98 protein-coding genes, 1 pseudogene and 3 riboswitches (2 of these 102 running past the window's edge) are annotated in these 115,343 nt (G+C 35.2%); of the genes and pseudogenes, 15 read left to right on the top strand and 84 right to left on the bottom strand.

The features are described from left to right. The 4 genes from Bccel_RS05920 to Bccel_RS05935 all read right to left on the bottom strand — a co-directional run. On the bottom strand, positions 1–1,351 hold the 5' portion of the coding sequence (locus tag Bccel_RS05920) for a S8 family serine peptidase (protein WP_036945116.1). The gene continues 530 nt to the left of window position 1, outside the view; only the first 1,351 of its 1,881 coding nucleotides appear in the window; its start codon is at positions 1,349–1,351; its stop codon lies beyond the left edge, outside the window. 376 nt (positions 1,352–1,727) lie between these two features. Further along, positions 1,728–2,870, bottom strand: a complete 1,143-nt coding sequence (locus Bccel_RS05925) for a glycerate kinase family protein (protein WP_036945114.1) — start codon at positions 2,868–2,870, stop codon at positions 1,728–1,730. A 279-nt stretch (positions 2,871–3,149) separates the two neighbouring features. Beyond that, entirely contained in the window at positions 3,150–4,151 is a 1,002-nt protein-coding gene (locus tag Bccel_RS05930; RefSeq protein ID WP_081927219.1) for a glycoside hydrolase family 11 protein, read from the bottom strand. 352 nt (positions 4,152–4,503) lie between these two features. Continuing rightward, positions 4,504–4,722, bottom strand: coding sequence for a hypothetical protein (locus tag Bccel_RS05935; protein ID WP_036945113.1), 219 nt, complete (start codon positions 4,720–4,722; stop codon positions 4,504–4,506). A gap of 269 nt (positions 4,723–4,991) precedes the next feature. Between Bccel_RS05935 and Bccel_RS05940 the strand changes: the two genes are divergently transcribed. After that, positions 4,992–5,915, top strand: coding sequence for a GDSL-type esterase/lipase family protein (locus Bccel_RS05940; protein ID WP_050753175.1), 924 nt, complete (start codon positions 4,992–4,994; stop codon positions 5,913–5,915). Positions 5,916–6,010: 95 nt separating this feature from the next. Here the strand turns inward: Bccel_RS05940 and Bccel_RS05945 are convergent, their stop codons facing one another. Together Bccel_RS05945 and Bccel_RS05950 are read right to left on the bottom strand one after the other, a co-directional pair. Then, entirely contained in the window at positions 6,011–7,231 is a 1,221-nt protein-coding gene (locus tag Bccel_RS05945) for a DUF4179 domain-containing protein (RefSeq protein WP_152965943.1), read from the bottom strand. Between the two features lie 46 nt (positions 7,232–7,277). Then, on the bottom strand, positions 7,278–7,790 hold the full coding sequence (locus Bccel_RS05950) for an RNA polymerase sigma factor (protein ID WP_036945110.1): 513 nt from the start codon (positions 7,788–7,790) through the stop codon (positions 7,278–7,280). 422 nt (positions 7,791–8,212) lie between these two features. On the opposite strand from Bccel_RS05950, the gene Bccel_RS05955 reads away from it, so the two are divergent. The 3 genes from Bccel_RS05955 to Bccel_RS05965 all read left to right on the top strand — a co-directional run bounded on the left by Bccel_RS05955 (position 8,213) and on the right by Bccel_RS05965 (position 9,850). After that, positions 8,213–8,761, top strand: coding sequence for a histidine phosphatase family protein (locus Bccel_RS05955; RefSeq protein ID WP_036945109.1), 549 nt, complete (start codon positions 8,213–8,215; stop codon positions 8,759–8,761). 98 nt (positions 8,762–8,859) lie between these two features. Continuing rightward, positions 8,860–9,390: a protein kinase family protein gene (locus Bccel_RS05960; RefSeq protein WP_036945107.1), complete on the top strand. Its 531-nt coding sequence runs from the start codon at positions 8,860–8,862 to the stop codon at positions 9,388–9,390. A gap of 148 nt (positions 9,391–9,538) precedes the next feature. Then, a complete protein-coding gene (locus Bccel_RS05965) occupies positions 9,539–9,850 on the top strand; it encodes a hypothetical protein (RefSeq protein WP_036945105.1) in 312 nt (103 codons plus the stop codon). Positions 9,851–9,953: 103 nt separating this feature from the next. Here Bccel_RS05965 and Bccel_RS05970 read toward each other — a convergent pair whose 3' ends face one another. From Bccel_RS05970 to Bccel_RS06000, 6 genes are all read right to left on the bottom strand, one after another. Beyond that, on the bottom strand, positions 9,954–10,748 hold the full coding sequence (locus Bccel_RS05970) for an ABC transporter permease subunit (RefSeq protein ID WP_036945104.1): 795 nt from the start codon (positions 10,746–10,748) through the stop codon (positions 9,954–9,956). A gap of 13 nt (positions 10,749–10,761) precedes the next feature. Further along, a complete protein-coding gene (locus Bccel_RS05975) occupies positions 10,762–11,556 on the bottom strand; it encodes an ABC transporter permease subunit (protein WP_036945121.1) in 795 nt (264 codons plus the stop codon). 5 nt (positions 11,557–11,561) lie between these two features. Continuing rightward, the gene (locus tag Bccel_RS05980; RefSeq protein ID WP_036945102.1) at positions 11,562–12,446 is read right to left on the bottom strand and encodes an ABC transporter ATP-binding protein; all 885 of its coding nucleotides are present in this window, start codon (positions 12,444–12,446) and stop codon (positions 11,562–11,564) included. A gap of 52 nt (positions 12,447–12,498) precedes the next feature. Next, positions 12,499–13,128 (bottom strand): TetR/AcrR family transcriptional regulator, encoded by a 630-nt coding sequence (locus Bccel_RS05985; RefSeq protein WP_036945101.1) that lies wholly within the window; start codon positions 13,126–13,128, stop codon positions 12,499–12,501. Positions 13,129–13,833: 705 nt separating this feature from the next. After that, positions 13,834–16,782 carry a CotH kinase family protein gene (locus Bccel_RS05995; protein ID WP_050753177.1) on the bottom strand — a complete coding sequence of 983 codons (2,949 nt, stop codon included), beginning with the start codon at positions 16,780–16,782 and terminating at the stop codon, positions 13,834–13,836. A gap of 541 nt (positions 16,783–17,323) precedes the next feature. After that, the gene (locus Bccel_RS06000) at positions 17,324–19,180 is read right to left on the bottom strand and encodes a hypothetical protein (RefSeq protein ID WP_152965944.1); all 1,857 of its coding nucleotides are present in this window, start codon (positions 19,178–19,180) and stop codon (positions 17,324–17,326) included. 321 nt (positions 19,181–19,501) lie between these two features. On the opposite strand from Bccel_RS06000, the gene ccsA reads away from it, so the two are divergent. From ccsA to Bccel_RS06025, 4 genes are all read left to right on the top strand, one after another. Then, on the top strand, positions 19,502–21,406 hold the full coding sequence (gene ccsA / locus Bccel_RS06010) for a cytochrome c biogenesis protein CcsA (RefSeq protein ID WP_036945097.1): 1,905 nt from the start codon (positions 19,502–19,504) through the stop codon (positions 21,404–21,406). 46 nt (positions 21,407–21,452) lie between these two features. Then, positions 21,453–24,494, top strand: coding sequence for a PKD domain-containing protein (locus tag Bccel_RS06015; protein WP_036945094.1), 3,042 nt, complete (start codon positions 21,453–21,455; stop codon positions 24,492–24,494). Positions 24,495–24,654: 160 nt separating this feature from the next. Beyond that, on the top strand, positions 24,655–25,782 hold the full coding sequence (locus Bccel_RS06020) for a Rid family hydrolase (protein WP_050753178.1): 1,128 nt from the start codon (positions 24,655–24,657) through the stop codon (positions 25,780–25,782). A gap of 703 nt (positions 25,783–26,485) precedes the next feature. Beyond that, positions 26,486–27,538 carry a radical SAM protein gene (locus Bccel_RS06025; protein WP_036945093.1) on the top strand — a complete coding sequence of 351 codons (1,053 nt, stop codon included), beginning with the start codon at positions 26,486–26,488 and terminating at the stop codon, positions 27,536–27,538. Between the two features lie 104 nt (positions 27,539–27,642). On the opposite strand, the gene Bccel_RS06030 is transcribed toward Bccel_RS06025, so the two are convergent. Next, the gene (locus Bccel_RS06030) at positions 27,643–30,021 is read right to left on the bottom strand and encodes a glycoside hydrolase family 9 protein (protein ID WP_036945091.1); all 2,379 of its coding nucleotides are present in this window, start codon (positions 30,019–30,021) and stop codon (positions 27,643–27,645) included. A 374-nt stretch (positions 30,022–30,395) separates the two neighbouring features. Here Bccel_RS06030 and Bccel_RS06035 point away from each other — a divergent pair, with 374 nt between their 5' ends. From Bccel_RS06035 to Bccel_RS06045, 3 genes are all read left to right on the top strand, one after another. Continuing rightward, positions 30,396–30,989 carry a leucine-rich repeat protein gene (locus Bccel_RS06035; protein ID WP_036945090.1) on the top strand — a complete coding sequence of 198 codons (594 nt, stop codon included), beginning with the start codon at positions 30,396–30,398 and terminating at the stop codon, positions 30,987–30,989. A 114-nt stretch (positions 30,990–31,103) separates the two neighbouring features. Continuing rightward, the gene (locus Bccel_RS06040; RefSeq protein ID WP_050753179.1) at positions 31,104–32,726 is read left to right on the top strand and encodes an IS1182 family transposase; all 1,623 of its coding nucleotides are present in this window, start codon (positions 31,104–31,106) and stop codon (positions 32,724–32,726) included. A gap of 266 nt (positions 32,727–32,992) precedes the next feature. Continuing rightward, the gene (locus Bccel_RS06045; protein ID WP_036944356.1) at positions 32,993–34,585 is read left to right on the top strand and encodes a histidine kinase N-terminal 7TM domain-containing diguanylate cyclase; all 1,593 of its coding nucleotides are present in this window, start codon (positions 32,993–32,995) and stop codon (positions 34,583–34,585) included. 219 nt (positions 34,586–34,804) lie between these two features. Here Bccel_RS06045 and Bccel_RS06050 read toward each other — a convergent pair whose 3' ends face one another. From Bccel_RS06050 to Bccel_RS30130, 36 genes are all read right to left on the bottom strand, one after another. Then, positions 34,805–35,260: a polysaccharide lyase family 8 super-sandwich domain-containing protein gene (locus Bccel_RS06050; protein WP_050753180.1), complete on the bottom strand. Its 456-nt coding sequence runs from the start codon at positions 35,258–35,260 to the stop codon at positions 34,805–34,807. Between the two features lie 5 nt (positions 35,261–35,265). After that, entirely contained in the window at positions 35,266–35,604 is a 339-nt protein-coding gene (locus Bccel_RS06055; RefSeq protein ID WP_050753181.1) for a hypothetical protein, read from the bottom strand. A 193-nt stretch (positions 35,605–35,797) separates the two neighbouring features. Beyond that, a complete protein-coding gene (locus Bccel_RS06060) occupies positions 35,798–36,832 on the bottom strand; it encodes a sialate O-acetylesterase (protein ID WP_050753182.1) in 1,035 nt (344 codons plus the stop codon). A 532-nt stretch (positions 36,833–37,364) separates the two neighbouring features. Continuing rightward, positions 37,365–38,102 (bottom strand): DUF5050 domain-containing protein, encoded by a 738-nt coding sequence (locus Bccel_RS06070; protein ID WP_338053627.1) that lies wholly within the window; start codon positions 38,100–38,102, stop codon positions 37,365–37,367. A 22-nt stretch (positions 38,103–38,124) separates the two neighbouring features. After that, the gene (locus Bccel_RS06075; protein WP_050753184.1) at positions 38,125–38,310 is read right to left on the bottom strand and encodes a hypothetical protein; all 186 of its coding nucleotides are present in this window, start codon (positions 38,308–38,310) and stop codon (positions 38,125–38,127) included. Then, positions 38,304–39,665, bottom strand: coding sequence for a stalk domain-containing protein (locus Bccel_RS06080; RefSeq protein ID WP_050753185.1), 1,362 nt, complete (start codon positions 39,663–39,665; stop codon positions 38,304–38,306). Before Bccel_RS06080 ends, Bccel_RS06075 begins: the two co-directional genes overlap by 7 nt. 156 nt (positions 39,666–39,821) lie before the next feature. Further along, a complete protein-coding gene (locus Bccel_RS06085) occupies positions 39,822–41,141 on the bottom strand; it encodes a hemolysin family protein (protein ID WP_036944352.1) in 1,320 nt (439 codons plus the stop codon). Between the two features lie 72 nt (positions 41,142–41,213). Next, entirely contained in the window at positions 41,214–42,533 is a 1,320-nt protein-coding gene (locus Bccel_RS06090; RefSeq protein ID WP_036944351.1) for a hemolysin family protein, read from the bottom strand. A gap of 359 nt (positions 42,534–42,892) precedes the next feature. Continuing rightward, positions 42,893–44,677: an O-antigen ligase family protein gene (locus Bccel_RS06095; protein WP_036944350.1), complete on the bottom strand. Its 1,785-nt coding sequence runs from the start codon at positions 44,675–44,677 to the stop codon at positions 42,893–42,895. A 48-nt stretch (positions 44,678–44,725) separates the two neighbouring features. Next, a complete protein-coding gene (locus Bccel_RS06100) occupies positions 44,726–47,377 on the bottom strand; it encodes an S-layer homology domain-containing protein (RefSeq protein WP_050753186.1) in 2,652 nt (883 codons plus the stop codon). After that, positions 47,323–50,088 carry a leucine-rich repeat domain-containing protein gene (locus Bccel_RS06105; protein ID WP_050753187.1) on the bottom strand — a complete coding sequence of 922 codons (2,766 nt, stop codon included), beginning with the start codon at positions 50,086–50,088 and terminating at the stop codon, positions 47,323–47,325. The genes Bccel_RS06100 and Bccel_RS06105 overlap by 55 nt, the downstream gene beginning before the upstream one ends. Positions 50,089–50,273: 185 nt before the next feature. Then, positions 50,274–50,534: a stage V sporulation protein S gene (locus tag Bccel_RS06110; protein ID WP_036944348.1), complete on the bottom strand. Its 261-nt coding sequence runs from the start codon at positions 50,532–50,534 to the stop codon at positions 50,274–50,276. Positions 50,535–50,664: 130 nt separating this feature from the next. Next, entirely contained in the window at positions 50,665–51,684 is a 1,020-nt protein-coding gene (locus tag Bccel_RS06115; RefSeq protein ID WP_050753188.1) for an elongator complex protein 3, read from the bottom strand. Positions 51,685–51,688: 4 nt separating this feature from the next. Beyond that, positions 51,689–52,408: a ribonuclease III gene (gene rnc, locus Bccel_RS06120; protein WP_036944346.1), complete on the bottom strand. Its 720-nt coding sequence runs from the start codon at positions 52,406–52,408 to the stop codon at positions 51,689–51,691. A 145-nt stretch (positions 52,409–52,553) separates the two neighbouring features. Beyond that, complete coding sequence (fabF, locus tag Bccel_RS06125; protein WP_036944345.1) at positions 52,554–53,795, bottom strand: beta-ketoacyl-ACP synthase II; 1,242 nt, start codon at positions 53,793–53,795, stop codon at positions 52,554–52,556. A 187-nt stretch (positions 53,796–53,982) separates the two neighbouring features. Then, a complete protein-coding gene (gene acpP, locus Bccel_RS06130) occupies positions 53,983–54,210 on the bottom strand; it encodes an acyl carrier protein (RefSeq protein WP_036944344.1) in 228 nt (75 codons plus the stop codon). Positions 54,211–54,291: 81 nt separating this feature from the next. Then, the gene (gene fabG / locus Bccel_RS06135; RefSeq protein ID WP_036944343.1) at positions 54,292–55,029 is read right to left on the bottom strand and encodes a 3-oxoacyl-[acyl-carrier-protein] reductase; all 738 of its coding nucleotides are present in this window, start codon (positions 55,027–55,029) and stop codon (positions 54,292–54,294) included. A gap of 176 nt (positions 55,030–55,205) precedes the next feature. Beyond that, the gene (fabD, locus tag Bccel_RS06140) at positions 55,206–56,135 is read right to left on the bottom strand and encodes an ACP S-malonyltransferase (protein ID WP_036944342.1); all 930 of its coding nucleotides are present in this window, start codon (positions 56,133–56,135) and stop codon (positions 55,206–55,208) included. A 69-nt stretch (positions 56,136–56,204) separates the two neighbouring features. Beyond that, positions 56,205–57,209, bottom strand: a complete 1,005-nt coding sequence (locus Bccel_RS06145; RefSeq protein ID WP_036944341.1) for a beta-ketoacyl-ACP synthase III — start codon at positions 57,207–57,209, stop codon at positions 56,205–56,207. Continuing rightward, a complete protein-coding gene (gene plsX, locus Bccel_RS06150; protein WP_036944340.1) occupies positions 57,202–58,212 on the bottom strand; it encodes a phosphate acyltransferase PlsX in 1,011 nt (336 codons plus the stop codon). The genes Bccel_RS06145 and plsX overlap by 8 nt, the downstream gene beginning before the upstream one ends. A gap of 82 nt (positions 58,213–58,294) precedes the next feature. Beyond that, complete coding sequence (gene fapR / locus Bccel_RS06155; protein ID WP_036944339.1) at positions 58,295–58,870, bottom strand: transcription factor FapR; 576 nt, start codon at positions 58,868–58,870, stop codon at positions 58,295–58,297. A 283-nt stretch (positions 58,871–59,153) separates the two neighbouring features. Then, positions 59,154–59,768, bottom strand: a complete 615-nt coding sequence (gene pgsA / locus Bccel_RS06160) for a CDP-diacylglycerol--glycerol-3-phosphate 3-phosphatidyltransferase (protein WP_036944338.1) — start codon at positions 59,766–59,768, stop codon at positions 59,154–59,156. Beyond that, complete coding sequence (rimO, locus tag Bccel_RS06165; RefSeq protein WP_036944337.1) at positions 59,752–61,092, bottom strand: 30S ribosomal protein S12 methylthiotransferase RimO; 1,341 nt, start codon at positions 61,090–61,092, stop codon at positions 59,752–59,754. The genes pgsA and rimO overlap by 17 nt, the downstream gene beginning before the upstream one ends. A 38-nt stretch (positions 61,093–61,130) precedes the next feature. After that, a complete protein-coding gene (locus tag Bccel_RS06170) occupies positions 61,131–61,409 on the bottom strand; it encodes a hypothetical protein (protein ID WP_050753189.1) in 279 nt (92 codons plus the stop codon). Continuing rightward, positions 61,410–62,867 (bottom strand): AAA family ATPase, encoded by a 1,458-nt coding sequence (locus tag Bccel_RS06175; RefSeq protein WP_036944336.1) that lies wholly within the window; start codon positions 62,865–62,867, stop codon positions 61,410–61,412. It lies immediately after the preceding gene. Positions 62,868–62,869: 2 nt separating this feature from the next. Continuing rightward, on the bottom strand, positions 62,870–63,859 hold the full coding sequence (locus tag Bccel_RS06180; protein WP_036944335.1) for a metallophosphoesterase family protein: 990 nt from the start codon (positions 63,857–63,859) through the stop codon (positions 62,870–62,872). 324 nt (positions 63,860–64,183) lie between these two features. Further along, positions 64,184–64,306: a hypothetical protein gene (locus Bccel_RS32010; protein WP_276326218.1), complete on the bottom strand. Its 123-nt coding sequence runs from the start codon at positions 64,304–64,306 to the stop codon at positions 64,184–64,186. A gap of 327 nt (positions 64,307–64,633) precedes the next feature. Then, on the bottom strand, positions 64,634–64,945 hold the full coding sequence (locus Bccel_RS06190) for a hypothetical protein (RefSeq protein ID WP_050753190.1): 312 nt from the start codon (positions 64,943–64,945) through the stop codon (positions 64,634–64,636). A 94-nt stretch (positions 64,946–65,039) separates the two neighbouring features. Next, positions 65,040–65,513 (bottom strand): hypothetical protein, encoded by a 474-nt coding sequence (locus Bccel_RS06195; protein ID WP_036944332.1) that lies wholly within the window; start codon positions 65,511–65,513, stop codon positions 65,040–65,042. A 153-nt stretch (positions 65,514–65,666) separates the two neighbouring features. Beyond that, entirely contained in the window at positions 65,667–66,665 is a 999-nt protein-coding gene (locus Bccel_RS06200; protein ID WP_036944330.1) for an NAD(P)H-dependent glycerol-3-phosphate dehydrogenase, read from the bottom strand. Between the two features lie 19 nt (positions 66,666–66,684). Then, entirely contained in the window at positions 66,685–67,287 is a 603-nt protein-coding gene (plsY, locus tag Bccel_RS06205) for a glycerol-3-phosphate 1-O-acyltransferase PlsY (RefSeq protein ID WP_457920568.1), read from the bottom strand. A gap of 30 nt (positions 67,288–67,317) precedes the next feature. Beyond that, positions 67,318–68,643 carry a ribosome biogenesis GTPase Der gene (der, locus tag Bccel_RS06210; protein WP_036944327.1) on the bottom strand — a complete coding sequence of 442 codons (1,326 nt, stop codon included), beginning with the start codon at positions 68,641–68,643 and terminating at the stop codon, positions 67,318–67,320. 24 nt (positions 68,644–68,667) lie between these two features. After that, positions 68,668–70,002: a DUF512 domain-containing protein gene (locus Bccel_RS06215; protein ID WP_276326162.1), complete on the bottom strand. Its 1,335-nt coding sequence runs from the start codon at positions 70,000–70,002 to the stop codon at positions 68,668–68,670. Positions 70,003–70,078: 76 nt separating this feature from the next. After that, positions 70,079–70,282 (bottom strand): 50S ribosomal protein L32, encoded by a 204-nt coding sequence (gene rpmF / locus Bccel_RS06220; protein WP_036944324.1) that lies wholly within the window; start codon positions 70,280–70,282, stop codon positions 70,079–70,081. Between the two features lie 34 nt (positions 70,283–70,316). Continuing rightward, positions 70,317–70,814, bottom strand: coding sequence for a YceD family protein (locus Bccel_RS06225; RefSeq protein ID WP_036944322.1), 498 nt, complete (start codon positions 70,812–70,814; stop codon positions 70,317–70,319). A 203-nt stretch (positions 70,815–71,017) separates the two neighbouring features. Continuing rightward, complete coding sequence (locus Bccel_RS30130; RefSeq protein WP_154673489.1) at positions 71,018–71,155, bottom strand: dockerin type I domain-containing protein; 138 nt, start codon at positions 71,153–71,155, stop codon at positions 71,018–71,020. Between the two features lie 442 nt (positions 71,156–71,597). Between Bccel_RS30130 and Bccel_RS06230 the strand changes: the two genes are divergently transcribed. Next, positions 71,598–71,942: a PilZ domain-containing protein gene (locus Bccel_RS06230; RefSeq protein ID WP_036944321.1), complete on the top strand. Its 345-nt coding sequence runs from the start codon at positions 71,598–71,600 to the stop codon at positions 71,940–71,942. 10 nt (positions 71,943–71,952) lie between these two features. On the opposite strand, the gene pflA is transcribed toward Bccel_RS06230, so the two are convergent. From pflA to Bccel_RS06270, 8 genes are all read right to left on the bottom strand, one after another. Then, positions 71,953–72,690: a pyruvate formate-lyase-activating protein gene (gene pflA / locus Bccel_RS06235; protein WP_036944361.1), complete on the bottom strand. Its 738-nt coding sequence runs from the start codon at positions 72,688–72,690 to the stop codon at positions 71,953–71,955. Positions 72,691–72,706: 16 nt separating this feature from the next. Beyond that, on the bottom strand, positions 72,707–74,941 hold the full coding sequence (gene pflB, locus Bccel_RS06240) for a formate C-acetyltransferase (RefSeq protein ID WP_036944320.1): 2,235 nt from the start codon (positions 74,939–74,941) through the stop codon (positions 72,707–72,709). Positions 74,942–75,027: 86 nt separating this feature from the next. Then, a riboswitch (ZMP/ZTP riboswitch) is annotated at positions 75,028–75,108 on the bottom strand. Positions 75,109–75,218: 110 nt separating this feature from the next. Next, positions 75,219–75,298: riboswitch (ZMP/ZTP riboswitch) on the bottom strand. 83 nt (positions 75,299–75,381) lie between these two features. After that, the gene (gene purB / locus Bccel_RS06245) at positions 75,382–76,809 is read right to left on the bottom strand and encodes an adenylosuccinate lyase (RefSeq protein ID WP_036944318.1); all 1,428 of its coding nucleotides are present in this window, start codon (positions 76,807–76,809) and stop codon (positions 75,382–75,384) included. A 300-nt stretch (positions 76,810–77,109) separates the two neighbouring features. Next, the gene (locus Bccel_RS06250) at positions 77,110–78,297 is read right to left on the bottom strand and encodes a pyridoxal phosphate-dependent aminotransferase (RefSeq protein WP_036944317.1); all 1,188 of its coding nucleotides are present in this window, start codon (positions 78,295–78,297) and stop codon (positions 77,110–77,112) included. 171 nt (positions 78,298–78,468) lie between these two features. Next, positions 78,469–79,275, bottom strand: coding sequence for a YesL family protein (locus tag Bccel_RS06255; protein WP_036944315.1), 807 nt, complete (start codon positions 79,273–79,275; stop codon positions 78,469–78,471). A gap of 117 nt (positions 79,276–79,392) precedes the next feature. After that, on the bottom strand, positions 79,393–80,115 hold the full coding sequence (locus Bccel_RS06260) for a UPF0280 family protein (protein WP_036944314.1): 723 nt from the start codon (positions 80,113–80,115) through the stop codon (positions 79,393–79,395). Between the two features lie 128 nt (positions 80,116–80,243). Then, complete coding sequence (locus Bccel_RS06265) at positions 80,244–80,651, bottom strand: NIL domain-containing protein (protein ID WP_036944313.1); 408 nt, start codon at positions 80,649–80,651, stop codon at positions 80,244–80,246. Next, positions 80,638–81,813 (bottom strand): homocysteine biosynthesis protein, encoded by a 1,176-nt coding sequence (locus Bccel_RS06270; RefSeq protein ID WP_036944311.1) that lies wholly within the window; start codon positions 81,811–81,813, stop codon positions 80,638–80,640. The genes Bccel_RS06265 and Bccel_RS06270 overlap by 14 nt, the downstream gene beginning before the upstream one ends. Before the next feature lie 582 nt (positions 81,814–82,395). Between Bccel_RS06270 and Bccel_RS06275 the strand changes: the two genes are divergently transcribed. Next, positions 82,396–84,207, top strand: coding sequence for a MutS-related protein (locus tag Bccel_RS06275; RefSeq protein WP_050753191.1), 1,812 nt, complete (start codon positions 82,396–82,398; stop codon positions 84,205–84,207). A gap of 135 nt (positions 84,208–84,342) precedes the next feature. Beyond that, positions 84,343–84,426: riboswitch (cyclic di-GMP riboswitch) on the top strand. Positions 84,427–84,613: 187 nt separating this feature from the next. Here the strand turns inward: Bccel_RS06275 and helD are convergent. The 18 genes and pseudogenes from helD to Bccel_RS06360 form a co-directional block, all read right to left on the bottom strand. Beyond that, entirely contained in the window at positions 84,614–86,893 is a 2,280-nt protein-coding gene (gene helD, locus Bccel_RS06280) for an RNA polymerase recycling motor HelD (protein WP_036944310.1), read from the bottom strand. 189 nt (positions 86,894–87,082) lie between these two features. Then, positions 87,083–88,354: a M14 family metallopeptidase gene (locus Bccel_RS06285; protein ID WP_036944359.1), complete on the bottom strand. Its 1,272-nt coding sequence runs from the start codon at positions 88,352–88,354 to the stop codon at positions 87,083–87,085. A 76-nt stretch (positions 88,355–88,430) separates the two neighbouring features. Next, entirely contained in the window at positions 88,431–90,929 is a 2,499-nt protein-coding gene (locus Bccel_RS06290; protein ID WP_050753192.1) for a glycoside hydrolase family 9 protein, read from the bottom strand. Positions 90,930–91,117: 188 nt separating this feature from the next. After that, a complete protein-coding gene (locus Bccel_RS06295; protein ID WP_036944309.1) occupies positions 91,118–91,498 on the bottom strand; it encodes a RidA family protein in 381 nt (126 codons plus the stop codon). A 14-nt stretch (positions 91,499–91,512) separates the two neighbouring features. Further along, the gene (locus Bccel_RS06300; RefSeq protein ID WP_036944308.1) at positions 91,513–91,944 is read right to left on the bottom strand and encodes an ACT domain-containing protein; all 432 of its coding nucleotides are present in this window, start codon (positions 91,942–91,944) and stop codon (positions 91,513–91,515) included. 27 nt (positions 91,945–91,971) lie between these two features. Further along, positions 91,972–93,273, bottom strand: coding sequence for a phenylacetate--CoA ligase family protein (locus Bccel_RS06305; protein WP_036944306.1), 1,302 nt, complete (start codon positions 93,271–93,273; stop codon positions 91,972–91,974). 45 nt (positions 93,274–93,318) lie between these two features. Beyond that, positions 93,319–93,897 (bottom strand): indolepyruvate oxidoreductase subunit beta, encoded by a 579-nt coding sequence (locus tag Bccel_RS06310; RefSeq protein ID WP_036944304.1) that lies wholly within the window; start codon positions 93,895–93,897, stop codon positions 93,319–93,321. Next, positions 93,890–95,634: pseudogene (gene iorA, locus Bccel_RS06315) on the bottom strand (indolepyruvate ferredoxin oxidoreductase subunit alpha). Before iorA ends, Bccel_RS06310 begins: the two are co-directional and overlap by 8 nt. Positions 95,635–95,676: 42 nt before the next feature. Then, complete coding sequence (locus Bccel_RS06320) at positions 95,677–95,898, bottom strand: hypothetical protein (protein ID WP_036944302.1); 222 nt, start codon at positions 95,896–95,898, stop codon at positions 95,677–95,679. Positions 95,899–96,127: 229 nt separating this feature from the next. After that, positions 96,128–97,426, bottom strand: coding sequence for a phenylacetate--CoA ligase family protein (locus Bccel_RS06325; protein WP_036944300.1), 1,299 nt, complete (start codon positions 97,424–97,426; stop codon positions 96,128–96,130). 124 nt (positions 97,427–97,550) lie between these two features. Then, positions 97,551–99,176 carry an L-lactate permease gene (locus Bccel_RS06330; RefSeq protein WP_036944298.1) on the bottom strand — a complete coding sequence of 542 codons (1,626 nt, stop codon included), beginning with the start codon at positions 99,174–99,176 and terminating at the stop codon, positions 97,551–97,553. A 285-nt stretch (positions 99,177–99,461) separates the two neighbouring features. Further along, on the bottom strand, positions 99,462–100,577 hold the full coding sequence (locus Bccel_RS06335; protein ID WP_036944297.1) for a radical SAM/SPASM domain-containing protein: 1,116 nt from the start codon (positions 100,575–100,577) through the stop codon (positions 99,462–99,464). 59 nt (positions 100,578–100,636) lie between these two features. Next, on the bottom strand, positions 100,637–101,479 hold the full coding sequence (locus Bccel_RS06340; RefSeq protein WP_036944296.1) for a hypothetical protein: 843 nt from the start codon (positions 101,477–101,479) through the stop codon (positions 100,637–100,639). 37 nt (positions 101,480–101,516) lie between these two features. Beyond that, on the bottom strand, positions 101,517–102,539 hold the full coding sequence (locus Bccel_RS06345) for a hypothetical protein (protein WP_036944294.1): 1,023 nt from the start codon (positions 102,537–102,539) through the stop codon (positions 101,517–101,519). 96 nt (positions 102,540–102,635) lie between these two features. Further along, on the bottom strand, positions 102,636–102,794 hold the full coding sequence (locus tag Bccel_RS30135; RefSeq protein ID WP_154673488.1) for a hypothetical protein: 159 nt from the start codon (positions 102,792–102,794) through the stop codon (positions 102,636–102,638). Positions 102,795–102,797: 3 nt separating this feature from the next. Next, positions 102,798–104,063, bottom strand: coding sequence for a Ger(x)C family spore germination protein (locus tag Bccel_RS06350; protein ID WP_036944292.1), 1,266 nt, complete (start codon positions 104,061–104,063; stop codon positions 102,798–102,800). Then, positions 104,056–105,153: a GerAB/ArcD/ProY family transporter gene (locus Bccel_RS06355; protein ID WP_036944291.1), complete on the bottom strand. Its 1,098-nt coding sequence runs from the start codon at positions 105,151–105,153 to the stop codon at positions 104,056–104,058. The genes Bccel_RS06350 and Bccel_RS06355 overlap by 8 nt, the downstream gene beginning before the upstream one ends. Further along, on the bottom strand, positions 105,150–106,922 hold the full coding sequence (locus tag Bccel_RS06360) for a spore germination protein (protein ID WP_050753193.1): 1,773 nt from the start codon (positions 106,920–106,922) through the stop codon (positions 105,150–105,152). Before Bccel_RS06360 ends, Bccel_RS06355 begins: the two co-directional genes overlap by 4 nt. A gap of 176 nt (positions 106,923–107,098) precedes the next feature. Here Bccel_RS06360 and Bccel_RS06365 point away from each other — a divergent pair, with 176 nt between their 5' ends. Continuing rightward, positions 107,099–108,682, top strand: a complete 1,584-nt coding sequence (locus tag Bccel_RS06365; RefSeq protein ID WP_050753194.1) for a serine hydrolase domain-containing protein — start codon at positions 107,099–107,101, stop codon at positions 108,680–108,682. Positions 108,683–108,741: 59 nt separating this feature from the next. Then, positions 108,742–108,960: a hypothetical protein gene (locus Bccel_RS06370; protein WP_036944289.1), complete on the top strand. Its 219-nt coding sequence runs from the start codon at positions 108,742–108,744 to the stop codon at positions 108,958–108,960. Positions 108,961–109,065: 105 nt separating this feature from the next. Here the strand turns inward: Bccel_RS06370 and Bccel_RS06375 are convergent, their stop codons facing one another. The 9 genes from Bccel_RS06375 to Bccel_RS06410 form a co-directional block, all read right to left on the bottom strand. After that, complete coding sequence (locus tag Bccel_RS06375; RefSeq protein ID WP_036944288.1) at positions 109,066–109,716, bottom strand: hypothetical protein; 651 nt, start codon at positions 109,714–109,716, stop codon at positions 109,066–109,068. Between the two features lie 47 nt (positions 109,717–109,763). Further along, on the bottom strand, positions 109,764–112,232 hold the full coding sequence (locus Bccel_RS06380; RefSeq protein WP_036944286.1) for a glutathionylspermidine synthase family protein: 2,469 nt from the start codon (positions 112,230–112,232) through the stop codon (positions 109,764–109,766). Positions 112,233–112,254: 22 nt separating this feature from the next. Continuing rightward, positions 112,255–112,548 carry a hypothetical protein gene (locus tag Bccel_RS06385; RefSeq protein WP_036944285.1) on the bottom strand — a complete coding sequence of 98 codons (294 nt, stop codon included), beginning with the start codon at positions 112,546–112,548 and terminating at the stop codon, positions 112,255–112,257. Further along, the gene (locus Bccel_RS06390; RefSeq protein ID WP_160317698.1) at positions 112,545–113,207 is read right to left on the bottom strand and encodes a hypothetical protein; all 663 of its coding nucleotides are present in this window, start codon (positions 113,205–113,207) and stop codon (positions 112,545–112,547) included. Before Bccel_RS06390 ends, Bccel_RS06385 begins: the two co-directional genes overlap by 4 nt. Positions 113,208–113,237: 30 nt before the next feature. Then, on the bottom strand, positions 113,238–113,411 hold the full coding sequence (locus tag Bccel_RS30140; RefSeq protein WP_154673487.1) for a hypothetical protein: 174 nt from the start codon (positions 113,409–113,411) through the stop codon (positions 113,238–113,240). 13 nt (positions 113,412–113,424) lie between these two features. After that, complete coding sequence (locus tag Bccel_RS06395; RefSeq protein ID WP_036944281.1) at positions 113,425–113,817, bottom strand: DUF350 domain-containing protein; 393 nt, start codon at positions 113,815–113,817, stop codon at positions 113,425–113,427. Between the two features lie 147 nt (positions 113,818–113,964). Beyond that, entirely contained in the window at positions 113,965–114,369 is a 405-nt protein-coding gene (locus tag Bccel_RS06400) for a hypothetical protein (protein ID WP_036944280.1), read from the bottom strand. A gap of 206 nt (positions 114,370–114,575) precedes the next feature. After that, positions 114,576–114,929, bottom strand: coding sequence for a C-GCAxxG-C-C family protein (locus tag Bccel_RS06405; protein ID WP_036944278.1), 354 nt, complete (start codon positions 114,927–114,929; stop codon positions 114,576–114,578). A gap of 91 nt (positions 114,930–115,020) precedes the next feature. Continuing rightward, a protein-coding gene (locus Bccel_RS06410; protein WP_036944277.1) for an iron-sulfur cluster carrier protein MrpORP crosses the window boundary here: on the bottom strand, positions 115,021–115,343 show its 3' end. The gene runs 919 nt beyond the window's last position; only the last 323 of its 1,242 coding nucleotides appear in the window; its start codon lies off the right edge, out of view — the gene reads right to left on this strand; it ends in the stop codon at positions 115,021–115,023.

The following is a 115,343-nucleotide window of genomic DNA, read 5'->3' on the forward strand; positions in this document are numbered from 1 at the left end:
GTTTTAACTGTGATGTAGTTAATGATCGATTTGCAGATAACAGAAGTGCCGCAGCACCCGCTACATGAGGTGCAGCCATAGAAGTACCGCTAAGGTAGCCATATTTTCCTCCTGGGATAGTACTATAAATTGAAGAACCAGGAGCTGCAAGATCAACTGAATTATTACCCCAATTAGAGCTGGAATCAAGTTTATCATTAACATCGGAATTCGCAACGACAATTATATTATCCAAATCATAGCATGCTGGATAGTTTGGGGATGTATCAAGGTTTGCACACCTATTACCAGCTGATGTAACAAACAAGCCTCCATCAGCTACTGCGGCTTCTAGTAACGGAGATAATTCATTCCACTCTGAATTCAAATTTAACATATCAACCCTGACTTTTTCAACGCCCCAGCTATTGCTTGTAATATCAAATCCCATAGCAGTTGCGTAATCTATTGCCTTAACAGCACTTGAATAATATGCTATATAGTTACTATTATTTTTTTTCGCAATTTTAAGAGCAGCAACTTTTGTATTCCATGTTACCCCAGTTACACCAATTCCGTTATTACCCTTTGCTGCAATTATTCCTGCACAGTGAGTTCCATGTCCGTCAATACTCTCATCCATTGGATCAGGATCATTTATAAACTCAGTTGTCTCACCAAAATCAAATCCATGTACATCATCAATATAGCCATTCCCGTCATTGTCTACACCGTCAGTTTCTTTTCTTTTTCCATCTGATGTAAATCCAGATTCTCCAGGATTTGTCCAAATATTGTCAATCAGATCAGGATGGTTATAGTCTATGCCGGTATCTATAACTCCTACTACTACTTCATTACTTCCTGTACATTTGTCCCAAGCTTGAGGTGCCCCAATTTTATTCATTCCATAAAGAGCATCATAATTTACATCATTAGGTGTAGTGCTTGAAAATTCTATTAAAAAATCCGGCACTGCATATACAACATTAGGCTGCTTATTTAACTCTTTAACCGCCTTTAAGACACCTTCCCTACTCTTATCTTCTAACGATAGAAGGAGTGTTTTCTTGCTTTTCTTTTCCTTAGAGCTATTTCTGTCAGTTTTGCCGGTTTCCTTTGCTTTTCTTAAATTTTGGAATGATTTAACTCCTATATTTTTTAATTCTTTACTATCAGCAGCAACATCATATCCTTCTTTAAATACTACAACCACCCTTCCTTCAGCAAATTTTACCGAACTTTTACTTTTGATATTACTTTCTGCTTCAGTACACTTACCATTTGCAAATACAAGCTGACTTCCGTAAAGCACGCCAGTTACTAATGTTGTTACAGCCAAGACTTTTGCCATATTCTTTTTGAAACTCATTTACATAACCTCCTTAATAAATACGTTTTCATACTAAAATCTTATGCTTGTGTTGTAGTTCTAAAGAAACTTTTCTTGACACCTATTATATAGCAAATGGAATTAGCAAATATTGAAATAAATTGAATAATTAGTGAAAAAAGTTGAAAGTTTATTGAGGTATAGTATATTTCATTGGTGTGCTTATCAAATCTTTAAATGTTGATACAAGATTAGAGATTTACTGGTAAATCTCTATGATATTTGACTGATATTTTTGATTTGTCAGGTGATCTGTACTTCATCTTTCTACGCGGGTGTTGACGAGTTAAGTCAACACATGAGCGAAATTTATAGCGGAAGTTATTTTTTGGTCATGAGTAAATAGAATTGCCTTTCATTTATTGGCTTTTATTCTTTTGATCAGGCGCAATATGTTTTCAACAGCAAACTCCATATTTTCCATACTTTTATAGCGAATTGTTTCAAAAGCTTCCGGCAGCCTGTTTATTGTAAAAATAGAGGTTACGCCAAAATTATATATTTCATCTATATCATAGTCAGCTCCACCAGCTATAACAACAAGTGGAACATTGTATTTTTGTGCCCTTTTTGCCACTCCAATTACAACCTTTCCCCTCAGGCTTTGGCAATCGATCCTACCTTCACCTGTAAATATCATATCTGCATCTGTAATCACAGAATTAAAATTCACTGTATCAAGAACAGTTTCTATTCCCAATTGAAGCTTTGAGCCAAAGAACGCCATCATTCCTGCTCCCATTGCACCAGCCGCCCCAGACCCCGGTACCTTACTCACATCTCTGTTTAAATCTTTTTTAATTTTTTGAGAAAGGCATTTTATACCTTCGTCCAGGAGCTTTACCATTTCATGATCTGCACCCTTCTGTGGTGCAAATACGTAGGCCGCACCCGTTGGTCCGTACATTGGATTGTCAATATCGCACATAGTGACTATTTCAATTCCATTTATAATATCAATTTTGCTTGACATATCAATTCTTTCAATTTCACAGAGCGTTTCACCAACAGGAATAAAATCCTCACCTTTATTATTGTAAAACTTAACTCCAATTGCTGATGCTGCTCCGCACCCGCCGTCATTTGTACTGCTTCCACCAAGTCCCACAATTATCTTCTTTACACCTTTAGCTGCAGCATCTAGAATTAATTGCCCAACACCATAAGTAGTAGTTTTCAGAGGATTCTTTCGCTCCTCAACCAGCGGTAATCCAGCACAAGCTGACATCTCTATTACTGCAGTGCTTCCATTTTCAATTAATCCGTAAAATGAATCTATGTCTTCAAAAAACGGGTTTTTAGCTTTGACATAAACCTTTTTACCGCCTAATGCATTCAAGAAGCACTCTACACTTCCCTCACCGCCATCAGCTACAGGTATCAAAACAACTTCACAGTCTGGAAAGTATTCTTTCACTTTTGCACCCACAACCTCACATATCTTTGTAGAACTAAGAGTGCCTTTAAATGAATCGGGAATTACCACAACTTTTTTCATTACACATCACTCTACCTTTATACTTCATTAATCCCACCAGAAATACCAGTACTTTGCCTAAAGGAGTGCACCTGCCAATGCTGATATACCTTCACGGCCTTGAGTTACAATATCCTCACAGCAAATAAACTGTTAAAATATGCCACACTTTTCTAAGCATTAAAAAGGGGTGTTGCATAAATCACATTTAATCACGATATTCTGTGCTTTATCTTAAAATTCTGCACTATATAATATGATTATATGCTATTTTGCAACAACCCACTTTGTTAAATTATATTAACTTTTACTAAACTTAACTGCAATCATTAATACATCTGCCATATTTATTGATCCATCTCTTGTTAAGTCATAATTATCAACAAACTTTGAATCGCCTTTTACACTATTAAATTTAGTAGCAAGTAAAATAACATCTGCCATGTTTACAACACCATCATTATTAATATCAGCACTTATCACAGGATTTGTTGGAACTTTTGTATTTGTAGGTGATACTTTAGTAGGTGTTGGTGGTACTTTAGTAGGTGTTGGTGGTACTTTAGTAGGCGTTGGTGCTTTAGTTGGAGTTGGATTCTGAGACGGAGTGCCGAAATTAATATTCATTTTAGTCATGTCGGCTTTACCCTGACTTTGCCATCCCTCTACCACCATGGAGACTTCATACATCTTCCCCATCTTCATACCTTTCTTTTCCCACTCTTCAAAGTGTTTGCTAACAGATATGACCCCGCTTGTCCTTTTCTGTGTACAAATACTCCAATACTGCTTGAAAGTTGTATTACCAATAATTGAAGGTCCTGTTCTAGTATTCTCATATACTTCATATGTACGACCGTCAACGGTAATGGTACCTTTTAACGGTATATTATTTCCCGGTGGCTTCCAAGTGCCATAGCTATCTATAATGTAATACTCTACAAGCGGATCTTTTGTCCAACCATAGACAGCCATATATGAATTACCATTTGGCTGATAGTTGCAGGCGTAGTCTATTGATATGCCTCCATAATCCTGCCATGCCTTGGTCGAGCCGAGTTTCTTTCCTGTACGGAATAATATATTATTGATGTTACTCCATGAACAGCTGAACGTACCACCACCATTGAGAGTCATGGTTCCGGTCCCGTTATCCTTCCAGTATTCATAGTCGTAGCCTTCAAAAGTGCCAGTCGCATTATTGGTTAACGTCGGTCCTGCATATACGTCTACTGCGAACAGGCTAAACATGATGGTCAAGCACATTAAAACTGAAAAAACTGCCTTCATTCTTTGTTTCATTTAACACTCTCCTTTCTAACGTTATTGTAATTTTTGTTTAATTAAAAAATTTCACCTTCCTTCTGTAAATTTTATATTATATTAAAAGTGATTAATATTTAAATTATTAACCCTCTTAATATAATGGAATATATTTATAATATATCATATTTCAAATTGTATTTACACGGATTAACTTTACTATAATTTTGGGACGAATTTATATCAAATGATCTGGTTAAAGAATCGGAACGGCTTTATATGAAAATAAACAATACAATAAATGGACAGATTAATCATTCGATCACTCTCTGCCCATTTATTTACATAAAGAAATATAAGCTATATGTTTTGCAATAATCATTTTACATTTTTATTTATTGCAAAACATCTTCCTTGATTCATTTTGAGTTTGACTTATAATATCGGAATTTGTGTCTGATTTAACCTGAATTATTTTTTCCATAAGAAGATGTGTATGGTAATCACTGCCCATGATTTTACCTAGTGTTTTTGTCTCAATGGCTTGGACAACCTCAAACCCAAACCTTTTATATAAGTGGATTGCCGGATTACCGTCATATACTATCAAGCTGATTTTATTATCCCCCTTATAATTCTTTTTTCAGTATATTATCAATATTATAATAAATATATTTACATATCAAGACAATTGTTTCCTTAGTCATATTGAAAATATAACTTGCTCAAAACGGGAATTAATATTTCAATCGTGCCTTATTACAAAGTAGAAAAGTAATTTTTAATAAACCAGCTTAAAAATTCAATTGATTTCGAATTTATATTATATAAAGATATTCAATAACAGAACAATTTCAATTTTATGAAGGGATGATTTTAATGGCTAGGAAGTTTAAAAATTTATCAGTAGTGATGGTAATCATTACAATCCTATCTACTGTTTCTGCTTTTCATAACAGTGTTTTTTCAGCAGAGATGCCAATCAAGATAATGCCTTTAGGTGACTCAATTACGGCATGTGGCAACTGGCGTGATTTACTTTTGTCAAACTTAACAAGCAGCAGTTATAATGTTGAATTTGTAGGGTCGCAATATTATTTAACCGCACATGAGGGGCATAGCGGAATTGGTGCCATTAACATGGCAAGTTCGGGAAATTTGAAAACTTGGCTGTCGGCTACAAATCCTGAAATAGTTATAATGCATTTAGGAACAAACGATAGTTGGGGCAACAACCTTGTACCTCAGATTATACCTGCTTTCACAACACTAGTCGGTCAAATGAGAGCAAATAACCCTAATATGAAAATCATGGTGGCAAAAATAATACCCATGCATCCATCTGGTTCTGGAGAATCAGCTAACAACAATGTACTCGATCTGAATTCCAGAATCGATGATTGGGCTAAAGGATTGTCTACAAGCCAATCTCCCATTATAGTAGTAGACCAATATACCGGATTTGATACAAAGACTGATACTTATGATGGTGTGCACCCAAATGACAATGGTTGTATAAAAATGGCTGATAAGTGGTTTGCCGCATTAAAAAATGTCATTAGCCCTTCTTCTTCAGCTACACCGACCAGTAAATCGGCAAGCACACCAACACCATATGTGAACAGTCTTGATGTAAATCATGACGGTGCTATAAACATGGCAGATGTAATAATTTTAGCAAAGGTATTTAATTCAGTAAGTGGTGATTCAAAATATGTTTATGCATACGATCTGAATAGAGACGGAGCTATAAACATTTCTGATATAGTGCTGATTGCATCTAAATTCAATACTGTTGTGTAGAAGATGTTATGTATATGGATATAACAGTTCGGTTTCAAACCTATCTCAACGCTCAAGTGTTTCTCAATTTAAATATCTAAAATCCATAGCACCAGTTAATTTTTATAAATCGGAATATTTAAATCGCCAATTTTAAGTATAGGCTTTTTTGTATAATCAATAGGCGAGCTAAACATAACACAATACCTGAATTCACCATTATTGACTTCAGGTGATGACATAATATCTGAAATTTTATTTATGGTTGTTCCGTCATCATAGCTAATTTGAATCTGTTTCTTTAAAAACATTTCATCTTCTTGGACTATACCATTTATTGGATTAACAAGTTCAATCATTACACTCATTTGGTAAACATTTACTGACTTAACTAAGGCCGATGACACATACAAATTTGAGGTGATCGGTACTTTCCTTGGTAGATCTTCAAACTTGGTATCAAATTTTACACTTAAAGGCTTGCTGAAATTATATACTTTTTCTGTATTTATAATTAATTCATAATCCTCTTTATTAGAAGTATCTAGAGGTCCATATGTCATTAAATATAAGTTAAAATTCTCCTGATCACTATTATGAATGCTATCTGATTGAGAAATATATTCTTTACCCGTAATTTTGTTTTTTATAATAGGGATATTTATAATGTGGTTTTTTGGCACTCTAATAGAAACTTTTACAAAATGATTTATAGTTTCGATCTTTTCAAGTTGCATTCCGGAGGTATTATCCAGAGTATAATTTGAAGTATCTAATGGCAGCATGTGTTTATTTGATCTTTCTGGTAAACGAAGGCTATTCACTTTAAATTCTAAATTTGCATTTTTACCTTTTTTCAAGCTGAGTGAATCGTAGTTGAAAACTATATAATTGGGGACACCGTTTTTAGTTTCATACATACTGCTTCTTCCAAAATTACTTTTACCATTTACATTTAATACACAATTACTTAAAAAAGCTCTATCTGTAAATATTTTTTTTTCCTTATCTGTAAGGGTATAAAATAGAATTATATTATCCTCTTCCCTCAGTAAAGCATTTACATTTAATTCTATTCCCTCCATTTCAGAAGCTTGATTAATGATATTTCCACTTACAATACTAGAATTATTGCCAAACACCAAGCTGATATAATAACCGATATTCCAATTACCAATTGCATATACACTAATAGATCCTATAAGAATAAACAACACTGTTATTACTACAAAGACTGGTCTCAAAACAAACTTACGATTATGGGATTCATCAATACCAATTTCTTTACTCAATCTTTCCCAGTATTCAGGTGTAATATCTTTTGCTTCTTTTTTCAAATTCCTTCTAAAAAAAAACAACATACATTTCATCTCTCTTCCAATATCATTTTAATATCACCTTAAGTTTATTAATTGATGTACGATATTTCCACGCAACTGTTCCAATTGGTTGATTCAACAACTCTCCTATTTCTCTAAACGTTAATCCGGCGATTACATGCATTACAACGATTTGTCTTTGTTCAAATTCAAGTGTATTTACAGCAGTAAATACTATTATTTTTTTATCATAATTCTCCTTATATATTAGTGCATTATCATTATTTGTTTCAAAGTCGGTAGTGATATCTCGTTTTTTTCTTAATTCGTCAATTGCAGTATTTCTGGTAATTTGCATTATCCAAGCTTTTGGACTTGTTCCTGTTTTGTATGATGAAGCACTTGAGAGTATTTTCAAAAAAACATTATGGGATACATCTTCTGCTAGATATTTATCTCCTAAGATAGTATAAGCCAAGCTATAAACGGCATGTTTAAAATCATTATAAATACTCTTAAGCCCGCTCTTATCTCCTCCTGCAATTCTATTTATGTTTTTTTCTAAATTATTAAATATAAGAAATCACCTCCCTACAATTATAAACGTTTAAAGAGTTCAATTTTATGGATATTTCAGAAATTTTTATTCTATTTTTATTTATTAAAATAAATTGTTTCACCATATTTCCAGTCCGTCAATTCTCCTGATCATATTAGTAAGATCTTCAGACTGTATACACAAATACAAGGTAATTATCGTACATTATTATTAAACTATATTAAAATTGATAAATTATTATATTTGTCTGTCGAAACTCTATTAAAGTCAATTAATCTTACTGTTTGTCAATCACAAAATAACGTTAAAACCGTTCGATATTTTGCTCTGTCAAATGAAGATTAATCCTGATTTTAATTATGTTGAACCGTTTGTTAATATCTATGAAGATTATTAACATTTTTAATATAGAAAGTAATCCTTGTGAAGGAGAGATTAAATTGAATACATCTCTATTTGATTTATTAAGATATGGAGGATTTATACTGTATGCTAGGCATGGGGAAGCAACAGTTGGAGAAGATCAACCTGACCTTGATTTTCTATATTGCTTTACTCAAAGAAATCTTTCTGAAATGGGAAGAAGACAAGCAATTTATTATGGGCATATTCTTCGTAATTTGAGAATTCCTATTAGCTATCCCATCTTGACGAGCCCATTTTGTAGAGCTATAGAAACGGCACAATTGGCTTTAGGAAGTGCAGGTATCCAAATCGATCCATTTTGGTTTGAAGTTTATAGACTAAGTGGAAATCTCTTTGATGTAGAGCGGCAAAGAATACTGAGTACTCTTAAGTCAAGACTGGAAGTTATACCTCCATATGGTAGTAATAAGGTTATTATTGCCCATAGTTTCCCGGAAGGGATTGGTTTGGGTCAAATTCCAAATATGGGAACGGTAGTTATTAGGCCATTAGGACAGAGAAATGGTTATGAAATTGTTGCTAAACTGTCTTTGACGGATTTAGTAAATTTGCCAAGACATTAATGAAGATATTATAACAAATATAAATTCTAACTACTAGGCTGTTTATAGTAATGAAAAAATGGTAATCTTATATAAATATTGCTGCTTAGGAGGTAAGTATGATCCCTGAAAACAAGAAAAATGTCATAGAGAACGCATTACAATCGGCTTTTGGAGTAAGTGGTTATGACGAGATTAAAGATATGACCAAAGGTCTGTCAAATGCACTCACATACAGGATAGTTGTAAAAGGCACTCCTTATTTATTGAAAGTAGCACGTACCGATGAACTTAGTGCTCCTGCGAAATATTATGAATATATGAAAGCAGGTGCAGAAGTCGGAATAGCACCAAAAATCCGGTATCTAAATTCACAGGACAAAATTTCTATCACTGATTTTATAGAGTATAAGACATTTCCCATAAACAAAGCAAGGGTGATAATTCCTAAACTTCTAAGCAAGCTGCACTCTCTGCCTCCATTTCATAAACTAAATAATAACGAAGTAATGGATGGAATGGTACAACTGTTTCAGACAGCAAAATTTACTCCCGACAAGTTGACTGACCAATTAATAAAAACTTATAACCTCATCAATAGTATCTATCCATATGATCCAAATAATTTAGTTTCGTGCCATAACACTTAAAGCCGGAAAACATAATATTTGATGGTGATAGTGCTGGCTTATTGATTGGGAGGCAGCATTCTTAAACGACCGTTATTTTGATTTAGCAATTATAGCTAATTTTGTTATCAGTAATAATGAAGATGAGGTTCAATATCTTAAAGCTTATTTGGGCGAAGAACCTGATGAGTATACAAGAGCCATATTTTTTCTTGCAAGGCAGTTGCTCCATATGCGTTATACTGCTGTATTCATGCTATTTGCTTCTAAAAGCGTACCGATCACAATAGATACTGATAATGATTTTAGAGGTTTTCATGACCGCATGTGGGCAGGAGAGATTGATTTAACCAATGATGAAAATAAATTGCAATATGCATTAGTTTATATGAATGAGTTCCTATCGAATATTAATACTGAACGGTTTGAAAATTCTTTGCGTATTGTTTCTCTTAACCAAGAAACGCCTGGTAGTTATTAACATATAATTTTAATAATAATCATAAGATCAGGTCATAATACAAAATAAAAAAGCTTCTTGATTTCGGGTTCTTAAGAAGCTTTTTTATTTTGCAACATAAATATTAAACTTTCAAATCTCTCTTTTTGTAAAACACATAGGTTACACAAACCATTCCGGCAATAATAATTAATGACAAAATCAAAAATACAGGATCAAATCCTCCACCCATAAGCTTTTCAGCATCAAAATACTTAAATGGCGTAATATATTTCAAAAATTCAATACTGTTAGTCATACTTATAGCCGATGAAAGAATAAATGAAACAAGAAGTATAACTGTAGCAATTGACCCAGCAGCTTTTGGCCGCTTGCTTGCAGCTGCAATACCTGTACCTATGGTCAAAAATATCAGTTGCAGTATAAACATACCGCCCATCAACATAAATATATCACCTGTTATAGACTCACCTTTAGCATATTTCCCCATTATTGCTATTGAAAGTACCAATGTAACAATATTAAACACTACAACATTAAAAAGCGATGCAAGAAGCTTTGCTGTTATAACTCCATATCTTGAAACTGGCTTAACCATTAAAAACTCTGTAGTTTTATCCCTCTCTTCCTTTGCAATAATGTTGGCCCCAAGCAGGCAGGCGTGAATGGCAGCCATTAAAATCAGATACAGATACAACATCCCATAAAATCCACTAACCGTTGTAAGATCAAAATTGCCCATTCCCAATACAGCTTTTATTGTTTTAGGAATTTTATCGAAAATCTCATTCATCGACTGGCCAGATTCTGAATATGCAGAATATTTGCCTACTGAAGAAATAATCATAAACAGTATAACTGCACTCCATATAATGAGCGATTTTCTATGTGCTCTTAATTCTCTTATAAAAATATTCATTAGCTGCCCCTCCCTAAACTGCATGAATGTCTTTTTTGATATATACCAGATAACTTCCGGCAATAGCAGCAATAATAAAAATTATAGCCACAGTAACATAAGGAACTTCATATGCAGCATTTTTTATAATGTAAGCCGTATCAAAAAACCTGAATGGTGATATAAACCTTACTTTATCGTCACCAATAATGGAACCTAGTGTACCTATAATGTAAAACCCAAATACCGTACTTAGGGATATCGAAATCACCGATTTTATCTTTCCCACAGCCACTGAAATGATAATTCCCATAGCCATAAACACCAACTGAACAAAGAAAAGTGTTAGAGAAATCATAATAAATAACTTCATATTAAAATCCCCAAGCACAACTATTGCAGATAATACAGTCAATCCCAGGTAGATAATATTGGTAGCAATCAGCGACAGCAACGACGCCATTAGCTTTGATGTCATGATCCTCATTCGGCTTACCGGCTTTGTCATAAGAAAGTCGGCAGTTTTGTCCCTTATCTCTTTTGATACAATTGCAGTTCCAAGATTCATAGCTTGAATAGCACCACACAGTACAACAAAGGAAAACACAAAGGAATAGAAGCCTTCAAGTGTTGAAATGCTCTCAATATATACATTAAAAGCCTTTTTCACTACATCCGGCATATTTTGCATAAAGACTTTAAACTGTTCTATATCACTTCCAAGAGCTTTAAATATAAATATATACATGACAGCCAGTGCAGTCATAGCCAGTGACCAAATAATCACCGATTTTCTGTATGACCTTATTTCATGCAGAAATATATTCATTACCATCAAGCCTCCTTTTCATAATAATGCATAAAGATCTCCTCAAGACTTGGTTCCTCAATCCATACATTAGATATTTCCACATCGGAAATCTTTTTCATAATAAGGTTGACGTTGCCCTTGTATAAAAAGCTGATCGTCTTTTCCTTTACCTCAAGATTACTCACACCACTTATATTAAAATAATTTTTATCCATTTCGGATATCATTTCAACCTTAAACTTCTTGTAGTTACTCTCGGTCAGCTTACTCATTTTTTCCACCTTAATTATCCTGCCGTCCTTTATAATTGCAACCCGGCTGCAAAGCCTCTGAACTTCGCTTAAAACATGAGAGGACATGAGAATTGTTGCACCCTTTTTGTTTTCTTCCAAAAGCAAATCAAAAAACTTCTGCTGCATAAGTGGGTCAAGGCCGCTTGTCGGTTCATCAAGTATTATCAGCTTAGGCTCATGAAGGAGACCCTGAACAATTCCAACCTTCTTTTTATTTCCAAAGGACAGATCGTCGATTCTTTTCTTCAGGTCTAGATCCATTGTTTCAGCCAAATCTCTGATCCTTTTACTGCAGTCCTTTTTATAAAAGCTTGCAGAATAATTCAAAAGGTCAATAACCTTCATTTTATCATAATAAAATACTTCTGAAGGTAAATAGCCTATTTCCATTGCAATTTCAGGAGCAAATTTTATACAATCCTTTCCAAAAATAGTAGCACTACCACTGGTTGGATATATAAGAGACAGCAAAGTTCTGATTGTGGTAGACTTGCCAGCTCCATTCGGCCCGATAAATCCAAATATTTCACCTTCTTCAACATTAAAGCTTATATCAATAATTCCCCTGGACTTGCCATAACTCTTTGTCAGGTTTTTAATTTCAATTACATTCATATCCAAAGCCTCCCTTGAGGTATTATTTTATTTTAAAAATGACTGACCATTCCTAATCATTTTTATAAAAGCACTTTTTCAAAGTATCCAGATAAATATCCAATTCTTTTATCAATTGTTCGAAATTCTGTTCATATAAAGAATAGCTTTTAGCCATTTCCATATGCTTTTTTGTAAATCCTTCAGTGGTCCAGTTTATAATTTCAATTGCTTTTTGTGGATCAATACCATCCTTGAATTTTGATGTATCAAGGCCTTCATTTAGTATACTTTGGCCATATGCAATCAATACCTTATTTCTGTCTTCAAGGTCACTTTTCACTTCATCGGATCCATCCATGTATGCTGCCAATATAAAATCATACATTTCAGGATGTTTTCTTAGTACTTCTAATTTAAGCAGTGCAGATTTCTTTCTTCTTTCAAAAACATCCATTTCTAATTTATTCAACTTCATAACAATTTCATTTTTTATAATATCCATTGCATAATCATATAAAAACAGGAACAACCCCTTTTTATTTTTGAAATAGTGGAATAATGCTCCTTTGGAAATAGCCGCCTCCTTTACAATTATATCAGTAGATGCATTCTTGTATCCCTTTTGTGCAAATTCCTTCATAGCCGCATTTAGAATTCGTTCACGTTTTTCATTTTTTAACTTTAAAAATTTTGAAAAAATAGTTTAACCACCTTTCAACAGGAAGTATTGTTACATTATTGACCCACTCAGTCAATAATATAATTATAATACCATTGACTCATATAGTCAATTATTTTTTAACAATTCAATAAGGAATGACTAGATTAACATTTCCTAAAATACAAAATGGTTTACAAGTGCCATGGTTGAGCACTTATAAACCATAATAAATAACAATGGAATTGCCTTCATAAAGATATAATTTCTAATTACTTACTTTTATTTTCTGTGCACAAATTTCTTTATAGTCAACACTTGGATGATGGTATCTTCCATTCTTCAGTAAATACTTTTTTTCAAGTAAAACTGACTGTGTTGGGCAAAAATTAAAACAAGCATAACAATAATAGCACTGTACAGATTTATCCCATATATTATTTCCATCCTTAATTTTAACTTTACCAGACAAACTTTTTCACAAATCATACATTTTATACAGCTGGTATCAGTATAAAATGGTATTGAAACATTAGAATTTCTAGTTAGTTTTGTCATCAAAGGTTCAAGGATATGTGATAGAAAAGACATAGAACCATTGGTATTCTATTCTGCAGTTCTTTAGCAACGTGCAACGAATTTCCAGTACCCGAAAAATAATATAACTCAGCCTTATTCACATCCATAATCACTCCTTTTTTAATATTTTATTTGCACAAAATATTCTGTAGTCCATGATTATATAAATTAGTATCCTGATGCATTAAAATGCTTCGCCAGAATTATGACATCTTTAATATTTACAGCATTATCCTTATTTATATCTGCATCAATATTATAGTTAACATCACCGGTTATAGCATTAAATGATTTGGCTATTTGTATAACATCGCTCATGTTTATACTGTTGTCCCCAACACCATTTACCGGTATATCTCCTGCCCACATAATCAAAGGCACTTCATTAGTAGCAATCTGTATGTCTTTTGATAAATCAATATTTTTTATTTCTCTTAAAAGGAATCCCTTCTTGCTTATCCTAATACTTAAAGCAGTGTTTTTAGGAACATTCGCAAGCTCAAAGTATCCATTTGCATCTGTTGTTGCAGATATATTACCGCCTGGAATTTCCACCAAAAATCCCAAATTAAGATTTACATTTGACTCAATATCTGTACCTACATAACCGGAAACTTTATATGAAGTCGGTGTAGGTGTTACAACATCATCAACCTTAAATACTGCTGTTAAGTTAAGGTTCGCTGAAGGCGTTACGGTAATTGTATCGGAAGATGCATCCACCCCGGCTGCTCCTTCCCAATGATCAAACTTATAGCCTGCCTGCGGTACTGCCTTGATGGTAACGGGAACGCCCTTAAAATATGTACCTGTCCAAGCTTCAGCATTTGTCACCCCCGGTGTATCTGATTTAACATCCAAGGAATTTATCCTTATAAAGCCCTGTTGTGCCACGGAATTTAATTTTATTGAGGCTGTCCCTGTCACACCGTTGGTACCAAACTTACTTACAATATGCTGTCTCACAATTGCAGGCCTGTTTGAAGCATAAGACTTTATTACCTCAATATCCTTGGACCATGTAGCATCTGTAGGCCTTGTTGCTGTCATCTTAATTTTATTCCAGCGTTTGCTGTGCTCAGGCATAGCAGCTTCGATGGCTGATTTAGCTTCGTCAACTATCGTATTGATTCTCACCGGATCGAATGTAGTATTTATATGGTCTGCAAACCTGTTTATAAACTCATTTCTGAATTCAGTATTTTGTAGAAGTGTTTTAAGAAGAAATACCGCCCATGGATAATTGCTTCTTCCTCCTTCAGCGTACTCTAAAGTGGCGTAATTTAATGTGTTATGGTTAACGCTGCTATTATATAACCCTAATCCGAAATCCATGTCTTTTACAAACCATCTCCACCTTCCGTCTTGTCCAATAGGTGCTTCAGGATGGTATTTTCCATCATCTGTTTTGTATTTCCACATACTCACATTATTACCTGGCCAATCGGTATTTCCAAAGAAAATTTCCGATATGTTGTAGTCTATAAAATTGCTTACATCCATTTTTGTTTTAATTTGCTCATAGGTAGCATTCTGGGTTATAGAGTTTGACTTAAGATAGTTGGTTATGTCATTCATGAATGCATCGGCATCAGCTTGTGTACCTTCCTGAACATCAATTTTTTCAGTAGTGTTTGCTACATAGTCCAGTATAGCCACATTGTCCTTTTCCAAGTTGAAATGAGATGCAAGGTAATGCTTATCGTACCTTTCACGTATGTTGTAAATTCCCCAATACTCTCCATTTAAGAACACAACCGACGGCCTGTAAGCCATTGTTTCAACATCCAAATGGGATACAATTTTGTGCATTACTTCGTCCCTCATCATAGTACTGGCCCAGTCATTTCCTGCATTTCGTATAAGCAGGGTTTTGAAGCTGTTCAGCTTCTTTCCGTTAGCTTCCTTTGTAAGGCCCGGGAATATATCATATTTGAAACTATCGGTGTCACCATAGCCTTCTGCATACATCCTGAATGTCTTCTGAGGATATTTTCTAGACCAGCCTCCGTGAAGCCTCACACCGCTGTCATGGGAAAATCCCAAAGTTCCATCCTTTTCAAAAAACTCCATATGCATAGGGCGTTCCCACTCCTGGCCTTCATTCAGGAAGTTACCGTTAACATAAATTCCCGTATTATTATCAAATAAATTTGCCTCATCCGTTACCAGTGATATAACAGGCAGATTATATCTGGTTTTCATATTGGGATCAACAAAATATGAATGGGTTATAATCTTACTCTTTTTACCGTCGGATTTTACAACAACTGCTTTAATGGTAGTGCACTTAAACACTTCTCCAGTGGGTGCAATCCAGGGAGCATTCTTGTCACCTGAAATATTTTGTATCATTGAAAGTACATTTGCTTCTCCTGCCCTGCTTTTAACATTTATACTTCCAGTATATTCAAATGTTCCTGCTGCACCTGGCACAGGATCTGACCCATTTTTGGTATAATATATTTTCGCATTAGTTTCTGTAGTAGTCAGCTCCAAGTTTATAGCATCGTTATAAAAGCCTCCCTTGTATGAAAATACAGGTTCTCCTATAACTGCTATAGGTTCGACGAAAACGTTTGCCGACTTTGGAGTTGATTTAGCCGATATGACCATTTCAGAAACACCGTCTATCTTTCGCTGATAGGATTGGTCATCTGCAGTACTTAAGGTTTTAACCATGTCTACAACTGTTCCATCAGGCATTTTTAATGTAATTGTTTCACCTGATGAACTGATTTTAAAATTGGTATGAAGCTGTCCGTCCATAGCTACTTTATCTTTGTCTGAAGCCCATACAAGCAAATAACCTTTTGCAGGAACAACTCCTTTTGGAAAAGTCCATGAAGCAGCGTCGTCAGATATTGTATACCCTGTAAGATCAATGGATTCCGAGCTGTTGTTGTAAATCTCAATCCAGTCTGAATAGGCACCGCCCTTAGCACCATCTTTGGTGTCTTCTACATCGCCATCTCTTATAACGGTAGCATTTGAAGCCATTACTTCATTGATAAATAGTGCTTGTGCCGAATCCGCTGTGGTATCAAGACCAACGCCTGAGGTAACTGCTGTCAAAATAAGTGAAGCAGTTAAAGAAAGTGATAAACCTCTTTTCATATAATCTCCCCTTAATAATAATAAAATGAAAGCACCATTTTTATTCAGGAGTTTTATATTTTATAAATCAAATGAGTATCTTATAATAGATTAAAATCAATAAATCTTTTACGTTTATCTATCGCAAAATACCGTTAAAGCATTCGTTATTTTACTCTGCTAAATGTAAGATTAATAGTGATTTTAATATAGATAAATCATTCACTATGCTGTTATATGTAATAATTCTCATACATATATAATTCGAAGTATGGTAGCAAAAATGTAGAATAAACAGTCAACAGATAATTTTATGGTTAAATGTGCCTTCTCAATATAATAATAAATTAAAATTTGAATTATTGAAACATATTTTTCAAAATTTCTTAAAATATTTTACCATTAGCATGTAAATATATTCCTTATTTTTCATACTACAAAAACAATGGATACAAATATTAAAATTTCTAACATCTGTACCCATAAATAACTTTACTTGTCATTTTAATTGTATTTTCAATAGCGTTATGGCACTCACGGAATGCTCCTTCTCCTACAACTTTTACAGCCAGCTTAGCCTATCACTTACCGGAGGAGAAGGTGCCCATGATTTTTCTTTTGAAAGTACCATTTTGTAAACCATCTCTTTACCGCCTTCTAACACTTTCAAGTAAACCTTGCAGTAATTTGAATGGTCAACATTGGTAGAAAGTGTCGGATCACTCATTTGCCAGAATTGTATCTGACCGATTCTAACATCCATTCCCTTAAATTTGCCTTCAAATAATTTTCCGTCCTCCATATCCTTAATAATTTTATCTACCTTGACTTTTAAATCCTTTGCTTTCTTAGAGTCCGGGAATGTGCTAAATCCCGTAACATACCAGGAGCTATCCTTTTTAATCATTTCGAGTGCACTTCCAACGCCTGAACCTGCTCCGGCAGAATTACGGCAGATACCGTTTACAACAACAGACGCTCTGTCGCCTTTTTGAGACATTTTACTAATAAAAATATCTGTTACATAGCAATCCGAACCAATAAAATGGCTCTTTCTATCATTAAATGTTGTAGTAATATCGAAAAAGCCCATTTGGGGAGGATTCTCTGAGTTTATATAATATTTCACTGCTGCATCATAATCCTTTATATCTGCCATTCTGAATTTTAAGTATGTGTCCATAGCTCCACGCAAAGCTTTAAAAAGTTTTACCTCCTCGTTCGCTGCATCGTAAATTCTGCCTATTTTCTCATTTTGTTCATGAATAACTTTCTCCACATTATTTAAAGTATACTCCAAATCAATTATTTCATTTAACGGTCCGCTTGTATATGCAGATCCACCATCAGGTGTTATGGATATGTATGGGCCCGTCACTGGTACTCTGGCCTTTTCATTCCCTTTATCATCGCAAATGCAAAGCATGAAAATATTTTTCTCAACATCATAAGATTTTACGGTATAAAGGAAGTAACCTCCTAATGCAAATTTCACATCATACACATATTCCTTTGTAATTTCCCTTGATTCCGGCTTTTCCAAATCCTCATAATATTGAAGGCCAAAGCCTGATTCACCTATTTGTAAAACTGCATTTTTATAATAGTCCCGAAATCTGCCGCAGGACAGTGATTTCAAAACATTTCCTGTGCTATCGGTGAGAACTGTTCTGCTTTCATTCAATCTGCCGCCGCTTTTTTTCTGTTCCACTTCATCTACTATAAGGTTTTCTGTTGCAAAATAACGATTATTGCCGTAAGTTCCTTTATAATAAAGTCTGATATCGGTTTCGTAGCAGTGAAGAGTTTTACCGTCTTTGAAATTGTATATGGTACCGTTTATAAGGTTGGAATGTTCTGTGTAAATTGAATTGCCATCGGGAGACCAGCCAAAGTAAGTAACCCTGTCATGTATAAGACTGTCCTCCAACAGCAGTTTATTTTTTTCAGTGTCATATACTGTCAGCCTTTCTCCTCCGCAAAAGGCAACCATATTCCCAATCGTGTTCCATTTGCAATAGGATATAAACGGTGTCCCTTCCGAAATGATATTCTTTTTGCCTGTTGAAATATTTAATGCGATAAGATTTATATTCTGGTGAGTATCACCTTTTAAAGCTTTTAAAATCTTGGTTTTATCATCTGTCTTTCCTACCTTGTCTGTCCTTTCCATGTAAAAGATTGTCGTATTATCAGGAGATTTCGTTAAAGGTATGGCAATTTTCGGCAGTGTTGTTGTATCAATATCCATAAATCTCGTATCGGTGTCATTCAAAATACTAACAGACGGTTTTACAGTTGATACATTCTTGGTCACTAAAGTATTGGTTGGACTTACTTTTTTCTCTTGTGTGCTGCTGCAGGAAGATAAAAGCATTAATGCTAATACACACAATATAAAGGTAAATTTTTTATTCATGATTGTTGTTCCTTTCTTATATCTATATACATTATTTTTCCTTATTATTATAAAAAATGAGATTTACAATATAATTAACAAGATGTAACAATCTTGTAAATTCGAACTGCAGCATCATATTTGCTGAGAATTTTGCCTGTCTCAATCTTTTATCTCTCAGTTTATTCTTTTGATAATGATCCAAACCTTCCATATAAGGAATTATTTTACCACAATGTTGAAATAGGTCATAAATTGAAAATAGACTTGTTTAATACTATAATATATAATTATTTTAGGGAAAATAATGGCTTTTGGAATAGCATATGCTTGGAGGAATGTATGGATATATTAGGCAATATAAGCCTTATCACTTCATTAGTAGCCGGGATCTTTAGCATTATACTGATAAAATGTAAAAATAACGCGAAATTTGCACTTAAGGCAGGTCTTTTATCCAGTTCTTTTATTATAGTTTCATCCTTTGTGCTTATTTATCTTTTAATAAGTGGCAACTTTTCCATTGAGTATGTATTCAAAAACACCGACCGTGATCTTCCTCTTATATACAAAATTTCTGCATTGTGGTCGAGTTCTTCAGGTTCTCTCCTCCTATGGGCTACCTGCATTTCCATTGTTTATATTTTTATCTATGGTTTATTTTATTTTAAAAAGAACCAAAACCATAAATATTTAATGTGCTTAACAGCCACAACAACCATCTTGAATCTAGCATTTCTAGTTGTTTTGATCTTTATAAATAACCCCTTTAAAATTGTTGGTGCAAATAGTGACGGATTTGGCCTCAACCCTTCCCTTCAAAGTATTGGTATGGTCTTTCATCCTCCGTTAGTCATGATTTCGTACTCCTGCCTTTTTGCTGCATTTGCTTCCAATCTATATGAAATACTTTATTCCAGGTCTATTGGACAAGCAGTACAGCAACATCAGAACGAACAGCCTGCAATTTCTGAATTACAATTTACAAGAAATGTTGCTCTTTTGGGATGGGTAATTCTAACAGCAGGTATTGTAAGCGGCGGGATATGGGCATATAGCGAACTTGGATGGGGTGGATACTGGAATTGGGACCCTATAGAAAATTCAGCTTTGGTTACATGGCTGCTTGCCACAGCATACCTACATTTATTTCATCTGAAAAAAAACAATACTATTAATGACCGTCCATTATTCATTTTAATATCTGCAACCGCTTTCTCAATTCTTTTTGGCACCTTTTTGGCAAGAAGCGGTATTCTCAACTCGGTTCATGCATACTCAAATCATGGCAGCAAAATATTCTTTTTAGTGATACTGGTAAGCTTGACTATCATATGCTTGTCTGTTTTTATTGCTGTTTTCAGAAAAAGAGAGAAAAATAAACTCTCCAAATTTGATTTTAATCGTTTTAAGCTATATATCCCACCATTTCTTATGGTAATATTGGCAATAATTATTATGTTGATGACTATATACCCAATGTTTTCTTCAGATGGTTCATCAATTTCAGAAAAAACCTATGATTTTCTTTTTGGTATTGTAGGGCTCATTATTGTACTTAGTTCAACAATTTTTTTCTCATTAAGGCATATAACAAACAAATTAAAGCTATTTATCATTTCAATTTCACTAATATCAGGAGCAGCTACTGTATTCCTTCCAGCCTTCGCATCATATCCTTTATTTACAAGGATTTCACTTGCAGTTTGTGCATTTTGTTTGGTTTCTATATTCTTAAGCTTCGCATTAAGTATAAATAATCTATTTAACAACACTAATTTTTTGACAACATTTATAATTCACCTTTCCATTGTAATAATTGCATTTGGTTTTATTGGCACCAGGAGCATGAAAGTAGAAACAAGCAGTGTAATTGATAAAAATGGAACAATCAGTATAGGAAATCACAAATTAAAGCTAATATCTTTATCCGTTGATGACGGACCAAAGATAAAGACTTGGACTGCAAGATTATCTTATTATAACGGAAAAATCACTAAGGATATAAACACATCACTTCAATTTTACAAAAAAAAGAAGGTTTATCACTCTGAAGCATTTATAATGCACTCATTTAAAGAAGATCTATATATTATCGTTGAGAATTCATCAGATGACGGAAGTGTGCTTTTTAAAGTATCATTATTCAAATGGATTTCACTTTTGTGGGCTGGTATTATTTTGATGGTTTTGGCCTCATTGCTCCTCTTTTGGAAGAAGTTATGCGGCAACGCATATTTTATATAAATTTTTACTTTATTTTATTTATTCTAAGTAAGGAGGAATGTATACTATGGCAAGACGTGTTTTAAAATCCATCATTTTTATTTGCATCCTGTCACTGCTTGTTTTCAGCAGTATACAAATCTTTTCCGAAGGGGTTGTAACCCCGATTAAGGGAGGCAAGGTAGCAGTTGATTACATGGAGCCTGATGCATACTCTGAAAAGAGACTTGCTGAAGGTAAAGCCATGTTTGAAGCTAAATGTGCAGTCTGTCATACCGATAGCGGAAGAGATATGGTATATTTTGGTGACCCTGATTTCAGTGCCACAAGAGTAGCAGGAAGTGTCAAAAAATTTGCCGGTTCATCAAGTGACCCTGAGATTGGAGAAAAAGTTTATGAATATCTCAGATACAATAATGACGGCCCTTTTATGAGTCAGGATGATCCGTTTTTACAGCCTGGCCCATTAAGTCTGGAGCCTGGCGGCGGAAACCCAGTGCTTTCAAGAGATCAAGATTTCTGGGGTTCACTTACAGGACATAAAATTCCGACACCTGATGACGTCAATATCGAAAATCTTTGGAATACATATGATATGAAAAAGGTAATTGTTCCATACCGTACTGCAAGTTGGATGGAATTCATGCCTCATGAGGTTCCTCTTAAAGCAGCTGTTAATGAAGTTAGAAGTCTTTTCAACAAACAGAGGTATAATCTAAACAGTTTGCCGCTGTCAAATAAGGGGTTGGGAAGTTATTTCGGCTATAGTGCAAACAGCATATACAAAAAATATCAATTTGCAAGTCATGATTTCTCAAAAACCGATCATTCAAAAGACTATTTGGAAGCTGTGTATAGTACTTCGCTGCTGTGTTGGTTGGGTGTCCTAGATTTTGAATACGGACTTCCACAACGTGTAAACAACAAATGGAACGGAGAATGGAAATGGGGTAACCAGGAAAACACAGTACTATGGGGACCAGGTTCCAATCTGGATTGGCTTGACTCCTATGGAATAAACAAACAAGAAAGAATACATTCCAGGGAGCTTTATAGAAACAAATGGACTCAATATTCCACAATGTTTGTTACAGGTAAGAATGGAAGTTTTCAGCCTAATAGTTATTTTTACTTTGCTACAATGCCTTGGGGCTGTAAAACTTATGATGCCGGAACTTTTGGCGGTAAGAATGTCCAAATGTTAACCGGACTTCAAGGTTTTACCGAATTGTGGAACCATTCCAAGACTTACACTGCTGCATCATATCCTGGTACACAATCTCTTGGAAATTACGGTAATACAACGAGATGGTATTTAATGGCCGTTTCTTGGCCATATGAAGGCTTTATGAATTATAGCGGTGATAAGAAGACAGCTATAAATCCTTTCCTCGAGCTTATATATAGACAGTGGATGGCATCTATTGGTGCACCAGATGAGGAATTGAGGGATCCATATAGCGATTCGTATAATTTACCAACAGGAAACAAGGATTCTGAAAGATATACATGGCTAATACAATCATATAACAGCTTGCAGAGTGCCATGACAACCAGCCAGAAAGATTTTGTAAAATCATATATAAGGAGGATTTATCCAACAAATCCAACAAGTTATGCAAAGCCGTTTAGTCCTTCTAATTGGAGTTTAGTCGATCCTGCTCCTACAAAACCTGTAATCCTTCCATTTGGATCAGACACTGCAGTTGCAGAAAAACCATATGTTCTAAGGATAATAAGAGCTCAAGCAAAGGATGGAGATATCAAAATTACTGCCTCAGACCTTCCTAGCGGAGCAAAGCTGGTTGAAACAAAAGGAAAATGGGCAGCAAACGATTATGAATACTCTATTAACTGGACACCTACTAAAGATCAAGCCGGAAAATCCTATACAATAAATTTAACAGGAACTAGCAGTATGGGAACTACCAGTGTATCAACCACAATAAACGTAGTTTCATCAGAAAGTCCCGTAGTTCTTGATGATATACCCAGTTATTCAGTTTATGAAGGCCAGGAATTGGCATTCCCTCTTACCGTTCAAAACTATAATGCGGAAAATCTTCAATTCTCCATGGAGGGAAGCTTTGGAAAAGTAATTAACAATGCATGGAACACTGCTGGTATTTACATGCTTAAACCAGAAAAGAAAGATGTAGGTGTTCATACAGTTACATTTACTGTTAAAGATAAGTTAGGCAATACATCAACAAAGAGTGCAAAAATAACCGTTACAGCAAACAGCAAGCCAGAGGTTCAGTTAACACCAACTGGTTCCGGCCCCGGTAAAAACAAGAATATATACAGGGTTAAGGCTGGTGACACTTTGAAGCTGACCTTTGATGCTACCGATGCTGATGGAGACAAGATTGAAATAAGCAAAAACCCTGAATTCCCAGGAACTATAAATAATAATGTATATACTTATACTGTAGAAGATGAAATGGCAAAGAACTTCCCTGGTCCAAACGTTCTGACATTTGAAATAAAGGATCTGGCATCTAGTGGAAGTGCTTTTTCCTACCCTAAATACAAGGGTAGCGTAACAAAAAAAGTATTATTAGTATACTTTGAACCAAGGGATGCAAGTTCAAACCATACACCATGGGCAGTAGCAGGCTCTCCACAAACTGTAAAGAGCGGTCAAAAAGTTACACTTGATGGAACAGGATCGGATGACACCGACAAAGATCAAATAAAATATAAATGGAGTCAGGCCAGCGGTCCGAAAGTTGAATTGTCCGATACTTCAATTGCTAATCCAACTTTTAACGCACCAAATGTCACTACACCGACAATTTTAAAGTTTTACCTTACTGTAACGGATCCAGGTGGACTTAGCGACAGCGGTGTCGTTAGGGTTAAAGTTGACAATGGTGCTTCTAACCCAACTTCTAGTCCTAGCCCTACATCAACTGCTACTGTTAGCTCACTGACTGGTGATATTAATCAGGATAATATAGTAAACATGGCGGATGTAATAATGATGGCAAAAGAGTTTAATGGCAATAAACCCGGATCACCATGCGATATTAATGGAGACAGCATTATAAATATGTCTGATATTATTATTGTGGCTAAAAACTTTAACAAATCTGCCATAGCATAGACACTGAAAAAAAAACCGAAGGCCATGTCCCTTCGGTTTTTTAGGTATAAAGGAAATTTTATAGTGAAAATTATTTTTAATCATGACTATATTGTATACAAATATATTTCAAGTAAGACACTCAAAGACTTTTTTAAGATTATAAAGGGAGGGTACCTATATGATATCAGTATTTAATGCAAATAATTGTACTGAATATTTTTTAATGTTGGAAATACCTGATAAGAATTATATGTTTAGCGATATAGTGGAAAATATATTCGAAAAGTATAATGAGATATGCAAAAATAATGGTTTGGAGCAAAAATTTTTGATTTATATTAGAATATATTTAAGCGATATATATAATCAGGCAAGTTATATAAAAGAGTATTTATCTAATAATTATAATTCAATGTTTTATATATTGGTAGGACAAGCACCTGCTTCAGGTGCTAAAATTTCTCTTGAAGCATATTTTTGTAAGCCTCTAAATGAAGCTGATATAGAAAAAAATGTAGAAGAAAATACGGTGTCAATTAAACATGGAGCATATTTAACAAAGTGGGGAAATATTACACCTGATATAATAGGAGATTCATGCAAACAGACCGATGACATATTTAATAAACTTTCTTCCCAGGTTAGTGATCTAGGTGGTAATATTAAGGATAACGTTTTACGTACATGGATTTATGTACGTGATATAGACAACAATTATAGCGGCATGGTTAAATGCAGAACTAAATGGTTTGAAAATGAAAACATGACAAAAGATACACATTATATTGCTTCAACAGGAATTGAAGGTAAAAGCATTCTACCTTCTTCATTAGTGCAATTAAGTTATGTTTCATCAATTGGTATCAATAGTGAACAAATAGTTTTTATGAGTGTTCCTGATTATATGAATCCTACACATGAGTATGGTGTTACTTTTGAGCGTGGAACGAAAGTTGTCTATGGCGACAGATCCCACTATTATATTTCCGGTACAGCAAGCATAGACAATAAGGGTTTGGTACTTTTTCCGACTGATGTATTAAAGCAGATAGAACGTGCTTTTATAAATATAGAAGCACTTTTATCTAAATACTCTGCAAGTTTAAATGATCTAAAAGTAATGATAGTTTACTTAAGGGATTATTCTGATTATCAAATTATTCAAAATTATATAGAAGAACGTTTTAATGATACAATTCCTTATGTTATGCTTACTGCTCCAGTATGCAGACCTCTTTGGTTAGTAGAGATTGAATGTGTTGCCATAAATAATAATGGTGATGAAAAGTTCAAGGCTTTTTTATAAACTAATATAGAAGTTAGCCTGTCGCAGATCCAATAAAAAAATTGTAACCCATATCAAATGTAAGATTATTAGCACTTTTAATATAGTAAAAAATCAAGAATTACTTACATTCAAAAAAGGGAGTGTTGCAAAACCATAATTAGTTTTGTAACGCCCTTTTTTATATAAAAACAGCAAAATGTATATTACTTCCCACTACTGCAGGTCACTTAACACATTTATTTGTTAACATAATTTGTAATTAATTTAATCTGTTCATTTGTATGATGTGATATTTATGCAACCCGAGATTATACCTCAGTTTAAAAATTGATGTAAAATCAGTAATTATGTTATTTTAATTACTGTTATACATATAGTTACTTAGGAACAGATTTAAATACAATAACATAAGATGTAACGTAATGGAAATTATTAGAGGAGGTAATAATATGTACCCAGCATGCCCGGTATACTTAATGTACTCAATATATCAAACATGCCCAATTTATCGACAGCAGTATATGCAAAACAATATATACAATCAACCTTTGAGGATAAATCCTACTAATAATCCAAATTCAATTTATGAAGTAAACAACGCCTTGCTGAATCCAGTAGTAATCTAAGATTCTTGAAACCGCAGCTGATATTCCATTATTAACTGCTGTTGAATTTTATTTTGATTATTGACAATTATTTAGATCAGGAAAGGTGTTAAAAAATGATCGAGCCTACAAACTTTGCATTTCAAGTTACATATAGTTGTCCACTTTCATGTGCACATTGCTGTTTTTCCGCAGGGCCACACAATAAAGATAGATTATCACTAAATGTCATCAAGGATACTATTAAGGCTCTTAAATCTTCAAATGTTAAGTTAATTGCTTTTACGGGCGGAGAGCCTTTCTTACTCGGAAAGGATTTAATAGATGCTGTTGCTTATGCAAAAGAGAATGGATTTTCAACAAGAGTCATTACAAGTGCATTTTTTGCTAAAGATTTAAATAAAACTCAAACAGCCTTAATCCCACTGAAAGAAAGCGGATTGGATGAACTTTCCATCAGTTGGGATGACTATCATGAAGAATTTGTATCATTCAATTGTATTTCAAATGCATATAAAGTTGCCAATCAATTGGGAATAATGACAGGCATTAATGTAGTTCAATCAGCAAAATCACGTTGGACCAAAGAAAGAGTAGAGAGAGAACTAGGACGAGACTTATCTCCAAATGATATTATTTTAGAAAGTCCATTAAATTTAACTGGAAGAGCTGGAGAAAAATTAAAAGATTCCACTCACCGTCCAGAGCGGGTAATAGATCCTTGTCCCTACGTACTGACAGGACCTTCACTTAATCCTCAGAATAAATTACTCGCCTGTTGCGGTGTATTGCCTGTTGTAGATGAACTAATTCTGGATCCAAAATATCATCCTGAAAATTTAATATTAACACTGGAAAGTGCTAAAACCTCAACCTTGTTAAATTGGTTGCACTTAAGAGGACCATACGAAATTATTAAATGGATATGCAATAGATATTTTATTTCATTAATAGATAAAAACGAACTTGGTGGAAACTGTGAAGCATGCCGGATTCTTTATGAAACAAAGAAATTTTCGGAAAAGCTGCCTTCTGCTCTGGTTGAAAATTCAAAAAAAGTTTTTGATGAAATGCAGTTATTGAGTATTTTAGGGTTGCACAAACCTGTTTCCATATTGAATTTATGGAAGGAAGATTCAATTATTATTGATCCACCCCACCCTAAGTAATTATTATAAAGTTTTGTAACCCATAATCTGTTATATAATAAAAGGCACAAGATACGGCAGGAATTCATATCCTGCTGCATCTTGTGCCTATGAAAGTATTATAATTATGCCTGTGTATTAAATTTTGCTGCAACCATTATTACATCCCCAATGTTTATTGCTCCATCAACATTCAGGTCACAATTAACATCATAATTTGAGTCTGTGCTGACAGCATTAAACTTCTTTGCAATAATTATTACATCGGCCATGTTAATTACCCCGTCACCATTAACATCCACCTTGGATTTTTTAGATGTCGGAGTAGGTGTATTAGAAGGTGGTTGTGTTGTAGGTGGCTGCGTAGTAGGTGTTGTTACTACAGGTTTGGTTCCATCAGGTTCAGTTCCTCCTACAAGAACACCGTTATCATAAACACAGATATTTTCAGTCTTTACAGGTGTTCCTGTCCAATTGTCCTTTTCAATACTCAAACCTTGATGACTCCAGTCGTCCTTAGGATTCCAATAATTTTGCCAAGCATATGTTCCTAATGCAAATTGGTATTTTTTGTTAGAATTAGCAACTACAAAGTTTGGCCATTTTATTTCCACATAGTAAATTTTGTCTTTATAGAGATGAGGACCTGAAAGCTCAGCTGCATAATCAGTTTCTGCTGCCGTCTGATCATATAACTGCCTCATTTCTATACTATTAGGCTCAAGAGATGTCATTCCTGTAGAATCAAAATAGTATCTTACTGAAATATTTTTTGAAGTCTTTTTAACATCAGAACATACATAAAGTGTTATTTCAGTAGCCTTTGGTCCATCATCCTGTGCTATATCAACGCCAAATGCTTCTACCCAGTATGAATTACCACCGCTGGTGTTTCCAGGATCTATTATAACTTTTGGTGGGAAATCCGGTGTAACTTTCATTGAAGAGTCTCCGAAATATCTGTAAAGACCTGCACACGCTCCAACAAATGCAGCATTATAGTCTATTGTAACTTCGTTGTAGATATAATCTGATGTTACATCGATATGTTGGTCACTAGCACCTGGTCCACCGACTAAAGCTCCATAAAGTACATATTTATGTGGATCAGGATCTTCACATTTGGACAAACCGGATGCAGCTCTATGGTGTGGGAATTTTGCAGAAATATCACTATATCCTACTATATAGCAACGATTAATCGGATTATCTCCCATTAAATATTGCATCTGGGATTTTGCCCATTCTCCATATTTTGATGGTGTATCACCGTGATGCTTGTCATAAACAAGAGCTACCATCTGAGTAGCTGTATTATATCTTGCAGAACCCCATTGATTAAGGAATGAGTATCCCCCTGGTGTTATTTTTGGAACTGTACCATTCATCCAGTTATCTACCAATTTGGCTATCTGACTCCAGAAATCTATAGTTTCATAAGGACTCTTATTAGCAGCTTTTCTGTATTTATCTTCAAATGTCTGTCCATCTTTATCATATTTGTCGTTTATTTCACCTAAAATACATGCTGTACCTGCCCATACATCATTCCAACAATGTGTCCAGCAGGAAGGTGCATAATAATCATAATATTTCCATACTTCATCTAAATAATGATCATCCTCAGTTGCTAAATAAAGCCATGAAGCAGCCCAACAGTAATCATCCTGCCATTTGGATGAAGCATAATATCCCTTAGGACCGTCATCATTGCATTTCCTTTTTGCAGGATCAATTCTCTCTGCAAACTCAAATAAAGCTTTTGCATATTTAAGATTTTTCTCTGCATACTCAGGATCTTCATCTTTAAAATTCAAGTAGTTAACCGCAAGAGAAGCTGCAGCTGCCGACACACAGTCAGTTGAAGGCAGTTCTTCAGTTGCAAACCAACCCCTTCTGAACATTTCATCTACTTCTGGTGCATTCCAGTAAGCATGGTCAATATCACCATCACCTACTTGGTAGCAAAAAGCTATAGCTTTACCTGAAGCATCTAAATATGTAGACTTCATAAAATAATCATTAAAATATCTTAATATTGTTTTAGTATGAGTATCTTGTCCGGTAGCTTCATATTGTTCTCTAAATTCGTAAAATCCCCATCCTACCGTAGATCCGGAATATGCTTCAGGCATGCCGAACTTTACATGGTCACCTGCATCGTGGAAGCCTCCTGAAACATCTAGTTTCCCATCTCCATCCGGATCAAGTATGCTTTTATTCTTGCTTATGAAACTATCTGACATATTAGTATTTTTTGAATCAAGCGGAAGCTCTGTATCATAAACATGACAATCACTTCTCCAATTGTATAGGTTGTTTTCATCAACACCGGCACCACACATGTTGGCATCATAGAAGAATTGAGAATACTGCAATGCTTTTGCATAGTTAAATTCTACATCTGCAGCATTAAGAGTAACAGGAGTAACTGATGTAGCAAGTATGAAAGCACTCAAAATTACAGCTCCGGCTTTTTTTGAAAAATTTTTCTTATTTTTCATCGTATCTCTTCCTTTCTAAAATTTAAATAAACAGGTAATAAATTTACTCTCTCTACACCTCCATAACATTGATATGATTACTTTTCTCTCTAAATTAATCTTACTATATTTTCATTCGCCATACAATTATAAAATTGCCATAAAAACCATGTTTTCAATAAGGTGCGTCACTTCCATCTAAAGGGCAGTATAATACACTAATATCTTATATAAAATTATAACATTATTTAGTTGTTGTATATTATATTAAGGTTGATTTTGTCCATATTAATTAGCAGTATATTATACAAAACCATACTAATGTATGACAGAATCATACTGTAAAATATATATTACAGCACCTAAACTGTCATTATTAAAAGGGGGAAAATTTTATGCTAAAGACTATGTTTAAGTTTCTTGTGTTAATGCTGATATTGGTAATCAGTATCAACATAGCATCTGTCCAGAGCGTTGCGTACATCACATTTTCAGACATTATAACCACTTCCGACGGATACACCTTTAATACACAAACAGGTATGATAACTGGTTATTCCGGAAATGGCGGAGATATTGAAATTCCGAGCCAGATAAATGACATAAAGGTTATTGGTCTTGACACTGGTGCATTTTATAACCGCACTAATTTAAAAAACGTGACAATTCCAGACAGCATTACAAGCCTTGGTTATGGTGTTTTTGCAAGTTGTGATCTTACAAGCTTAACCATCTCCAAAACACCAAAAGATTTTTTCAAATCCGACGAAGGCGGCCCTTTTGCCGATTGCAATATAAAAAACATCATACTTGAAGATGGAACTACCTCTATTGAAGATTTTGAATTTGCTCTTATTACTTCCCTACCAACTATAAACACATTGGCTTTTACATCAGAGGTACATGAGAATTTTCAGCAGAATGTTAATATGCACCTATGGGCGGCATTTTGGATGGAGCCAATCAGAACATATATGGAACACTTATGACTATGCAGCGTATTTGGGGCTGTTGCACTAAGAAATTAGTGTAGGAGCCTTTTTTACTTGCAAAAAACAATTGCCAGACTATTCAAAGTCCGGCAAAAGGTGTAAAATATTTTTATGCTAGTAAAAAATTTAACACATAAAGATTATACTACGCACGGTGGTTTCTATCAATTAAAATTGCCGTTAAATGTTGAATGTATGATTCCGAATGATGATTCTGTAAGGTTGCTGGGTCAAATTGTAGAGGAGATGAATTTATCAGAATTATATAAGACTTATTCCCGTTTAAGGAAAAAACAAGCAACCCCAACACAGATGCTGAAGATCATGCTATATGCTTATATGAATAGTAATTATTCTACAAGGAAAATCGAAAGAGCCTGCAAGCGGGACATTAATTATATGTACCTTCTTGAAGGCTCGCCTGCTCCGGATTATACAACAATTGCAAGATTCAGAAGTATTCATTTTGCACCTGTTTCAGAAAATCTTTTGGCACAGTTTACGCAGATGCTTGCTGAAAACAAAGAAATTTCAATGAAAAATCTATTTATTGATGGGACAAAGCTTGAAGCTGCATCAAATAAATATACTTTTGTCTGGAAAGGTTCTGTCACTAAGAATCAGAAAAAACTGATGGATAAGCTCCCAACTTTTTTAAAACAAACAGAAGAGAATTTTGGATTTAAGATTTTATATGGTGAAGAAATCAAGATGCACCATTTGAAAAAGCTCAGACGTAAACTTTGCAAAATAAAAAACGATGAAGATATTCAATTTGTCTCTGGTATAGGAAAAAGAAAATCTCCTCTCCAAAAAACATTTGAACAGCTGGATGAATACATATCAAGGCTCAAGAAATATAATAAGCATCTGCATCTTATGGGGGATAGAAATAGCTATTCAAAGACAGACCCTGATGCAACCTTCATGAGGATGAAAGAAGATGCTATGAAGAATGGGCAATTAAAACCCGGCTACAACATTCAGTTTGGGGTAGATGCTGAATATATAGTATGGATTAGTGCTGGACCACAGCCTACAGATACAACCACGCTAATACCATTTTTAGACAGCATAAAGAGTCGTTTGAAGTATACTTACAGAAATATAGTTGCAGACTCAGGCTATGAAAGTGAGGAAAACTACGTCTATCTCGATGAGAACGGTCAGCTTGCTTTTATCAAACCTTCCAATTATGAAATTAGTAAGACACGGAAATATAAAACTGATATCAGTAGGAAGGAAAATATGAGCTATGACAAAGAAAACGACTTTTATATATGTAGCAGCGGTAAAAAGCTTGTAGCCACAGGGATTAAATTCAGCAAAAGCAAGACTGGCTATAGAAGTGAGAAAACCTGTTATACATGTGAAGATTGCACTCAATGCCCTATTAAATCAAAATGCATTAAGGGAAACAGCAAAAAGCCATTGGAAGAACGAACCAAGCATCTTGAAGTTTCAAAACTATTTCAGCAAAAACGTGAGGCAGCGATAACCAGAATCCTTAGTGATGAGGGAAAAGAGCTCAGAATGAACCGAAGTATTCAGTCTGAAGGTGCTTTTGGAGAAATAAAACAAGATATGGGATTCAGACGTTTTTTGTGTAAAGGGAAAAAGAATATCTTGGCAGAATGTATTCTTCTTGGCTTAGCTCATAATGTAAACAAACTGCACAACAAAATTCAGTCAGAACGATGTTCTACATATTTACATCCATTAAAAACAGCTTAGATAAAAATGTTTATAATAAAGAGCATAAATCAGTAAGCTTTATTTGCTATACTCTTTTTTCAAAAGAAAGAAAAAGAATATAATATTTTGGTTAAAATATTTCACTATCATTATAGAAATGGGGCGTTGTACTACGATTATAAATCGTAATTGCAACAGCCCCTTTTATATTTAACATGTTTAGGAAATCGCCTATAATGACAAATTATTATGTACCCGATATATATTGAGGCATGAATAAAATCCATTAAAATCAGGTGAACATATTGTTTATTATATTGCTATATATGTCAATGGCATCATCAAGCTTTCTATTGGTAAATTCGATGCTAAAAAAGAATAAAACGCCTGTAGGTAAAATGTTTATTTACTTATTATCCGGATTGCTGTATAGCGGCTTAATGGATGCTTTAACACTGCGGGGATTTATATTTTCTCTTCCTGATGACAATAGTCTTTATAACATATTTTACAGATCAAAGGATATACCAATTTACTTTATCCCGGTAATATTTTTGGTAATGAGTCTTGTTTATATAAATCCCAATATTAATACCACAAACCCCAAATATTTATGGTTATGGGTTGTTCCCATCGTAAGTTCGGCCATGTGGGCTACTAATGATTGGCATGGCTTGCTCTGGAAAGTTTATGATATACATACCGGTAAAACTGTTATAGGCTTTTACGGTTATTTTCATGTCATTTACCTATATACATGTGTTGTTATTGGATTTTACAACTTCTTGCGATACGCATTAATAAATTCTGCAATATATTTTAAACAGTTGCTTTTTATTATATTAGGTATTATACCTCCTATGATACTAAGCATAACCAGTCTGTTCTTCAAACCTTTCACTCCTGATGATACAGTTATATCTTTTTCATTTACTGCGGTATTTTTCTGGATAGCCATTAATAAATATGGTTTTTGTGACATAACACCAATTGCATTAAAAACTATAATGGACCATATGTCTGAGGCTCTTATTATCATTGATAAGAATTTTGTTATTGTAGACTATAACAAAAAGTTCTTTGATTTATTCAGCAATTCTCTAAAGATAAACATAGGCAGCAGCTTTCTTAATATCGCAAAAGAACTGGAAATATCATATGTAGAAAGTGCAATAGATAATCCATGTTACTATAGCACCGATGAATATAGTAATATTAAGCCTCAGGAAAAAAGATACATTCTAAATGATATTGAAATGTTTTTTGAAATCGAACCAGCTGTGATTACCCTAAATAAAAAGAATATGGGGCAGATTATTCTGTTTAAGGATGTTACCAGACTACATGAAAGTATGACTGCATTAAAGGAATTAGCTGACAAGGACGGATTAACCGGCGTATTTAACAGAAGGGTATTTAGTGAACAGTATGCTGAAAGAGTCTCGAGAATATTAAATTATACCAAACATACTACAGATACCCGCAATATTGAGGACTTTGGCATAGCAATACTGGATATTGATGATTTTAAAAAGGTTAATGATAAATATGGACATGCGGCAGGTGACGAAATTTTAAATCAACTGGTAAAGGTACTTCTTGATAATATCCGTAATGGTGATATTGTATGCAGATATGGAGGAGAAGAATTTGTCATACTTTTTAGTAATACAGATAAAGAAACAATCATTACCATTGCTGAAAGAATCAGAAAAAAAGTCGAAGGTTATGAATTCGATTTTGGGAGTCGTTTACCAAAAGGTCACATCACTATAAGTATAGGAGTTGCCACATACATAAACGACTCATTGGAATCGAACAGAGATTTGTTTCAGATAGCAGATGAGAGAATGTATAAGGCTAAGACTAAAGGCAAAAATCAATTAGTATACAAATAGTATCATGCTGTAACATTTATAATGCTAAAGCCTCATAGTTTGAAGGTATCGCATTAAAGTGCTTGGCAACAATTATGACATCACCTATGAAGACAGCTGTTTATTGCTGTTGAAAATAACGTTTCTTACTTCACGGTACAAGTAATAGGACTTGCTGATTTTTACAGTATAGCTTTTGACTGTTTGACTATAAAATCTGGTTTTATTTATTGTCCCTTTCTACTTCTCGGCATCTTTCCAGAAGTTAATACCTATCATATTAAGGGTTTTTTGTTCAACAGTGGTACCCGGCAACCTATAAGAGTCAACCGTTGGCCAATAATTATCTGTAAACTGGGTTTTATCGGCATTTGCCAATTTCATCCAACCATCACCCTGATGCCATCCCTTTCTGTTATTTCCAGGACTGCCTACCGATTCATAGTTTTCAATTCTTGTTGAAAACATACTTATACCTAATCCATATGTTTGTCTAAGTAAATAAGCCCTGTCCATGGAATTGAATTGTTTGTACTTTTCAATATATTCCCTGCCAGTTATAGTTGAATCATTCATAATCTGCCCGGCCTTTAATGCATCATAAAGTGTGGTGGCAATCTCCCAATCCCACCAGTTGTTGCAATTGCCCTGTTTCCCTTGGGATTTGGTTGAGTTGTACCAATTATTAGTAATCAACCGCTTTAATGCTTCAATGATTTCGGTTTTCCAAACTGTATTGCCATATTGTGAGCACCCTTTGTTGAGACAGCCAATGCAAGGGACTTCAAACTTTGATGAGTGCCTGTTACATTGGAAGATACAGAAGGGTCTTTGTGGTTACTGAAGATGTATGTTCTGTCGGCGGCCAGGTTCAACCTGCTGTGTTTTGTATTGGCATCCGATTGAATTTGTTTGATCTTTGCTGCAAAATCAGTATCGCTGATATTGAAACCGTTTCCTCCGTTCAGCATTTCCAACCATTTATCCTTAAGCAAATCAAATTCATCTGCCGCACTTTCCGTCAATATACTGCTGAACATAAAATTATACTGACAACTTTTTTACTCATACGTACCCTCACATTTCATTGATTTTCCTAACTGATCGTAAGAGCCTCAGGTATTTGAAATTAATATACCTATGCATCTTCTTATTATGAATGTATTTTTAAAAACCCCTACTTCCTGATGCTTCAAGGAGTAGGGGCTTTTATCTACGTGTAATTCTTTAATTTTACTTTAAGCCAAGGGCTTGAATCATTTTTTCCGCATACCTCTTACCAAATGTAACCTGTGAATTATGATCAAAATGGAGATTATATATTGCATCACTGGAATCCTCAGTCAGTCCCTGTGCAGAAACTACATGACAGTTCTTAACTACGGTGGGCAGCTTATTTACCAAAGTATTATGACTTTTACAATCTCCGGTATAAAGAAGCTCACCCGCAAGAATAGGAATGTCACCCAAGCCAAGATCGTTTTTAAGTTTTGTCATCAGTGTATTAACCTTATTAGGCCAATCCGCTTGGTTACAATTTGTTTCTCCCTGATGCAAGAGAATGCCCTCTATAATTCCTCCCTTTTCCTTTGCTTTTTTAGCTTTTTCGAGAATCCAGCTATATTTTGAGCCAATTAAATCATCTATGCCTATACCGCTGACAGCACATGGTATCAAACCTATAGTATCATTAGCCGGTAGTTTCTGTATCAGAGTCTTGGCAAACCAGTCGCCAGGGCCTATGGAATCTCTATTTTCATGGAGAGGTGGAGCAGCAACAGCCCACTGATTATTATAATATCCCAATGAAAGTATCCGTGGGTCTTTTTCTCTATCAGAATTTTGAGCCTTAGGGTATCCTGCCATGTTGGATTGTCCTGTCAGAATGAAACAATGGAATTTACCGGCAGATGTTGGAGTTGGTGTTGATGTAGCCGGTACTTTTGTCGGAGTTGGTGTATTTGGTACTTTTGTTGAAGTTGGTGTGGCTTTTGGTACTGTTTTACCAAAATTCGCTGCAATTATTATAACATCAGCCATGTTTATAACGCCGTCATTATTGATGTCATATATCGGAGCATATCTGGGATCTCCGCTTACTGCATTAAAGGCACCAGCCAACAAAATAACATCAGCCATGTTTATAACGCTGTCATTGTTGATATCTCCTTTTATATCTGCTGCACTGGTAGTTACAACAGATTGTACAAAATATGTAGCAATAATACTGCAAATAAGTACCATACTTAATAGCTTTTTAATCTTCATACCGTACTTTTCCCCCTTAAAATAAATATTAAAACTCTTTTTCATAAAACAATCTTTACAGATTAAAAGTGATTACTCCTTTACATTTGTCTATCTAAAATCCCTCTAAAAATATTCATTATTTGCTCTGCCAAATGTAAGATTATTAACCCTTTTAATATAGATACCGAACTGTCACCCCTTTCTTTACTCTTATTGATGATCCTTCTCTTCCGGATTCAAAGAATCCTTAAGCATGCCTTAATTCACTATGGTAATTGCATTGTATAAATTACTATCTAAATATCTCTCTAAATATTACTGTATCAAATTTTGAGAATTTTTACAATTGTGAAATTAGTTGCTTGTATGATTATTCCATTCTTTAGAACATAATAACCAAGTGATTTTTCAACCTTAGTTGCTGATGTGAGAAATTGTGATGCAGCATAGACCACAATTTCACAGACACATAATAGGGCAGTTACAAAACCAAACTCACTCAATCGGTTTTATAACTGCCCCTCTTATCTTCATTATAGATTGTGCAATTTTATTGTACAATCTGCCTGTTTGATCCATCTGTCTTTATCCTGTAGACCTTATTTCCATCTAATGAATTTCTATAGTATATATAATTGTCATAAATCTCAATATCTTCATAACTGGTATCTGTAACACTGTCTGTTGTAACTTTTGTCCTTTCGGTACCATCCAGTTTTACTTTATATATCGTTCTTTGATCTGAGGCGTTTATATAATATAACCAATCGTTTATTATATGCTCACTATGATAATACCAGAATTTGAATGTCCCATCACTGTTGCGTATAAAGCCTGAAGGCTCATCAGTGCAGACGTCTCTTTTGTTATTTCCATTTAAATCTGCTTTTACAACCCTAGCTATGTAATTGTTATAACATTTAAAATATATTGTATCGCCTATAACGTCCACCCATGTAACAGCCCAATCATTACTTACAACAGTCTGATCGCTTCCATCGAGATACATCCTGTTAAGTTTATTGTCCTTAATATAATAAATACTCTCGCTTGATGCTTCTATTTCATAAACCTTTCCTTCACAGATTTTTGTCCTTTCCGAACCATCAGTTTTAACCCTAAAAACACTTCTGCCATCGAATTCATTGATATAATATATAAACTCACCTTGAAGTACAATTTGAGCTGCCTGTTCATTAACAAGATTTAATATTTTATTTCCATCAAAGGACTTTTTCACAATATTTTTCTTACTGTTAATAAAATAGTACTGATCATTTGCTATAATTACATTTCTTTTTCTTTAATAGTCATGTCAAAAAACTGACTATCGTTATTACAAGCCGGATATGCTTCCCTGTCCATTTATACTCAACCCCTAGCTGTTTGTCGGAAAGGTTGAAATGGAAATGGTTTATAAGATATCCGCCATCATTTAGATCATCATCATTAGATGTTGGATCAACATGGTAGTAAACACCGTTTATCTTTACCATATTCCATGCATGCCCCACTTTGTTCCATCTTTTCTGGTTGCTGAAAGAGAACCTGTTAAGAAATCGGTCTCCCCTCTAACCTTTATACATTCAATACCAACAGCATTTAGGAGCAATTGGAGAGCTTCCGCGTAACCGTCGCAAACTGCCGTACCGTTAATCAAGGCTCCATAAGCTTCATGTGTATCCGAAGGCAGTGTATCATTTATAAAATTGACCTTATCATACTTTACATATGTTACAACATAGTCATGCAATGCCATTTCCTTTTCCAATTCTGTCATTTCAGGCTTAATTACGCTTGCCACTACTTCCTTAACCTTTTTATCCATCTTTTCAAATCTGTCAAACAATTGTTGGTTTAATTTATCAGGAGTTTTGGGATTAACTACATATATCTTCTTTAAATTTTTGTATCCCTTAAGCACGCTTATATCCCTTAACGGATTATCCAGCAAATAAAAATACTCAAGCTTTTTCAAGTTTGAAAGGCAGGATATATCATTGATCTGGTTATAAGATATATCAAGTGCACTCATACCTGATAATTCTTTTATAGGCGAAATATCTGCTATTTGGTTTTCTGAAACTAATAGCCATATCAATTTTGTCAAATTCTTTAATATTGAAACATCCCTGACTTTGTTGTTTTTGAATTCCAATTTTGTAAGTTCTGTCAGAGATCCAAGACTTGTGATATCCTTAATATTATTTTTATTCAAATTCAGTTCCGTAAGCCCTCTAAAGTACTGCAACCCATCAATGTTGGATATGCCTTTATTCTCAAGATTCAATTTCTTAAGTTTTTTAGCATCAGTAGTCATTATGCTTCCGGTAGGCTTCTTCAAAGCTGTTCTTAATGCAGCTTCCAGCTTTGCATCTGGGAACTTTATTGCCTTAAGTGGTATGATAGTAACTGTCTTAGCTTTAGCTTCCCAATAAACATCTGTTCCAAGACTCTCAGCTATAAACCTGGTAGGTACTAGCGTCCTGCCATTTATCACCATAGGAGGAACATCAATTTTATGTACTTTACCGTTTATGTATGCATTTTTATTGTTTATTATGAGTTTTACAGTTTTCCCCTGCTTTTGTCCGATTACAGTTTTTGTTTTCGAATCCCATGTCACTGATGCACCAAGCCCTTCAAATATAACCCTTAAAGGGACCATTGTTCTTCCTGAAATAACAGCAGGCGGAACGTCGAAGGTCAAATAATTGCCGTCTATAGCTACTTTTATGCTATTATCATCAGATGCCGCTGCAAAGGCCTGGGACTTAGATATAGACAAGCCCGATAATAGTAAAATCGAAAAAACCGCAGCTATCAGCATTTTGTTTCTTATACTACTCATTTATTTCTCTCCTTAATACAAATCACAAAAGTGTCAATTTAGTTTACCATTTTCAACGAGTGCCATCAATATATAAAAAGATATAAAAATACACCAAACCCAAGTTTAGTGTATTTTTATATTTGTCAATTACTATTATCAAATTTTTAGAATTCCTCATTCGTTACTACTAACCACATTCTCAATCTTGGATATCTTAACCAAAAGCACCCTTTTATCCTCAACCTTTTCCATTTTAAAGACAAAGCCTCCAAACTCTATAACAGGCTTTTCCTCTTCAGAAGGTATTCTTCCGAGCTGTCCAATTAAAAAGCCGCTTAAAGTATCATATTCATCCACAGGAAGCTCTGCACCAGTCAAGTCGGCTACCTTATCCAAATCTACAATACCCTTTGCAACAAATGATTTTTCATCAATCACATCTATTTCTTTATCTTCCTCTTCATCATACTCATCGTTCAAATCGCCTACTATTTCTTCCAGGACATCCTCAATAGTAACCATACCTGCTGTTCCCCCATACTCATCAATTACTACTGCTATATTTTTCTTTTCTTTTTTAAACCTCTTAAGCATTTCATTTATGGGCATACTCTCAGGAACCGATATGATACTTCTTATAAAACCATCTATATTTTTAATATTTTTACGTATCTTCTGTTCGTATAAATCACGAATATGGATAAATCCTACTACATTATCCTTATCACCTTCACATACAGGATACCTTGTATATTTCTCATCCATTGCCATTTTTAATATGGTTTCAAATGAATCCTCCTTATAGACACATACCATATCCATACGGGGAATCATAATATCTTTTACTTGCTTATCAGTAAATTCAAATATATTATCAACATATGTGTACTCGGTTTTGTCTATCAATCCATGCTTATAACTTTCCTCAACAAGTATTTTAATTTCATCATCGGTATGAGCAGCTTCATGTTCTTCCACCATGGAATACCCCATAAGCTTTAGTATAAAGTTGGTGGTGTGGTTGAACAACCACATAATGGGATAAGTGGCTCTATAAAAAAGAAACAGCGGCAAACCTGTAGCAATTGAAAACTTTTCTGAGCTTATAATAGCCAGGGATTTTGGTACAAGCTCGCCCAATACAATATGCAAACCTGTAATTATAAAAAACCCTAGAAAAATGGAAATTGAATGGATGGTACTTTCAGATAGCCCAAACTGATGAAGTAACGGGCCTATCATTTTAGATACAGTAGGTTCGCCAATCCAACCAAGAGCCAATGATGCCAATGTAATACCCAATTGGCATGCAGACAGATATGAGTTCAGGTCGCTAACTACCTTATAAGCAAATTTTGCAGGTACACTTCCGGTTGAAACCAGTACTTCCAAACGTGATTTTCTAACCTTTACCAATGCAAACTCAGCACATACAAAAAAAGCATTCATAAGTACAAAGAATAACACCAGTAAAATGTTAATTACAATTATCATTTAAAATTTAATCCTCCAAGTCATTAATTAAAAGTCATACTTAATCTTAAATCAAATAGCTAACCTTTAATGCTATTGACAGCTTCCGTTTTTACATACCCTGATCTTTGATACCTTCTTCTCGTCAACCTCTTCAACCTTGAGCATCAAATCATTAAACTCTATAGTTGAAGTATCTCCTTTTTCCGGTATTCTTCCCATCTGGCCGATAACAAATCCGCTCAGTGTTTCATAGTCGTCAACCGGAAGATCTACTCCAAGTGCTTCCTGGACCTCATCCAAGCTGACAGCACCATTTATAAGATACGTATTATCATCTATTTTTTCCATTTCCTTCTCTTCTACATCATCTTCATCAAAAATATTTCCCACAATTTCTTCTATCAAGTCTTCCAATGTAACAATCCCGGCTGTTCCGCCATATTCATCTATAACTATGGCCATATGGGTCTTGTTTCTCTGAAGTTCCTTTAAAAGTTCATCTGTCTTTTTTGAAGAAGGCACAAAATATGGATGCCTGATTATATCCTTTAAGTTGAAACTCTTCTTGTCGCCTTCTTCAGCCAAATATTGAATAATATATTTAGCATGCATTATACCTATAATATTATCAATGTTATCCTCATATACTGGTATTCTGGAATACTTTTCAGAGTTTATAAATGAAGTTACCTCATTTAATCTTGCGTCAACAGGAAGAGCTTCAATTTCAGTTCTGTGAGTCATAATATCCGATACAACTTTATTATTAAAATCAAAAATATTATTGATCATTTCTTTCTCGGTCTCATCTATAGTACCTTTTTCTTCTCCTACATCCACCATCAGGCGGATTTCTTCTTCTGTCACCTTTTCATCATCTTCATTAGGATCTACTCCAAAAAGCCTTACCAAAAAACCGGTTGTCATGGTCAGTATTTTGATGAAAGGATATGCAAATATTGAAAAAAAGTACAAAGGCCCTGCAACAAACCTTGATACAGCCTCTGCTTTTCTTACAGCCAGTTTTTTAGGAACCATTTCTCCTAAAACAAGTGTAAAATAAAGGAGCACTAGTGAAATTATAATTATTGATATGTTTTTTAGCCATATATCAGCTACAGAAATATTTGTCATTTTGATCAATCCGACAAACTTTTCTGCAAAATGCTCTGCAACAAATGCACTGACTAGAAAGTAAGAAAATGCAACACCAATTTGAATTGTGGCAAGAAATCGTCCTGGTTCTTCCAATAGTTTTTTCAAAAGCCTGCCTTTTCCATTTTGCTCCTCAGGCATAGATTTGATTTTGCTATCATTTAATGAAATCAAAGCAGTTTCAGATAAATTAAAAAACGCACTTAACACTATCAGTACAACTAGTAATAGAATCTCGGGAAACAAATTTTTCATCCTCCATGTTAATTATTTACATACATAACTTAGACATTAAAAAAAGGCATAATAATCCTGTCTTTTTGGATTTAAAGCCTTTTGCTAAAACTTGTCATTAACCGATTTCTAATTTTTATAAATACCTGATTTAGTGCTTTACTACTTCGTATATCATCTGGAATATCTTCCATTTTAACAATCACTCCATATTTCTTCATTTTATTGTAATTTACTATATTATCTTCTATTATGTCAAGGATGCTTAAAGGTTTATACTCGAATTTATCTGCTTTATATGCATCATTGCACCCAATACCTTTATTTTTCGATAAATATACCTGAATTAGTGGAATAGTTTGGATTTAATCACTGTTATATTAATGGTGATAATAATCCTTCATATTTGATGAATACATATTTGGAAACTCTATACCAATAAGAGGCCAGAACACAATCATCGTACAAATATTTTCATCTGTAAAAAGGCCGCAAATACAGTACACAACGGTTATAGCCAATATTGAAACGTTTTTCTTCCTAAATGCTGAAAATAATATCCATAGAATGATAAGTATAAATATTAACATTGATAGCCCGCCTGTTTCAATTGCCTTTTGTAAAAACATGTTATGTGCCATATCAATATTCACATAAGCATTATACATAAACTTAAGCTTTCCAATATAATCATCCTGCTGGAATGCATAATAAAACGTATCAGGTCCGCTGCCTACTGCAATATAGTTTTTAACAAGAGGTATAGTTCGTGACCAGATATATCCCCTTCCTGATGCAAACCTTTCCTTGCCGGTAAAGAGGCCTGACAGTACCTCTTTCATTTTCGCTTCTTTTCCGTAAAGATCCGCAAGTAAAAAGGTATTTTCCTTTATAATAAACCTCAAAAGGGCATTTTGCTTTTTTATGTACAGGTTTTCCTTATCTGCAAAAACAATGAAATCTCGATAATTGTCCCTGTTTATAACATAACCTTCGTCATCAGGTGAATAATCAAGGGTCAGCTCCAAACCGTAAGTATCGGAAAATACAAGGTTACTGTACCTTTTCTCAATATTAAGGCTATTATTATTAAATCTGAGTGTCAGCTTATTTTTATTTACAGTAAAGTCATTTATCCTTTCTGTTATACCTGCAGCAGTATCCTGAGTATTTATGTAGACTGTAGATAATCTCTCCATAAATTTCCCATTTCCTAGAATCAAGGTTGTTCCCAAAACTATAGCCATACAAATAAAAACTGATATAAAACTTTTATAATAAATCTTAATTTTTTTCAAAGCCATTAAAACTATCACTATGGTTCCTACTGCCGCTCCAAGATATGCACCTCTTGAATAACAGTTTAACAATGAAAATAAAGACAGAGACATTGTAAAAAGCGGAAGTATCATTTGCTTTTTATTTTCTATAAAAATAGCTTTAGATAAGGTAAATACCATTATTATTGCTGAATATGTTCCAAATACATTTGAATTATAAAGGGTTGAGTAGATGGAATTTCTAAAGGAAGAGCTGTCCGGATATAGTATCCCATTAGCCAGTTCCTCATAGCTATTTGGTATTATGATGCTTTTAATAAATTCTGTTTTGAATGGATCTAAACCAAAAAACTGAAAAATGCCTAATATAAAGATAATATTGGCGGAAATATATATAATTTTATAAATCCAATCCCTTTTAAATTTGTCTGAATATAAAAGCCCGCATGCCATAATGATAAAGACCGACACTATTGTGAAGAGTCCTTCATTTTGGCATCTATAACCAAACAATGAAACACTAAGATTGCTTGATAAGATTGTGGATATGATGCATGTAATAATATAGATTCCCGTCAGAGCCAGTAAGACTATATTTTCTTTATTTTGACCTCTTTCAAGATGGCTTTTATTCTGAAAAAACTTTTTCAAGCCATAAAATAACGGAATTACTGCTACAATAGCTGCAATATAAAGGGCCCAGGATTTCCAAAAGGCAAAAAAGTCATATGCATCAGGTAAAGCGTTTGATGGATTTTCAATTATCCTTAATCTAACAACAAGTGGAATAAAAGCTATTGTAAAAATTACCATCGAAATTGCCGTTATATTTAATGCTCTATTCCTTACTTCTCTTTTTGCACATGCTTTTTTGTCTTTTTTCAATCACTACACTCCGATCTTTTTTAAGGAATGACAAAAATATTACAATTCTTATAACTGTTCAAACAGCATATAAACCATTTTAGCAACTTCAGCTCTTGTTGTATAGCCTTTAGGGTCAAATAAACCATTTGATTTACCGGACATTATTTTCTTACCCACAACAAACCTGATATGTTCTTCTGCATACATAGAAATTTTCTTTTTGTCCTTAAATGTCAATTCTCCTGTATTATCATCTATATGAGCATCAGTATATGTTAATGCCCTTGATATCATTACTGCCGCATCTTCCCTTGTAATTTTATCATTTGGGTTGAATTTTCCCTTCCAACCGGTTATTATCCTTGCTTCGGCCGCAGCAATTACAGCATTTCTATACCAGTCGCTTTCTTTGATATCTGAGAAAGATACATTTGAACCATTGGCCTCAAGCTTTAAAAGTCTTGTGATAATGGAAGCAAACTCTGCTCTTGTAATATTCAAATCAGGCTTGAATAGACCTTTTTCATATCCCTTCACAATACCTTTGGCAGACATTGCTTCTATATAAACCTGTGGCCAGCTTCCTTTTTTTACATCATTATATTTAGTGCTGTTATTTATTACACATACAGGTGCAAGTGCTCTTGTTTTTGCAGTAATAGTTTCTGAATCCTTGTGGTACTTTGCTCCTAGATTTTCGATTTCACCATCGAATCCTAAGCTTATAAGAGTTAAATATTCATTGCTGTCGGTTGATTCATAAGGCAGTGCAATTCTTACAGGGTTCTTTGATTTCTTTAATACAGCCTTATCACCGTTTATATCCTCAGTTATAAATGTAATCCTGACAACATCTGAAGAACCCGTTACGCCCTTTTGCTCTTTCGTCAAGCCTGACAACGGCATATTTCCAAGTGTTAAAGACAGCTGCTTAATATCCTTTGATATAAATTCTTTTATGCTAAAACTCAATGTAATACGTGGTGTAATCAATCGTATTTCATTACTGCCTTTTAGATCAAGGCTTTTTAAAAAACTATCAGGAATATTTACCACACAACTTTCAGTGTTGATTTCATTTGAAAGATCAATTTCGCAAATCTTATTCTTGATCATTTGAGCTATATAATCGTCTCCTGCATTTACATCAACTATTGTTTTATCATTTTCCAATTTGACTTCCATTCCTTTTCCATCTGATGCAGGCTTTTTACCATCACTAGGTTTTGTTACAGCTGCCTTTGTTGGTGTGACTGCAGCGGTAACTGTAGGCGTTGCAGTAGGTGTTGGCGTCGATGCTTGCTGAACCGGCAATGCTGCACCTCCACCTCCACCTTGACTTCCCTGACTAGCTTGGGTAGCTGCTGGTGTTGGCGTTGGTGTTGTATCTGCTGAAGGAGTTGGTGTTACATCTCCTTGTGCAGGCGTTTCATCTGGCATATTTGTTCCTGTTGGTGTTGGCGTTGATTCTGATATTGATGTTGGTGTCGATTCAGTTATTGTTGCTGTTGGTGCCGATTCAGTTGTTGTTGCTGTTGGTGTTGCAACTGCTGTATGTGTTGCTGTTGGTGTTGCTGTTGGTGTTGCTGTTGGCGTTGCTTCTACTGTCGGTGTTGTTTCTGCTATTGGTGTTCCTGTTGCTGTTGGAGTAGATTCTTCTGTCGGTGTTACCATTGGTGTTGCTGTAGGGGTTACTTCTACTGTCGGCGTTGCTGTAGGTGTTGGAGTTGATTCTGCTGTTGTCGGTGTTGCTTCTTCAACCACAGTTAGGTTCATTGTTGCTGCTGCATTTGTATTTCTTGACTCTGCTCCCCTGATAATACCTTTTACAGTATACACACCAGGCTTATCTAATGACAAAACTCCGTCTTTAACAGCTTTCTCATTTCCTTCGCTATCAATATAGGTGTAATCAACTAAACCATCAAGACCTTTGTCTTCTATTACTTCATTATTAATACTACATTTAATAAATTTATTTAAATCAATGATTGAAGATGTAGTTGTTTCAACCGACAAATCTGAGCTAAAGCAAAGCTGCTTTTGATCAATAATGTTTATAGAAAGCGGTAACCCCTCAATACCTTTAATATAGTTTTTTGAAAGATTGTATTGGCAATTCCGTTTTTTCGCATCGTTTATAATCACTTGAGGTATTTTTGTAAGATTATTCATGGACAAATCAACATACTGTGCTTTCGTATTACTTAGATCATAGTCAATAGGCACTTCATTGATTTTATTGCTAGATAACAATATAGATTCAAGTTGGCTATTTATGCTGAAATCGGGCATTGCTTTCAAGCCACAATTGGTTAAATCAATGTTACCTAAATTTGTTAGCCTCTCTATTCCATCTTTTCCACCAGGGACAGTATTAATTTTTTCATTGTCCCTTATTGTCAAATTTCTCAAGTAACCTATATTTAGAACTTCCTCTGGAAATTTTTCAAACCCGCAGGATGAAATATTTAATTCTTCCAGGCTATACATTAATTCGATATTCTCAGGCAATTTATTTATCAAGTTACCAGACATATCAAGGAAATATAATTTGTCAAGATTCAAAACATCTTCTGGAAATGATGAAAGTTCACATCTATCAAGCTTTAATATTCTTAACTCATTTAAAGAAGACAGACCGCTTTCTTTAGGTATATCTTTTAATCTATTACCCCCAAGTCCAAACGATAAAGTTCTTGCATCTTTGTTAAACATTCAGGAAGCAAGTCTAAATTACAGTTATATAACGACAGGCTATGTAAATCCTTGAATACAGTTCCAAAATAACTTGGAAGTGTATTTATAGGATTATATGACAAATCCAAGGTAGTAAGGTTTTCAAGTGCTTCAATACCCTTAGGAATTTCAATCAATCCGTTATCTGCAATACATAGTGAATAGAGGTTCTTAAGATTTGTATAATCTATGGAATCAGCTATCACTACATTTTCTTCTAAGTCCTTTGTTTTTGTCAAGTCCAGGATTCTCAAATTCTTCATCAAGTTTACTGACTTAATTGAATCTTTTGCTATTTTTTGACTACCACGTATTGCCTGGCCGGATACATTTCCACATACAAGGTTTGTGAGATTTGCAAACTCAGGTATCTTAATTGTATTCACATTCTCATTAAGACTTAAAACTCTTAATAGTGGAAGCTTATCTTCAATTCCTTTTGGAAAACCCTTAATCTTTGAATTGTTGACTATCAGCCAATATAAACCCGTAAGATTCTCAAGACCTGAAAGGTCTGAAATCTCAGGATTTGACATGTTTAATTCTTTTAATGAACATAAAGTAACATCAGTAACTCTATCCCATAGAACTTTATTGTAATCAATAATACCTGTATCTTCTGAATATGCCTTCAGAGCTTTTAACACTTCTTTTCCAAAAGCCTCATCAGGAAAGGCAGCTTTAAATTTTTCTTCATTATAATAAATATCTTTGTCAAAAACACTTATGGTTGCAGTCGCTTTGGCAAATGAATTGCTATTATCAGCATCCTTTAACTTTGCTGTAATAACGTAAGTTCCTTCTTTTTCAATTTTAAGCATTCCATTATCATCAACAAGTCCTTCCTTTTCCTCAATGCCCTCAGATACTGTAAACTCTACAGGAACTATACCCTTTATATTAGATATATTCTCAGGCTTTCCATAGTTGTATTGTACTGTCCTTGACAGGTAATCATAGATATCTATACTTTCTCCTGACATTATATATGATGGCATATTCTCAAGCATAAGACAATTTGGTGAAATATTGCTTATACAATCAGGTAATTGTAATGAAAAAAGGTCTGATAAATAATTATAGTATAAGTTAACTTTGCAATTAGATGCATTCAAACTTGAAAACACTTTTGGTATACTTGTAAAATAGTTAAAACCTAAGTCAATGTATAAGTCTTTAATTCCACTTAAATCAGTATCATCAGGAATGTGGCATATTAAATTATTCCTTAAATTTAATAACTCTAAATTGGGCAAGCATTTAATGTCTGGAAACTCAGTAAGTTTACAGCTTTCCAAGTAAAGAGCACTAAGATTATCAAATTTGCCCTTTAACATATCACTTTCAGGTAATTTTTTTATATCATTACCTGAAAGATGTAAGTAAGACAAATTGGGTAAATCACATATTTCAGTAGGAAAACTATCCAGATTGCAGTTACTTAAATGTAATTCAAAGAGATGGTTAAGTTTTTTTATGCCATCATCACCATCAGGAACTCTTTTTATAGGATTATTTGATATATCCAATCTATGTAGTTCTTGCAGATCTAACAAACTTTCAGGGAATTCATCGATAGAGCAATTTGACAAATTTATAAAGTATAAATTTTTAAGTTTAGCCACAAGACTTAATTGTTCTACATTCTTCCCCATTGGATTGCTGCCAATATCAAGATATTCCAGATTTTCTATATAGGTTACAAATTCAGGAAACTTGTCAAAGCCACAATCAGTGGCACTTAAATATTTAAGATTTGGAAATGCCTTGTAAAATTCATTTGAATAATCTGTAATTTTATTTCCTCTTATGTCAAGTGATTCACATAAGCCTACAAGACCGTCACTATAATGTAAAGAAGCTATATTATTATAAGAAACATCAAGAGTTTTTAAATTTGATAATGCAGCAACTTCTATTGGTATCGAGCTTAATTTACAATTATTCATTCTAAGTTTCTCAATATTTTTAAAATTCTCAAAAAAACCTGCAGGTATACTGCCTATATCATTTATTCCCATGTCCAGAAATTTTAAATTACTTAAGCTTTTAATACTTTCCGGCAGTGATTCAATATTATTACCGGAAATGTCTAGCTGTTCGAGATTTCCAAATTTAGAATAATCAATTACTTTTGCAATGGAACTATTATCCGAAACTTTTGATTTGCATAAATTTAATATTTTAAGATTGGCCATAGACTCAATTGAATCTCTTGAATTCATTGTCACAGCTTGGCCTGATAATGTGCTGAATTCATTTAAGTTAGCAAAAGCTGGTATTTTCAACGTCTTATTACCGCCTAATGAAAGAGACTTAAGGTTTGTAAGACTTTTTTCAATTTCGTCAGGAAACCTGTCAATTTTTGTATCGGATACAACCAATCTCTCTAGTCCTTCGAGCTTCTCCAACCCATTTAGACTTTCTATATTATTTAACACTTGAAATTCTTTTAAGCTGCTAATGCTATTATCATTAACCAAAGACCAATCAATATTATTAGTATCTACTCCAATAGCTTTTAATACTTGTTTCCCAAATTCCCTGTCGGTAAAGATATTGTAAAAGGACTCTTCGTCATAGGTTTGACCGCTCCCCACATCATCCGCCGCCAATGCTTGCGGGCTTAATATGGTTAATAACATAACAACTACTAAAAAATAAGATAAAATTCTTTTTTGGTTAAGCATAATTTTCCCCCTTAAAAATTAGAAATGTGCTGCTTCTATATCTGTATATATTACCTAAAGTATACAAAATTTTTTCTAAAAGTATAGCGGAACTTTCCAATATTTTAACATTATTGACAAAATGTTGGAAAGTCAAAAAGCCTGTCCATCAGTAATTACTGACGAACAGGCTATCATTATTTCTTTTACCTAGGTTGTATTAAGAATTTTATAGCTGTTCTTTCTTCTCCGTCAATGCTGACTTCTGAAAATGCAGGTACAGCTACCAGATCAATTCCATTTGGTGCCACAAAACCTCTAGTAATGGCAATAGCCTTAACTGCTTGATTTACTGCACCAGCACCAACTGCTTGAATTTCCGCACAATTGCGATCTCTCAACGCTGCTGCTAGAGCCCCAGCTACAGATTTAGGCTGTGAATTAGCCGATACTTTAAGAACCTCCATACACTTATCCCCCTACAAATAATCAAATATTTCTTCTATATATTAGTAATTAAGTAGTACATAATCAAGATTATACACTAGTTTTCAAATTGCTGCAATTTTTCTTAAAATTCATCAAAAATTTACTTATTTACAACCCCCTTATGAAAAATTCATCTTTGAGATCTTCAATAGATTTAATTGATATCCTTTTAAATTGGTACTTACTCTTTAGATATTCGATATTACCCCTCCTTTGTCCAATAATATCACAAATGTATTTTTTATCTGTATATATAATTATATCATGTTCTTTAAATAATGAATACTCTTTTATATAATTTTCTATCCTATCACGCCATAATCTGGATTCAACCAACTGCCTGAAGGCTGGATGAAAAGGTCCTCCTACAACATCAAAATTGTTATTAATATTGTCAGTTGGCTGTAGTCCGATTCTTATAACCTTAATGTCATTTTTGTTGTATAATTCCAAGAGCTTTGCACATAAGCTCACAGCCTCCTCCAACTCCAGAGGAGTATAACTTCCCTCATTAAACATTTTCTCAAGATAAGTATTTCTAACCACTAGTGTTGGATAAATCCTTACAATTTGAGGACTTAGCTCAACAACCTTCCTGGCTGTATCCAGATCTTTCTCATAATTAGAACCCGGAAGTCCTATCATAGTCTGGATTCCCAAACCTATTCCATTTTCCTTAATAAGACAACATGCCTTGTACACATCATCAGTACCATGTCCCCGCCCGCTGGTTTTGAGGACATCTTCATCGAGACTTTGAACTCCAAGCTCAACTGTCTTAACATTATACATTTTTAATCTGTTAAGAATTTGAGAATTAATATAATCAGGTCTCGTTGATAGTCGTATACCTTTAATTCTGCCCTGGGCCACATACTCATTTGCTGCTTCCAAAAACATTATCTGTTTGGTATCTTCAATACCAGTAAAACTACCGCCATAAAATCCTATTTCTATAAAGCTGTCTCCTTGTGCAGTAGATAGATGTGAATCAATAGTATCATACATCTTTTCAACTGTCATTTCCTCTGTCTGCCCGCTGATTGCTTTCTGGTTGCAGTAAATACAATCAAAGGGACAGCCCTTATGCGGAATAAAAACAGGAATAACCATATGTTTTTTACTCACGTTATCACCTTATTTTTAAGTTTAAAGATTCCAATGCTGCTTTTGCTGCAGCTTGTTCGGCTTCCTTTTTACTCTTTCCCTTACCTTTTCCAACAACTTTATTCATAATCTTTACCTGTGCAACAAATTCCTTGTCATGATCAGGTCCGTTTTCCTCTAATATTTCATAAATTATTTTCTTTTCTCCATCCTTTTGTACGATCTCCTGGAACTGGGTTTTGTAATCCAGAAAAATTATACCTAAAACTGCGTCTTTTATTAGATGATCCATCTGTTGAAGAACAAATGCCTTTACATTTTTCATACCTCCATCAAGATAAACAGCACCAATAATTGCTTCAAATGCATCAGACAAAATTGAGGTTCTTGTCCTGCCACCGCTCAGGTCCTCGCCCTTCCCCAGCAAAAGGAATTTACCTACCTCTATATTGTTGGAACACTTTACCAAAGACTGCTCACATACAATATTTGCCCTTACTTTAGTTAACTGACCCTCTGACAAATTGGGATAATTGCTGTATATTGTTTCACTTATTATAATATTTAATACTGCATCACCCAGAAATTCAAGCCTTTCATTGCTTGTAAGATTATCATTCCTATTCTCATTAGCATAGGAACTGTGAGTCAGTGCCAAAATAATATTTTTTCTGTTTTTAAACTTGTAGTTTATTTTCTCTTCAAATCCATTAAGATTTTCCAAAAGCGTTTCCAAATTAATCATAAAGCCTCCAAAATCTTCATAAAAAGTGATTAGTCTTTTAATTTAATAACACTTTCATATAATACCAAACTTTCCAGACATAAATGTCAATAGAGGACGTAAATTACGTCCCCTAATCTATAAATTACAATTTGCTTATCTATAATTATTCTGCTTTATACTTCTTTAATGTTATGGAAGCATTATGGCCTCCAAAACCTAATGAATTGGATATTGCATACTCAATATCAGTCTTGCGTCCAACATTAGGAACATAATCAAGATCACATTCAGGATCAGGAGTTTTATAATTTATTGTAGGTGGTAAAAACCCTTCCTTTAACGCCAATGAAGTAATTATTGCTTCAATGGCACCAGCAGCTCCCAAAAGGTGTCCTGTCATTGATTTTGTTGAACTTACTGCAAGTTTATTCGCATGTGCACCGAAAACTGTTTTAATTGCAGCTGTTTCAAATTTATCATTATACTCCGTTGATGTACCATGTGCATTTATATAATCCACATCTTCAGGTTTAATACCCGCATCCTTTACAGCAAGACTCATACATCTTGCTCCGCCTTCACCTTCTGGTGCAGGTGCAACTATGTCATAAGCATCATTCGTACAAGCATATCCAACAACTTCTACTATTATGTTTGCACCTCTTTTTACTGCATGTTCATACTCTTCCAATATGAGTATACCGGCACCTTCACCCATTATAAAACCATTTCTGTTTGCATCAAATGGCTTACATGCATCTAAAGGATCTTCAGTTGTTGACATTGCCTTCATTGAACAGAATCCTGCAATTGATAATGGAGTAATGGCAGCTTCTGAACCACCGGAAATCATTATATCTGCATCTCCGCGCTGTATTACCTTGAATGCATCTCCTAAAGCATTAGTAGACGTAGCACAAGCTGTTATAACGGTTTCATTAAATCCCTTCGCACCATACTGTATTGCAATACGGCCTGAAGCCATGTTTGCAATCATCATTGGAATAAAGAATGGACTTACCCTTCCAGGTCCCTTATTCATTAATGCGTCATGCTGATTCTCAAGGGTCTCAATTCCGCCTATACCAGAACCCACTATACATCCGAATCTAGTATGATCTATCTTTTCCAAATCCAAGCCTGACATTTCAACAGCCTGCTTTGATGCAGCCATTGCATATTGAGTATATCTGTCCATTCTCTTTGCTTCTTTTTTGTCAATATATAATGTTGGATCAAAATCTTTTATCTCAGCCGCAACCTTAGTACTATAATTAGTTATATCAAAACGTTCAATAGTGCTGATACCACATTTACCTTCCTTAATTGAATTCCAGAACTTTTCAACATCAAAGCCTAATGATGAGATAACACCTAGTCCGGTAATAACAACTCTCTTTTTCATATGATAGCCTCCTTATATATCTTCAATCAAAATTTTCAAAATAAGATCTTCAAGATTATACTTATTATTCTTTTAAGCAAAATATATTTCAATAAAGTTCTCATTCACTAACAAATGGTAACTTTAGTTATTGTTTCAAGTTTTCGTTTCATTTTGTAAAAAAAGCCCCTTTTATAGGGACTTTTTTTTAAGAGTTATTTTTAATAAATTCTACAGCGTCACCCACTGTTGCAATCTTTTCTGCCTCGCTGTCAGGAATTTCGATATCAAATTCTTCTTCAAGCGCCATAATAAGTTCAACTATATCAAGTGAATCCGCACCCAGATCATCAATAAATGAAGATTCCATGGCTATATCTTCTTCTTCAACACCTAACTGCTCTACGATTATTTTTTTAACTTTTTCAAACACTATTCATTCACCTCCTTCCACAGGGGGTTAATATTTAACATCTGTTTGTGAATGTGTTGGTAAAACTTTCACATAAAGATATTATTACATTACCAGCCCGCCGTCAATATCTATTACCTGACCAGTTACATAATTTGAATCATCAGAAGCCAAAAAAGCTACAACATTCGCCACATCTTCAGGTGTCCCGAACCTTCCGAGGGGAATATTTTTTAAATAATTGTTTCTGACTTCTTCGGGTAATACATCGGTCATATCACTCTCAATAAGCCCCGGTGTAACCACATTACAGGTAATACCACGTGACGCAAGTTCCTTAGCAACAGTTTTTGTCATACCAATAAGCCCAGCTTTTGACGCAGAATAGTTAATCTGTCCCTGATTACCGTATCTGCCTGCTACTGAAGCAATATTCACAATTTTTCCAGTTCTCTTTTTAATCATTACCTTGGAAACATATTTGGTACATAAGAATGAACCTTTAAGATTAACGTCCAAAACATCATCCCAATCCTCCACGGACATCATGGCTAAAGGCTTATCTTTAGTTATGCCTGCGTTGTTAACAAGGATATCAATACTTCCAAAGGCTTCTACTGCTGATTTGACCATTTGCTTAACATCTTCCTCATTTTTGACATTTCCTTTTGAAACAATCACATTATAGCCTGTTGCCTTAAATTCCTCTTCTGTTTTATAAATAACATCTGAAACACCATTTAAAACGATGTTAGCACCCATTTGGGCCAGTTTTAATGCGATTGCCTTTCCCAGTCCTCTGGAAGAACCAGTAACAACTGCAGTTTTCCCCTTTAGCTGCATAGTATTCATTCCTCCTTATATAAAAGTGATTAAGGTAATTTCCAAAAAATAACTGATCAACTGGCGATTTCAAAAATATTGAATTTAATACTTTTCACCATTAAAAATTGACCAAGGAAATTTTTGAAATCGCCTAATACATTGGAAATAGAATATTAATGACACTTTTAATCAAACTACATCTCTTGCAGTACCTTTTTAAGAGAATCCATGTCTTCCACATTAAAAACTCTTGCTTCTTTGCTTATTTTTTTAATAAATCCGGATAAAGCTTTTCCAGGACCTATTTCAACAAATGTATCAACACCGTCATTTAACATGGTCTTCACGCTTTCTTCCCAAAGAACAGGGCTTGAAACCTGTTTTATGAGTAAGTCCTTAACTACTGACGTATCATTTATGTATTTTGCAGTAACATTAGTAACTAATGGACATTTAAATTCGCTTAAGCTGATATTTGCAAGCTCTGCAGCCAATTTTTCACCGGCAGGCTTTAGCATGCTGCAGTGGAATGGTGCACTTACAGGCAATATCATTGAACGCTTTGCTCCCTTTTCCTTTGTAAGCTCAACGACTTTTTCAACAGCCTTTACCTCTCCTGCAACAACAATCTGCCCAGGGCAATTAAAGTTTGCAGGCTCCACTATACCATATGAAGCAGCTTCTTTACAACAATCAATAACGGTTTGACCTTCAAGGCCCAATATGGCAGCCATTGTACCAACACCAAGCGGAACAGCTTCCTGCATATATTTCCCCCTTTTCTTAACAAGGGATACAGCATCTTTAAAAAGCATTGTTGATGCAGCTACATGAGCTGAGTACTCACCAAGACTTAATCCTGCTACAACATCAGGCTTTTTACCGTTTTCCAATAATGGCATAAGGCATGCAATACTTGTTGTAAGTATTGTTGGCTGAGTATTTTCTGTTATTTTTAATGTTTCATCATCACCTTCAAATATCATTTTTTTGATATCAAAGCCTAGGCTTTCAGATGCTTCTTCAAAAATATCGGAGGAAGCTTTAAAGTTTTCACAGATTTCCTTCCCCATACCGACACTTTGTGCTCCCTGACCAACGAAAATAAAAGCTAATTTACCCATTATTACCTCCAAATAAACTATATTAATTAACTATATTAAAATCACTATTAATCTATCTATAAGAAATCTTTATTTATTCCACTTTAAAAGTACAGATCCCCAGGTAAGGCCTCCACCAAAACCAACCATTACAATGTTATCGCCCTTTTTAACCAAACCGTCCTGAATTGCTTCATAAAGTGCAATAGGAATTGATGCAGATGATGTGTTTCCATATTTGTTAAGGTTTGAATAAACTTTTTCATTTGGAACATTGAGCCTTTTTGCAGCACCTTCAATAATCCTTATATTGGCCTGATGAGGAACTATAAGGGATACATCATCCAATGAAATGTTTTTATCATCTAAAACCCAACGTGTCGACTGCTCCATAACCCTTACAGCAAATTTGAACACTTCAGATCCATTCATCCATAAAACATTTTTATTTTCATGCTCTCTTACACTTAAATCTGATTCATTTATGGAACAACATGGCATGGTAATATTATTGCCCAAGCTGCCGTCAGCTCCCATATAAGATGATAATATACCATAGCCTTCTTCAACTTTTCCAACAACCATTGCTCCTGCACCATCTCCAAAAAGTATGCAAGATGCTCTGTCGCTATAATCTACAATCTTCGATAGACCTTCACAGCCTATAACAAGAATGTTTTTATATCCATTAAAACCGTTCTCAAGGAATTGTTTAGCTACTGTCAAACCGTACATAAAACCCGAACAAGCGGCATTTAAATCAAAAGCAGCAGCTTTATTGGCACCAATTAGTTTATGGATAATACAAGACGTAGACGGTGTTAAATAGTCCGGTGTCTCGGTAGCAACTATTATAAGGTCAATATCTTCAGGAGTCAATCCTGAATCTTTAATTGCCATCTTTGCAGCCTCTGCACCTAGTTCAAATGCTGGCTGATCTTTATCTAAAATTCTTCTTTCAGATATTCCGGTTCTCTTCATTATCCATTCATCAGAAGTATCAACCATCTTCTCCAAATCGCTATTTGTAAGAACATTTTTTGGTATACTTATTCCCAACCCTAAAACGCCAATTCCAAATCTCTCGTTACTCAATCTCCTCAACCTCCATATTCTTAAAATCTTCTCTTATTTGTTCCAACACATCGCTCTTTACATAGCTTTTCGCACGTATTACCGCATTCTTGATAGCTTTGGCATTAGAGCTTCCATGTGCCTTAATAACCTTTCCATTAACTCCGAGTAATGGAACTCCTCCGTATTCCGTATAGTCCATGTGCTTTTTAAATTTCTTTAATTCCTTTTTTACCAGTGCAGCAGAAATTTTTGTAAGTAAATTTTTATTAAATATATTTTTTATGCTTCCGAACAAATAACCTGCAGCACCTTCCAAAGTTTTTATAAGCACATTTCCAACAAAGCCATCGCAGACTATTACATCTGCGTCACCATCCAATACCTGGCGACCTTCAATATTTCCTATAAAATTAATGTTAGCCTGTTTTAACATTGTGTATGCACTTTTAACAAGATCATTTCCCTTATTTTCTTCAGCTCCTACATTAACTATACCAACCCTTGGATTTTTAACGCCGAAAACTTCACTTATATATAAAGACCCCATAACACCAAACTGCAAAAGATTAACTGGTTTGCACATTGTATTCGCACCTGCATCAACAATGACAGATAATCCCTTGCTTGTCGGTAAAAAACTCATCAGGGCCGGTCTTTCTACACCCTCTATCATTCCTAGAATAATTTTTGACCCTGCCATTAAAGCACCAGTATTACCTGCTGATAGGAAAACATCTGCCTTTTTATCCTTTAACATTTCAAGCCCAACTACAATCGAAGAATCCTTTTTTCTTTTTATTGCTTTTACAGGGCTATCTTCATTTGTTATGGCCTCAGTCGTATGATAAACATCCAGCCTTTTATTACTAAAATCTTTTTCTTTTAATATGCTGGTTATCTTGTTTTTGTCTCCGGCTAATAGGATGTCAAAATCATCATGTTCATTAATAGCATCCATACAACCATGCACTATTTCACGTGGAGCATTATCCCCACCCATTGCATCTACCAGAATAAGCAATACCTTCACTCCCTAGAACTTTAATAATCGCAAAACATTTTCCCTATCCTTATAATATCCAAAAAACCCATATCATACTTTACTATTTTTTATCCACTTTTTCAAGGGATACCAATATAAATTTCCCTCTAAAAACTTCAACCTGCTTTTCGGTAATCTTAACCCATACTATATAGTTATTGGATTTTTGCCGTTTCACTTCAGCCTTTGCCACCAGCTTATTTCCCGAATATACAGGCATTTTATACTTGATATTTGCTACACCTACAAGAGCTACATGTGCATCGATAACGGCTATTGCAAGGGATTCTGCCATTGAATAAATAAAATGGCCGCGAATTATTTTTGTTTTTTCAAAAGCCATGCTATCATCAGTTTGCAATATGGATATTCCATACTTACCCAAGGTTATATCCAAAAGTTCCCCAAAAAAATCCTTTACCTGCAGTGATTTTACTTTTCCGTAACTTTCTTCTGCTACATTTTTCACTCTTTCTCTCAACTCAGGAATTCCAAGTTCCAACCTGTCGAGCCTTATTGTAGGTATACTAACACTAAACTTTTCGGCTAACTCCTCATCTGTTAAAAATGGATCTTGTTTGATCTTTTCTATCAGAGTCTTGTGCCGTTCCTTCTTATGCAGCGATGGCCTGCTCATTAACTACACCCCTAGGCTTTATAAAAATAAATTGATCTATATAACAATAATTATTACCTGATAATATTTCCTGATAATAAGAGTATATTATACAATCAGATTATATGCAATATTTAACTTAAAAATAAGTTAATTTTTTTTATTGCGATAAAAATATTAATTTCTCATGGCAACATCTATATTAAAATGTTAATTATATATCATTTTTGCACATATAAAAGGAATGACTAAAATATATCAGTCATTCCACAACAATCTAATTTTTTATATTATCATTCATGCCTTATCTATGCTCAAGTAACTTGCTGTTTTTTGCAATATAGTCATAGCCTGAATAAATAGTTACTATAACTGCAATAAACATTGCAACCCTGTCAAATGGGAAATGGATAATCAAAGATAATGGGTAATTATCCAAAAGGGATAATACTATTGCAACCATTTGTGTGGCAGTCTTTATCTTCCCCCAATTACTTGCAGCTATTACAACTCCTTCTCCTGCTGCGATGAGTCTTAATCCTGTAACTATAAACTCTCTTCCAATAATAAACATCGCAGCCCAACCGCTAAGCCTATCATTTTGAAGAAGTACAATAAGTGCAGCTGTTACTAAAAGCTTATCAGCAATGGGATCTAAAAACTTACCCATTTTTGTTACCTGTTTTGTTTTTCTGGCTATATAACCATCTACTCCATCTGTTAGAGAAGCAACTATAAATATGCCTGCAGCAATATATTTACCTGGACCCAAAATAAATTTATTAAGTGATTCCAACTGGGAATGTATAAAGGTTAAGTACTCACTGTTCACTACCCAGTCAGGAATAGGCAGAATAAAAATCATAAAAACAGGCACAAGCAAAATTCTTGACAAGGTTAACTTATTCGGTAAATTCATTGGTAACAGCTCCTATTAAATCGTAATTATCTATATTCATAATCTTAACTTTTACTATATCTCCAATTTGGACAGGTTCCTCACTTGTAAAGTAAATAAGACTATCAATATCAGGTGCTTCAGCGTATGTACGCCCTATGTAGAAGATTCCGTCATCTGCAACTCCTTCAACTATGGTTGGATAAATTTTATCCAGCCTGAAACTATTATTTAAGTCCATTGTTTCCTTTTGAAGGTCCATCATCAAATCAAACCTTTTTTTAATTGTCTTACTGCTGATTTGATTTTTATATTTTGATGCAGGAGTATTCTCTTCTCTAGAATATGAAAAAACTCCAAGTCTGTCAACCTTATATTCGCTAAAAAATTTATAAAGTTCATTAAAGTCTTCTTCAGTTTCTCCGGGAAAGCCCACAATTACTGATGTTCTTAGGACAATTCCAGGAATTCTGGATCTTAAATCCATTATAAGTTTTTTGTATTCATTTGAGGTACCTCTTCTGCCCATAGCTTTTAAAACTTTATCACTGGCATGTTGAAACGGTATGTCAAGATATTTTAAAACCTTATTGTTCTGTGATATTTCATTAACAAGTTCCTCATCAATTTCCTCAGGATAGCAGTATAAAAGCCTTATCCACTTTACATCATCTATGGAACTTAATTTTCTCAAAAGCTCAGACAGCATCTTTTTTCCATATATATCAAGTCCGTACCTGGTTGTATCCTGAGCTACAAGTATTATCTCCTTTGCCCCATTTTTTGAAAGGCTTTCTGCTTCTAACAAAACATCCTCCATATTTCTGCTTCTAAACCTTCCTCTAAGGCTCGGAATAATGCAATAGGTACAGCAGTTGTCACATCCCTCGGCAATTTTTAAATATGCAAACCCGTTTTTTGTGGAAACAACCCTCTCGGTGTTGAGATAGGAAGTATCGTCAAGCTTTCCGTATAGTACCTGTTTTTCACCTTTATACGCCTTCTCGATAACATCACATATAAGAGCTACATTACCTGTGCCTACACAAGCATCTACCTCGGGTATTTCGTTGATAATATCCCCTTTATACCTTTCTGCAAGACATCCTGTTACTATAAGCAGCTCACATCTATCTTTTTTGCACTCCGCCATTTCAAGAATGGTATTAATTGATTCCTGCTTTGCTGACTCAATAAATCCGCAGGTATTTACAATCAATATTTGTGCCTCTTCCTTTTCATTAACAATCTCATACTCACAATTTTTTATAAGTCCCAACATTATTTCACTGTCGATGAGATTCTTAGGACACCCCAGCGAAATAACACCTATTTTCTTTTTCATTTGTGCTCCCCTTACTTTATAAATAATATTTATTATAATTAAATTTTGTTCTCATTAATCAAATCCATAGGAAGCATATCATTAGCTTCCTTAATCATTTCCTCAATATTATTCTTAAGCTTCTCTATTTCAGATTCAAGCTCATCAGGCTTAACACCCATTTCTTCAATTTCCTTTAAGATTTCCTGCTTCTGTTTATTTAGCTGTTCCATCTTGGTCTCAGCACGAATTCTCATGTTTTTTGCATTATCCAGTTTTTCCTTAAGCTGGCTTATTGTCTTGCTGTAGTCTATTGATTTATCTAATTCATCAGCCATTTATATACCTCCATTAAAACTATAGCTTTTTATTATTTCATTTAATATGTCATTTCCAATTTTACTCCTGCATACAGGACACTTGCCTGCCTTCTTCAAAGTAACCGAATAGTCTTTTAAATCCTTGCTTATACCTGTATTTATGGAAACAAGATAATTTTTCCCATCTATTAACTTATTACTTACATATGACAGTTTTTCCATTAATCCTATAATCTTTTTAAGCTTTTCTATATCATCTTGAATATTATTATGGATGGTTAAAGCTTTGTCCACATTAGCTGCTGACTTTAATACAACGTCATGCTTCCCTTGTTCTTTATATAATTTATTAATTTCAGTGTTTAAGGAACGCATACCATTTAGCTTTAATATTAGACTATCAAGCTTTTTAATCTTCTCCTCCAAGGGTTTTACATTGGCAGTTGCATACAATTGTCCCTTAGCCTCGATTTCAGACCTATCAACCTTTGAAAAAGCTATTTTAAGGATTTTTGCCTTATCCATCACCCTTGTCTTTTTGCTAATCTCATGTAAAAGCTCTGCACAATAATTTATTCTTTCAGTATTTTTAATTATATAGGATGCTGAATTAATTTCAATATCTATTTCGTTTAAAGTTTTATAGACTCTTTTCAGCTTGGATAGCTTACCATTTATTATTTCGATATTTCTAAGGCAAAGCTCATACCTTTCCAATTTATCAAGGTTTTTTACAATGTTGCTTTGAATTGCATAATCAGCTTCAATGGATATGATACTCTTTAAATTTGTTTCAAGCCTTTTTGTTCTTGTTAATAACTCCGATACTCCCTGTATTATACTGTCGGATTTTTCTAATTTCACCTCAACGTCTTTTAAAAATTCATATTCCTTAAGAGAAGATTCCACTTCATTAAGCTCACTATTAGCCCTATCCTTGAACTGATTTTCACGCCTTAGATCCACATTTGTATTTTTTATAGCCCTGTCAATTATATGAAGCCCAATAAGCCGCCCAATAGCCTTTGCTCTTACCGAACCGGTCTCTGAAAGCAAAAACGGACTCTCAAGCTGCTCTGCTATATTTAAGCTTGAACTTAAGCTGCTGTCCAAATATGCCTTGGTAATGCCATGTGCCCCTACAACTTCCTGAGGTATCTCATTGCCAAAGCCCTCGAATATTACCGACTCACTGTCAGGATATTTAACTGTATACCTGTTTTTGCTGCTGGATCTCTCACGGATTATTGCATTGCCATTATCCATTTCTATAGTAACCCTGGCTGCGGAAGTTCCCTGTCTTATAAATTCCGTCCCTCTGGGCTCATTAAACAGAACCCATTTAATAGCTCTTATAATGGCAGACTTACCATTGTCGGAAGGCCCTGTTATAATATTTAATCCTCTGTCAAAATCAATGGTAGTATCTTCATGGGATTGAAAATTTTCTATTCTTACTCTTGTTATAATTGCCATATCTAATCCTCTTCATCATGCGTAAGTTCTTCTTTTGCAGTAGCAATCCTTTTTACTGTTTCGTATTTAACCTCACGGCTTATATTCTGGTTTGCCGTTATATCATCTATTATTTTATTAAGATCCGCTTTCTGGAATTTGCCGGTTTCCGACAACTCCTGATAAAATTTGTGAAGTTTCACATTACGGTCTTGGGCGTACTCAAGCTGCCTTCTGTCTAACACCTCATTTCCAGGTGCTGCAGACTTAAGCTCTCTTTCATAAACATTTATACCATCACCAAGTTCAATTATGACAACTTTGGGTATACGATTTATTTCACTAATGGCATTTGTTATTCTAACCAAACTTCCCGGATTCGAGAAATATTTCCCATCCTTCTCAACAATACCGAATCCTCCATGATAGTGGCCTGCAAGAGTTATATCCGCCTCAGTTTCTATTATATTGTCAACTAATGTATAGGGAATACCCTCAAAAAACGGCTTTTTTAACAGCATACCATGAACCATGTTTATAAGATAATCAACATCTTTACTTTTCTTCACAATATAATAAGCTGATGACGTTTCAGCATCATCAATATCAAACCTGTAAGGCTTTCCTAAAATCTGAACTTTTAATCCATCCTTTTCAACAACCACATCATCATTATAGTTTAAAAGGTTTAAAACTCCAACTCCTTCTAAGAGCCCTAACATAGTTCTGCCAACTGTATCAGGATTATGGCCATATATATCATGATTACCTGCTATTGTATAGATCGGTCTTTTATATGTCTGTATTATAAGAGCAAATTCCTTTACTATTGACGGGGAAATATCAGGCCTGTCAAACCAGTCTCCACCATGTAATATAAAATCTATTTCAAGCTCATCACATATATCTTTTATTTCCAAAAATTTTGTTTTGAGGGTTTCATAAAAGTTATCATTCCTGTTTTTTGGCTTAGTTCCTTTAATATGTGTATCTGTGAAAAAGATAAATTTCATAAAACAGTACTCTCTTTCATGGTTATATATTTATATTTATAAAATCACAAAGCGATTTTGAATCCTTGATTATTATAATGGAAAATTAAAATCTTCAAACCTCATTATACTCATATTATACCATGCTTTATCCCTTTTTTATCAAAATTCTAACAATTATAAACAAAAACAATCTTTGCTTTAATTCATAAAATATGATAAAAGTATATATGTAAATATTTATATATTTATTAGCTTATACAATAACTTTAATAAGGAGCTGCTATTAATGAGTCTTTCTGAATTGTTTGGTACTATCTTTAATATTATTTGGAACATTCCGATTTATGTACCAATAATTTCGTTATCCCTCATCCTGCTTACATACATTTTAAACAAGGATCGTCTATGGACCATACCAAAGCTTTCATTTTTATTTGCTATAGTAATTACAATATATGACATCACCACAAAAACACCTGGCGATAACATATTCATTCAATTTAAAAACTATATTTATGAATCAAAATATAATTATAATTTTCTCCACATCTATATTCCTATTTTTCTTTATTGTCTTCTTATAGCATCTATTTTTAGCTATATTGAAAAAATGAAAAACAAGATCTCCATAAAATGATTGCATATTAAATCATTATAAATTCATATACAGTCAAAAAGGGTGATTGTTGTGGTGGAAAATTGCGATGTAGGATACACCTTAATTTCCTAGACAAAAAATTTCGCAGATATTATGTGAATTCATAAGATCTGCGATTATTATTTAAATATATTTTACATCCTATTTTTTTGATTTCTTCTATTTTGCATCATTTCATCATCGCTTAACGAATCATCGCTGAATAAATTTTTATTTATGTTATAATTGGACTGATTCTGTCTTTCTTCAATAAGCATCCGTTCTATTTCCAACTGATTTTTAGCCCGGACTTCTTCAGACCTAACCATTGCATCAGCTTTTATTTGCTCGATTTTAATTCTATATCTCAGTACAAAAAATATTATTACACCAACTATTGCAACAAGGCCAATACCTCCGCCAATTAAAGCTTCTGTCACTTCTGTCGGATCATATGATGAAAACATTGTTACCTCCTATTGAAAGATATCTACTTAATAATACCATAATATCATAATTTTTCGCTGCTTAAAATACTTTTCAGGCAAATACATTTTCCCTTCAATCATCTTTTATAACGGTTGATCTCATATTTTCATCAAGTTTCAATTCTACATCTACTTTACCATTTGCATCATATCCTACAATTTTAAACCTATACATGCCCTCTGGAAGAATAATAGAATGACTGCCTTTCTTTTCACCTTCAAATATAGTGGTTATTTCATTTTTTTGTGAAATAATTACTCCTTTAAACTTTCCTTTATCCACTTCAGAATTAAGTTGAAATTTAAGCTCACCTTGTTTTTCTACATTGATGTTCCAAATCGTTTCAGCACCGTAAAACCTCGAATATTTGATGTTCAATTTAGAGTCATCTTGGTCCCCGATTCTATCAAAAAATGAATATGAGTCACCTTCTTTTTGAATCAGTTTATTATCGCCATAAGTATTTTTCTGTTCGGTACTTGCACTACTGCACCCGCTGATAAAAGTTACAAATGTCAGTGCTATTATTAATACTAACTTTTTCAAATGCTTTTCACCTCTTTACTTTAAATCAATTGATACAATAAAACTCCCTTATTGTGGCAACTTAAGCAAAAATCCAAAGTGTTACAATAACATTGATTTTTATAACCTGCTTAAGTCTCAAAATAAAGGAGTTTTTTGAAGTGTCATTATTATTTACACGTTCTCCAGCTTCTTATCCCTCATCATCAAATCAACTACCGCCTGCCGTGCATCCTTACCATTGAATAAAACCTCATATGCCTGATTTGTTATAGGCATCTCCACGTTCATCTTCTTTGCCATATGGTAAGCTGCTTTTGTTGTGTTTACTCCCTCTACAACCATTGCAACTTCCTTTAATGCTTCTTCCAGACTCTTTCCTTTGCCGATGAGTATTCCTGCTCGTCTATTTCTGCTATGCATGCTTGTACAGGTAACTATTAAGTCTCCAATTCCTGCAAGACCAGAAAAAGTCTTTGGCTTAGCTCCCATTATTTCACCAAGCCTGGACATTTCGGTTATTCCTCGAGTCATGAGAGCAGCTTTAGTGTTGTCGCCAAAACCCAGGCCATCAGAAATACCGGCACAAAGAGCTATAACATTTTTAATTGCTCCACCCAGCTCAACTCCTATTATATCGGAATTGGTATAAACCCTGAACATTGGTGACATGAATATATCCTGTACAAAGAGGGCTGCTTCATTATCCACTGATGCAGCTACAATTGCAGTTGGTATTGATCTTCCTACTTCTTCAGCGTGGCTTGGTCCTGATAATGCAACCACCCTTACATTTGGTGCTTCCTCTTTTATAATCTGTGACATTGTAAGGAAAGTTTCATCTTCCAGGCCCTTTGAGCATGATACTACTATTGTATTGTCCTTAAGAGCCCCCTTAATTGTTTTCATGGTACTTCTCATAAATTCCGAAGGAACTACCATTATGACAGCTTCTGCATCTTGTAATGCTTCATTGACATCATTTGTGCATGTAACTGTATCAGGAACCCAAACACCAGGTAATTTTGCAATATTCTCTCTATGAGTGTTTATGCCTTCCGCTTCTTCCTTAAAGAAGGACCACATCCTTACTTTATGTCCATTAGTAGCCAATAGCACAGATAATGCTGTTCCCCAGCTCCCTGCACCCATTATACAAATATTTTTACCCATAACTATCCTCCTAAATTCTCTATGCAGTCTTCTTCTTTCCGAATTTGGATTCGGTACCTTGAACTATTCTTTTTATATTTGATCTATGTCTTAAAATTATAAGAAAAGCAAAAATTACAGCGATTACTAAGTATAATTTATCGTCACTCTTATGTATATAGGCTGCTACTGGAAATAAAGCAGCACCTATAATGGAACCCAATGAAATATATTTGGAAATTGCCACAACAATTGCAAATATGGCAAATAATATCAATGCAACTTTCCAATCCATCATTAAGGCAACAGCAAAGCTTGTAAGAACTCCTTTTCCACCCTTAAACTTAAAATACAGAGGCCAGTTATGCCCTACAATAGAACCTATTCCGGCTACCATTAGCCCATTGTTTCCAACTAACAGACTGCCTATTAAACAAGCCAGTACACCTTTTAGTGCATCTCCTAAAATAACGAAAACAGCCGCCTTTTTTCCTAATGTTCGTAAGGTGTTTGTGGCACCTGCATTTCCACTGCCATGCTTTCTGACATCAACACCATATACTTTTCCAACCAAAAGGGAAGAATTGAGACTTCCCAAAAGATACCCCAAAATGAACATAGATAAAATTTTTAAATAATCCATTACCATACAAGTCCTTTCCCGCCCCTATAATTATGTTTCCTTGCTTTTTTCTCTAAGCAGGAATTTTATTGGTGTTCCTTCAAAACCAAAGCTTTTTCTCAGCTGGTTTTCAAGATATCTTTCGTATGAATAATGCATGAGTTCTTTATCATTTATGAATATTACAAATGTAGGTGGTTTAACTCCAGCCTGGGTCATGTAATATATTTTAAGCCTTTTTCCTTTGTCAGACGGAGGCTGAACCATTGCAATAGCTTCATTTACAAGATCGTTTAACATACCTGTTGATATCCTCAAAGATGCTTGATTTGCAACGTAATTTATAAGTTCAAAAAGTTTTTGAACTCTTTGCCCTGTCATAGCTGAAATAAACAGTACCGGTGCATAAGTCATGAATCCCAACTTTTCCAATACAGTTTTTCTATACTCTTCCAAAGTACCGGTTGTCTTCTCGATCAAATCCCACTTGTTTACAACAACTATGGAAGCCTTTCCGTTATCATGGGCATACCCTGCAATCTTAGTATCCTGCTCGGTTACGCCATCCTGGGCATCAATTATAATGACGCAAACATCTGCCCTCTCAACTGCTGTCCATGAACGGATAATACTGTATCTTTCTATGCTTTCATTAATCTTGCTTTTTCTTCTTATTCCTGCTGTGTCAATAAATACATATTTTTCATCATCCTTTTCAAAATATGTATCAATAGCATCCCTGGTAGTACCGGGTATATCGCTTACAATAACCCTGTCCTCTCCGAGAATTTTGTTAATCAGAGATGATTTACCCGCATTAGGCTTACCGATAACAGCAACCTTGATAACATCTTCTCCGTAGTCTTCACCTGTATCCTCAGGAAAATGCTCATAGACCGCATCTAAAAGGTCACCCATACCAAGACCATGGACAGAAGATATGGTTATCATGTCTCCCAAACCCAGGTTGTAGAATTCATACACTTCAGGCGGCGGTTCTCCAACCCTGTCAACCTTGTTTACAGCAAGAATTATAGGCTTATTGGCTTTTCTGAGCATACTTCCGACCTCCTTATCGGAGGCTGTCATCCCATCCTTGGCATCAACCATGAATATTATAACATCTGCAGTTTCAATCGCCAACTCTGCCTGCCTTTTCATCTGCTGCATTATTTTATCTTCGGTATATGGCTCTATACCACCTGTGTCTATAAGGGTAAATAACTTGCTTCTCCACTCAACATCAGTATAAATCCTGTCCCTCGTTACTCCTGGCGTGTCTTCGACTATGGAGATTCTTTTACCTGCTACATAGTTAAAAAACGTGGATTTACCTACGTTTGGCCTACCAACAACAGCTACTACCGGTTTTGCCACTTACTATCACTCCCAACTTGTTTCTTATACTCCCAAAACACTATTTATAAATGAAATTCCGCTGTTTTCAACAGGAGCTACTTTTACACCTAGAGCTTCTTCAAGCGTTCCTAACGTATAGTCATCAAGAAGCAGATCTGTATCAGCCTTTAACATGCTCTTACATATCAAAACCTCGTCTCCAAGGTCCCGGCCTCTTAATTGTGCTACAATATCTCTTCCTGTAAGAAGTCCTGTTACAGTTACATTTTCACCAAAAAACTCATTAATTATTTTATATACATTAACAGTTATACTGTACTTTTCTTCCAATCTCTTTGAAAGCAAACTAATATAATTATAAGCAGAAACGCCCGTTACAATACTTACTTTTCTATTTTTTTCTGGAACAAAGTCAACATGGTTTATATGCTGATCGAATTCATTGATTAAAGTGGATATAAGTCCAACCCCATTTTCTATCTGGGGAAAATCTTCATAATATTCGTAAGGCGGAATTTCTTTTCCAGCCATCATATAGAACTCGTCAGCAAGGTATACAACTCTTGATCCATGTTTTTTAAGAAAGTTTTCCTGAAGCTTTTCAACCTGCTCTATGACCTCCATGGAAGAAGCTTTGTCATAAGGCATCAGCTTGCAAAGGCCATCCCTGTGCTTTGTAATGCCTACAGGCACAACAGATATGCTGTTAACTGCAGGATACAGCTTGGTGAGATCCAAAAGAGATTTATTTAGCTCTTCTTTATCATTAATCCCTCTGCAGAGCACAATCTGGCAATTAAGGGTGATACCGCTTACTGAAAGCTTTCTTATTTTACTCATAACATTTGCTGCAAACCTGTTTTTGAGCATAAAAACTCTAAGATCAGGGTTTGTAGTATGAACAGAAATATTTATAGGAGACATTCTGTATTTTATTATTCTATCTATATGACTATCATCCATATTTGTCAATGTAACATAATTACCGGACAGAAATGACAGCCTCATGTCATCATCCTTAAAGTAAAGTGAATCTCTCATTCCTTTAGGCATCTGATCTATAAAGCAAAATATACATTTATTTGAGCAGCTTTTTGCCTCATCTATCAAATCATCGATAAACTCTATTCCCAAATCCTCATCTTCAAACTTTTCAATGTCTATTTCCCATATCTCTTCGTTTTCTTTCTTTATTTCAAGGGTAAGCTCCTCGTCAGATATTAGAAATCTATAGTCAAATATATCCTCAATATTTTCTCCGTTTATTGACAAAAGTACATCGCCTTTTTCTATTCCAGCTTCTTCTGCAATACTTCCAGGCAATACATTATTAATTATTATAGGTGTGTCTTTTTTCAAAACGGTTCCTCCTGCTATGCTTTATCCTATAGCATAATTTCCTAAACATAAACAAAAAACAGCAGTTTCAACTGCTGCTTTTCCATCATTTTTATTAGTCTTCAACCTTTATTACTTGAACTGATTTCTGACCTGATTTCGTCTTAACACTATAAGTGCCGCATTCTGTACAAACTCTATGTCTAAGCTTATATGCATGACATTTCGGACACTTATCCAAATTTGGTGCAGACAGTTTCCACTGTGATCTTCTTTTTCCTGTTCTAGCTTTCGACCATTTACGCTTTGGATTTGCCATTATAACACCTCCCGCCTATTAAACCCATTATATCTTAATTATCAAAAAATTTCTTAAGTGCTTCCATCTGTGGATTAATATAATCATCCTTGCAGTCACATGTCTTCTCATTGAGGTTTGTACCACATCTTGGACACAGGCCTTTACAATTATCATCACATACCTTTTTAACAGGTAAATTCAAAATTATATTATCCTTTAAAATACTGTCAAGTAATATATAGTTATCATTATATGTATAAGCATCCACATCTGCTGTTTCGCTGCCTTCAATAATGTCTTCCCTGACCTTCAATTCAAGGTTGTCCTCAATATCTTTCACGCATCTGCTGCATTTTACACTGTAGGATGCCTTCAAACTGCCATTTAATTTTAACACACCGCTGGCATTTGTCAGAACACCTTCGAATTTTACAACATCTGTGAAGACAAAACCCGATTCAAGATCATTCAACTCAGCTATCGCTTCATCGAACTTGACATCTAAGCTCGCACCATTAATTTTAACTATACTTGATACATCAATTTTCATATTGTCACCCCATAAAACCGACAAAAGATATTATACTAACTAATAATACCATTGTCAAGATAAATATTGATATTATTATGTGTATATTCTGATTGGTTTATGATAATTTAATTGATAATGTATTCAATAATACTTTATTTGTAAAAATTATTTGCAATAACTATAACACCTTTCATATTTATAACTCCATCATTATTTAGATCTCATCTTGCGTTAAAAAGATCATCTCCCGAAATACTGCCAAAAGATTTTGCCAATATTACAACATCAAGCATATTAACCTTTTTGTCATTATTTATATCGCCTGGAGCTCCATGAGAATTGGTATTGTCTAAAAACAATGTTACCCAAGCTAGTGATGAGTTTAGGCTTATATCAAAACTATTTGTTAAATACCTGAAACCATAGTCTTCGTCATCATAGCATTTTTGTGAAAATCTCTCAAAAGTACAATAAATGAATTTTCTTGCAGTTTAATTGATATTTATCAGTTTAGGCACGAATATTATTGTGTTAACTAAATACTAATTTTTGCCGATATATATCGTAACGCAAAAATTTGATTAAACTCTTTGATTAAATCTTTGTATTTGGGTTCATATGTTGACTTGCCATCACCTGCTTAAAACCTGAAGTAACATTCTTAATCAATTCTTAACCAAAATTTAACCTTTTTTATACCTCTTAAAGGTTTCTTTTTTCTCTTTAAGGGGTAAATTATAAACAAGCTGAATTTTATAACGTAAAAGGACCGAAAGGACCTTAACGGAAGGAGGTCTTGTTATGACAGACAACAAAAAATATCCAAGCTGCAATGTTATCGGAAATGGTAAGCTCGAAATTTTATCATCAGGTAAAACAATACCTTTTAAATTGCTGAGTATGTCTGCTGCAGGTGTATTAGTTCATATGGAAGAAGATTTAGACACATCTTTACAGGTTTTAATTCACATAGTGTTAAAAAGCGGATTCTTCGATGTGAGGATTAATGCTGAAGGAGTAACAGGAATAAGCAGCAAATTGGACAGCGGGTTTCAATGTGAAATAGCTTTCACAAATCTCTCCGAAGATGATCAAAATGAAATAAACGAGCTTATGATAAGCAGCTGTGATTTATCATACGTATAAAAAGTAATAGTTATATTTTTCCTTCCGACTCATCCTTCAATAGATTTTTCGCTTTTGACACTGCAAATTTATTAGGAATAGCTGCCTTATCCAGATTATAAGGCAGCTTTAATTTTTTCCATTTTGTTTCTCCATGCTTGTGAAAAGGAAGTATTTCCACATTCTCAATGTTTTTTAGACTATTTAAAAATTCCCTTAATTTAAACAAACTCAAAAAATCGTCTGTAAATCCCGGTATAACAACATACCTTATCCATAAAGGCTTTCCAATTTCACTCAAATAATTTGCAAATTCCAGTGTATTATGGTTTGAGCAGCCTGTAAGCTTAATGTGTGCATCAGGGTTTATATGCTTGATGCTCATCAGAACAAGATCGGTAAGTCCCATGAGCTCTTCAAGTTTTTTGACCTTTGAACCAACATAACCGTTAGTATCGATAGCCGTGTGAACATCAAGTTTTTTTAGCTCTTTAAAAAGCTCAATAATAAAATCCATCTGCATAAGAGGTTCTCCGCCAGTTACAGTTATTCCACCTCCTGAGGCCTTTATATACGGAAGGTATTTCTTTACTTTTGCAACAACTTCATCCACAGTATATAAAGTGCCGCCGTTAAAATCCCATGTATCCGGATTGTGGCAAAACATGCATTTAAAAGGACAGCCTTGCATAAATATTACAAACCTTATGCCAGGACCATCAACAGTACCGCAGCTCTCAAAAGAATGAATCCTTCCCTGTAAAGACATAATAACTACCTGCCTCTCATATTTCACCATGAAATGTTCTGTTCACTACCTCCAGCTGCTGCTTTTTAGATAACCTGTTGAAATTTACTGCATACCCGGAAACCCTTACAGTCATTTGAGGATATTTTGCAGGATCCTTCATAGCTTCTTCCAATATACTTCTCTCCATTATGTTTATATTCACATGATGTCCGCCTAATGCAAAATAACCGGCAAGTATTCCTGCCAGATTGGTTACCCTGGAGTTTGCTGACTTTCCAAGTGCATGAGGTATTATTGAAAGGGTGTAGGATATACCGTCAAGGCAGTATTCATACGGAATTTTTGCAAGTGTATTTAAAGATGCCAATATGCCGTTTGTATCCCTGCCATGCATTGGATTGGCACCTGGAGCAAAAGCCTCCCCTTTTATTCTTCCATCAGGGGTAGAGCCTGTTTTGCTTCCATAAACAACATTTGATGTTATTGTAAGCACTGAAAGGGTATGCTTTGCCCCCCTTAATGTTTTATGCTTTTCAAGGCTTTTGTAGAAATTCTTAACAATGCTTACTGCTATCTTATCAACCCTGTCATCATCATTTCCGTATTTAGGAAAATCTCCCTCAATCTCGAAATCAGTTATAATACCTCTTTCATCCCTTATAGCCTTGACCTTGCCGTACTTAATAGCACTCAATGAATCTGCTATTACAGAAAGACCGGCTATACCGAAGGCCATAAACCTTCTCACATCTGTATCATGAAGTGCCATCATGAGCCTTTCATATGCATATTTGTCGTGCATGTAATGGATGGCATTCATTGTATTTACATAAAGCCCTGCAAGCCATTCCTGCAGTTCTTCATATTTATTTAAAACAGTTTTATAGTCCAAATATTCTCCTTCATAAGGAGCCGACAATGGTGCCACCTGATCCCCTGTGACTTCATCCCTTCCACCGTTTAAAGCCATGAGAAGAAGCTTTGGAAGATTGCATCTTGCACCGAAGTACTGCATGTCACGCCCGATTCTCATAGCTGATACACAGCATGAGATACCATAATCATCACCAAAAGCAGGCCTCATTATGTCATCATTTTCATACTGCAAAGTACAAGTATCTATTGATACCTTTGCACAGAAATTTTTAAAGTTTGTAGGAAGACCATTTGACCACAATATAGTAAGATTTGGCTCCGGGGAAGATCCAATATTGTAAAGTGATTGCAAAAACCTGTATGAGGTCTTTGTGACCATATGCCTCCCATCTTCACACATTCCGCCGATTGACTCGGTTATCCAAACAGGATCTCCTGCAAAGAGTTCGTTGTATTCAGGAGTCCTAAGATGTCTTATCATCCTGAGCTTGATTATAAACTGATCAACAAGCTCCTGTGCCTCATCTTCCGTCAGCTTTCCTTCCTTTATATCCCTCTCAATGTATATATCAAAAAATGTGCTCATTCTTCCTAATGAGTTTGCAGCACCGTTTGTTTCCTTCATTGCACCCAAAAATGCCAGATAAGTCCACTGAAACGCTTCATATGCATTTTGGGCAGGCTTCGATATGTCAAACCCATATGAATTTGCCATGAGCTTTAACTCATTTAAAGATTTAATCTGCTCTTGAAGTTCTTCCCTTGAGCGTAATATACTTTCGTCAAATACCGATGGTACAAGTTCACTAAGCTCTTTTGACTTTTCTTCAATAAGCTTATCAACGCCATAAAGTGCCACCCTTCTGTAATCGCCAATCAAACGCCCTCTTCCGTATGCGTCTGGCAGTCCTGTTATAACTCCGGACTTTCTGGCTTTTTTCATTTCAGGTGTATATACATCAAAAACTCCATCATTATGGGTTTTGCTATAATTTGTAAATACCTCTTCAATTTTATCTGACAGTTTATATCCGTATTTTTCACATGCCTGTTTTGCCATTCTAATGCCGCCGTAAGGAACAACAGCACGCTTTAATGGTTTATCGGTCTGAATTCCCTTGATAACTTCAAGTCCTTGATCAATATAGCCTGGTGCAAAGCTGTTTATGCCTGATATAATATCAGTTTCAATGTCAAGCACTCCGCCCTTTTTTGACTCTTCGCCGATTAATTCCTTGCATCTGTCCCATAAACGCCTTGTCTTAAAAGTGGCTTTTGCCAAAAATGAATCATCACCATCATAGGGCTTATAGTTTTCTACAATAAACCCTCTTAAATCTATTCTTTGCTTCCAATCCAACCCCATAAATCCATTCCAATAATTCCAAGTCATAGCGAACATCCTCCTTACTGCAAAATCTCCCAGGCCTTAATTTTATAAATATTAAAAAACAGAAAACCGCCTGAATAACTTTTAATATCAGTCACCCAGGCGGTCGGCTTTTTAATAATCGTACTTCCATGTGGTAAACTCCACTTCCGCCAGTCATACGATATGTAATAACTCAAAATATATTAAGTTTACAATTAGATTTACCCATAAAAACAACTCTTTAATCAAAACCAGAAAAGCAGTACAAAAAAACAAACAAAAAACGCCTGAATAACTAAACTGTTACCCAGGCGGTCGGCTCTTTATCAATCATACTCCCTATGGTAAACTCCATTTCCGCCAGTCATATGATCTCCTGATTAAAAAACTAATTTATATAATAATTATACTTTTTTAAACCAATTCTGTCAAATAAATTTTATTACTTCATTACTTCTTTATTACACCTTAAGATCTACATTGATATCGTCTACTTTATTTCTTTCCAGAACAGGATTAACATGTTCATTTATAAAATCAACCACCTGCTGAGGAGCTCTTCCAATGTAGTTTTTAGGCTCCAATACTGAATTAATTTCATCAAGGGTCATACCAAAAATAGGATCAGCAGCAATTCTCTCTACCAAATCGTTTTTATTTCCATGAACCTTAACCTGCTTTCCTGCTTCCATAGAGTAGACACGAATCTTCTCGTGAAGCTCCTGCCTGTCTCCGCCGCGTTTAACAGCCTCCATCATGATGTTTTCTGTAGCCATGAAAGGAAGTTCTTCCATTATGTGCTTTTCTATTACCTTCGGATAAACTACCATTCCATCTGTAACATTTATATAAATATTAAGAATTGAATCTACCGCAAGGAATGCCTCTGGAATACTGATTCTCCTATTTGCAGAGTCATCCAATGTTCTCTCAAACCACTGGGTTGATGCCGTTATTGCAGGATTTAGTGCATTTATTATCACATATCTTGCAATTGATGAAATCCTTTCGGATCTCATTGGATTTCTTTTATATGCCATGGCTGAAGAACCTATCTGGCTTTTTTCAAATGGCTCTTCCATTTCCTTCATGCTTTGTAAAAGCCTCATATCGTTACTGAATTTGTATGCACTTTGTGCTATACCGCTAAGTACGTTGAGCACCTTAGAGTCAAGCTTTCTTGAATAGGTTTGTCCCGATACAGGAAATACGCTGTCAAATCCCAACTTATTTGCAATACGCTTTTCAAGTTCCTTAACCTTTTCATGATCATTGTCAAAGAGGTTTAAAAAGCTTGCCTGGGTTCCGGTTGTTCCCTTTGAACCAAGCATTCTCATGTTTGACAGTACATAATCAAGATCTTCCAAATCCATTAAAATATCCTGGAGCCATAAGCATGCTCTTTTACCCACTGTAACAAGCTGTGCAGGCTGATAATGTGTAAAGCCCAAGGTTGGTAAGTCTTTATTTTCCATGGCAAAACCGGAAAGCTTTTTGATAAGAACAATAAGTTTACTTTTTACAAGCTTCAATGCATCCCTCATTACAATTACATCTGTGTTGTCACCAACATAGCACGAAGTTGCACCTAAATGGATTATACCCTTGGCTTTCTGGCACTGCTCACCATATGCATGAATATGTGCCATAACATCATGCCTGAATTCCTTTTCCTTCTGCTGTGCTACTTCATAATTTATGGAATCCTTAAATTTTATAAGCTCCTGGATCTGTTCGTCTGTTATATTAAGTCCAAGCTCTTTTTCTGCTTCAGCCAATGCAATCCAAAGCCTTCTCCATGTTTTGAACTTGGTATCATTCGAAAAAAGCTCCTGCATTTCACTGCTGGCATACCTTGAATTAAAAGGGCTTTCATATACATTATTCAATTTATTTTCCTCCTACTGTTAATTAAAAACTAGTTTAAAATGATTTCTCACTTTTAATCTAATTATTTGACAATATTTTAACACACATAAAACATTATATAATTATTACTATATAAAATTCAATGCTTTTATTAAACAAAATCATGAAATGATTTTGTCAACTTCGAAAAACACAAAAAAATTGCGGGATTATTATCCCGCCCAGATATTTATGAATATGAGATTGATTATGTACATATATTAAAACTAGCAATTAATGTAAGATTAATTGATGCTTAACAATGCACAAGTTCCATTATATTATGTGTTTAAGAATTTTTCAATTCTATTTAATCCTTCTGTAATATTTTTTATTGATGTTGCATAGGATAATCTTACATGAATGTCAGTTCCGAAGCCTGATCCGGGAACTAATGCAACATTTGCTTTTTCTAAAAGAATATTTGCAAAATCATCTGATCCGTTAATTTTTTTGCCGTATAATTCTTTACCTATAATCTTTGAAATGTTCATCATAACATAAAATGCACCATTTGGCTTTATGCATGACAAACCTGGTATTGAGTTAATTCTTTCGACCATATAGTCTCTTCTTTTAATAAATTCACCAACCATCATGGTAACTTCATCCTGCGGGCCGTTAAGAGCTGCTTCAGCAGCCTTCTGTGCTATTGAATTGGGATTTGAAGTTGCATGGCTCTGAACATTACCCATTATCTCAGCGATTTTAGCATTTGATGCTGTATATCCTATTCTCCAGCCAGTCATTGAATATGATTTAGCCATACCGTTTACAACTATTGTAAGATCCTTTATTTTATCGTTAAATGAAGCTATGCTTACATGCTCATAACCGTCATATATAAGCTTTTCATAAATCTCGTCGGAAATTACGTAAATTTCTTTTTTAACAGCCAAATCTGCAATAGCTTGAAGCTCTTCCTTTGAATACACCATCCCTGTAGGATTGCTTGGGCTGTTAATAACAATTGCTCTTGTTTTTGGTGTAATAGCTGCTTCCAACTGTTCTATTGTGAACTTAAATCCACTTTCTTCAGTTGTATTAAGTACTACAGGTACACCGTCAGCCAGCTTTACCATTTCAGGATAACTAACCCAGTAAGGTGCCGGAATAATAACCTCATCCCCAACATTGCAAATCGCCTGAAAAGCATTAACCAATGAGTGCTTAGCACCATTGCTTATTACAATATTGGAAGGAGTGTAAATAAGACCGTTGTCTTTTTCGAATTTTTTGCAAACAGCCTGTTTTAACTCCAAAGTACCTGATGCAGGAGTATATTTTGTAAAACCATCATTTATAGCTTTAATTGCAGCTTCCTTTATATGGTTTGGAGTATCGAAATCAGGTTCCCCTGCCCCAAATCCGATAACATCTATACCGTCCGCTTTCATTTTTTTCGCTTTTGCATCTATGGCTAAAGTTGATGATGGACTAATTGACAACGCCTTTGTTGATAATTTCATAGACTTCCCTCCAAAATAATTTATATTAAAACTATTTTAATATATTATATTCTTTTTTGCAAGTTTATGTTATTAATTATTCAAAAAATAAATATTGAGTAATCCCATATTTATCATTTTAGGATATTTCCCAATATTCATTATAAAAATTTTGCAATTTTCAATTTATCATTATTTATTTTGGCTATCTATCATATGTTTTTTTATGACCCTGTTAGCGTAAAAATTAACAATAAGCCCCATAACACTTAATGTGAATGTCGGAAGCAAAATAAGAGCCACAATCATTTGCATCATAATAAACACCGAGAATACGGCACATAACAATATTATAAGAAGGTTTGGAAGAAACATTGCTATTGCAAATAGAAAAGCGTTTCTGTAAATATCCCTTATTCTAAGTTCAAAAGTAATCATTATCTGATAAGTATAAATTTGCATCATTGTGAAAATGATAAGAAATACTCCCTGAATAGCAACTGCTATGTTCATCAATAAAGACTTTTCACTCTGTCCTAAATACCAGGCGAAGCTCCCGGAAATTGCACTAAATACCGCAAGATTTATAACTGTTATTATAAGTGATTGTTTGAGGTTCTTCTTTGCTATTTGCAGGTAGTCATGCCATACGAATGCATGCTCTTCCCTGGAAAAGTTTCTTAAAACATATGTAAATCCGCTTTGGAAAGGTCCTGCAGCTACAAGATTAAAAGAAATCATAAAGGCTGCAAATGAAAGCCAAATATGAACCGGATAATTCTTAGATTCAAATAATGAACTAAGAAAATTGGCGGATATCAAAAGTGCTATTAGTATAGCAGGAAAGCTGCAAAGAAAATGAACCAAGTTCAACTGCAGCAATTTATAAAACTTTCTTGTATATACCCCGAAAAAGACCAATAAAACATTCTTTGGTGGTGCATCCTTCTCTACTCCAGGTCCTACCCTGTCCGGACTAAATCTGTCAAAAAAACCCATACTTAACTCCTTTTTATTTTTATTTGATTAAAAATTGATTTTACTTAATAATAAATTTACAGTAAAATCATTTATTCCAATTGACATTGAACTTATATAACTTTAATAAAGTTTATTTTACCATTTTGAAAGCTTTACATCTCCCCATACTCCCATCTTCTCGCCAACAATAATTATAACGCCTTCTATACCTTTAATGGAAGCTGCAAAAGAAATACCCTTTTCAATATCTCCCGCATCCTTTACCAGATTGCCTGTAGCAGTCGCTGCTGCATCAGCAAGAAATGTATCTTTTGACACAATCACTGCAGCATCAGCTCGTCCAAAACTTAATGAATGACCTACAGTTCCTGATGAAGTGCACACCCCTATCGGGGTATTTTCAGATTTTATCTCAAGTGCAATTTTTCCGCTTAATGGCGAGCTGCCGGCATATATGCCTATTTTTCTTGTTGAATTGGACTTGATAAACAAATCCCCTCCATTTTCAACAATAACCTCTTTTGATTCATCAAGGAGCTTTAGACCCACCAACTCACTAAAAGCACCTGCTACAGCTGCCATAGGCCCTACGCCTGCCTTACGGGCAGCATCACACATCCTATCAACAATATATGGATGAGACCCAATAGGGTTTATTGGCTCCAAGCTCTTTAAAAACACGGGATCCCTTTTAATATATTCTTCAAGCTGTCTTCTATACTCTTTGATCCATTTATATGCCAAGTCGCCAAGATCCTTGTCTGCTCCAATCTTAAGGTCGGTTTCCATCACTGCTGTATCAAAAAATACCAAGTTGCTCCCGGAAAAACTATCCCTGTAAATCCGCTTTTCATACATAATTAAGCACCTATATTTATAGTGAGGCATGCCCCAAATATAACTTCCCGTATAATTTCGCTTTCGTGTTAACTTAACTCGTGAACACACGCTCAAAACGGTAAGTAATATTTCAATCATGCCTGAGTTTAAATTGAAACACACATAACATTTAAAGGACATGATTTTACGCAAAGCTCGCACACCAGGCACTTTTCCTTATCAAAGGTCAGGCTCCAGTCAGCCTTGTCCATTGAAAGTGCATTTGATGGACATACCGCAGTACAAGCACCGCAATGTATACAATCATCTTCCTGCCATATTATAGTCTTTGTGAACAATTTATATTTAATACCCTGTTCCTCTACAAACTTCAGCCCGTTTTCTATATCTTCCTCTTCACCTTCAATATCAAGTACGAGCTTTCCCATTTTATTCAAGTTTATATCTGCGTGAAGTATATTTATAACCAGATTGAAATCCTTAACGAGGTGATATGTTATTGGTTTACCTACATCCCCTGCAGGATAAATCAGAGATACCTTAATCTTTTTCATTTGATTCCCCCCTAATGTCCAATGTGTTCATCCTGTTTTCTCTTGGGATATTTGAAACAGGCTGGGTTAGTAAAAACTCACCGGTTTTTATTTGCTGCTTCAGAAGCTCGGCAATTTCCCGTGCCTTTTTAAGGCTGGACATTGGTGCTGTTGGAATAATCCTGCCGTTAATCTCTACGCTGCCGCTCCTAAGCTCAGCATAACTAACACTTTTTATTACAGGTCTTGATCTTTTTTGAACACTGTAATCATATATATTTGTAAATATTTCACTATCCCTTATCGTAGTATACTTAAGAATTTCTTCATCCAGTATCGGAATTGGAATACCTATTCCTACAAACATACTTATACCATACTTTTCAAAAACCGCAGCCCTTATAAATCTCCTGTCCATTTTTTTGATATCACCAATTAATGTCAATGTTCCTGAAGATGCCAAAGGCACACCATTTTCCCCTCTGCTTTGCTCAGGGTTGTGCTGAGTACCTTCCCATGCTACATACCCTTGTGCTCCTCCTATGAAAACCCGAGTTCCTATTCCTATAGTCCTATAGTATGGGTCATTTAAGAGCGGACTTAACTGTCCTGCAGTACTATAAGTAACATTTCCCATCTGCGGAAGGAGAGTCCCCATATACGTGTATAGTATTTTTTCCGAAGTATTTGTTGCTGCATTATAGTTTTGATAAGCATTTCTCGGATTAAACATAAATGCCTGATTAATGTTGTCTTTATTTATATAAGTTGTAATTTCCTTTAACGGATAACAGTCAGTACCATAGCTTTCAGCATAGAGCTTAATATCCTTTCCGGATATCAAATCCTCTATAACATGTGCTCCGCCGTAATCCATTCCTTTTGTTTCTGATAGTTCCGTTGCTCCTATGTAAGCATCTACTGCTGCTATTCCTGCATAAGCCGGAACATCGTTTAACCATACCTTTCCCATTCTTATTGGTGGATCTGAGTGACCGAAATTTATAAACATGCCGCTTGAGCACATAGGTCCGAAAGTAGCTGTTGTAACAACATCAATTTCCTTTGCTGCTTTTTGAAGTCCCTTTTCCTCTACAATGCCAATAATTTCATCTGCTGTCACTACTACTGCTTTTCCTGATTTAATCTTTTCATTAATCTCATCAAAACTTTTATACCCCATTATTACATTCCTCTTTTTTAATATAATTATAATAAGTCATGCTTGAAAATACCCTCTATCAACTGATATAACGATATCGGTTCAATATCTTTATATATATTATAGGCATCTTATATTAATATTTCAAATTTTTTTTTAGTCAAGATCAAAAAATAACTTCTGCTATCAATTTGCTCATGTGTTGACTTAACTCATCAACACTCGCGTAGAAATCGAAAGTAATTTTTTAGTCATACTTATTATATACAAAAGCTTTACGCTAATAAGTTTCTATATTTCACAATCCAATACAAACGCAGAATATATACACCAGGTTTTGTTAATTCCATCTTTATAGATGTATATTTAATTATTGATGGATGTTGATGTACAATATTGACTCAACGCACTTTTTGGAGTAAAATTGGTATGTTAAGGGTATTTTTTCACTAACAATCGCTTCAGTAAATTCAATTTATATACAGATGATTCGTACAAATAAATATAATAATGTTTGGAACAAATAGATTTTAAAATAAAATGTGCTATAAAATATTATTATTCTATTTATAGCTTTATTTTTACAATAAGGGAGTTATTTGAATGGATATGCAATCTACACAGGAACAAATAAGTCTTATTTGGCCAAACGAAGGCAAGACACAAAACCATCACATGACTTATAGCCACGTTATGGTTGAAGACATGGCTTTAGAAGAGCTGGCAAAAGCCATTAACTTTAACAACAGATCTAAATTCAATGCTCCGGTCCTGATGTCCATGTTCACTGATGATGCTGAAATAATCAACTATCGTCTTGAAATAATAGAAGATTTTATCAATAATCCCGAGCTTGCTAGCGAGCTTGAAAACCTTCTACCTATGCTAACAGAGCTTTCCGACATATCACCAAGCAAGGGAATCGATGATTCACAGCTTTTAAGAGCTGTCAAACGGTTAGGAGAGCTTGACCTATATGTTAAATGCATACAACAGCTTCATTCAGTTTTATCAAGCACCAAAAAGAAGATTAAATCAAAAGGTCTTATTAAACTTCAGGAAATGCTTAAAGATATCATAGATGCGACTATATTCAGATCACTTGCTGAACGTCTTCCAAAGCTGCGTGCAAACTTTGAAGGGCTTTCCAGCGTAACTGTCGGTATCAACTTGGATGCACAGTTAAGACCTGTTGAGGCTACCCTGCTTTCAATTAACAAGCAAAAATTTAAAGGTGAGCCTTTCTTAGAAAAAATATTTAACAAAAAAAAGAATACTCAGGATTTTACAGGTATTGCAGAACTTCATAGCCTTGAAGACACTAATATCAACTGGGGTGTGAATAATGCCAGTGGCTCTGCCTTAAAATTATTTTCCCATAAAAATTCCTATTTAAAGGGCAAGGATCCCATAAGCAGCATAGCACTTACCCAGACTCTTTTCAATGATCTTAAACCTATACTTGAGAACACAATAAAGCCTATTTCCTCGGAAATAGCTTATTTTACAAAAATAAATTCAGGCTTTTTAGCCAAATTGGAACCTGAATTAAGATTCTTTATAGGTTCTGCCAAGTTTATCGCAAGAATCCAGGCTTTAGGGCTTCATATGTGCAGACCGGAAATTGTTTCAAAGGAACAGCGGATATTTAATGTTGAAGGAATATATAATATAAATCTGGCATTAAGTATGCATTATAAACAGCCCTCAGTATTTTTGACCAGCATGATTGTCACCAATGAAGTAAATTTTGATAATACTGGCCGAATATTTATACTCACTGGTCCTAACAGAGGTGGAAAAACCACCTACACCCAGGCAATCGGGCTTACTCAGATTATGGCTCAAATTGGTCTCTATATTCCTGCTTCCAAGGCTAAGATAAGCCCTGTCGATATGATATATACCCATTTTCCTACAGAAGAAAAACCAGATTCAAACTTAGGAAGGCTTGGTGAAGAGTCCAGACGATTGGAGGAAATATTTAAAAAGGCTACACGTTATAGTCTTGTTTTATTAAATGAATCCTTGTCCAGCACTAGTGCAGGTGAAAGCTTGTATATAGCAAAAGATATAGTTTGTGCACTAAAGCTATTAGGCGTAAGAGCAGTGTTTGCAACTCACTTACATGACCTTGCCCTCGATCTGGACTTTTTTAATAAAAACAAGCTTGGCGACAGCAGAGTTATCAGCCTTGTATCAGGTGTATACAATGTTGATGACACAATAAAGAACATCAATGAAATCGCCATAAGGACATACAAAATAATTCCTGGTCCTCCTCTTGGAAACAGCTACGCCAGGGATATTGCCTCCCGGTTTGGAATTAGCCTTGATAATCTTGTAAAAACTTTGAAGGAAAGAGATGTTATTGATAAAAATGTTGATATAAAAGACTTTAATAAAAAAAAGTAAGGCAATCATAATTAACATAAAAACTAGAAAATATTTTACCAAAAGTACTTACTTTTTATATTTGGATATGCTATAATAATATTGAGGTTAAATAATTCCCCTACTAACGGGTATAAGGAGATATAAGTAGAACCTTATGAAACAGGGCAAAGTCTTTGAAAGAAGATGACGCAAAGCCGTGGGTCTAAAGCTAAAAGCTATGATTGCCAGGTCGCCATTAAAAGCTTCTGTTTATACTCTTTAAAATAAATTAAAGGAAATTAGGTAATATGATATTTCCTTATACCACTTTTTTTTAGTAGAGAAAGTTTAAATTGTATTTAAAGCACATTTAGATGTGCTTTTTTTGATGTTTAGGAAATTATGGTGTATACTATACTACACCACAATTCATAATATATTTATATCATATCAGTATATCATGAGTATAATATCTCTCATTCACATTTTTTATTAAGTCAGATATGTTTTCAATGTAATATAAATAAAGTTCATGCAGTGCCCTAGTACATACTGTGTAAAGAAGCCTTCTATCCTCCTCTTTGGAATAATCACTATCCTCAATAGAATTTACTAAAACAGCATCAAATTCAAGCCCTTTGGCTAGATATGATGGTATTACCACAACACCTCCGCGGTATATCTCATTTTGATTGGAAATGAGGGTTATGTCCACATATGAATTTACAGATTTATACAATTCTTCGCATTGGCCGGCAGTTTTACAGATAACTGCTATCAGCTTAAAACCCTTTTCTTTTAGATTGATGATATCCTCAGCAATCCTTCTAGATGAATTACTTTTATCAACCTTTATAATCCTGGGTTTATCGCCATGTCGGTTTAACTGTTCCAAATTATTTTGGGTATTAAGAATTTCCCTGCAAAAATCCGCAATCTCTTTGCTTGATCGGTAACTTTTTGTTAATGATATGCTATTAGCATCTTGTGCATTGAACGTTTCAGAGATGGCACCAAAACTTCCTATGTTCATGTATCCGTTAACTGATTGATTCAGATCACCCAGTATAGTCATATTGGAATGTTCAAAGGCCTTTTTGATAATTTCATAATGTATGACTGTATAGTCCTGAGCCTCATCAATAATCACATGTTTTACTGATTTTGTATCACTTACCGTATCAAGTACGGTTTTTAGCAATATAATCGGTGCCACATCCTCATAATTGATTATATTCCTTTGCAATTGTCGAATTGTATAATTGGCAATACTTATGAAGCCATCACTTTCCTTTTCATCAACAGGCTTTGCAAAGTTCTCGATATTCCTGAATAAATCAATGTATAACAAATAAATATCAAAATATGTCATTTGCATTATATCCACTTTTAGAGGCTCAATTTCTTCCCTAGCTTTACGCTCTGCCAATTTTTTCTCTTCTTCTGGGAGTGCCTCTTCCTGCAAATTATTTTCCTTAATATAATTATCCAATAGTTCCTTAATTCGTTTTTCTTCATGCTGTTCTAATAGATAAAACAGCCTTTGACGCAGTTTTTCCAGCCTTTTTGCAAAGGAAAAATGAAAATAATCTTCCTTAAATGTTCTTAAAATCTCGTCGGCGGATATAATAAGAGTACCTTTGCAAATCAAGTTTTTAAATTTTGTGCTCATACCATCTTCAATATGTTGCATATATCTTTTTAAGATATTGAGAAACTGCGATGATGCTTTGAATTTAATAGAGCGTAGCCTTCTTTTATCAAGATTACGTGCCAATATATATTCCATTTGCTGATTCATGGTTTCTATCCTATATCTGGAGTCAAACATGTTCTCAAAAAAATCAATAAAAGTGCTCCTTCTTATGTTTTCTTCTCCTAATTCAGGTAGAACATTGGAAATATAATCCTCAAACACATGGTTTGGCGAAAAAACAAGAATATTATCCGATTTCATATTTTCCCTGTATTTATATAACAGATATGCTGCTCTATGAAGTGCAATGGAAGTCTTTCCGCTGCCGGCGGGGCCCTCTACAATAAGAATCTTGTTTTGACTATTCCTTATTACAGCATTTTGCTCCCTTTGAATACTGGTCACAATAGTCTTCATCCTATTATCCGTGCTTTTCCCCAAAATGTCTTTGAGCATTTCATCATTTATACTTAAACTGCTGTCAAACATGTAGACAATGTTCATATTTTCAATTTTGTATTGCCTTTTAAGCAGCAATTTCCCACCAATTGAGCCTGCAGGACAATCATAGCTGCATTCACCGATTTCATAGTCATAAAACATGCTGGATATTGGTGCCCTCCAGTCATAAACGAGAATGTCCATATTATTGTTTGTGCTTAATGTATATATTCCAATGTAAATTTTTTCTGCCTCTTCCTCCCCATTTTCAATGAAGTCTACTCTTCCAAAATACGGACTTTCATACATCTTTTCAAGCCGGCTTACCTTATCCGTTGATAATTTGTACTTCCGGGCTTGATTATTTAGATCCATTTGATATTGCCACATCTGAGCAGGTGCTTCGAGGTCAAAGGAATTAGTGGGTGCACATCTTACATCCTCCCACATATTCTTCTGCATTTCTATAGCTTCTTTTTTGTAATTACTTGCAGCATTAACCCCATTATTAAGCTGAATACTTATTTCGTTGATAACTCTCCTAAGGTAGTCCTTTTCTAATTCCCATGTGTTTTTATCGGTTATCATCGTATTCCTCCTGTTTCTATGATACTTCTATGATATACACAATCGCTTCTTAATATAAGTCTGTTATTTAAATTTATCGCATGATATAATTAAACTGGAAGGAACAAAATCGCAACACCATAATTTCTCAAATAGAAAAAGCTGCTGCAAAACAAACTTTGAAGTTGTGCAACAGCCTTTAGAAATAGACTATACCAAAGCACCCAATATCAATATTTCTTCATTCTGACGATATATTGTGGGAAATTGAGTAATAGGCACCGGATTGACCCCCAAACCAACCTCAATTGTAAATCCCGGTCTTCTAAAATCCTGAACAAACCAGTCCTTATAGCCTGCGTATGATGCCTCTGCCGGATTATTGGATATTGCATAACCGCTGACCCTTCCAAAAAGCTCTGCAATGGTTTGTGTTTCAGGAGGCTCGAGGTTTTGGAACCCATAGTAAATCACCTGCCCTTGGGTATGATAAGCAATAATCAGCCTGAAATTACGGTTCCTTGTAAAATTCACCATTGCAGTAGATTCCGGTTCCGATAAAGGTGCAGGTCCACCATAGTCTCTTGGTGCAGGCCCGGTGATCCCTGCTTCAATCTCAAGCTCATGCTCCTTTTCCCATTCCGCAGGGTAATTAAGATTAATATCAACACCCCTGATATTTGCTTTCCATACGCTCGGAAGCGGACGTCCTGTTCTATTTATCCTTGCTGCCTCTGCATATGCCGGATTGGTATAGTTCGGCCAGTAATTCACCAGGTCAACTCCATCAGGATTAACCATGGGTACAATATAGATACTTGTCTGCCTCCATATATTAGGAACATTATATCCTCCTAAAAACCCACCGACAGAAAATGCTCTTGAGAAATTTTCTACAAATTTCATCAACACAGGTGTAGTTATCCATTCATTTGCATGATGGGAGGCATTGTAGGAAACCTGCTTTGTGCCTCGTCCCAGTCTTATATAGTATAAATTCTTACCCATAACGCTTCTTCCAGCTACACCAATCTCTATGAATGGATACCTTACTCTAAGTCCACGAATCTGCCTTTCCAATATCTCATATGTGTAGTCTATGTCTGTAAAAACAACATCAATTCCATACGGTACAATTATCTGCTGACCTATCCTTAATGCATTTGGGTTGATTCCCGGATTGGCAGTCAATATGGCATTTAAGGTTGTATTATACCTTCTTGCAATATTATATAATGAATCACCCTGCCTTATTACATATGTGTCATAACCAAGCAAAAGGTTTTCCATAATCGCCCATGTTGCCGGGCCAACAATTCCATCAGGTGTAAGTCCGTTATTCCTTTGAAAGGCTATAACTGCCTGCCTTGTATTATTCCCAAAAACTCCGTCAACCGCATCAATGCCATAACCAATCCTTCTTAAAAGGCTTTGAATCAGTTTTACATTTGGCCCTGTCGAGCCTAATCTTAATATTTCCATTATAATTACCATAGAATTCAATTCCTATTATATTCTATTATAATGGACTATAAAATGTGGCTGTCTATATCTTACATCATCCCTGTGGAAGAGGAACATAAATAGGTGCATAGTCTGCTGAAGTTTTGCCGAAATTCTGTGCAATAATAATTATATCAGACATATTTATTACACCATCATTATTTAAGTCCATTTCATAATTTACAACAGCCAATTTGCTGAAGGAAGATGCAGCAATCAATATAGCGTCTCCAATATTTATAGCTTCATCATTGTTTAAGTCACCTGGTATTAAGCCTATTGGGTTGCTTTTACTTGATATTGAAATACTATAGTAATTTATCGGAATTTTGGTAGTAACCCTTCTGGCTAAACATCCAGATTTAGAAATTTTAACAGTATACCCTTCTGAATTGGGTGCAACATCATTTATTATAAAGTACCCGTTTGTGTCTGATGTAGCATAATACTGTGTTCCTTCGAGTTCAACCTTAAAGCCTGATCCGTTCACATACCCGCTAATTGGCCTGCTTGACACAGTAGGTGCTCCTGAAGGGACAGGAGTATTTGTAGGCAATGAAGTAGGTGAACCTGAAGGTTTAACAGATGATGACGGACTTGGGACCGTAGTACCGTTTGGTTCATCACCAAACACCTTCACACCGTTATCGTAAACAGTTATATACTTATTCAATTTAGGAGTCTCCCCTTGCGGTGCAACGCCCTGGAAGGAGAAATCATTTGTGTTATCCCAGAACTTGGTATCCTTTGGTCCGGCTATTCTTACCTGTACTTCCTTTTTGTAGTTGGACTGCCCTCCGGGGTAAATCTTGGTCCCTGTAAAGTCAACCTCAACATAGTATATATTCTTTTCTGCATCATAGGGCTTAAGACTTGATGCCTTTCCCCCATCATTATAATTTGTTGAAACAACAATATCTTCTGCTTTATACCCTGCATTAATAGCTTCAGTTATATCCAAATAATATCTATATGATAATTTGTCTGCAACTTTTGCAGGCCAACCAGACCTGTTATTGGTCAATGATTTTATTTCTATGTAATTGTCACCCTTGCCGTTAATTGATGTTTCAACGAAGAATTCTTCGTTTGTAGGCTTTTCGATTGCATTGAAATCCGGTATGGGGGTTCCGCCGTATTTACCGACCATATATGATAATAATGCAACAAATCCTGCATTGTAGTCACACGCAACCTCATTGGCAGTAAAATCCTTAACTTCATCCTTGTAACCGTCAGACGAATTTGGTCCTCCTACAAGTGCACCATATAAAACATGCCTGTGATAATCGGGCACTGTGTCCTGATCGGACCATGAACCGTGTGCTGTTCTATGGTGCGGATGCTCAGGAGGATTGGTGCCGAATCCCACAACAAAACTTCTTCCAGCACTCCCTAACGCATAATCAATCTGGCTTTTCGCGAAGCTTTTATATGTTGCTGCCTTTGAAGCATCCGCTCCTGACCACTCAGCATATACACTTCCTAAAAACCCTTCGGTTGTGGCATACCTTAATGATCCCCATGTATCAAGCCAGGCCAATCCTTTAGGAGTATATGTTATCCTGTTTGCCCCTGCTCCCGTTGTCCAGAAGTCAAGGTGTCTTTCAAAGCATTCCTTATATAAAGGTTTATCAGTAGCCCTTGCAAGAAGCAATAAGGCACCCATAAGCTTATCATCCCAGCAGTGAGCCCATTTGTATTTTATAGTAGTACTTTGATTTTCCCTTGCCCAGTTAGGCTCATAGCTTTCAGCCTTTTTAAGGTATGTTTCGTCATTAGTAGCCAGGTATATCCACATGGAAGCCCATGTAAGTTCATCATAGAATCCGCTCCATGATTTGTAGAAACTTGCTGCTGCAGTATATCCTGTATCACTCTTTGTTGTATCGGCAAAAGCAAAGAGTTCTTTGGCATGCTTAAGGCATAGTGCAGAATATGTGGGATCTGTAGCCTTAAATATGGCTGATGCTGCAGCCAATGCTGCCGCAGCTTCACCAGCAACTGCCGATCCCGGGCTTGCCGAATCAACCTTATATGATGGTCGCTTCATTTGCATACATTCTGCAGGTCCCCACCAATTATGGTCAGGTCCTCCATCACCAACCTGGTAATAATACACATTGGGACTTGGATGGCATTTTATCAAATAATCCGTTGCCCATTTAATGTTATCCAGTATGTAGGGAAGCTGCCCGCTCTTTTCATAGCTGCTCCGGTTTTCGTAAACGCTCCATGATAACATTGTAGCAGTATATGCCATGGGAAGATTAAACTTGACATGGTCTCCTGCATCATACCATCCGCCTGTTAAATCCAGGCCCGAATCTGCTCCATCGGTCATTCCTGAGTCCCCACGCCAGTTTGTACGCATATTGTCAGGAAGTTTACCTGAACGCTGGAATTCATAGAACATTATTCCTTTCTGAAGAGCCTCACCATAGTTGTAGTCTGCTGCACCTGAAACTGTCTGGGGTACAATGATAGTTGACACTGCAAAAGCAATTGATAAAAGAAATGCCACTTTTCTGTTTGTTCTGTTCCTCTTACTCATACTTACCTCCTATATTTTTTCTATATAAAATAAAATACTTCACAAATAGTATTAATTTGTGAAGTGATAAATTAACATAATAATTTTATATAAAAATTATATCAAATTGCCATATAAACCGACAATTCATTCCATTGTCAAATAATTAATTTTTTGTTTAATTTTATTCATTCTATAAATGCTTTAAACTATACCAGGGCAATAACCTCGATTTCAATGAGAACATCTTTAGGAAGCCTTGCCACTTCTACCAACGATCTCGCAGGATAAGGTTCCTTAAAATACTGTCCATAGATATTGTTAATTGCAGTAAAATCATTCATATCCTTAACAAAGACAGTTGATTTTATAACATTTTTAAAGCTGCTGCCTGCATTAACCAAAATAGCATTTATGTTTTCTAGAACCTGCTTTGTCTGTGCCTCAATGCCGCCCTGTACAACCTGACCAGTAGCGGGATCAATGGGGATCTGGCCTGAGGTATATATAATGTCCCCTACCTTAATAGCCTGTGAATATGGACCAATAGCTTCGGGAGCCTTTTTTGTTGTAAGTACTTCCTTCTTCATATTTAATCATCCTTTCAAAGCCCATAAACCTCTTTTGAAGAGATAACTTTTATACTGCTCTTTTCCATAGCTGCAACGGCCTTTTCAGAATCTTCCACTCTTAATATAACAAGTGCTTCATCCTTCGCCTTGCCTATGAAAGCATACATATATTCAATTCCTATTGACTGACTCTCAAGTATATCCAATGCAGCAGCCAAACCTCCCGGTTTATCCTCTACAGCAATGGCTATAACGTTTGTGCTGCTAACTGTAAAACCGTTATTCTTTAAAACTGCTTCTGCCTTTTCAGGCTGGTTTACAATGAGTCTTAATATTCCAAAGTCTGTAGTATCAGCAATAGACAAGGCACTTATGTCTATTTCCTCATTACCAAGAGTTTTAGTTACTTCTGCAAGCCTTCCCGACTTGTTTTCAAGAAAAACAGATATTTGTTTTATCAGCATACCAAACCCTCCTATATTTATATTCTACTACATTTTCCTTTTATCTATAACTCTTTTTGCTTTACCTTCACTTCTTTCAATAGTCTTAGGTTCAACAAGCCTTATTTTAGCATTTATCCCAAGTGTACTTTCTATACCTTTTCTTATTTTTCCTTCAATTTCCTCAATCTTTTTAACCTCATCGGAGAAAAGTCCAGGTGTCATTTCTACTTGAATCTCCAGTATGTCAAGGTTATCTTTTCTATCGACAATCAACATATAATGCGGTGCAGTTTCACCTATTTCTAAAAGAACGCTCTCAATCTGGGATGGGAAAACATTAACACCTCTTATAATAAGCATGTCGTCAGTTCTACCTGTTACTTTATTCATTCTGACAGTGGTCCTTCCGCATTCGCAAACCTCTGTTTTAAGGACTGTAAGATCCCTTGTTCTGTATCTTATGAGCGGAAGCCCTTCTTTGGTGACAGTTGTAAATACAAGTTCACCCTTTTCACCAGGAGGAAGAACCTCTTCAGTCTCAGGATTGATTATTTCAGGTATAAAATGATCCTCCTGTATATGCATACCTGTCTTGCAATGGCACTCACTTGCCACGCCAGGGCCGATTATTTCGCTTAATCCATATATGTCTATTGCTAAAATACCAAGCCTGTCTTCAATTTCTTTTCTCATGTTTTCCGACCATGGCTCTGCACCAAAAACCCCCGCCCGAAGCTTGAGATCACCCTTTTTAAATCCAGCCTCTTCCAGAGCCTCTGCAAGATAAAGGGCATATGATGGAGTACATGCCAAATGTGTTGTTCCAAAGTCTTTCATTATCTGAAGCTGTCTTGATGTATTACCACCGGAGATTGGAATAACGGATGCTCCTACTCTTTCAGCACCATAATGTGCACCTAGTCCGCCTGTAAAAAGGCCATACCCGTAAGCTATCTGAATAAATGACTCCCTGTCAGCACCTGCTGATGTCAGAGTCCTTGCCATTACTTCAGCCCATGTATCAAGGTCTCTTCTTGTGTACCCTACAACAGTCTGCTTTCCTGTAGTACCGGAAGAAGCATGAATCCTTACGATTTCACTCATAGGTACTGCAAACAAACCATAAGGATAATTATCTCTCAAATCCTGTTTATAGGTAAAGGGCAGTTTCTTTAAATCATCAATAGATTTAATGTCACCGGGTTCTATTCCCTGCTTCTGCATTTTTGCTCTGTAAAAAGGTACATTGTGATATATTCTCTTTACAGTACTTACGAGTCTCTCGCTCTGGACTCTTCTCATCTCTTCTCTAGGCATACACTCATAGGTGGAATTCCAGTATTGCATCCTAAAACCTCCTTGAAATATTGAATCTGTGGCTTTACATATCACTTACACTGCAAGTCCGTATCCTGCTTCAAAAGCTTTGAAATTGATTTCCTGAAGCTTTGGCGGAACTGTTTCCTTGATTGACTCCATCCATATTTCCTTGTCAATTCCAGTTTCCTTTGCTAAAACTCCCAAAAGAACAACGTTAACTGCCTTTATATTTCCACATTCTCTGGCTATTGGCAAGGCATCCACTGCTATAGTTTTATTTACAACTCCATTTATTTTTCCAATAATGCCCTCAGGATATTTTTCTTTACCTAAAATTACAGGTATTGGATCAATCCTTTGCTCATTTATTATATAGCTTCCTCCATTTTTAAGATACTCCATCCACCTCAAAGCTTCCAATTGCTCAAAGGCAAGAATTATATCCGCTTCTCCCTTTTCAATGATGGGAGAATAAACTTTCTTTGCAAACTTGACATAAGTTACAACGCTGCCGCCCCTCTGTGCCATCCCATGTACCTCAGAAACCTTAACGTCAAAATTCATCTTCATTGCAACATTTCCTAAAATCCTGCTGGCTAAAAGTGTGCCCTGTCCGCCAACTCCAACTATCATTATATTAAGTTTATCCATTGTTTTCACCAGCCTTTTCTATTGCACCGAAATTGCACAGTTTAGTACAAAGTTCGCAGCCTATACATAATGCATCGTTTATTTCTATGTGATCCCCAACATTAACAAGTGCCGGACAGCCTATTGTGAAGCACTGCTTGCACTTTTTGCACTTATCCATGTTTATCTTCAAAGGTCCGCTATATTTAACTCCCTTTAACAATGCACACGGTCTTTGTGCAATTATGACCGAAGGTTCATCTGCTGAAGTTTCTTCTTTTACAACCTTGTCTAATTCCTTTAAGTTAAATGGATCAACGACTCTTACTCTGTCAATTCCCACTGCATTTGCAAGTTTAACAAGGTCAACCTGCCTGGTAGGCTCATTTTTAATGGTATAACCTGTTGTTGGATTATGTTGATGTCCTGTCATACCTGTAATTGAATTATCAAGTATCAGAACAGTAGAATTACCTTTATTATAAACAATATCAATAAGTCCTGTTATACCGGAGTGCATAAATGTTGAATCACCTATTACGGCTACAGTCTTTTTGCCAAACTCCTTGCCTCTGGCCTTTTCAAATCCATGGGCACCGCTAACACTAGATCCCATACATACGCACATATCCATTGTCTCGGTTGGAGGCAATGCTCCTAATGTATAACAGCCTATATCACCGCTGACAGTAAGCTTTTGTTTTTTAAGAACATAGTATGTTCCTCTGTGAGGGCAACCCGGACACATTACCGGCGGCCTCATAGGAGCATTCTCTTCTACTACTGCACCTTTTTTAGCTTGAGTGCCAAGGATTTTTTCCTTAATTATTTGGGAGCTTAACTCTCCGATGACAGGCAGACATTCCTTGCCAATAACCTTTATTCCCAACTTTAATATATGGTCTTCAATAAAAGGCTCTAATTCTTCTATTACATAGAGGGTTTTAACTTCCTTAGCAAACTCTTTTATAAGTTTATCAGGAAGAGGATAAACCATGCCCAGCTTGAGATAGGATACATCCCGAAAGCTTCCCTTGCATATTGATATGCAACACCGCTGGTTATAATTCCGACATCCTTATTTCCCCACTCTATTTTATTTAAGGAAGATGTGTTTGAATCCTCCTTTAAAAGGCTCATTCTCTTTTCAACCTCAACATGCCTTTTTCTAGCCATAGCAGGCATCATTACATACTTGCCCGGATTTTTAACATAATCCTTAAGCTTATAGTCCACTTTTTCAGAAAGCTCAACTATGCTCTGTGAATGTGCAATCCTTGTTGAAAGCCTGACAATTACAGGACAGTCATACTTTTCGCTTATCTCGAAGGCTTGCCTCACATAATCCTTACATTCCTGGCTATCTGAAGGCTCAAGCATAGGCACCTTTGATGATCTTGCATAGAACCTGCTGTCCTGCTCATTCTGTGAACTGTGCATACCTGGATCATCGGCTACCATAATTACCAGTCCGCCGTTCACACCAGTATAGGATGCTGTAAACAAAGGATCCGCTGCCACATTAAGTCCAACATGCTTCATAGCACAAATGGAACGTGCACCTGCAACCGATGCACCTATAGCTACCTCTAAAGCAACCTTTTCATTAGGTGACCACTCGGCATAAATCTCATCATATTTCGCTATGTTCTCAGTTATTTCAGTACTTGGCGTACCGGGATAAGCTGCAGCAACAGTTACTCCAGCTTCATATGCACCCCTTGCAACCGCCTCATTACCAAGCATTAGTCTTTTCATTAAAATCCCCCATCTAAATAAATTCTTTTAAATAAATTCTTTTTAGTACTTCTCATCCTCAGAATATATTTCGTTGTCTTCACAGTATTCTATATGATCGTTTGGTTTATAATTTGGGTCCTTCAGGCTTATAAGCTTATCAATCCTTTCGATCAGCATTTTATCCAGGATTAATTTTTTTCTTAAAAGCATCAAAACCCCAATAGACGCTATTGGCAGAATTATTAAAAATGCAACAGCTAAAACAAATAAAAACATTTCCATGATTATCACCATATCTTATAGATATCCAACTGTAAAACTAGTTTTATAAAGTGAGTGAAATAGCCGAAATTGGGATATTTCAAGCGAGTTTATATAAACTTTACAGTTCGGTATCTTATCATGATGTCCAGGGAATTTATGGTGTATTTAACACCACAATTTCTCACGACAACTTAAAAATTTTAAAATTCATTTCGTGATTTTGTTTATTATTAATATATTTATAACATTAATTGTTTCTTAAATCAATAACTCTCTTTGCTTTACCGAGGGATCTCTCAATCGTTTTTGGCTCGACAAGCCTGATCTTAGCATCAATCTGCAAAGTAGTCTTAATCTTATGCCTTATCTGTTTTTCAAGGTTTTCCAACTCGCTGAACTTTTCTAGAAGGCTTCCGTCGATTAACTCAACCAAAACCTCTATTGCATCCATATAACCTTTTTTAGTAACTATTATCTGATAATGAGGTCCAATATGCTCCATTCCCACAAGAACACTTTCAATCTGAGATGGGAAAACATTAACACCTCTTATAATAAGCATATCGTCAGTTCTTCCGAGGACCTTGTTCATCCTAACAGAAGTTCGTCCGCACTTGCAGGTTTCAGGATTCAATACCGTTATGTCCTTAGTCCTGTAACGCAGCATTGGTATCCCTTCTTTTGTCAGAGTTGTAAGAACAAGCTCTCCTCTTTCACCGTATCCCAGTGTATCTCCTGTATCAGGATTAATTATTTCGGGATAAAAATGGTCTTCATTTATATGCATACCACATTGATGAATACATTCGCCAGCAACGCCCGGTCCAACTATTTCGCTTAAGCCATAATTCTCAGTTGCAAGAATCCCCCATCGTTTTTCTATTTCTGCTCTCATTTCAGGGGTGTGACCCTCTCCACCGAAAAGTCCAAGCTTTAGCCTGTGTTTTCCTTTTGTAACTCCCATCTCTTCAGCAATTTCCGATAAATGCAGCACATACGAAGGAGTACCAACTATGATGGTTGCACCAAAGTCCTGAAGAAGCATGAGTTGTCTTTCAGAGTTTCCGCTGGAAACCGGAATAACGCTTATCCCAACTTTCTCAAGGCCGTAATGGAGTCCAAATCCGCCTGTAAACAAGCCATACCCGAACACTACCTGTGCAATATCCTCATCGCTTCCACCTGCTGCCACAATGAGCCTTGCAACACATTCACTCCAATTATCCAGGTCCTTTTTGGTATATCCAACAACAATAGGCTTTCCTGTGGTACCCGATGAAGCATGTACTCTAACTATTTGCTTCATTGGAACAGCAAATAGGCTATAAGGATAATTATCCCTTAAGTCAAGCTTGGTTGTAAAAGGAATCTTTTCGATATCCTTGAGAGTAACAATATGCTCAGGCTTCAATCCTATCTCGTCAAACTTTCTTCTGTAAAACGGCACGTTTTCATATGCCCTTTTTACAATCTCCTTTAAATTTTCCAGCTGTAGGGCTTCCATGTCTTTTCTGGTTGAAACCTCTACTTCCCTATTCCAAATCATTATACACATCCCCTTTTAATCCTTAGTAATAACTAAAATATAACTTCCGCTATAAATTTCGCTCATGTGTTGACTTAACTCGTCAACACCCGCTCAAAAGCGGAAGTAATATTTTACTCATTTCTTATATTAACGACTTTACAGTACTTAATAAAATCAGTGCAAACACAGAAGTTACTGCGGTGAGTATTAGCGAGAATACAAATGCTACTTTTATAACACTGTTTTCTTCACCTAATTTATCTATCGACGCTGCAGCATTTTGCAGTTTGGCTGGAGATATAACACTAGCAAGACCTCCTCCAAATGCCAAAGCTGCTGTAATAATAACAAGCCCTGTTATTCCATGACCTAGATTTTTTGCCGTAGCCATTGTGTATTTGGCAAACATTCCTATGGTAGAAGCCTCACTTCCCGTTATGAATCCGCCAAACAGTCCAATAAAGCCTACTATAGCACCATATGCACCTTTAAAAACATCAGATGAGAAGTTTGCAAGTACTACAACCATACTATCAACTACATTTTTCTGTTCTGCAATGTTAAAACCGGACATATTCATAATTTCTCCAATTGCAAAGAATATGGCTGCTGAGAAAATCGGACGTGGTGCCCTTTTTTTCCACACTTGAAGTGTTTCTTTTATCTGCTTGCCTGTTGGCCTTATGAATATCATTGAAAGAATTGTGCTGACAAAAATCCAAGTATACGCATTCCATAATACCCTTGTCTTGATTTCTTCCTTGAAGTTTGCCGATAAACCTTTAATAGGCAAAGTCATTTCTTTATACAGATAATTAAACATATCCTTTGGCATGTTTAATGCCAGTATTAGGATTATAAGTAAAAACCATGGTGTTAAAGCTTTCCACAGAGGGAATTTCTTTTCGTAGTCCAATTCCTCCTTGGAAAGTTTGCTTCTATCTATAATCTTCTTGCCTGTAACAAGAAGATAAATTACCATTGCAACAATTACCGCCAAACCGCACAATACACCGGTTAAAGTAACCAAGTTTTCAAACTTGTTTGTAAAGAATGACACTACACCGATGACAAAACCTGTGATTAAGCATGGAAGCCATCCTTGCTTGATTGCATTCCACTTTCCAACTATCCAAAGCATACAAAAACCGATCATTGTTGAAACCACCGGCAGGAACATAAAAAATATGCTTCCTATCTGTGCCAGGGTCAACTCCGGCCCTAATTGGTTTTGCTTGATGAAACCGTTGGCCATATCATAAAAAACAACTACAGGAGCACCCAATAGTGCATATGTACATAACGAGTCATAGCCTATAGCAGGAAGTGCTATTGCAACATATGTGCTGTATCCCATTGCAATAAGAATCGGGGGTAATATCGATACCGGTGTTGCACCCACTGCAACCATTAGTGTACCAAACCCGATACTTATCATCATTATCTGCACAGCTTTATTTTCACTGGCTATGGTTTTGATGAAGATTATAACCCTTTTTAATGCACCTGTCTTTTCCATGAATGCCATTTGAAGAAGAGAAGTTGCTACTATAAGAGATACCGGAAAGGATTTAACAAAACCCGCTATGGTCGAACGACCAATGACTTCTAGTGAAGTCTTAAAAAAGAAAACTGCAATTACTGAAATTACCAACCAACCTACAATACCGCTTACATCTGCTGGTTTTTTCCAGATAATAAGCATACCCAAAATTACCGCAATCGGCAATAGGGTCAATAGGAGAGACCCCCATGTCCCAAGATCCATTTTCTACCATCCTCACTGTTCTAAATTTCAATACCTACCGTACTAACCAACCTTATGGATTTATACTAGGAAATTGATTTAATTATATAAGATTATTAAAAGTGTTTAATATATATAACACTTTTAGTCATGATTAAAATAACTTCCGCTATAAATTTCGCTCATGTGTTGACTTAACTCGTCAACACCCGCTCAAAAGCTGAAGTAATTTTTCATTCATGCCTTAATATAAACATTTTATAATAATACAAAAGAAAAATAAAGAAAAATATGAAAAAACGTCGATTAAGTTTTGTCTTCAATCATAGATATGAGTGGGAATACATCGTTATAGTGCTTTTGTATGAACATTCCGTTCCTTTTTTTGTATAATGTCTCAGCCAACCTGTCGGCAATAGGCATTACAATCCTTTCATGTGCACATAAAACAGGTGAAACCATATCAATATTTCCCGTTGTTTGTAGATTGAGACAGCCGCAATGATGGTTACACCTTTTTCTTACTGCACAATCTTTGCAGCTTTCTTTTTCCTCTTCATTTCTATAGAAAAGTTCCTGCCTCTTATTTTCGTCAATACCTGTCAAGACATTTCCAATGCTGTAAAAGGAATTTCCCACAAACTGTACACATGGGTAAAGCCTTCCATCAGGTGCTGCAGAAACCTGTTTTTTACCCAGCTCACACCTTTCACTACTGTAACTGTCACAATTAATATGGGAACTAATTTTAACCTCAAAGGGACTCAAATAAAATTTTTCTTCACTAATGGTCCTTTCATAGTAAAACTTTGAAAGTTTTTTATATTCTCTTTTTAAAATTTCCATGTGATCATCGGTCCATGCCCCAGAATAGTCTAATGAGCATATGATATACTTAAAACCTTTTTCATAAAGAAAAATGACCGATTCGCAATAGAACTTCACCGTATCGGGGCTTACAACCATCATAACCGGAGCATAGGGTCTGGCATCTATAAGCATGGGAAGTTTATCCACAAGCCTGTCATAGGTTCCCTTTCCTGCCTTATCAACTCTCATTTTATCATGCGCCTTTTGAACTCCATCAAAACTTAAGGCAATAAATAAATTCTCTTTTAATGAGTATTTTATAAATTCCTCATCAAGCAAAAGACCATTGGTTGTAATCTTGTAGTGAAATCCATAGTTCTGCCCCTTTTCCTTCCATTTGCAATAATCTATAATCTCATAAATAAGCTCTTTTTTTAGAAGTGGTTCTCCCCCGAAAAAAACTATTCCCAAGGACTCTCCTCCAATTTCGGCAGCCAAATCTACCGCTCTGCGAGCTGTTTCCAAACTCATTGTACTTATTGCATCGCCATTAACATAGCAATACTTGCATGCCATGTTGCAATCATTGGTTAGGTGAAATGTAAAATGCATCTATGCCTCTCCCTCCAAATGCATGATTAATAACACTTTTAATTAAAGGTGATTAATATTTATATAATCCCCTGAGCTTTTAGCCAGCTTAAAAAATCCCTAACCTGACCTCTTAGCTTGTCAGTGGCTTCTTTTCTCAACTCTTCCTCTGTGAAATCATAAATTTTATTATCTTTGAACTTTTCTGGACTAGGCTCCATCGGATCATAAAATACTCCTATTGCAGCATCAGCCTTCTTTTTTACCAATCCCTCTCTTAGTACCTCGGCAGCTTCATATGCAAGATACTCCTCCACCGAGCTTCTATAGCCCTGCTCAACTTTCCACCCTACATAATCTTCCTTAGATATAAATTCAAAACCTATTTTCTTGCCCTTATCATATCCGTCAAAAGTCATATCTCCATTTACCGAATTAACCTTCTTTTTGTTCTCACCATTAAAATCCAAGTAACAAAAAGTACTTGGTACTTCCATATCTTTTATAACTAGATCATTCTTTGTAAACTTTATGCCATATTTATCCGCTTCATCACTTACCACCTTAAACGCCTCTTCCTCAGATAAAAAGACCGGCGGCACTACAGATGAGCAGCCAAAGCTGCCCATACCGTCCCCATGCTTGAAAACAGGAGGTATGAGTCCATCTTCTTTATCTAATTTAATGTTTAATGGTGCCTCAGAGTAAATCGAGTCAACAATCGAACTTGTCTTATCATTATCGTTTTGCATCTTTTCACAGCCTGAAAAACTAATTGCCAGAAGTGTTGAGGCAGCAATACAGACATAAGCGTTCTTTTTCCACCTATTTGGTATATTCTTTAAAAGTTCTGGATTCTCCAGTATAATATATTTTTCAGGGTACTTAGGTTTTTGGTACTTCTTTACAGGCATTAATTCCACAGCATCCGCCTCCTTTTTAATACATAATACTTTTAATTTATATAATACTCTGAGCCTTGAGCCAACTAATAAAATCTTTAACCTGTTCCCTTAGCTCATCAGCTGAATCTTTTCCCGTTTCGTTACTTTGTGAGTATGATTTTATCGGATCATAAAACACTCCTATTGCAGCATCCGCCTTCTTTTTTTCAAGTCCTTCCCTCAATACCATTGCAGCATTATGAGTATTGTATGATATAGCTGTACCTCTTATCTTGTCCTTGGATTTCCAACTAACATAATCATCCTCCGATACAAATTCGAATCCTATTTTCTTAAGTTTATCATATCCATCGACCGATAGATTACCTTTTACTGAATCAGACTTTTTACTATTGTTGCCAGTAGGATTTAATTTGGTGCTTGGTATTTCCATATCCTTAATAACAAGGTCATCCTGTATAAATTTAATACCGTATTTCTTTGCTTCATCACTTATCACCATAAAAGCTTCTTCCTCTGTTAAAAACTCAGTATCTCCCATAGAAAAACCTCCAAAAACTCCAATACCGTCCCCATGTTCAAAAACGGGAGGTATAAGGCTTCTAACCGACTTAACCTTAGTCTTTTCCTTAGTCTTTTCCTTAATATTTTCCTTAGCCTTTTCCTTAGCCTTTTCCTTGGGAGTACTCGTCGGAATTTTCCCAGGGGTATTTGATTTTGTAATAGACAGTGTATGTAACGGTATATTAGACTTATTATCTAGCACAGTATTTATTGGCGTATTTATTGGCGTATTTATTGGCGTGTTTGAAGACATGGAACTATTCACAGCTACATTTTCTGTAGTTAGGGTTGACTCCAATGATGCAGAATATATGGAATCAACAACTAATTTGCGTTGTTCCGGGTTTTCACAACCCGAAAGACAAATTGCCAGAAGTGTTGAGGCTGCTATGCAGACATATGTATTCTTTTTCCACCTATTTGGTATATTCTTTAAAAGCTCAGGATCCTCCAGTATAATATATTTTTCAGGATACCAAGGCTTTCTATAGCTCTTCACAGGCTTTAGTTCCACAACATTCGCCTCCTTTTAAAGTATATATATGGTTATTATACTTTTTATTGACGAATCTCTCAATGCTTTTGTTCCAAACTATAAAACAAATTTGTCTTATCTGAAAAGTGTAGTGACAATAGGGAGAATGATGGACATCAACGCCATTATGACCGAACCTATACTTGAAGTTTTATTGTTCTTCCATGTAAATTTTGCGAAGCTTAAAAGATATGCAGCAGGAATTAATGTTAGAATTATAAAAATATATCGCATGACTTATTCCCCCTTCTGCCCCTCGGATGAGATTATTTCCGAGCTCTTTAGCATGGTTCCGGTTCGCCTTATTCTAAATTCAATCTCTGTATTGATTTTTACATTTTTAAAACGTTTGAGCCAATTATATTCCTCCCATTCTGAAATTGTAAGAAAATGCATAGCTGCATAAGAGCCGAATTTAAATACATCCGAATTTAGATTCTGACATTTTTTAATAGTCTTATCCAAATGTTCTTTTATGTGATTTTTGAACTCTGTTTCCAATATTGGCTTAAGCTCTTCATTTTCGTAATCAACCGTACTTTGAATGGCAACTATATCACCTTCTAAAAATATTTTTAAATTTACCGTAGGATTATTTTCTTTAAAACCAACACTTATTTGCGGTTTTTTTTGTCTCCTGACATCAAGAGTAACAGTAGTATCCTGCTTTTTGGGATCTTTTACAGCAAAATATCCCCTATTAAATTCATCCCTTACCATTAAAAGTGCACGGGTTTCATCCCCATTTAGTTCACCCACCATCCTACCTCCGTCAAATACAGCTGTGCCGAAGAACTCAACATTACTTGCCCCTTTTCTCATAAGCTCTCCGGCATAATAATCACCACTTGATTTAAAGGTTGTTTGTCCCTTTCCTTCACCCTCTTTAAATCTGTTATCATCATTTACCGCTGCAAGAATAGCAATAGGCTGTCCGTAATATGTCTTAACATCATTAAGCATATCCCCATAGGTAGCACCACTAAAAAAGCCTGTATCCTCTTGCCTAGTCAATAAGTTTTGTTGTTTCTTTGACAGCGAAGAACTTACTGTCAGGATATTTTTTTCCAAGAACTTGCTTGCTGATCCCTTTGAAACAATAACACTTATCTGTCTTCTTATTTGCCTAGATCTTATAAAGCCATTTATATAAGTATCTATACCTTCTCTAGCCAGTTCTTCGGAAAAAACCATATACTTGGTATGCATATAATTTAACTGTCTTGACAAAAATGAATTTATCATATTTACTCCTGAATAAAATGATGGACAGTCAATAACAATATTTTCTATTTCACCATGTGACTTAGCAGTGCCGCCCCCATTATCACCGCCTTTCATACTTGGTACTTGAACGGTTACTCTGAGCTTATCTGTTATGCCTTTTTCCATTCCAATGCTGTAAACATATCCCCACTCTGTAATCTCTTTAGCGTCATAACACCCTGTCAACGAAGAAAATACAATAATGCAAACTACCGCAAATAAAAGGTTCTTAGGCATTTTTTTGTACTCCTTTCTTTTTTCTAATAATGGATATAATAAGTGTTATTAAGGGTAACCCGAAAAATATAGTCCAACTATGCTGTCTTAAAATATTTACATATCCGATAACCTCTATAAAATCATCCGGCATCATGCTTATGGAAAACAATATAACGGCTGAAGGGATTATTACAGGCCTCATATCCTGAATTCGAAAAGATTTGCAATAAGTACTAATGGTGCAATATAAAAGAAAGCTTATACTCACCATAGTTCCTATGCACCAGGTAAACAGAAAAAATGGATCAAGCCTTTGAAAGAAGCCCCCTATTTGTATTATTCTGGCCAACTCATACATACGTGATGTAATTTCCTGAGATGTTGCATAGCTAAATGCCATCATGCTTGCTAATAGTGACAGGCTCGCAATCAATCCTGATATGATTATTGAAATATAACCGGATTTTTTAAGCTGTGATAAGCCTTGTAAAGAGCTGGCTATTATACCTAAGACAATAACTTCCCCATAAAATGAGCTTCTCATTATTCCATTTATAATTGTTTTATCCAAACCATTACCCATCATTGGAAAAAGGTTTTTTATATCATAATTGTTCCAAGCCATTACAATAACAACTAAAAATCCTGCCAAAAGAAAAATTGCAAACAACCTAGCAGCTCTTGCAATACTTTCCAATCCTAAAAAGCACACAATACTTGCTGCCGCAAGAAGCATTCCGATGACAAAACTCGGCGGTGTCAGAGGAAGTGAATAAACTTTTAAAACTTCAGCAAATTCCCTGAGAATTAAGGCTGTCATTATAAATAAAAAAATAGCAATTACAATTGAAAAAACAAAACCAATTACCCTGCCAAGTGATTTTTCAAATGCCCCAATCAGATCTTCTCCAGGATAACGCTTAAGAAGCATACACAAAATAGTAAAACCAACTAAAGTAACAGCAGCAGATATAATTGTAGCATACCAGGATGAGGTTCCTAAAAGCCTTGCAATATATGCAGGACTGGTAAAATATACCTTTACACCAATTGTAATGGCTATTAATGAAACTGACTCCTGCAAGCCAATCTTACCCTCTCTTATCATGAATTATTGTCCCCCTTGTTTCTTTTCTTCCAATCTCTAACCCTGTCACTCTGCCGCTTCCTGTTGGGTGAGTTAACATAATCCGGCCGCGATTTCTGTCGCCATACAGGCTGTCTTATAATAAGATCGGGAGATGATTTTAATTTTGGAGCTACAGGTGAAAAGAAAGGTACTCCAAATGATTTCATATTGCTTGAAATACAAGCAACTAAAAATAATCCCAGTGAAATACCGTAGAAACCGAGAATACCGGCTAAGAATATGAAAAAGAAACGTAGCATTCTAACTGCCAGTCCCAATGAATAATTTGGTATTGCAAAACTGCCCAATCCGGTTACTGCAACAATAATAATCAGTATAGGACTTACAAGGCCAGCTGCTACTGCTGCCTGTCCAAGTATCAATGCACCTATAATACCTAGAGTCTGGCCAATAATTCCAGGAATACGTATTCCACCTTCTCGGATAAGTTCAAAGGATACTTCAAGCAATATTATTTCCACTATTGTCGGAAAAGGAACCGCTTCCTTTGAGCTTGCAATATCAGCCAGAAGCTCAGTAGGTATCATCTCCTGGTGGAAGAGTGTAAGTGCAACATAAATTGCTGGAAGAAACATCGCAATCAACATGCCTAAAACACGAATAATACGCAGGAATGTGCCATATTGCCATCTTAGCATTGCATCTTCAGATGTGTGAAGAAGCTGGAAAAAAGTATTTGGTACAATTTCTGCAAAGGGCGTCCCTTCAGAGATAATTGCTACTTTACCTTCTGCGAGAAAGGATGCCACTCTGTCGGGTCTTTCAGTTGTTAGTGCCTGAGGAAAGATCATAAAAGGGTTTTCTTCTATAAATTGTCCAACCATACCATCACCAAGCACAAAATCAGTATCTATGCTGCTTACTCTTTTTTTAACTTCTTTAACAATTTCCTGGTTTACTATACCATTTATATACATTATACAAATATGTGACTGGTTAACCTTTCCAATCTTTAACTTTTCACATATCAAGCTTTTATTTTTTATTATTTTTCTTATTAGTGTTATATTTGTACTTAGGTTTTCAGTGAATCCTTCCTGAGAGCCCATTATAACATTTTCAGTTACAGGCTTTTCTACAGCACGTTTTTCATAACCTCGAGAGCTTATTACAAGGCATGTATCTTCCCCATCAATAAATAAGGCTGTATTACCGCTTAATATCTGAAAATATATAGAATTTAGATCATTTAATTTACTAACATCATGAGCAGCAACAACATTATCGGATATAAAGTCGGTAATGCTTGTAGAGCTTCCTGCCTCAAAATAGCAATTGAAATTTTGTTCTTCCATAAGCTTCTGTATAACAAATTCGCTTATTAAAACCTTATCAACCATACCATCAATATAAGCGATAAATGAATTTACTTTTCTTGCAATCTTAAACTGTCTGGTTATAATGCCAGTATTATAGGGAATGCAAAACTCCATTTTTACAGCTTCTATATTGGTATTTAGATCAGTTGAAACTTTACCATCCTTGGGATTCTCTGCAGCAACATGTTCCGCGTTTTTCTGTTTATTCCACTCATCTACACATAATGGAAGTCTTTTTGTATTTTTCTCTTTATAGCTTTGATTGTTATTGTCACTCTTAATGTTTGGAGTTGGGGGATTTGTATCACTTTCAACTCCTTCATTGCTTCCTTCTAAAAGCTCAAAAGTTTTGCTTTTCTTTGGTTCATATGTAATTAGTTTTTTTAAGGATTTTAAGAATCCAAACATTTCTGCACCTTCTTTCAAACTTTTATACCATTAAATTTTTGACATAAATTTCGATATTTAAACAATATATATAAAATTCATAACTCCCACAGCTAAATAGATATTGCCAAATGTATGTATTTTTTATATATTAAAGTGGTCAATATACTACATTTTTCTATAAGGAGAATCATATTGTGAAAAATTATCGCTCAATAAAAATGGTATTTGTTATAAATGTTTTATTATTGGCTTTTGTATTTACAGGATGCAACAACAGTAAAAAAGAGACCATTTCCCAAAACCAGTCACAGGATTACTGGCCTGATAGTGCTTGGAGAACGTCTTCACCTGAAGATCAGGGAATGGATTCAGAAATGTTATATAAAATGATAGATTTCATCCGTGAACAGCAAAAAGATATACACAGTTTACTTATAATACGAAATGGATACCTTGTTACAGAAGCAAACTTTTACCCATATAAAAATGATCATAAGCATGTAATTAATTCATGTACCAAGAGCATAATGTCTTCTCTTATAGGCATATCCATCGATGATGGAAAACTAAAAGGAATAGATGAAAAGGTTTTAAGCTATTTTAATGGTTACGATATAAAAAATTTGGATGAAAGAAAGAAATCACTTGAAATCAAGCACCTTCTCACTATGACAGCAGGGCTTGATTGGGTTGAGGAAGGAGATTACGGGTCCCCAACAGATTCATGTAAGCAAATGTGGGATAGTGATGATCAAATTGGATTTATTTTAAACAGACCAATGAAAAATAATCCTGGAACAGAATTTTACTACAACACAGGGGCATCCCACCTATTATCAGGAATTTTACATAATTCTTTAGGTAAAAGCACATTTGATTATTCAAAAGAAAAATTATTTGATCCCATAGGGATTAAGGATATATATTGGGAGTCGGATAAAAAGGGTATTAATATTGGGGGTGCTGGGATTTACATGACACCTTCCGATATGGCGAGATTCGGGTACCTGTATTTAAAAGAAGGAAAATGGAACGGAAAACAGATAGTACCCCAAAAATGGGTTGAAACAGCTACTAAAAAGCTGATGGATACCTCATCAGGATTAGCTGGCCGTCACGGTTACGGATACCAGTGGTGGCAAAACAGCTTCGGAGGGTATTCGGCAAGAGGCTATGGGGGACAATATATATTTGTAATACCTGAGCATGAAATGATAGTTGCTTTTACAAGCGGGCTTTCCGGTTATGATTTCTACCTTCCCGAGACCCTCGTAGAAAGTTTTATAATTCCCAGTATAAAATCCCAGTCAAAATTAAACTCTGATCCATCAAAAAAAGATCATCTTACAAAGTTGTTAAAGGAAATAAGCACTGAGCCTAAATCCAAACCAATACCTGAAATGCCTGTAACTGCATCACAAATATCGAGAAAAGTATTTGTTATGGAGGATAAAAGCTCATTTAAATTTGACTTTAAAGACAAGGAATGCACTTTGACGATTTATGATAATGATTATGAGCATAAAGTTCCTGTGAGCCTTGATGATGTTATGAGAGTAGTGGATATGGGAAATTTCGGCCCGCTGCCGACAAATAACAAAACTGCATTAAAAGGTTATTGGTCTGATGAAAAAACTTTTGTAATAGTGTCCAGGGAATTGCAAGATATTCATGTAATTGAGCATATGTATTCATTTGATAAAGACAGTGTAATATTGAAAACTTCTTCAAATATGTCACCAGGTAATTTGAAGGAAAGCAAAGGCAGTATAAAATAACAGCAATTAATCCAATATATAAATAATAAACAAAATCCCATGCAATAAGGAGATTTTCCATGAGCAAATTTAACAATGCGGAAAAAGTAGGTCTACGAGATAAGGAAACTAAAAAGATTGTAGCAGTTTATCCTCATAAGGCAGAAGGCTCCGATAGCGAAATAGAGGAAAAGGTAAAATTTTGGTTCTATCAGCAAAGCTGTTCGGCTGAGGATCAATTAAGAGATCTTTTCGTTGATGTCGTTAATAATGAGGAGAATAATAATGTAGGGCTATAAAGCCCTATTATATTATAAGTATTATTAAATTTAATAGATTTATCACTTTTATCATAGATGCCGGACTGTAATATGACTTTTCAATTTTTCAGTTTGGTATCTATATTATTCCGCCAAAGATATCAGCTTTACAAAATCACCATATCCCTCAAATTTACATTCTATCTCCTGCTTTTCTTTATATTTTTCATAAACACTCTTACTGACCTTTAGTGTAAAAATTCTTTCTTCATTCTTCAACTTAAAATAATAATTTCCGCTTTCAAATGCCTTCTTTTTCTCAATTGATGCAGGAGCATTGTATTTGCGGTAAGGGTTTTTGCTTTTCCCATCCTCTAGCGAATCATATATCTCATCAAAAGTCCAAACACTTTTTTCCAAAGCCATCTTGCTTCCAATGAGTTTTTCTTTGTAAATATCATAATTTCCAAATAATACCCCCACCTGGTCAAGATTATTGTGCTTGTAATAATAAGCTGAAGTTACCTCAATCCATAGATCATCATCGGCTATATTTAAATCCGGCCGTGAAGATATTTGTATGTAATACTTGCCGTCTTCTATAGCTTTGGTCCTAATGCTGGCACTAGCAACCTTGATATCCTTTAAATAATATTTCTTTGTAGCTGTAGCATTACTAATAGCTATTACTGCTATAACAATGATCAATAACACAAAAATCAGTTTTTTAGGTATGTTTTTCTTTTTTTTCCTGGCATCATATGCAGGCCTTGTTTTATAATTATTATTACTCAATCCCGGCCACCCCGTTTAATTTTCATTTTTGCTTTTACTTTCTTCCATTAATCTATATATGTAGGTATATATACAGCATTATGGTCAGTTACTCGACTTCCGCCCCTTGTATATATTCCTCCGAATTTTCCACTTAACATGTAAGTCCCAATAACAGGACAAACAGAATTTTGTGCCGAATAGACAGTTGTATGAAGATTTAGTTGTACTGTCTTTAGATCAACCCATTCCTGGAAAATAGAATTTACGGTTTTGCCATTTTCCATTGAAAAGCTAAATGTAATATCCTGCCCCTCTCTTCCAAAAAAGGGTTTAATAATATAATTTTCTATGCCTTTCATTTTCTTTGCTGTCAATGCAGTCTTAGGTATGTACTTTTCAATTAATTTACTATCTCTCTCTTCATAAAATCCCTGTTCATTAAGCTCCCATACCAGTGCTAAAAAAGCCTTGCTTTGACAAATAAAAGAAACCGGAGAGTTAATGCTTGGTGTATTCTCCATTAATGCGAGAGTGACACCGTCAAAATAAGGATCATTAGCCAGCCAGTCAAGAGGATAGTACCTGTATATAGCGTCAAGGGGTTCATCATATAGATAAAGCCTTTTATCCCTTGCACTAAGACCCGATATCTCACCTATAATAATGTTGTATGGTGTATCTGCTAATAGTTCACTTAAAAGTCTTGTATTATACCAATCCTCACTAAACGAATCTGTAACAAAACCTATGTTTCTTACAGGTCTAAATCTGCTGTAGTCGCTGACAATGCTCTCAAATACTTCACGTATGAGTTTAATAAGTTTCCTATTCGGGTCCCTTAACTCTATTTTAAGCTCATTTTTTATTACATTATTTAATGCTATGCTCTCCATTAAGCCTGCAGGTGTTTCTGAATTAATTTCAAGCATATGCCAATTACCCATTGGGTCCATTCCCCAATCCAAACGTGCAATAAAAGCCGTATGATCTGTAACGTTTTGGGTAATCAAATCCTGCAAACTGTCTTCTATACCTAAAACGGGACAGAATATGCTATGGTTCTCCCTTACAAGTTGAATTGTTTTTTCAATGACAGCCCATATTCCTTCTGATGCTTCTTCCAATTCATTAAAATACTGCTGCCTTATAACCAGTGCATCTAATGAAAAAGACTCGCAAGCTCCCGTATATCCCCCGGTATACCCATATTCAAAGGCTGTTTTCTCATTAATGTTGTTCCAAATGTCTTTTCTTCCTTCTGATGGAAGTTTCACTATGGAAAACGGCGAAACCCCAATTCCAACGGGACTACTCCATACCGTTTCATCAAGTGACAGATAATCCCGGCTCCATCTTACACAAACACCTGAAAAACTGCCGTTTGTAAGATATATTCCGTAATTGCCCATTGCCTGTGTCTCATCATAAAACCTGCCGTTATAATACATGGTATTCTGCTTTTGAACAGGGCAAAATTCCTGTAATATATGAAGTCTGGTAGAACTATTGACAGTTTTTATTGTCTCTAGCCATTCATTATCATTATGCATACAGCCGATATATACTTCATGGCTGTACCTGCCATAGGCTGCTTTTATCACATAGTCATTCTTGTTTTTTATTACCTCATCCATATGAGAAGGATCATATAATGTTGATTTAGGTATTGTCCTTACAATAACACTAACTTCTTCATCACTTAAAAATGGATCCCTTCTTTCAACCATTTCCCAAAGATATGCAAACAGGCTTTTGGTCTGGCCAAACACAACCCTCGGATCGTTCAGCAAAAGTATTTTTCCCTTTTGATATAAGTCTAAAATCCGTTCAGCGTCATTACACTCATAAAGGTGCTCAGTAGGAAACTGTCTTAAAATAATGTCAATCTTATTGCCGAATGAGTAGAGGCAATCCCCTTCCACTTCCAGGTTCTTTCCGCCTGCAATTATTGTTTCAAATCCCAAAGGCTTTAATAAATCCCTGTATAAAAAACCAAGGTGTGCCTCTTCATAATGCCCCGGATCCACAAGGATAGCTACATTAGGATTTTTAGCTCCGTTACCGAATTGGTCCCACAAATTTTTAAATGCCTTTTGAAAATCCTCAATAAAATGTAAATTAGGATTTTCTTCAAGGCTGCATTCCCCTGCTATTATGATTTCCCTCTGTGCACAGGGCTTGTCATAGTTAAACTCACTAAAGAATATTCCTCCATCTTCCCTTATAAAGGCATCAAACCTTGCCCAAAAAAACGGCGGTAACGGCAGCTTGAGGCTTTTAACCAGTTGGTGCAAAGGAAACTCTCCATAATGGAAAAACATATCATCCTTATGGTCTACAGTTCTTTCAATTATTCTCCGTACCAGCTTATCCAGCACCTCTGCCGAATAAACCATGTCCTCATAAACGCTCTTTTCCAGGTAAACAGGGAATTTTGAGTGAATAAGGTCCTCCCTGCTTGAACTGACCATATAATAATCAAACAATATATTCTCGGTATGTTTTCTTTGATTAAAGCGTGTTTGCCTGCTCATTTACTAATACCCTTCCATTCATTCAACTACCTATGCTTCCGCCTTTGCTCGAAGAATACCCGGATTTTGAAACAGTGCTTTTTTTGCCCCAGGTTCCTTGACTATATGTGCCACCGGATGAGAAATAATATCCTCCTGAATGGTATATTCCGCCGCCTGAGTAATAAAACTCATCCTCTTCATCCTCTTCTTCAGTATTGTGACAGCCACACCCTGTAAGCGAAGTACTTACAGCTAAGAAAACTGCAAGAGTGAGGGCTGCAGCTTTGTTATTTTTAGAAAGAAATCGTACTTTTTCCTTATCTTCCTCTTTCATACTTCCCCCTGTAACTTGTATTTAATTACTTCCAATCCATTTTCATTAATATAATTTATGTAATAATCCACGTCTTCCTTTATATCGTCTGTATAAAAATATATAATGCGTTCATATTTAAGGTCTTTTAACATTTCTGCAGGCGGCAAATCATCATAGGTAAGCTCATACTGGTTGTTAAAAAGCTTTCTTAGCACCTCTGGTCTCTCTTCTCCATATCTTCTGCTGTCAATGAAGAAAGCCCAACCTTTTGTATCTCCTCCAGTAATCTTTGCTCCTAACTCCATCAAAAGACTTATATCCATTTTTGTACCAATTATCCCATGGGCATGATAAATATGATTAAATGTAAAAACAGGCTTTAAGTCACATTGGTTATAAAGCCCATAAGCTGCCTCAATAGATCTTTCCATTGTAGTCTCAACAAGTATAAGTGATTTTTCCAGATCATAGTTTTTAATTAACCGTACTATTTGATTGTCTATCTTTGAAATATCATTCCGGTAATTTTCAATTGTAAAATCAGGATAGTGTTTAAGGGATACAAATGGAGTTGATCTGAAAAAACAGCTAAAATACCCCTGAACTCCATACCATTTTTTATAAATCTCGTAGGGGTTATAATCCCTAAGCCTTTTGTCCATATTATTTAAATCCATATTACTCAATTCCATATTATTCTACCAAACTCAATAAACAACAGCATATAACTTATTGAGATTTATTATCTGTGTGTAGCCGTTTTCATCTTGAATTTCCAGATGGCTTTCGCCTTTAAACTTTATTGCACCCTTAATTACGGCATCCGGTTCTTCTTTCATCCAGGAATCGAATGTTATATAAATATTGATTTCTTTAAACATAAATTATCTCCTTTTAAAAAATACTGGCACCAATAATAAAGCTGAAGGAAATGGAAAAAATCATCGAAATAAACCCTACAGCACGGTTTCCTTTACCAATTTCTTCACTCACGTTAAGCTTTGGTGTTAAAAGCTCAAATGCAAAATACACAATAAGAAGTGCTGCAGTTCCAATACCACCCCATATAGCTGTTTTAACAATCGAGTCATTTGATGATATGGCAAAATGCATAATGTTTGCAACACCTGCAACTATGCCGCCGGTTGCCATGGCTACTGCCATATTTCCCTTTTGAATTTCATCCCAGATCTTGTAACTTGTAATCAAGTTAAAAATGAATGTAGCAATTAACACAACTGCTGATGTTGCAAGGAAAAAAGTTCCCGCATTGATGTAATCACTCATATGGAATCTCCCTTTTCCAAAATATTTTTTACCATTTGTATTATAAATCCTATAGAATATATTGTCAAACTCATGACATCATGTACTAAAGCTCTTCATACAAAAATTAAAAATAACTATGATATATAGATACATTTTCTAAACCAATCATTCCTTATTCTTTATACGTAATTTCAAGTCATTTATAAATGAATCAGGTAATTCCTTACCAGTTAATTGTATTTTATTAATTATTATATTATCAGCTTTTTCAAAAATTTCATCTCTGTATATTTGATCACTGCATACTTTCAGCTTCCACCATTGGTCAAAAAACTCAATACTTATTGGTGAATCTTTTATAAAGCTGTCATCATATTCAGTATTCAAAAACATTAAAAACATTATTTTTACAGAAATCTCATAATCCTCATGTTTCCAGTCTGTCATCCCGCCCTGGGGATTAACAAGCATTACCGGCTCTGCTAATATATCTCTCAATTCCTTATCTATTGAATTGTTGTTTAATAGTTTATCGTTACCATATATACAATAGTATTGTTGATATTGCATAAGCAGCTAGCCTCCTTTATTTAACCAATTATTATCTACTCGGGTAAACCTTTTCGCAATATGTAGATGTTACCAACTATATCACTTACAATATTCATTTGGATAGAACGGAATAGATAGCTTTAGAACAGCATCAGATACAGAGCTTTGTGATTTGAACAAATTTATCAAAAGATTATTATAAATAGTATCCATAATTCTTTCGCCTAGCCGATTTTTTCCAGATATTCACAGCTTTTTTCAACACAATCAACACAGGACATCTTCCGACACCTTCTAATTTCATGGCATTTAACGCTTCCTGCTTGATCTAAAAAATAATTTTCCAGGTCAGCACTTATTTTTTCAGCATTATTCTTTCCCATAATATACTTTGCAGCATAAAATGCACCACATAATCCTTCCGGTGCTCTTCCTCCGCCACAAGCCTTAAATAACTCAACAGTTTCTGCACTTAAATTAAATTTATCTTTAAAGGCACTAATCACTGATTGTGCACAATTCATTCGTTCATATCCTTCTTTACCAAGATAATGATTTCTTGCTTTATTTATAGACATTTAAACCCTCCTGCTTTAACCAGACGGGATAGTTTTCAGAAACCATCCCCACCTGATCCATGCTCATTTCTTGCTAATACCTTCCACTTTATTAGTGATGTCCGCAATTACACCCGCTATCACCATTGCCATGTCCATGGGAATGGCCATGACCTGCACATCCTGTATTAGAGGATTTCAATCTCCCATTTAAAAATGAATTGATAACTTCATCAATATTTCCGCTTGCTCCAGTTATTATTTCAATGCCCTTAGAAACAAGGTTTTGTTTTGCACCTTCACCCATTCCTCCTGCTATAACAACACTCACATTATGTGATGCAAGGAAAGCAGGCAATAATCCATGTTGATTACCCTGTGTGTTTACAACAACTTTATTTTTAACTTCAGAATTTTCAATTTCGGCAATTGTAA

Origin of the sequence: Pseudobacteroides cellulosolvens ATCC 35603 = DSM 2933, from assembly GCF_001262605.1 — a bacterium.
GTDB classification, from domain to species: domain Bacteria; phylum Bacillota; class Clostridia; order Acetivibrionales; family DSM-2933; genus Pseudobacteroides; species Pseudobacteroides cellulosolvens.

Excerpts from the sequence above, each read along its gene's own strand:
- Bccel_RS06355 (WP_036944291.1), bottom strand. The coding sequence starts at position 105,153 with ATGATAAGAGAGGGTAAGATTGGCTTGCAGGAGTCAGTTTCATTAATA.
- Bccel_RS06180 (WP_036944335.1), bottom strand. The coding sequence starts at position 63,859 with ATGAAATTTATCTTTTTCACAGATACACATATTAAAGGAACTAAGCCA.
- Bccel_RS06080 (WP_050753185.1), bottom strand. The coding sequence starts at position 39,665 with ATGAGTAGTATAAGAAACAAAATGCTGATAGCTGCGGTTTTTTCGATT.
- Bccel_RS30140 (WP_154673487.1), bottom strand. The coding sequence starts at position 113,411 with ATGTTTAAAGAAATCAATATTTATATAACATTCGATTCCTGGATGAAA.
- Bccel_RS05940 (WP_050753175.1), top strand. The coding sequence starts at position 4,992 with ATGGCTAGGAAGTTTAAAAATTTATCAGTAGTGATGGTAATCATTACA.
- Bccel_RS05975 (WP_036945121.1), bottom strand. The coding sequence starts at position 11,556 with ATGAATATATTTCTGCATGAAATAAGGTCATACAGAAAATCGGTGATT.
- Bccel_RS06395 (WP_036944281.1), bottom strand. The coding sequence starts at position 113,817 with ATGAGTGATTACATCAATGCGGGAACTTTTTTCCTTGCAACATCAGCA.
- Bccel_RS06405 (WP_036944278.1), bottom strand. The coding sequence starts at position 114,929 with ATGTCTATAAATAAAGCAAGAAATCATTATCTTGGTAAAGAAGGATAT.
- Bccel_RS06190 (WP_050753190.1), bottom strand. The coding sequence starts at position 64,945 with ATGTTTTCATCATATGATCCGACAGAAGTGACAGAAGCTTTAATTGGC.
- Bccel_RS05960 (WP_036945107.1), top strand. The coding sequence starts at position 8,860 with ATGATCCCTGAAAACAAGAAAAATGTCATAGAGAACGCATTACAATCG.
- Bccel_RS06000 (WP_152965944.1), bottom strand. The coding sequence starts at position 19,180 with ATGAATAAAAAATTTACCTTTATATTGTGTGTATTAGCATTAATGCTT.
- Bccel_RS06385 (WP_036944285.1), bottom strand. The coding sequence starts at position 112,548 with ATGAAAGAGGAAGATAAGGAAAAAGTACGATTTCTTTCTAAAAATAAC.
- Bccel_RS06325 (WP_036944300.1), bottom strand. The coding sequence starts at position 97,426 with ATGATTTGGAATAGGGAAGTAGAGGTTTCAACCAGAAAAGACATGGAA.
- Bccel_RS06250 (WP_036944317.1), bottom strand. The coding sequence starts at position 78,297 with ATGAAATTATCAACAAAGGCGTTGTCAATTAGTCCATCATCAACTTTA.
- Bccel_RS06260 (WP_036944314.1), bottom strand. The coding sequence starts at position 80,115 with ATGTATGAAAAGCGGATTTACAGGGATAGTTTTTCCGGGAGCAACTTG.
- Bccel_RS05970 (WP_036945104.1), bottom strand. The coding sequence starts at position 10,748 with ATGAATATTTTTATAAGAGAATTAAGAGCACATAGAAAATCGCTCATT.
- Bccel_RS06380 (WP_036944286.1), bottom strand. The coding sequence starts at position 112,232 with ATGAGCAGGCAAACACGCTTTAATCAAAGAAAACATACCGAGAATATA.
- plsY (WP_457920568.1), bottom strand. The coding sequence starts at position 67,287 with ATGGATTATTTAAAAATTTTATCTATGTTCATTTTGGGGTATCTTTTG.
- Bccel_RS06085 (WP_036944352.1), bottom strand. The coding sequence starts at position 41,141 with ATGATAATTGTAATTAACATTTTACTGGTGTTATTCTTTGTACTTATG.
- Bccel_RS06320 (WP_036944302.1), bottom strand. The coding sequence starts at position 95,898 with ATGGAAATGTTTTTATTTGTTTTAGCTGTTGCATTTTTAATAATTCTG.
- Bccel_RS06335 (WP_036944297.1), bottom strand. The coding sequence starts at position 100,577 with ATGCATTTTACATTTCACCTAACCAATGATTGCAACATGGCATGCAAG.
- Bccel_RS06030 (WP_036945091.1), bottom strand. The coding sequence starts at position 30,021 with ATGAAAAATAAGAAAAATTTTTCAAAAAAAGCCGGAGCTGTAATTTTG.
- Bccel_RS06020 (WP_050753178.1), top strand. The coding sequence starts at position 24,655 with ATGATATCAGTATTTAATGCAAATAATTGTACTGAATATTTTTTAATG.
- Bccel_RS06400 (WP_036944280.1), bottom strand. The coding sequence starts at position 114,369 with ATGCAATATCAACAATACTATTGTATATATGGTAACGATAAACTATTA.
- Bccel_RS06285 (WP_036944359.1), bottom strand. The coding sequence starts at position 88,354 with ATGGAAATATTAAGATTAGGCTCGACAGGGCCAAATGTAAAACTGATT.
- Bccel_RS06035 (WP_036945090.1), top strand. The coding sequence starts at position 30,396 with ATGCTAAAGACTATGTTTAAGTTTCTTGTGTTAATGCTGATATTGGTA.
- fapR (WP_036944339.1), bottom strand. The coding sequence starts at position 58,870 with ATGAGCAGGCCATCGCTGCATAAGAAGGAACGGCACAAGACTCTGATA.
- Bccel_RS06200 (WP_036944330.1), bottom strand. The coding sequence starts at position 66,665 with ATGGGTAAAAATATTTGTATAATGGGTGCAGGGAGCTGGGGAACAGCA.
- Bccel_RS06075 (WP_050753184.1), bottom strand. The coding sequence starts at position 38,310 with ATGGTAAAGATAAACGGTGTTTACTACCATGTTGATCCAACATCTAAT.
- Bccel_RS06090 (WP_036944351.1), bottom strand. The coding sequence starts at position 42,533 with ATGAAAAATTTGTTTCCCGAGATTCTATTACTAGTTGTACTGATAGTG.
- Bccel_RS06330 (WP_036944298.1), bottom strand. The coding sequence starts at position 99,176 with ATGGATCTTGGGACATGGGGGTCTCTCCTATTGACCCTATTGCCGATT.
- Bccel_RS06015 (WP_036945094.1), top strand. The coding sequence starts at position 21,453 with ATGGCAAGACGTGTTTTAAAATCCATCATTTTTATTTGCATCCTGTCA.
- Bccel_RS06310 (WP_036944304.1), bottom strand. The coding sequence starts at position 93,897 with ATGGATAAACTTAATATAATGATAGTTGGAGTTGGCGGACAGGGCACA.
- Bccel_RS06110 (WP_036944348.1), bottom strand. The coding sequence starts at position 50,534 with ATGGAGGTTCTTAAAGTATCGGCTAATTCACAGCCTAAATCTGTAGCT.
- Bccel_RS06100 (WP_050753186.1), bottom strand. The coding sequence starts at position 47,377 with ATGTTTAACAAAGATGCAAGAACTTTATCGTTTGGACTTGGGGGTAAT.
- Bccel_RS06175 (WP_036944336.1), bottom strand. The coding sequence starts at position 62,867 with ATGGCAATTATAACAAGAGTAAGAATAGAAAATTTTCAATCCCATGAA.
- Bccel_RS06055 (WP_050753181.1), bottom strand. The coding sequence starts at position 35,604 with ATGTTCAGCAGTATATTGACGGAAAGTGCGGCAGATGAATTTGATTTG.
- Bccel_RS06350 (WP_036944292.1), bottom strand. The coding sequence starts at position 104,063 with ATGCCTAAGAACCTTTTATTTGCGGTAGTTTGCATTATTGTATTTTCT.
- Bccel_RS06105 (WP_050753187.1), bottom strand. The coding sequence starts at position 50,088 with ATGCTTAACCAAAAAAGAATTTTATCTTATTTTTTAGTAGTTGTTATG.
- Bccel_RS06360 (WP_050753193.1), bottom strand. The coding sequence starts at position 106,922 with ATGTTTGGATTCTTAAAATCCTTAAAAAAACTAATTACATATGAACCA.
- ccsA (WP_036945097.1), top strand. The coding sequence starts at position 19,502 with ATGGATATATTAGGCAATATAAGCCTTATCACTTCATTAGTAGCCGGG.
- Bccel_RS06265 (WP_036944313.1), bottom strand. The coding sequence starts at position 80,651 with ATGAAAAAGATTAAGGTATCTCTGATTTATCCTGCAGGGGATGTAGGT.
- Bccel_RS06060 (WP_050753182.1), bottom strand. The coding sequence starts at position 36,832 with ATGAAGATTAAAAAGCTATTAAGTATGGTACTTATTTGCAGTATTATT.
- Bccel_RS06270 (WP_036944311.1), bottom strand. The coding sequence starts at position 81,813 with ATGGGGTATAAAAGTTTTGATGAGATTAATGAAAAGATTAAATCAGGA.
- Bccel_RS06370 (WP_036944289.1), top strand. The coding sequence starts at position 108,742 with ATGAGCAAATTTAACAATGCGGAAAAAGTAGGTCTACGAGATAAGGAA.
- Bccel_RS06170 (WP_050753189.1), bottom strand. The coding sequence starts at position 61,409 with ATGGCTGATGAATTAGATAAATCAATAGACTACAGCAAGACAATAAGC.
- Bccel_RS06305 (WP_036944306.1), bottom strand. The coding sequence starts at position 93,273 with ATGCAATACTGGAATTCCACCTATGAGTGTATGCCTAGAGAAGAGATG.
- Bccel_RS06290 (WP_050753192.1), bottom strand. The coding sequence starts at position 90,929 with ATGAGTAAGAGGAACAGAACAAACAGAAAAGTGGCATTTCTTTTATCA.
- Bccel_RS06230 (WP_036944321.1), top strand. The coding sequence starts at position 71,598 with ATGACAGACAACAAAAAATATCCAAGCTGCAATGTTATCGGAAATGGT.
- Bccel_RS06390 (WP_160317698.1), bottom strand. The coding sequence starts at position 113,207 with ATGGATTTAAATAATATGGACAAAAGGCTTAGGGATTATAACCCCTAC.
- rpmF (WP_036944324.1), bottom strand. The coding sequence starts at position 70,282 with ATGGCAAATCCAAAGCGTAAATGGTCGAAAGCTAGAACAGGAAAAAGA.
- Bccel_RS05995 (WP_050753177.1), bottom strand. The coding sequence starts at position 16,782 with ATGAAAAGAGGTTTATCACTTTCTTTAACTGCTTCACTTATTTTGACA.
- Bccel_RS05930 (WP_081927219.1), bottom strand. The coding sequence starts at position 4,151 with ATGAAACAAAGAATGAAGGCAGTTTTTTCAGTTTTAATGTGCTTGACC.
- Bccel_RS05925 (WP_036945114.1), bottom strand. The coding sequence starts at position 2,870 with ATGAAAAAAGTTGTGGTAATTCCCGATTCATTTAAAGGCACTCTTAGT.
- Bccel_RS06040 (WP_050753179.1), top strand. The coding sequence starts at position 31,104 with ATGCTAGTAAAAAATTTAACACATAAAGATTATACTACGCACGGTGGT.
- Bccel_RS06295 (WP_036944309.1), bottom strand. The coding sequence starts at position 91,498 with ATGAAGAAGGAAGTACTTACAACAAAAAAGGCTCCCGAAGCTATTGGT.
- fabG (WP_036944343.1), bottom strand. The coding sequence starts at position 55,029 with ATGCAGCTAAAGGGGAAAACTGCAGTTGTTACTGGTTCTTCCAGAGGA.
- Bccel_RS06300 (WP_036944308.1), bottom strand. The coding sequence starts at position 91,944 with ATGCTGATAAAACAAATATCTGTTTTTCTTGAAAACAAGTCGGGAAGG.
- Bccel_RS06255 (WP_036944315.1), bottom strand. The coding sequence starts at position 79,275 with ATGGGTTTTTTTGACAGATTTAGTCCGGACAGGGTAGGACCTGGAGTA.
- helD (WP_036944310.1), bottom strand. The coding sequence starts at position 86,893 with ATGATAACCGATAAAAACACATGGGAATTAGAAAAGGACTACCTTAGG.
- pflA (WP_036944361.1), bottom strand. The coding sequence starts at position 72,690 with ATGTCTTTACAGGGAAGGATTCATTCTTTTGAGAGCTGCGGTACTGTT.
- fabF (WP_036944345.1), bottom strand. The coding sequence starts at position 53,795 with ATGAAAAAGAGAGTTGTTATTACCGGACTAGGTGTTATCTCATCATTA.
- Bccel_RS05980 (WP_036945102.1), bottom strand. The coding sequence starts at position 12,446 with ATGAATGTAATTGAAATTAAAAACCTGACAAAGAGTTATGGCAAGTCC.
- pflB (WP_036944320.1), bottom strand. The coding sequence starts at position 74,941 with ATGACTTGGAATTATTGGAATGGATTTATGGGGTTGGATTGGAAGCAA.
- pgsA (WP_036944338.1), bottom strand. The coding sequence starts at position 59,768 with ATGAATTTACCGAATAAGTTAACCTTGTCAAGAATTTTGCTTGTGCCT.
- Bccel_RS30135 (WP_154673488.1), bottom strand. The coding sequence starts at position 102,794 with ATGCGATATATTTTTATAATTCTAACATTAATTCCTGCTGCATATCTT.
- Bccel_RS06225 (WP_036944322.1), bottom strand. The coding sequence starts at position 70,814 with ATGAAAATTGATGTATCAAGTATAGTTAAAATTAATGGTGCGAGCTTA.
- rnc (WP_036944346.1), bottom strand. The coding sequence starts at position 52,408 with ATGATTAATTTGGAAACGCTTTTGGAAAATCTTAATGGATTTGAAGAG.
- fabD (WP_036944342.1), bottom strand. The coding sequence starts at position 56,135 with ATGGGTAAATTAGCTTTTATTTTCGTTGGTCAGGGAGCACAAAGTGTC.
- Bccel_RS06275 (WP_050753191.1), top strand. The coding sequence starts at position 82,396 with ATGGATATGCAATCTACACAGGAACAAATAAGTCTTATTTGGCCAAAC.
- rimO (WP_036944337.1), bottom strand. The coding sequence starts at position 61,092 with ATGAAAAAGAAAATAGGTGTTATTTCGCTGGGGTGTCCTAAGAATCTC.
- Bccel_RS06025 (WP_036945093.1), top strand. The coding sequence starts at position 26,486 with ATGATCGAGCCTACAAACTTTGCATTTCAAGTTACATATAGTTGTCCA.